Below are 81,161 nucleotides of genomic sequence, written 5' to 3'. Positions count from 1 at the left end.
ACTGCCGGGAGGTGGGGGGGAGGAAAAACCCCCCGCGAGGGGGAGTTGTCCCCCCCGGCTCCCCCCCCCCCCCCCCCGCACCGGGGAGACTTGTGCCATGGCCGTGCCCCGCATCCTCCTCGCCGCCGCCGTGCTGACCGGTACCGCCCTGGCCTGTCTCACCGGCTGCACCCCCGCCGACTCCCGCCCGACGGTGGCCGCGGCCTCCTCCGCGGCCGCCCTCGCCGACGAGAGCGGCGACGACCTGCTCGACGACGATGACGACCTCCTGGCCGATCTCGACGGCCCCGGCGAGGTCGGCGGTTCCGGCAGTTCCGGCAGGCCCGGCAGCCCTGGCGGTCCCGGCGGTCCCGGCAGTCCTGGCGAGGAGGCCGCCGACTCCCCCGCCACCGGCCCGGTCGCCGCGCCGACCGCCGGCGACTCCTGCCCGGCTCCCGGCCGGCCGCCCGGCCACCAGGTGCTCATCGTCGTCTCCGCCGGCCCGGGCGAACTCACCGCCCAGCCCGGCCGCCGCACCTGCGACCCGCCCGGCTACCAGGCCACCGGCACCCCCGTCCACTACGGCTTCGCGGCGGCGGGCGTGACGGCCACCCTGGTCGACCGCCCGCACGGGGACGCGGCGAAGCCCGTCCGACTCGACGAGCTGATCACCCACCTCAACGACTGCCTCGCCGAGCTCGACCCGGCCGACCCCTTCGGGTGCTTCGGCAACGCCTACGACGTGGTGCTCGACTCGCACGGGCGGATCATGCGGATCGGGGAGATCGGCGCGCCGTAGGCACCGTCGGGTGGTCAGGGGGCTCAGGGGGCTCAGGGGGCTCAGGGAGTCAGCAGGGCGGCGGCCTCGGCCAGCACGGTCAGGGTCCGGCCGTCGGGGCCCCGGAGGACCTCGGGGTGGCGGGCGGTCAGCGCTGCCAGGCTCGCCCGCCTGCTGCCGAGGGTCCGCCGGTCGTGCGGGCCGGCCACCCAGGCGGTCGCGAGGGCCAGCGCGGCCAGCTCGACCAGCTGGGAACGGCGTGGGCCGGACGCTACGGAGTCGCGAGCGGCGTGCTGGACCACCGGGTTCACCCGGAGGAGATCGAGGCGTCCGGCCTGTCCGGGCGGGGTGCAGGTGACCAGGTTGAGGCGGTGCAGGGTGCGGAGCACCTCGTGGACGGCTTCGGGGGGCGCGGCGCGGAGGTGGAGGCGGGCGGGCTCGGAGGTGAGCAGGTCCACCGGGAGACGGTCGTGGTCGGCCAGCACGGAGGCGAGTTGGAGCACCGGGGTGGCCAGGCCGCCCGTCATGGCGTCCGCGTCCCGCAGCGCCGCGGCGAGGACGGCGGCGAGGGTGGCCTCCTGGGCGTCGGGGAGTGCCGCCGGGTCGGGGGCGAGCTGGGACAGCGGACGGCCTTCGAGGAGGCCGTCCCGGTAGTCGGCGACGGTGGCGCCGGTGTCGGCGCGGTCGATCAGGTAGGCGGTGGCCTGGGCGAGGGCGAGCGGAAGGTGTCCCAGGCCGGCGGCCACCTCGCCGAGTTGGGCGGCCGGAGCGGTGAGGCCGTGCGGGCTGAGCCGGTCGGTGAGGTAGGCGACGGCCTCGGCCGGTTCGAAGGGGCCGACCTCCAGGACCTCCCGGTCCGCCGTCCGCAGCGACGGGTCGCGGCGGCGGGTGGTGACGACCGTCCGGCCGTGTGGGGCGGCCGGTGGCCAGAGGGTGCGGAGGTCGGCGGGGTCCCGGAGGTCGTCGAGCACCACCAGCCAGCGGCGGTCCGTGCTCCGGAGCCAGGCCAGGAGGCGTTCGGGGCCGGCGGGCCGGGCGAGTCCGAGGTCGACGGCGGCCTGGGTGTAGGACTGTTCCACGGCCCGGCGGGAGGTCGCGGGGGCCCAGAGGAGGAAGTCGACGTCGCCGCCGGCCAGTTGCCGGTGTGCGTGGTGGGCCGCCAGCTGGCTCTTGCCGCTGCCGCACGGGCCGGTGAGGACGAGGGCGGAGGCGTGGAGGCCGGCGAGGTCGAAGCCGCGCGACCGGTGGGCGTCGGCCACGGCCGGGAGCGCGCCCAGCTGCCGGGGCGGTGATTCCCTCCGCGACGGCCCGTTGTGGGTGGTGATGCTGCCCGCCTGTACGACCATGCCGGAGAAGGTGCCGCCGCTGATCTCGTTGTGAACCGAATCGGGCATGGCACCAGTATTCCCTGGGCGGGGATTCGCCGTGATGCAGCCAAGGTAGGGCATCGGCGCGGAACCGAGAAGGCCTCAGCCGTGGGCTTTCGGTGCAGGTCACGCGGGAGGGGCGCGGGTGGCCGAATACGGTGTAGAAGGTCCTCTCAACTGTTGAGAAACGCCTTCGCTACGCGTGTCAACGGCCCGTCAGCTGCGGCCTTTTGGATTTCCATACCTTTGTCGGGTGTTTCCATGGGGCTGGTCTTACTATCGCCGTCGTTGACCCGGTTCCGACGGCGGTGCTTTGCTTCCCGCCGTCGACGGTGAACCGGTCCCTCATCCCCACGTCACCCGCGGTTCATGACGAGCCGCCAGTGCGCCCGGGCCACCGTCGTCGCGCCTCCCCCATTTGTCCCCCACAGTGCCGTCCGCGCCCTACCGGTGTGCGGTCGGCATGAGAGAGGAACCCTCACGATGGGCATGTCCCCCACCTCCCGCCGGGCGCGAGTCCGGGCCCTGACCGGGCTCAGCGCGCTGGCGCTGGCCGCCGCCGGTCTCGCCGCCGCCCCGGCCGCCCAGGCGAACCAGCCGGGCAGCGAGTTCGCCGGGAACAGCCACCCGTACCGGCACGGCACCATCCCCACCAAGGAGAGCGCCGAGCACGCCAACGCCACCTCCGCGGCCACGGCCCGGACGACCAACCTGAAGTACGGCGGCGGCGTCGACGGCATCGGTGTCACCACCGGCGCCCCGAAGGTGTACGTGATCTTCTGGGGCTCCCAGTGGGGCACCCAGGGCACCGACGCCAACGGCTACACCACCCTCTCCGGTGACCCGTCGGGTGAGGCGGTGCGCGTCCAGCAGCTGTTCAAGGGCCTCGGCACCAACAACGAGACCTGGTCGGGCGTCATGACCCAGTACTGCGAGGGCGTCGCCACGGGCTCCACCACCTGCGCGTCCACCGCCGCACACGTCGGCTACCCGACCGGCGGCGCGCTGGCCGGCGTCTGGGTGGACGGTTCGGCCGCCGCCCCGGGCCAGGCCACCGGCAACCAGATCGCCGCGGAGGCCGTCAAGGCCGCCGGGCACTTCGGCAACACCACCGCGGCCGCCAACCGCAACGCCCAGTACGTGGTGCTCTCGCCGACCGGCACCCACCCGGACGGCTTCAACACCTCCACGGGCAACTTCTGCGCCTGGCACGACTGGAACGGTGACACCACGCTGACCGGCGGCGCGGCCTCCTCGCCGTACGGCGACGTGGCGTTCAGCAACGACCCGTACGTGACCGACATGGGCACCTCGTGCGGCCAGAACTACGTCAACAGCGGCAGCGCGGGCCTGCTGGACGGCGTGACCATGGTGTTCGGCCACGAGTACTCGGAGACCGTCACCGACCAGAACCCGGCCGGCGGCTGGACCGACTCCTCGGGCGCCGAGAACGCCGACAAGTGCGCCTGGAAGGGCGTCGGCGGCACCGGCGGCTCGCAGAACGTGGCCTTCGCGACCGGCTCCTTCGCCATGCAGGGCACCTGGTCGAACGCCGTCAGCGCCTGCCAGATCTCGCACGCGATCGTCCCCTGATGACGGACCGACGCCCCCTGACGTCCTGACGCGGGGAGAGCAGGCGCCGGGGTGGGTTGTGCGGGCCCACCCCGGCGCCCTGGCGTTCTCGGGGCGCCCTCGCGTTCCCGGGCGGGCTCGGGCGCGTGGCCTAGGAAGGCGCGACGAGCCCGAACTCGTAGGCGTGGATGACCAGGTGGACCCGGTCGCGGGCGCCGAGCTTGGTGAACAGCCGGGCGACGTGCGCCTTGGCGGTGGCCACGCTGATGGTGAGCTCCTCGGCGATCTCCGTGTTGGACAGGCCGCGGCCGACCAGGGTCAGCACCTCGCGTTCGCGCTCGGTGATGCCCTCGGCGGCCGGACGCCGGACCCGGGCGGCCTGCGGGCGGGCGGCGAACTCGCCGATCAGCCGGCGGGTGATGCCCGGGGCCAGCAGGGCGTCCCCGGCGGCGGCGATCCGTATGCCGTCCAGGATGGTCTCCAGGGCGAGGTCCTTGACCAGGAAGCCGCTCGCCCCGGCGCGCAGCGCGCCGTACACGTAGTCGTCGTCGTCGAAGGTGGTGAGGACGAGGACGTGGGTGGGCAGTTCGGGGTCGGCGGTGATCCGGCGGGTGGCCTCGATGCCGTCCATGCCTGGCATGCGGATGTCCATCACGGCGACGTCCGGGCGCAGCCGGTGCACCAGCTCGACGGCCTCGGCGCCGCTGCCGGCCTCGCCGACCACCTCCAGGTCGTGGGCGTCGGCGATGAGCACCCGCAGGCCGCTGCGAATGAGCGGCTGGTCGTCGACCAGGACGACGCGGATCACGGCCTCACCTCCAGGGCGGTTTCGTCGGGGACGGGCAGTCGGGCGGCGACGCGGAAGCCACCCCCGGGGCGCGGGCCCGCGCTGAACCCGCCGTCCAGCAGGGCGACCCGCTCGCGCATCCCGGCCAGGCCGTAGCCGGTGCCGGGGGTGGCCGCCGCCGGGCCGGCGCCCAGGTCCACGACGGTGACGGCGAGTTCCTCCGGCCCGTACTCGACGGTGACCTGGCAGTCGCGGGTGCCGGAGTGCTTGACCACGTTGGTGACGGCCTCCTGGACGATCCGGTAGGCGGCGAGGTCCACCTCGGACGGGACGGGACGGGCGGTGCCGCGCCGGGTGAGCGCGACCCGCACTCCGGCGCCCGCGGTCCGCTCCACCAGCCGGTCCAACTCGGCGAGTCCGGGCGCGACTTCGAGCGGCGCCGGCTCCGAGTCGCCCTGCCGCAGCGCGCCGAGCATCCGGCGCAGTCCGGCCAGGGTCTCCCGGCTGGTGGCCTCGATGGCGTTCAGCGCGCTGCGGGTCTCGGCGGGCTGGGTGTCCATGACCCGGCTGCCCATGCCGGCCTGGATCGCGATGATGCCGATGTTATGGGCGACCATGTCGTGCAACTCGCGGGCTATCCGCAGCCGTTCGGCGGTGACGGCCTGCTCGGTGGCGCGCCCGCGCAGGGCCTCGGCGTGGGCGCGGCCCTGGTGGACGGTGTTGCCGATCAGCCAGGAGATCAGGACGGTCGCGGCGAGGCCCGCGTACGCGAGCGGGTTGACGGGGTAGTCGGCGACGGCGCCGTGGAGCATCAGCGCGGCGAGCGCGGCGAGCGGCAGTCCGAGGGCGCTCAGCGAGACCGCTCGGGAGCGGACGGCGGCGCAGTAGCCGACCACGACGTCGGCGATCAGGAACTGGAGGACCGAGGTCTCCGGGACGGTGTTCATCCCGAGCGAGAAGATGCTGCCCGCGAGCGCCACCGCGATGGCCGCCAGCGGCAGCCGGACCAGCAGGGCCGCGACCAGCGTGGTGACCACGGCCGTGACCACCAGCGGCATGTCCTCGGGATTGCCGTGGTACTCGAACAGGTGGCGCAGTTCGTCGTCCCGGGTGAAGAACCGGAACAGCACGACGGCCGTCCAGAACGCCGCCACCCACACGCCCGCGGGCAGGCGCCTGAGCAGGGGCGGGCGGGGATCGGTGATCATGGCGCGATGGTAGCGGCGGGGGTCGCGACGGCGCATCGGCCCACGGGCGTAATCCCGGGGGCGGGGGCGGGGGCCCGCGGTTGTGGCCCGCGGCCCGATGCCCGGTCACGGCGCCGACCGGCAGCGTTGCCCCCGTGATCGAGATCGAGCGACTGACCAAGCGGTACGGGGCCACCACGGCCGTCGACCAGTTGACCTTCACCGTCCGGCCGGGTGCCGTCACCGGCTTCCTCGGCCCCAACGGCGCGGGCAAGTCCACCACCCTGCGGATGATCCTGGGCCTCAACACCCCCACCGAGGGCACCGTCACCGTGGACGGCGTGCCCTTCGCCGACCGGCCGCGCGGCCTGCGGCACGTCGGCGCCCTGCTGGACGCGGGCGACGTGCACGGCGGGCGCAGCGCCAGGGCGCACCTGTCGGCGCTGGCCCGCAGCAACCGGATCCCGCTCGGGCGGGTGGACGAGGTGCTGGCGGAGGTCGGCCTCGGCAAGGCCGCCGGGCGGCGGATCGGCGGCTACTCGCTGGGCATGAAGCAGCGTCTGGGCATCGCCGGGGCGCTGCTCGGCAACCCGCCGGTGCTGCTCTTCGACGAGCCACTGAACGGGCTGGACCCGGAGGGCGTGCTCTGGGTGCGCGGACTGTTCCGGCGGCTCGCGGGCGAGGGGCGGACGTATTCGTCTCCAGCCACATGATGGCCGAGATGGAGCACACCGCCGACCACCTGGTGGTGATCGGCCGCGGCCGGCTGATCGCCGACCAGAGCCTGGCCGAGTTCTCGGCGCGCAACGCGGTGACCTCGGTGGCCGTCCGGACGCCCGGACTCGCCGCTTTCGCCGGGGTGTTGCGGGCCGAGGGGGCCGAAGTGCGGCGGATGGAGGAGCAGTTCGGTGTCGTCACCGGGCTGGCCGCCGGGCGGATCGGCGAACTCGCCCTGCGGCACGGCGTGGTGCTGCACGAGCTGGCCGAGCGGACGTCGTCCCTGGAGTCCGCGTTCATGTCCCTGACCGCGGAAAGCGTCGAATACCCGGCAGGAGAGGCCCGATGAGCACCGCGACCCCTGGCCGTACCGTGACCGCCGGCCGTCCGTCGGGCGTCCACCCTGCCGAGCCCGCACCCCGGTTCACCAATCTGCTCGCCGCCGAGTGGATCAAGTTGCGCTCACTGCGGTCGACGTACTGGGTGCTGGCGCTCGCCTCGCTGGTGGCGATCGCGGTCAACGTGAACGCGGTGCACACCGACCTCACCTACATCGACCACCCGCCCGCGCCCAAGCCCGGCTTCCAACCCTCCCCGTACGACCCGCTGTTCCACGGCCTCGGCAACATCGGCAGCGACCTGATGGCGATCGCGGCCGGCAGCCTCGGCGCGATCACCGTGTTCGGCGAGTACACCACCGGCATGATCCGCACCACCTTCGCGGCGGTACCGGACCGGCGGGGCGTGATCGCGGCCAAGGTGCTGCTGATCGGCGGGATCACCGCACTCGCCGGTGGGGTGGTGTCGACGGGCTCCTTCTTCAGCATCAACGCGATGCTGGCCTCCCGGCACGTCGGGCTCTCCATCACCGACGACGGCTGCCTGCGGGCCGTGCTCGGCTACACGGCGATCGTGCCGACCTGCGCACTGATCGGGATGGCGCTGGGCGCGCTGCTGCGGCACGCCACCGCCTCGATCGTGTCGCTGGTGGTGCTGATGTTCATCCTGCCGCTGATGTTCGGCGGGGACCGCTACCGCTGGCTGAAGGAGATCGGCACCCACCTGCCGCTGTCCACCGTCAGCCGGCTCACCATCAACCCCGACTCGACCACCACCATGGGGAGGTACGCGCCGAGTGTGCTGGACTCCTGGATCACCATGGGGGTGTGGGCGCTGGTCGCGGTGGTGGTGACGGCGGTCCTCGTGCGGCGGCGGGACGTGTGACGTCCCGGGGGCGTCCGGGGCACCTTGGGGCGTCCTGGACGCCCCAGCGGGCTAGGGGACGACCTGGGCGCCGATCAGCCCGTGCCCGGCCCCGGCGGCGGCGCGCCAGACGGGCGGCACGGCGTCGAGGAGGCCGCCCAGGTCGTCCGTCCGCAGCGCCTCGCGGGCCCGCTCCTCGACCGCCGCCCGCTCGTCCTCCGCCAGCTGGAAGACCGCCTCGACCGCGGGCAGCGCGGTCCTCACCTCCTCGGCGGTGAGGACCAGGTCCCCGAACCAGCCGGGCAGCCCGGCCAGCCGCTCGGGGCCGAGGCCGTGCGCCAGGCCGAGCAGCGGGTAGCGGTTGCGGGCCGACACGGCGGCGTGCGGGCCGGCCTCCCCGCAGTCCTGCCAGGCCGCGTACAGCCCGTCCAGGTCCTCCCCCAGTGGCCCGACCGCCAGGTGCTCCAGTTCCTCCGGCCGCAGTCCGTGCCGTTCCCATCGCCGCCTCAGCGCCCGGTGGCGCGGGATCGCGGCATGGGCCTCCACGGCCGCGCGCAGCCGGGGGCCGTGCCGCTCCAGGGCGGCGGCGGGCGCGGGGATCAGGAACCACAGGCCGGAGTAGCTCACGGCCTGCCAGCGTAGGCGCCGGGGCCGACAGCCGGCAGCCGGCGCCTCGGGGCTGACCGGCTCGGCGCCTCAGGCCGCTGCGGCCGCCGCCTTGGCGCGGAAGGCGCCGAGGGTGGCGGCGTCGACGCCGCAGGCGGGGAGGAAGGCCGCCGCGCCGCCGTGATGGGTGCGGACGCGGTGGAGGAAGACGCTCATCGCCTCGGCCGGGGCCTCCAGCAGGGGCGCCGGGATGGTGAGGTGCCGGCCGTCGGGGCCGGTGACGCGGGCGGGGCCCTGCCGGTTGAGGGCGGTGCGGTGGCGTTCGGCGAGGTTGGCGAAGATCTGCGGGAGGGCGTCGGCGGTGCGGGCGTAGTCGGCGACGATGCGCTCGGCGGGAACGCCGAGCAGGTCGAGCAGCAGGGCGGTCAGCAGGCCGGTGCGGTCTTTGCCGGCGGCGCAGTGGAGCAGGACGGCGCCGGGGCGGGCGGCGGCCGCGACGGCGGCGGCGACGGCCTCGGGGGCGGATTCGGCGAGCAGCACGTAGAACTCGCCGAGGTCGGCGGCGGTGGTCATGGTGCCCATGTGGGCGGTGAGGGCTTCGGTGGCGGGGTTCACCGGGGCGGCGACGACGGCTATGCCGGCGGCCTCGGCGGCGGCCCAGTCGGCGGGGTGGGTCTCGCGCGGGTCCCGAAGGTCGACGACGGTGCGGATGTCGCAGGCGCGCAGCTGGGCGACGACGGCCTCGTCGGCGGCCGGGTACGGCTGGGCGGAGCGGTACAGCACGCCGGGGCGGATCCGTAGGCCCTCGGGGTCGCTGAGGACGGCGGAGTCACGGAAGTTGACCAGGGTCATGCGAGGGCCTTTCGGTGGAGCCGCCACGGGAAGGAACGACATCTAGACGTCTGGATGTCTAGCTCCTCGCGGGGGTGCCGGGCAAGCCGCGGCCCGCGGCACCCCTCCATCCCCCGGCGACGGGCCACAGCGAGCCGGGACCGGGCGACGGCGAGCCGGGCCCCGGGGCCGCTTCGTAGGATCGGTCCGTGGCGACGAACCCCCCGAGCACTCCCCCGCGCGTTCCGCTGTACCGTCGGCTGGCCCGGCGGCTCCAGGAGCGGATCGACGCCGGCGGCTACCCGGCGGGCGCGCGGCTGCCCAGCGAGCCGGAGCTGAGCGCCGAGTTCGGTGTGAACCGGCTGACCGTGCGGCAGGCGGTCGCGGAGCTGGAGCGGGCGGCCGTGGTGGAGATCCGCCGGGGCGTGGGCACCTTCGTCCGCCCGCCCGCCGTGCGGGCGTCGATCACGGTGGATCCGCGCAGCCAGCGCTTCGACCTCGGCAGCCTGCACGGGGCGCTGCCCGAGGGCGCCCGGGACGGTGCCGGCCCGGGCGACGCCGACCGGAGCGGCCCCGACCACGGCGGCGCCGACCGGGGCGACGGCGAGTTCGTGGTGGCCGCGCCCGCCGTCACCGGCTCGGCGGAGGACGAGGAGGTGGCCCGCCAGCTGGGCCGTACGCCCCGGGAGCTGTCCCGGGTGGATTCGGTGATCCGCCTCGGCGGCCGGGCCCGGGCGGCGTGCAGCTACTGGGTGCCGTTCGGCCCGCTGCCCGCCGAGCTGGTCCGGCCGGGCCGCGCCGGGAACCTGGTGCTGGACCTGGCGCGGGCCGCCGGGGTGGAGCTGGAGTACGACTGGCGGGCCTTCGGCGCGATCGGCGCGGACCTGGCGGACGCCGAACTGCTCGGCGTGCCGGCCGGCACCCCGCTGCTGGTGCGCGAGGGGGTCAGCTGCACCCCGGACGGCGCCCCCGCGCTCTACGTCCGGCGCCGGATCGACGGCAGCAGCGCGCGCTTCGTCCTGCACTTCCGGGAGCGGTGAGCGGCCGGCTCCGGACCGTATCGGCCCTGCTAGAGTTCGCCGCCGACATTCACGCCGCACGGGGGTTGGCAGGACACGGTGAACGAGGCGAACGAGTGCGACATACCCACCGAACTGGCCGAGGCGTACCTCGGCCTGCTGGCCGACGTCTCCCGCACCGGGCGCCTGCTGCGCCGGGACGAGCTGGAGGGCCTGCGCCGGCTCGGTGAGCGCTGCGCCGAGGCCGGCTACGGGCTGCGCGAGGTGGTCGCCCAGTGCCTGGCGACCGCCCGGCGGGCCTGGCAGACGCTGCCCGGGACGACCGCCGCGAGCAGCGTCGGCGAGCTGCGCCGGATGGGCGACGCGGTGCTGGCCGCCACCGATGCCGCGCTGGCCGCGCTCGGCGAGGGGCACGAGCGGGCGCAGCGGCTGGCGATCCGCCAGGAGGAGGCGGCACGGCGGGAGTTCATCGACGACCTGCTGTTCGGCCGCAGCGACCTGGGCCTGCTGGCCGAGCGCGCGGAACGCTTCGGGCTGCGGCTGGCGGGCGCGTACACGGTGGCGGTCGCGGTGGGGGACGAGCCGTTCGCGGACGTCCATCCGCTGGTGCACCGGGTGGAGCGCGAGCTGACCGGCCGGTTCGGCGAGCGGGACGTGCTGCTGGCCAGCAAGGACGGCCGGCTGGTGTGCATCGCGCCGGACTCGGAGCGGGCCGTCCTGGCGGCCTTCGCGGACCTGACGCTGCGCCCCGGCCCCGGCTACCGCCCGGTGCAACGGGTGGCGACCGGCCGCCGGCACTCGGGCGCGAGCGGGGTGCTGCGCAGCTACGAGGAGGCGCTGGACGCGCTGGACTACGCCCAGCGGCTGGACCTGCCGGCCAGGCAGCTGAGGGCCGAGGAACTGCTGGTCTTCCCGGTGCTGATGCGCGACCGGGCGGCCATGGCCGATCTGGTGCGCAGCGTGCTGGGCCCGCTGACCGAGGCGCGCGGCGGCGCCCGTCCGCTGCTGGACACCATCGCGGTGCAGGCGGAGGCGGCGTACGTGAACGCGGAGGCGGCGCGCCGGCTGGGGCTGAGCGTGCGCACCCTGGGCTACCGGCTGGAGCGGATCAAGACGCTCACCGGCTACGACCCGGCGGACGCGCTGCAGCGCTTCACCCTGGAGACCGCGGCGATGGGCGCGCGGCTGCTGAACTGGCCGGAGCAGCCGCTCTAGTGACCTGAGTCGGAGGCGGGTTCAAACGCGGGTGACCTGCTCGGACCGATCCTGTTGCCGGGTTGTCACAGTGTCACCGCGGGCGTGCGTACCAGGGTGTCAAAGACGCGTGAAGATTGCCGGATCCTGGCAATGTGCGGACGCCGTCCCCGCTGCCATGATCTCCCCCGGCGCCGAAGTGCGGTGCCGTGGGGAAGACGGGGGAGCGTGGCCGGGATGGGGGGATTCTTCGCGGCCGCGCTGGCCTTTCCGACGGCGCTGTTCAGCTTCGCGCTCGTGGTGGTCGTCGGGTACTGGCTGCTGATGCTGTTCGGCGGCCTGGTGCCCGGCGCCCTGCACGGGGGGCACGGCGGCGGGCACCACCTGGGTGCCGGGCACGGCGGGCACGTGGGCCCGGTGGGTCACGTCGGACACGGTGTCGGGGGGCACGGTGTCGGGGGGAGCGTGGCCCACGGGGTGCCCGGCGGGGGAGCCGGCCACGGCGTCCACGGGGGTGCCGGCGTCCACGGGGGTGCCGGCGCCCACGGGGGTGCCGGCGCCCACGGGGGGAAGGGCGCGGACCACCACCCGGGCGGGCTGGAAAAGCTGGGGCTGGGCGGGGTGCCCGCGACGGTGGCGGTGTCGCTGCTGGTCGCGCTCGCCTGGTTCGTCAGCCTGGCCGGCACCGTCTACACCTCGGGGGCGCCGGCGCGCGGCAGTGTGTTCGCCGTCGCGCTGGTCGCCTCCTGGGCCGGCACCCGGGCGCTGGTACGGCCGCTGCGGCGGCTCTTCCCGGAGGACCGGCCGACCACCCGTGGGGACTTCGTCGGCCGGGTCTGCGTGATCCGCACCGGCCGGGTGACCACGGACTTCGGGCAGGCCGAGGTCACGGCCGAGGACGGCTCCACCGCGACCGTGCAGGTCCGGGTGCTCGACGCCGAGCCGGAGCTGACGGTCGGGCGCACCGCCCTGGTCTTCGACTACGACGCGGACGGCGAGCACTTCCTGGTGGCGCCGTTCGACCCCTCGCCACCGGGCGTCTGAACACCCTGACGCCGCGCCGTGCGCCGCGCCCCGCTCCGCGCACCATGCACCGTCATTTCGCTGGTCATCCACCTACTTCGCACCACCATCCCGTCAAAGGACTCCGTGATGGACACCATCGCCGTGGGTTTCGGCGTGCTCGTCGCCGTCGTGCTGCTCATCCTGTTCGCCCTGCTGCTGTTCGTGGGCCGGCTGTTCCAGAAGGTCGAGCAGGGCAAGGCACTGATCGTCTCCCGCACCAAGAAGGTGGACGTCACCTTCACCGGCACGATCGTCCTGCCGATCCTGCACAAGGCCGAGCTGATGGACATCACCGCGAAGACGGTGGAGATCCACCGGGCCGGCCGGGACGGCCTGATCTGCCGCGACAACATCCGCGCGGACATCCGGATCTCCTTCTTCGTCCGGGTGAACAAGACCGTCGAGGACGTCATCAAGGTCGCCCAGTCGATCGGCACCGTCCGGGCCAGCGACCCGCAGGCGATCCAGGACTTCTTCGCGGCCAAGTTCGCCGAGGCGCTCAAGACCGTCGGCAAGCAGCTGGACTTCACCGACCTGTACACCCACCGGCACGAGTTCCGGGACCAGATCATCGCCGTCATCGGCACCGACCTCAACGGCTACACCCTCGAGGACGCGGCCATCGACCACCTCGAACAGACGCCGATGAGCCAGCTGGACGGCGACAACATCCTGGACGCCCAGGGCATCCGCAAGATCACCGAGCTGACCGCGATCGAGCACGTGCGTACCAACGAGTACCAGCGCACCGAGGAGAAGGAGATCACCCGGCAGAACGTCGACGCCCGGGAGACCGTCCTGGAGCTCGAACGCCGCCAGGCCGACGCCGAGATCCGCCAGCGCCGCGAGATCGAGACCCTGCGGGCCAAGGAGGACGCGGTGATCGCCCGGGTGCAGGAGGAGGAGCGGCTCACCGCCCAGACCGCCTTCCTGCGCACCGAGGAACTGCTCGGCGTGCAGCGGGAGAACCAGGCGCGCGAGGTCGCGGTGGCGCAGAAGAACCGCGAGCGGGTGATCGCGGTGGAGAACGAGCGGATCGAGCGGGACCGCCTGCTGGAGGTGGTCGGCCGCGAGCGGGAGACCGAACTGGCCGTCATGGACAAGCAGAAGGAGGTCGAGGCCCGTCGCCGGGAGGTCGCCGACGTGGTCCGCGAGCGGGTCGCGGTCGAGCGCACCGTCGCCGAGCAGGAGGAGTCCGTCAAGACGCTGCGCACCACCGAGGAGGCCGAGCGGGTGCGCAAGGCGGTGGTCATCCAGGCCGAGGCGGAGGCGCAGGAGCGGCTCGTCAAGGACATCAAGGCCGCCGAGGCCGCCGAGCAGGCCGCCTCGCACAAGGCCCGCGAGGCGCTGCTGCTGGCCGAGGCGCGGCAGCGGGCCGCCGAGCTGGACGCGGCCGCCAAGGTCCGGCTGGCCGAGGGCATCCGGGCGGAGGCCGCCGCGGAGGGGCTGGCCCGGGTGCAGGTGCGCGAGCAGGAGGCCGTGGCGGTGGAGAAGGTCGGCCGCGCCGAGGCCGCCGTCCAGACCGAGAAGGCGAAGGCCGCCGCGCTGGAGGTCGGCGCCAGGCTCAAGGCCGAGGCGGAGGGCCTGACCGAGAAGGCCGCGGCGATGGCCAAGCTGGACGAGGCCTCGCGCGGGCACGAGGAGTACCGGCTGCGGCTGGCCGCCGAGAAGGACGTCCGGCTGGCCGGACTGGACGCGCAGCGGCAGATCGCCGAGGCGCAGGCCGCGCTGGTCGCGGCCGGGCTGGAGAAGGCGAAGATCGACATCGTCGGCGGGGACTCGGTGTTCTTCGACAAGCTGGTGCAGTCGGTGACGGCCGGCAAGAGCGTGGACGCCTTCGTCGGCCACTCCGCGACCGCCCAAGCCCTGGCCGGGCCGTGGCTGGACGGGCGGGCCAGCTTCACCGAGGACCTCACCCGGATGCTCTCCTCGGTGTCCACGGCGGACGTGCAGAACCTGACGGTCTCCGCGCTGCTGCTCCGGATGATCGGCGCCGGCGGCGGCGAGCAGGCCGGCCAGCTGCGGCAACTCCTGGACTCCGCGAAGAAGTTGGGCATCGCGGAGACACCGATCGGGGCGCTGGCCCCGGTGAACGGCGCCAAGTAGCCATCGGCCCGGCACCAGAGGCCCCTCAGCACCCCGGCACCCCAGCAACCCAGCACCCGAGCACCAGAGGAACTGACCGTGGACGCCCTCGACGCCCGGCTCGACGCCGGCACCTACGAGGTCCTGCGCGACCGGCTCGCCCGGGCCGCCGCCGAACTCGCCGACCGCGCGGAGGCGTTGAACGCCCGCCGGGTCGCCGAGTTCGGCGGCGGGGAGCTGCGGCTCACCGGCACCGGGCGGCTGACCACCGAGCGGCCCTGCCTGCCGCAGGACCTCACCGCCGCCGGCGGGCTGCTGCTGCTCGGCACCCGGCCCGACCCGTTCGCCGCCGGGGCCGGGGACGAGGGGATCCTCAGCCTCCACGACCCCGCCGGCCTCTCCCCCGCCCCCGCCGACGGCACCCTGCTGGACGACCCCCGGCTGCGCCAGGACCTCGCCGACCTGCGGCGCTACTTCCGCGACGCCCGGCTGGAGCGGCTGCGCCCGGTCGGCGGCCGGCTGCTCGCCGTCTTCCGCACCGGCCCGGCGCCCGCCGACGTCCGGGTGCTGCGCTGGCTGCTCGACGACGAACGGGCCGTCTACCAGGGCGGGCGCGGCGAGCGCGACCACACCCCCGCCGACGGCCGACAGCTGGACTGGACGGCGCTGACCCGCGAGGACCACCTGCCCGCCGCGCCCGGCACCCCGCCGCGCGCCGACCTCGCCGGGCAGCTCCACCTCGGCGTGGACGGCGGCCGGCTGACCCTGCTGACCACCGACGGCCGGGAACTGCACCGCGAGCCGCTGGCCGACGCATTGCAGACCCTCGCCGACGCGCAGATCGCCCACGCCCGGCTCGGCACCCTGCTGCTGGTGCGGGTGCGCCCGTACCAGGAGGAGACCGTCCGGCACCTGGTGGTGCACCTGCCCACCGGGAAGGTCACCCGGATCGACGCGCTCGGCCGGGCCTGCCTGCGGCTGCCCGCCGACCAGGGCGTGGCCTTCCCCGGCGGCTGCCACCTCGTGGACGGCACCGTGCGCACCTTCGACCAGCCGGTGGACGGCCTGGCGTACGAGCGCACCGTCGTGTCGCCCAACGGCGAGGACGTGCTGTACGAGTTCCGCTCCCCCGCCGACGGCCGCGCGCTGCTGCAGCCGTACAACAGCGTCCGCCAGGAGGCCGCCGCCCCGCTCGCCTGCCAGGGCTACGCCCTGCTCGCCGACGGCACCCTGATCGCCCTGCGCCCGGCCGAGGACGGCCCGACCCGGCTGCATCCCGTCCAGCTCTGGCGCAGCCCGTTCACCAGCGAGCGCCACGCCGCCGAACAGCCGCCCGGCACCGGCCCGTTGGCCCGGATCGGCAACGCCGACCTGGTCCGCGGCCTGGCCGACTGCCTGGCCCTGGCCCGGCTCGCCGCCGCCGGCGCCGACAGCCCGGCCGGCCACCAGGCGGTGCTGGCCGCCTGCGCCCGCACCGCCGACCGGCACCACTGGCTCGGCCAGAGCGGCCTGGGCGACCTCGCCGGGCCGCTCGCCGAGATCCGCGACACCGCGCGGCAGGTGATCGCCGAGTACGAGGCGATCGCCCAGCTCACCGCGCACGCCGCCGCGCGGACCGAGGAGACCGCCGAGCACGTGGAGGGCCTGCTGCGCACCGCGCGCGGCGAGACCCTCGCCGACGCCGCCGAGTGGGTCGACCGGCTGGCCGGGCTGCGCCGCGCCCAGGGCCGGGTCGAGGCGCTGCGCGAGCTGCCACGGGCCGACCGGGCGCGGATCGACGCCATCGCCGAGCACCTCGCCCAGGGCCTGGCCGAAGCCGCCGATCGCGCCGTCGGACACCTCGCCGAGCCGTCCGCCTTCGAGCCGCACCGGCGGCGGGCGGGCGACCTGGCCGAGCACTGCGCGGCCATCGCCACCGCCGCCGAGGCGGAACCGCTGCTCGCCCGGCTCGACGAGCAGGGCGAGGCCCTGCAGACCGTCTCGGAGCTGGTCGGTACCCTCGACCTGGCCGACGCCACCACCCGCACCGCGATCCTGGACCGGCTCGCCGACGTGCTCGGGCTGCTCAACCGGGCCCGCAGCACCCTGACCGTCCGCCGCCGGGAGCTGCGCACCCGCGAGGCCGCCGCCGAGTTCGCGGCCGAGACCGCGCTGCTCGCCCAGGCCACCACCGCCGCGCTCGCCGGCGCCGACACCCCCGAAGCCTGCGACGACCGGCTCGGCCGGCTGCTGCTGCGCATCGAGCAGCTGGAAACCCGCTTCGCCGACGCCGACCCGGCCCTCGGCGAGCAGCTCGCCGACCGTCGCACCGAGATCCACGACGCGCTCACCGCCCGCCGCCAGCACCTGCTGGAGGAGCGGGCCCGCCGGGCCGACCGGCTCGCCGTCTCCGCCGAGCGCGTCCTCGACACCCTGCACCGGCGCCTCGCCGCCCTCGACACCGCCGAGGAGATCGACGCCGCCCTGGCCGCCGACCCGAGCGCCGTCAAACTGCGCGGGCTGGCCGGGCAGTTGACCGAGCTCGGCGACCGCGTCCGGGCCGAGGAGCTGACCGGCCGGCTGCGTGCCGCCCGCGGCCGCGCCCACCAGGCACTGCGCGACCGCGCCGAACTCGCCGGGGACGGCCCCGGCACCCTACGGCTGGGCCGCCACCTGTTCGCGGTCACCACCCAACGGCCCGAACTCACGCTGCTGCCCTGGCGCGGCCGCCCCGCCTTCACCCTCACCGGCACCGACTACCGCTCGCCCGTCACCGACCCGGCCTTCGCCGCCACCGAGCGCTACTGGGCCCGGCCGCTGCCCTCGGAGACCCCGGCGCTCTACCGCGCCGAGTACCTGGCCGCGAGCCTGCTGCTGGCCGCCGAACCGGGCACCCTCGCGCCCGACGCCGACCTGCTGGAGCACGTCCGACGGGCCGCCGAACAGCGCCCCGACGAGGGCTACCAGCGCGGAGTGCACGACCACGACGCGGCGCTGGTGCTCCGCGCCCTGCTCGAACTCAGCGCCGACGCGGGCCTGTTGCGCTACCCGGCGGGCGCCCGGGCGGCGGCCCAGCTGTACTGGGCGCACGGCACGGACGAGCGGGAGCGGCTGGTCTGGCACACCCGGGCCCGCTCGCTCGACCTCGCCCGGCAGGCCCACGGGGTGGCCCCTTCGTCGGCCGGCCTGTCCGCCCGAGCCGCCTCCTCTGTCCCCTCCGTCTCCTCCGCCTCGTCCGCTGCGTCCGCTGCGTCCGCTGCGTCCGCGTTGGCCTCCCTGGCCGCCGAACTCGACGCCGAGGTGGCGCGGTTCCTCCCCGACGCGGAGCCCGCCGGCGCCTACCTGGTGGCCGAACTCGCCGCCCCCGAACCGGCCTTCGCCTACTCGGCGGGAGCGGCCGCGCTGCTCGACAAGTTCCGTGCCGCGCCCGAGTCGGCCGGGCTCACCGAGGCGCTGGCCGCGCTGCCCGAGGACCCGGCCCTGCTGCCCGCGCGTCGCCAACTCGCCGCCGCCTGGCTGGAGTCCTGCGCCGCCGAAGCCGACCCGGGCGACCGCACCGAGGCCGCGGCCGTGCTGCTCTGCCCGACGCTGCCGCGCCGCCCCGCCGAGGGCGCGGTCACCGCCCGGCTGACCGGTCTGCTCGGCGACCACCCGCGGCTGGCCGGCGGCTCGCTCGACCTGCGACTGGACGGACTGCTCTCCCGTGTAGCCGAGTTCGAGGCCGTGGAGGTGCCCGGCTACCGCGCCTACCAGCGGCTGCGCGGCGAGCTGCTGGCCGCCGAGCACGCCCGGCTGCGGCTCGACCAGTACCGGCCCGCGCCGCTCAACGGCTTCGTCCGCAACCGGCTGATCGACCAGGTCTACCTGCCGCTGATCGGGGACAACCTCGCCAAGCAGCTCGGCACGGTGGACGCCTCCGGGCCGGTGGACCGCAGCGGCCTGCTGCTCCTGGTGTCCCCGCCGGGCTACGGCAAGACCACCCTGGTCGAGTACCTCGCCGAGCGGCTCGGCCTGCTGCTGGTCACCGTCAGCGGCCCGGCCCTCGGCCACCGCGTCACCTCACTGGACCCTGCCGAGGCCCCCGACGCCACCGCCCGGCGCGAGCTGGAGAAGCTCAACTTCGCCCTGCACGCGGGCGACAACGTCCTGCTCTACCTGGACGACGTGCAGCACACCTCGCCCGAGTTCCTCCAGCGCTTCATCCCGCTGTGCGACGCCCAGCGCCGGATCGACGGCGTCCGGGACGGCGAGGCCCGCGAGTGGGACCTGCGCGGCAAGCGCTTCGCCGTGGTGATGGCCGCCAACCCGTACACCGAGTCCGGCCGGCTGTTCCGGCTGCCCGACATGCTCGCCAACCGCGCCGACGTGTGGAACCTCGGCGACGCCGTCGCCGGGCGCGAGGACCTCTTCGCGCTCAGCTTCGTCGAGAACGCCCTGCCCGCCAGCCCCCACCTGGCTTTGCTGGCCACCGCCGAACGCACCGACCTGGACACCCTGCTCGCCCGCGCCTCGGGCAGTCCGGGCGGGCGGCTCACGGGCGCCTGGCCGACCGCCGAGGTCGAGCGGATGACCGCCGTCCTGGCCGGACTGCTCCACCTGCGCGGCACCGTCCTGGCCGTCAACCGCGCCTACCTGGCCTCCGCCGCCCAGGACGACCGCACCCGCACCGAGCCGCCCTTCCTGCTCCAGGGCTCCTACCGCAACATGGCCAAACTCGCCCAGCGCCTCGACCCGGCACTCACCCGCCCCGAGCTCGACGCCCTGCTCACCGACCACTACCGCGCCGAGGCCCAACCCCTCGGCGCCGACGCCGAGGCCCAGCTCCTCAAGCTCGCCGAACTGCGCGGCACCCTGACACCGGACCAGGCCCGGCGCTGGGAGGAGCTGAAGCACGCCTGGCGGGGCTGACGGGCTCGCGGCTCACCGCCGCCGCCCCGCCGCCAGCAGCTCCGCCACCGTGGCCAGCTTCACCCGCGGCCGCCCCTGCGCCTCGCCCCGCGCCCGCTCCGCCCGGTCCACCGCCCGCAGCTCCCGCAGCCCGACCGCGTCCGGCCGGCGCCGTCGCACCAGCCGCTCGAAGTCCTGGCGCCCCGCCGCCGGTGCGGGCAGCGCCCCGGCCACCGCGTCGTCCAGCAGCGCGTCCACCGTCTCCCGCGCGCAGGACCGGTTGGCGCCGATCCCGCCGGACGGCCCGCGCTTGGCCCACCCCACCACGTACGCACCGGTCAACGCCCGCCCGGTGGCCGGGTCGACGACCCGCCCGCCGCGCTGGGCGACCGTCCCGGTCCGTTCGTCGAAGGGCAGTCCGGGCACCGGCACGCCCCGGTGCCCGATCGAGCGCACCACCAGTGCGGCCCGCAGGGTGTCGCGCTCCCCGGTGGCCTCGGCCCGCCCCTGCGCCGTCATCCTGGTCCGCTCGACGGTCACCGACTCGACCCGCCCGTCCCCGTTCAGGGCGACCGGCGCGGACAGGAAGCGCAGCACGATCCGCCGCCCCGGCGCCGGCTCCGCGCCCCCCTCGTACGGCACCAGCGGTAGCCCGGCCAGCAGCGCGGCCCGCGAGTCCGGCGCGGCCGCCTCGATCGCCGCCCGCACCTGCGGGTGGTTCTCGACCACCACCTCGACGCCCGGCAGCCGGCGCAGCGCCCGGAACTCCGGCCCGGTCCAGGCCGCCTGTTCGGGCCCGCGCCGGGCCAGCAGCACGACCTCCCGGACCCGGCTGCGACGCAGCGCGGCCAGGGCGTGATCGGCGATGTCGGTGGCGGCGAGCCGGTCCGGGTCTGTGAGCAGGATCCGGGCGATGTCCACCGCGACGTTGCCGTTTCCGACGACGACCACGCGCTCGGCGGACAGCTCCACCGCGTCCCCGGGCACCGTCGGGTCGGCGTTGTACCAGCCGACGAAGGCGGTCGCGGGCAGGCTGCCCGGCAGGTCCTCGCCGGGTATGCCGAGCCGCCGGTCGGCGGCGGCCCCGACCGCGTACACCACCGCGTGGTGGTGGGCGGCGAGTTCCTCGTGGCTGACGTCGGTGCCGACCTCCAGGTTGAGGTGCATCCGCAGCCGGGGGTCGTGGAAGACGCTCGCGAAGCTCTCCGCGATCCGCTTGGTGGACTGGTGGTCGGGGGCGACGCCGTGCCGCAGCAGGCCGCCGGTGACGGGCAGCCGGTCGATCATGGTGAGTTCGGCGCTGGTGCAGCGCAGCAGTTCCTGTGCGGTGTACCCGGCGGAGGGACCGGTGCCGACCACGGCGATCCGCAGCGTGCCGAGCTCGCCGGGCAGGCTGCGGGGGAAACTGGGCGCGCCCCAGGCGTGGTCGGTGGGGTGGTCGCGGAACCAGTCCCGGTTGAGGTCGCCGAACACGGTGTCCGGCCCGCGCAGCCGGTCGACGGGGAACACCGCGTCCACCGGGCAGGCGTCCGCGCAGGCACCGCAGTCGATGCACGCCTGCGGGTCGATGTACAGCATGTCGGTGGTGCCGAACTCCGGCTCGTCCGGGGTCGGATGGATGCAGTTGACCGGGCAGACGGACACGCACGAGGCGTCGTTGCAGCAGGTCTGGGTGATCGCGTAGGCCATGGCCGGAGTGGGGTCCTCGCTGTGTCCGAACGGTCCGATTCGACGTCAGGGAATGCGCACCGCCCTGAGGGGGTGCGCGTCCCCTGCCTCAGAGCATGTGCACGCGGCGGTAGACGGCCGCCGAGCGGCTGGTGAGCAGGCCCGTCTCGGCGAGGAAGGCCATCAGGTGCCGGGAGCTGGTGCGCATCATCGCCTTGCGGTGCTCGTTGCCCTTCACCTCGGCGAGCGCCCGCGCGACGTCCAGGCCGGCGGCCTTGTACACCCCCGGGTGGACCATGCTGGTGACGATGACGTACGCGCCGACGGCGATGCCGGTGGCCGAGGTGCGGCGGCGGGCCGGGCTCGCGTGGCGCATCCGCTCGCGTATCTCCTGCCGGGCGAACTTCATGTGCCGCGACTCCTCGACCACGTGGATCCGGGAGGTGCCGCGGACGATCTCCAGGACGTTCTCGCCGCGCATCCAGTCGCGCTGCATGACGTCGAGCACCTCCTCGGCCACCAGGATGCCGCCGTAGGCGAGTTCGCCCTTGGCGAGCGCCTTGAACGCCCGGCCGGCCTGGGCGATCACCTTGTTCGGCCGGTAGGCGGGGATGCCCATCTTCCGGCAGGCGCGGGCGAACATGATCGAGTGGCGGCACTCGTCGGCGATCTCGGTGAGTGCGAACTGGAACTCGGCGTTGGCGGGGTCCTTGAGGTACTGGTCGCGCAGCACCATCTGCTGGAGGATCATCTCGAACCAGATGCCGGTGTTCATGATCGAGCAGACCTCGTGCCGGGTGAGCGTGACCCGCTGCCGCTCGGTCATCTCGTCCCACAGCCGGGTGCCGTAGAGCGTGCTCCACTCCGGGTTGAGGCCGTAGTGCTCCTCCGGGAGGGGCGCGTTCCAGTCGATCTCGGTCGAGGGGTCGAAGGAGAGGGTGGCGGCCGACTCCAGCAGCCGCTTCGAGACGTCGTCGTCGGCCGCGGTGTGGCCGTGCTCGGTCTGCCAGGTGAGAGCCATGGCTGCCTCCAGGTGCCTGCCGCTGCGGGTTCCCGCTCACCCGCTTATTAGACGGACAGTACAATAAGAGCCCGCCGCCGAGAACCCCCCGTGCATGGGCAGCCGCTAACCTCGGCCCAGGCCCAGGCCGAGGCCGAGCCCCAAGAGTCACAGGAGGCCCCATGGCACAGCTCACCACCGCCCGCACCGAACCGTGGCCGGCCGCATGAGGCTGCTCGTCAGCGGTGGCGCCGGGTTCATCGGCTCGCACTTCGTCCGCACCCTGCTCGGCGGCGGCTACCCGGGGCACGAGACGTCCCGGGTCACCGTCCTCGACAAGCTCACCTACGCCGGAAACCGTGACAACCTGCCCGCGGCCCACCCCCGGCTGGAGTTCGTCCGCGGTGACGTCTGTGACGCCGGGCTGCTGGCCGACCTGCTGCCCGGGCACGACGCGGTGGTGCACTTCGCCGCGGAGTCGCACGTGGACCGCTCGGTGCGCTCCGCGGCCGAGTTCGTCCGTACCAACGTGCTGGGCACCCAGACGCTGCTGGACGCCTGCCTCTCGGCGGGTGTTCCGCGCTTCGTCCACATCTCGACCGACGAGGTCTACGGTTCGATCGCCGAGGGGGCCTGGACCGAGGAGTGGCCGCTGCTGCCCAACTCCCCGTACGCCGCCTCCAAGGCCTCCTCCGACCTGATCGTCCGCTCCTACCACCGCACCCACGGCCTGGACGTGTCGATCACCCGCTGCTCCAACAACTACGGCCCCTGCCAGCACCCGGAGAAGCTGATCCCGCTGTTCGTCACCAACCTGCTGGAGGGCCGGAGCGTCCCGCTGTACGGCGACGGCCGCAACGTCCGCGAGTGGCTGCACGTCGACGACCACTGCCGGGCGATCGCCCTGGTGCTCGACCGGGGCCGCCCGGGCGAGGTCTACAACGTCGGCGGCGGCGACGAGCGGACCAACCTGGCCGTCACCGAGCGGCTGCTCGACCTGTGCGGCGCCGACCGGTCGAGCGTGCGGCGGGTGGCCGACCGCAAGGGCCACGACCTGCGCTACGCGCTGGACGGGACGAAGATCCGCGAGGAGCTGGGCTACGCCCCGCGGATCCCGTTCGAGCAGGGCCTCGCCGACACCGTCGCCTGGTACCGCGACAACCCCGCCTGGTGGAAGTCCGCCAAGTCCGCCCGACCCACCGGGGAGGGCGGACCCGGCGAACGGCCACGCGCGCCCGGCGGCGTCAGCACTCAGCCGTCGTAGGGGCGGGCGGCGCGGCCCTCGCGCAGGGTCAGGCCCCACCAGGCGAGTTGGTCGAGCAGGACGGTGGCGGCCTTGCCGACGCCGTCGGGGTCGGAGGGGCGGCCCTGCTCGTCGAACTTCTCCCAGGCCATGTGGAAGCTGACGGTGTCCCGGAGGGTGACGGCGTGCAGTTCGGCGAAGACCTGGCGCAGTTGCTCGACGGCCCGGTGGCCGCCGGCCATGCCGCCGTAGGAGACGAAGCCGACCGGCTTGGCCCGCCACTCGCTGTAGACGTAGTCGATGGCGAGCTTCAGGGAGGCCGGGTAGCCGTGGTTGTACTCGGGGGTGATGACGACGAAGCCGTCGAGGCCGGCGATCCGCTGGGCGAGGGTCAGGGCGCCCGGCAGCGGCTCGTGCGCCTCCAGGGTGAGTTTCAACTCCTCGACCAGGGCGGGCTCGGACAGGTCGATGACGTGGACCTCCATGTCGTCGCGCCCTCCGATCTCGGAGAGGAACCACTGGGCGATCCGGTCGGCGAAGCGGCCGGTGCGGACGCTGCCGATGATGACGCCGATCTTCAGCGGGGCGGCGGCGGTACCGGTGGCAGTGGCGGTGGTGGCAGTGGCGGTGGTGGTCATGGTGAGTGGTACTCCGTCAGGTGTCGGTCGGCTGGATGTACGGAAGTGGGCGGTGGCTCAGCCGGCGATCAGGGTGATCTTTCCGCGGCCGTGAGCGCGGCCCGCTCGGCGGGGCAGCAGAGCGACGATAAAATCTCAAGCCGACTTGAGGTCAACCCGCCGGATCGGAGCCGCCGCCCAGGGCCACCCCCCGCGGCCCACCCGGTGCGCGTTTGCGCAGGTCAGTACCACATACTGCTGCCATGGCACGGGCACAGCTGATCGATGAGGACTCCGAACGCGGTTTCGGCTACCGTTTCGGACCGCTGTGACGATCCACCCCGCTGCCCCGAGCGAGCGCCCCAGACCCCACCCGGACCCGCACCCGCCCCGCCTGGTCCGGCTGCGCCGTGCCGTCGCCGGACTGCGGCCGCGGCTGGTGGTGGCGTTCGTCGCCGTCGCCGCGCTGAGCGCGCTGGCCACCGCCGTGCTCACCTACCGGGCCGCGACCACCTCCACGCTCGACCTGACCAAGGACACCACCCTCGACGAGCTGCGCCGCCGCATCGACGTCCTGGCGCCGGCCCTGCCCTTTCCGCCGACCAAGAGCGAACTCGACCGCCTGGCAGGCCAGCTGTCCGGCACCGGCGGGTTCCGTGACTGGCGGGTACTGGCCTCCTACAACACCGGCACCGGCACCGGCGCCGGCCCCGAGCACTCCCAGTGGACCCAGCCGGTGGAGGTCCCGCCCGCCCTGGAGGCGACCGTCGGCCGCGGCCACGCCGCCTTCCAGCGCTTCACCTCGCCGGACGGCCACCCCTGGCTCGCCGTCGGCGTCCCCGTCACCTACGCCGCCGCCGGCCCCTCCGGCCCGGCCGGCGCGCCCTCCGGGCTGACCGTGTACGCCGCCCTGCCGCTCGACCGCGAACAGAGCGCCGCCGACGCGCTGCTCGCCGGCGCCGCCGGGGCCGGGGTGCTCGTCGCCGTCCTGGCCGCCGGGCTGGGTCTGCTGGCCGCCCGCCAGGTGCTGCGGCCGGTGCGGGCCCTGGGCGACGCCGCCCACGCCCTCGCCCAGGGCCGGCTGGACACCCGGCTGACCGTCACCGGGCACGACGAACTCGCCCAGCTGTCCAAGACCTTCAACCACACCGCGCGCACCCTCCACGGCACCATCGAGGAGCTGCGCGCGATCGAGTCCCAGGGCCGCCGCTTCGCCGCGGACGTCTCCCACGAGCTGCGCACCCCGCTGGCCGCGATGCTCGCCGTCACCGACATCCTCGACGAGGACGCCGAGCACCTCCCCGCCGACACCGCCACCGCCCTGCGCATGATCAGCAACGAGACCACCCGCCTCAGCCGGCTCGTCAACGACCTGATCGAGATCTCCCGCCTGGACGCCGGCGCCGCCCCGCTGCGCGCCGAGCCGATCGACGCCGCCACCGCCGTCCGCGAGACCCTCGACCTGCGGGGCTGGAACGAGCTCGTCGAGCTGGACCTGCCCGCCGCCCTGCCCGTCCTGCTGGACCCGCGCCGCTTCGACGTCATCGTCGCCAATCTGGCCGGCAACGCCCTGCGGCACGGCCGGCCGCCCGTCCGGGTCGCCCTGCGGGGCTCGGAGGACGGCCTCGTGCTCACCGTCACGGACCACGGGCCGGGCATCCCGCCCGCCGAACTCCCGCACCTCTTCGACCGGTTCTACAAGGCCGACCGGGCCCGCACCCGCTCCGAGGGCAGCGGCCTCGGCCTGGCCATCGCCCAGGAGAACGCCCGGCTGCACGGCGGCCTGATCGAGGCCGCCAACGCGCCCGACGGCGGTGCGGTGTTCACCCTCGTCCTGCCGCGCGGCCTCGACCCGGAGGAGGACCGGTGACCGTCCCCAAGCGCCTTTCCGCCGTCGCCACGGCCCTGCTGCTGGCCTGCGGCTGCTCCATCTCCACCACCGGCCCGGTGCGCAGCGGGCAGCCGGCCACCGGCATCCAGCCGGGCATCCGGCTGTACTTCCTGGACCAGCACGGCATCCGCCCGGTCATCCGCTCCGGCACCCGGCGCGAGGACCTCCAGCAGACCCTGAACACCCTGGTCACCGGGCCCGACCAGGGCGAGAAGCGCTCCGGCCTGTACAGCGACCTCCCTCCGGACGGCCGCGTCCAGGCCACCGTCACCCCGGGCGCGGTGACCCTGCGCCTGTCCTGGTCCACCGCCTCGCTGTCCTCTCCCGCCGTCCAGCAGCTCGTCTGCACCGCCGAGGACGCCCCGGCCACCGGCGGCCCCGTCCCGAGGATCGCGATCGTCAGCAGTGACGCCCCCTCCGCCATCCAGCAGGAGTGCGACCTCCACCGCGCCGGCTGAGCACCCGGGCGGGCGGACCGCGCCAGGCCGGGGCAGGAGTGCGGGAACGAAAAGAAGCGGCCGGCCGACCCGAAGGTCGACCGGCCGCTCTCTGTGCGCGAGGGGGGAGTTGAACCCCCACGCCCTTTCGGGCACTGGAACCTGAATCCAGCGCGTCTGCCTATTCCGCCACCCGCGCATCTGGGTGATGGGTTAAGCATAGACCATCCCCAGGGGTGCCTCTGACCACCTCCCGGTGGCGACGAGATGCCCCCGAGGGCGACGGGCGGGACGGCGCCGCGACACCGACGACGCTGCCACCCGCGACCGCCCCCGGGCCAGCGCTGCTGACCGATTGGAGTGAGCGGCCGAGCGCCGCGCCCGGCGCCTGCTCGTTTCGGGCGTAGTTCGCCGCGCCGCCCGCCGAACCGCTGTGCACGCTTGACCGGGGTCCGGAGGCCGAGCCCGGCGTCGACCGCGGCGGTCCGCCGCCCCCGGGCCCACCACCGCACCGACGGGAGCGCACCGATGACCAGGACCCCGGAACCCCTGGACGACGCCGAGGGGCCGCCTCCCCTGCCGGGCTGCGCCGAGGACGCGGCCGGTGCCCTCAAGCGGATGTTCGTGGACCTGACCCAGGGCGTCCGGATGGCCCGCGGCCAGGACCCGGTCAAGCGGCCGGTGTTCCTCAAGCCGCACGGCGTCGCCCGCGGCACGCTCACCGTCGCCAAGGACCTGCCGTCGGAGCTGCGCGTCGGCTTCCTGGAGGCCGCCCGCACCCGGCCGGGCGGCCTGGACGCCTGGGTGCGGTTCTCCAGCGACACGGTGCCCGGCAGCCCCGACCTGAAGACCACCCTCGGCATCGGCGTGAAGCTGTTCGGCGTGCCCGGCCCCAAACTGCTGGAGGGCTACACCGAGGCCGGCACCCAGGACCTGCTGCTGCAGAACCACGACGTCTTCTTCGTCGACACCGCCCAGGACATGTGCGAGTTCACCCGGGCCGGTGTGATCGAGGGCGGTTACGACGGCTACCTCCAAGCCCACCCGGTCACCGCGCAGGTCCTCGACGCGATGGCCAAGGTCGAGCCGAGCGCGCTGACCGCCGCCTACTGGAGCGTGCTCCCGTACGCCTTCGGGCCGGAGCGCTTCGTCAAGTACAAGCTGGCGCCCGCCGGCTGCGAGCCCGCCGACCCGGGTGCGACGCCGCCCGACGAGGACCCCGGCTACCTCGCCGCCGACCTGGCCCACCGGCTCGCGGCCGGCCCGGCCGCGTTCGACCTGATGCTCCAGTTCCGCACCGATGACGAGGCCATGCCGCTGGACCGGGCGACGGTGCGCTGGGAGGAGTCCGCGAGCCCGCCCGTGACGGTAGCCCGGCTGACCCTCCGGCAGCAGGACGTCACCGCCAGAGGCCAGGCCGCGTACGGCGAGAACCTCTCCTTCAACCCCTGGCACGCCCTGGCCGAGCACCGCCCGGTCGGCAGCATCTCCGACGTGCGCCGCACGGTCTACCCGGCCTCGGCCGAGCAGCGCCGCGACGTCAACGGCGTCCCGGCGGCCGAGCCCGGCCCGGCCCGCCCGCCGCTCACCCCGCCGCCGGCCCGCGACAACCGGATCGTCCGGGCCGCCGTGCACCCGGCGATCGGCGTGGCCCGGGTCGGCGACAGCACGATGGACGACTTCGTGCTCGCCCCCGAGGTCGACGCGCCGCCGCCGCTGCCCGTCGGCAGCTACAAGGACGTCACCGGCGCCCTGAAGCGCCAGGCCGTGCGGTTCCGGGTGTACGGCTACAACGCCGCCGGCGAGCCGGTCGCCGAACTGACCGCCGACAACGCCGACCTGCGCTGGAAGGTGCACGTCGTCAACTCCAAGGCCGCCTGGTACCGGTTCCAGCTCGCCCTGGACATCCCGGAGGCGGCCCAGGCCGACCCCAGCAGCCTGCGCAACGCCACCGTCCCGGCCGAGCAGCGCCAGGACCTCCTGGTCATCGACCCCGGTCCCCGGTGGGTGCGCGGCCGCAACCGCTCCGCCCGGCCCGAGTACTCCTTCGACACCGGCACCTTCATGGGCGAGCCCGTCTACCTCGGCGAGCTGCGCACCGACGACAGCGGCCGGTTGATCTTCCTCGGTGGCCGTGGCGTCTCCGCCTCGGCCACCGGCCGGCCCGCCGACACCTTCGCCGACAACGACGGCTGGCACGACGACGTCTCGGACGGCCCCGTCACCGCCGAGGTGAGCATCGACGGGCGGCCGATCCCGGTCGAACCGGCCTGGGTGGTCACCGCCCCACCCAATTACGCCCCCGAACTCACCTCCGTGCGCACCATGTACGACCTGGTCCGGGACGCCTTCGTCACCGCAGGCCGCCTCCCCGAGCCGGAGCAGGTGTCCTTCACCAGGGACGTGCTGCCGGTGCTGCGCGGGCTGAGCGGACTGCAGTGGGTCAACAAGGGCCTGGCCGTCCGGTTCGGCTTCGACGGGCGCGAGGACCTGCTCGCCCGGCTCGACGCCCTGTCGGACCCGTCCCCGGTACGGCGGGAGCTGCGCCGCCAGACCTGGCTGGCCGTCCGGAACTACGACCGCGACGGCATGTCCCCGGTGCCCTGGCCGCCGGTCTACGGCGACGCGATGAACATCCCGCCCCAGTCCGTGCGGCAGCACGTGACGCTCTCCGCGCTCCAGTACCGGCTGCTCCAGCGGTGGGCCGACGGGGACTTCGTCGACGACTACGACCCGCACGCGACGCCCGCCGCCTCCCTGGACGACGTCCCGTTCGCCGACCGGCCCGCGACCCTCGACCGGGCGGCCCTGTCGTTCTGCCTCGCCGACGCCTTTCACCCCGGCTGCGAACTCACCTGGCCGATGCGGCACACGACGCTGTACAGCGCCCCCTTCCGGATCCGCCCCCGCGACCCGGACAAGCCCGCGCCCTCCTACGGCCCGACGCTCACCCCGGAACTCGCCCTCTCCTTCGACGGCCCGCTGTACGCCCAGGCGCCCGGCGACCTCACCCGGTGGATGGCGGTGCCCTGGCAGACCGACACCGCCAGCTGCCGGGCCGGCTACGAGTACGGCTCCGGCCTCGGCCCGTACGACCCGTACCTGCCCACCTTCTGGCCCGCCCGGGTGCCCAACCACGTGCTCGCCGAGGAGGACTACGAGGTGGTGCTGGACACCTCGCGGCCGCTCGCGGACCGGCTGGCCGCGTTCGGGAAGCGCCGGGCCTGGCTGCGCTGGCTGCCCGCGCCCTACCTGGAGAACATCAACGCGATGGTGCGGGACTTCGGCAAGCTCGGGGTGGTCGAGCGCCGCCCGGGCCCCACGGACGACCCCCGGCTCCCGGCGGAACTCCTGGTGGAGTCCGAGGTGAGCTTCCCCCGCGAGCCCGCCCCGCCGGCGGGGCGCAGCCTGGTCACCGTGCACGTGGACGCCGGCGCCGACCCCGTCCTCGGCGCGGCCGCCCTGGCGAGCGCGGTCACCCTGGCGCAGGCCCCCGACGAGGAGGTCTCGGTCGGGTTCATCGACAAGGTCAAGCGCCTGCGGCCGAGCCGGTGACCGCGCGCCCGCCGGTACTCGACGCCGTGGTGGCCGGCGGCGGGCCGGCGGGCGCCGTGGCGGCGCTCGTCCTGGCCCGCGCCGGGCACCGGGTGCGGTTGCTGGACGACGGCGGCGGGCCGGGATGGGACGGGCGGCGCGAAGGCGGCTTCAAGATCGGGGAGTTCCTGCCACCCGCCGTCCGGCCGCTGCTGACCGACCTCGGGCTGCTGGACGGGTTCCTGGCCTCGGGGCATCCGGTGTCCACGGGGACGTACGCGGCGTGGGGCTCGGGGCGACTGCACGGGCGGAGCCACCTGTTCGACCCGTACGGGCCCGGGTGGCACCTCGACCGGCTGCGGTTCGACGCCTTCCTGCGGGAGGCGGCCGTCGCGGCGGGGGCCGAACTGCGGTGTGCCCGGGTGGTGGACCGGCTCGACGGCCGGCTGGTCGTCCGCGAGCGGGGACAGGTGATGGAGCTGTCCGCCCGCTGGACGGTGGACGCCACCGGTCGGCGCTGCGTCATTGGCCGGCGGCAGGGGCAACGGCACCGGCAGGACCGGCTGGTGGCGGTGTACGCGGTGTTCCCCGGGGGCGACCCGGAGGCCAGGACGCTGGTCGAGGCGGTGGAGGCGGGGTGGTGGTACACCACCCGGGTGCCGGCGGGGCGGCTGGTGGCCTACCTGACCGACACGGACCTGGTCGATCCGGCGCTGCGCAGTCCCTTGGGGTTCTGGGCGGCACTCAGCCGCACCGAGCACGTGCGGCGCCGGATCGCCGGGCGGGGGCGGGAGTCAACTGCGGGGCTTCGCTGGGCCCCTGCCCACGGACTGCGGTTGACGCCGGCCGCCGGCCCGGGATGGGTGGCGGCCGGAGACGCTGCACTGGCCTTCGATCCACTGTCCTCGCAGGGCATCCTGATGGCTCTGCACACCGGCGCCCGGGCGGGACGGGCCGTGGCCGAATGCCTGGCCGACGGGGAGAGGACGTGGGCCGCGCTCACGAGTTACATGGGGTTTCTGGACGGGATCGCGACGGCGTATCGCAGGAACCACGAGTACGCCTACGGGCAGGAGGGGCGTTGGCCCCTCAGCCCGTTCTGGCGCCGCCGCCGGTCAGATGGACGGGAAGTCGCCGGCCTGCACGCCGGAGAGGAAGGACTCCCAGGCTGAGGCGGGGAAGAGGAGGATCGGTCCGTGCGGGTCCTTGGAGTCACGCACCGGGACGGCGTCGGGCAGGGATTCGAGGGCTACCTCGATGCAGTTGCCGCCGTTGGTGCCGCTGTAGCTGCTCTTCCGCCAGGCGGCTGCGGCGAGCTCGTTGCTCATCATCTCTGAACCCCTCCAGTGCTTCGGCGATCAGCCGAAGCGAGTCGCTCTCTGACAGGCATTCGCCACGGAGCCGATCATATCGACGCTGGTGCCTGACCACGGCAGTGGAATCATCGCTCAAGTGGCCTCGGTCGAGGCTCTCCGAGTACACCAACCGCTGCCCATCCGGCAGCTCCAGCAACACCATAGCCGTGTCGATGACGGTCCGCCGAGTCGAAAACGGCGCCACATGAATGACAATGTTCCGGAGTTGGGCCACCCGCAGGAGGTGCTCCATCTGGCATCGCATCACGCTCGGTCCACCCACGACCGTCCTGATCGCACTCTCGTCGAGGATGACGAGCAACAACGGCCCGTCGGGCACGAGAAAGCGGCTCTGCCGACTGATTCGGGCTCTGGTCAGTTCCTCGATCTCCTTCGAGTCGCCCGCAGCATCGCCAGCCGCAAACACTGCACGCGCGTATTGCGGGCACTGCAACAAGCCGTACATCACACTGTCTTGGTACGCCCGCAGCCCAATGGCGATCGCCTCCTGGTCCACGTACTCCTGGAACCAGTCCGGGTGCTCGATCGACGCGTTCCAGTCGACCCGCCCGTACAGCCGTTTCAGCAGGTCGCCGGTTTTGAACAGCCGGTCAAGCTCCTCGACTTCGTCGACCGACGGCTTCCGCCGACCGCTCTCGGTGCGCGAGATCACCGTCCGGTCGCAGTGGAAGAGCTTGCCCACCTCCTCCTGCGTGAAGCCCGCTGCGTCGCGCGCGTACCGGATCTCCTCCCCGAACATGATCGCGGAGCTCGCCGTGGTCCCCCGCTTGCTCTTCCTGTGTGCCATCGCTGCCCCCAGTTGTGCGCCAAGCGTCCCGCACGCTGATTTGGCGTCACGGTACCTCCGCAGCCTCGATGATTGACACCAGAACGCAATCATCTGCATGCATAGCGTGATTGCGCGCGCCTGTCGCGCTCCCCCATCCGCCCCCTGAGGAACTCCGCCATGCTCAAAACCCACCGCCCCCGCACGTTCGCCGCGCGCCTCGACTCCCACACCGCCTCCACGCCCCTCGCCCGGCACCTCCTCCGCGCGTACCTCTCCGCCCTCCCCGCCGGCGACCGCTACCGCGACACCGCCGAACTCCTCCTCGGCGAACTCTTCGCCAACGCCGTCCGGCACTGCGACGCCCCCGCCGACCGCCTCATCGAGATCCGGTTCGCCCTCATCAACGACCGCCTCCGGCTCGAAGTGCACGATGCCGGCACCGGCCGCCCCGCCCTCCGCTCCACCACCCCCGCCGACGAGCACGGCCGTGGCCTGTTCCTCGTCAACGAGCTGGCCGAGCACTGGGGTTGCTGTCCCCGCGCGGGCGGCGTCGGCAAGTTCGTCTGGGCTCTCGTCGCCCCCTCCCAGGCCTCCATCCCGAACTTCCCCGCCCTCTCCGCCTGAAAGCGCGCCGCCGATGCAGCCCCCGCTCCTCACCCTCGCCCAGCACGCCCTCGCCCGGGGCTCCAGCCCCGCCGAGACCTACGCCCTCCTCGCCCGCCGCGCGGCCGAACCCCTCCCCGCCGCCCGCGCCGTCTGCCTGGCGCTCGGCATCCCCCTCGCCGAGGCCACCCGCCGCCTCAACGACTGCTACCACGCCCTGCTCGCCAACCCGCGCCCCGGCTCCGAAGCCGACACCGGCGAACTCCTCGAAGCCCTCGGGGTCTTCGACGTCCCCGCCACCCTCGACCCCACCGGCCTCGCCGTCGTCGACCTCTTCCTCGCCGCGATCGACGCCATGGGCGGCATCCGCGCCGGCCACCAGCTGGGCCTGGCCCGCTGGTTCACCACCGGCAACCTCACCGCCGCCTATCTCTCCCTCGCCGCCGCCCACCCCCTCCCCCGCACCGGCGACCCCGCCCACTACTGGACCGCCCTCGTCACCGCCGGCGAACTCCTCACCGCCACCCCCACCCCCGACCCCCGCATCAAGCCCGCCCTCACCCACTGCCGCACCCAAGCCGCCGCCCACACCTGAACCCCCACACAGGAAGTCGACCCCACCGACTTCCCACGGCCGCCCCCGCCACACCGCCACCCGGACGTGACACCAGGCGGAGCCGGACCGCACTCAGCGGCCCGGCTCAGCTCCGGCGAACGCGTCGGTGCGCGGTGCGTTACCCGCGGGTGGCGGAGTACCGGATCCGGGGAAGGGTGTCGGAGTCCGGGTACCAGGCGTCGATCACGCCGGTCTTCCCGCCGGTGAACCACCCGATCTTCACCGGGTCCAACTCGAAGGAGCTTTTTTCCGTGATCTTCACCGTGAACGGTTTCCCGCCGGATCCGTCCTCGTTGAAGGTGCGTGTGGCGCTGGGGCCCCTGCCCTTCTGGGTTCGGACCTTCTTTCCGTCGATCTCGATCTCCGCGGTGTCGTCGATGTCGAGTTTCGCGCACCAGGGCGTGCTGAGGCCCTTGACGCACCATTCGCTGACGGTGAGGGTGACGTCGTTGGGCTCGCCGCCCCAGGACGTGGCGTCGTAGACGGTGGTCTCGCTGAGCGTGGCGACCTCGCTGTGCAGGGTCATCGCGGTGAAGCCGTAGGGCATGTAGGCGCTGTAGGGTTCGTCCTTCGTGAAGATGTCCTGGACCTTGCCGTTGATGAGACTCTTCTTGATGTCCGCTGAGACGCTCTTGCCGATGAGACTGCTCTGGCACTCGGTGAAGAGCTCCTGGTACCTGGCCTTCACCTCGGCCTTGACTTCGGCGAAACCGTTGTAGCTGGCTTTCACGGCGGCCTTGATCTCAGTCTCCGTGCGGTCGGAGGTCACGGTGAACAACACCATCCGACCGTAGTGCACGGCGCTGATGAGCATCGGAGGGTTGTCGGGGCCCATGTAGCCGTCTTGGACGAGCTTTTCGAGGACGTCCTCGGTGAAATCGTCGTTGAAGAGGGCACCGGGGGTGCTGACGTTGCACAGGGCGCTGAATGCGCGCTCGCGCATGTAGAAGATGACGGTGTTGTGTTCTTCCTTGCGATTGAGGGAGGCTTCGATGCCGGCCGCGAACCCTCCGTAGGTGGCCGAGATTCCCAGCTCCAAGGCGGCCTCGGTGGCGGTGTGCGCCTCGGTGAGCGTCCAGAACGTGTCCGTGGAGGTGCAGGTCTTTCCACTGGTGATGTCGTCAATGACCTTCTTCACGTTGCTCAGGGACGGTGGGGAAGCCGTCCCGCTCTGCCCGATCCGGTCGAGCGTGATGCCCAGGTCGGCTCGGTGGGAGTCCTCGATCTGGGCGGAGACGAGCATGCCCGTGGTCTTCAGCGGTTTCCACTGGACGATCGCGCCGGGAAAGCAGAAGTTCTGGTTCGGGTCGAACATGACGACTTCTTGCGGCGTGCGGGTGATTTCCCACTGCTGGGTGATCCGCAGCCGGTTGTTGACCCAGTCCTTCTTCGGGCTGCTCAGCGCCGTCTTCTTCGACGCCTTGCGCTCCGGGAGCCCTTCCCACTCGCGGAGCCGCTTGGCGATGTCGGCCTTCTTCTTCGGGTCGCCGACGGCCAGTCCCGAGCAGGCCAGGAGGGTGCCGTCCCGGTCGAACGCGGTGACCAGGTACTGGTTCGGCGCCGGCTCCTTGCCGGGCGGGAGCCACAAGTCGGCCGCCCGGTCGGAGCGGGCCAGCACGTCGCCTGGTTCGCAAGCCTGGCCGCCGGCCTCGTACAGGCGGAAGTCGACGGCACTGGGCACCTCCCAGCGCACTCCCCAGGCGCCGTCCTCCCGGTTCTCGGCCCAGGCCGGGGCGGCGCGCCGTCCGTCCGCCATCACCCGTGCTAACTGCTCCATGAGATCCGTCATGAGGTTTCCTTCCCGTTCGGAGTCAGTCACGTCTCGCCACCATCCGCATACGAACCAGATGGTGAAGGCGGTCCGCTGACTGCCCATGGGAACACCGGTGGGCGGCCGGACCGGCCGCCCACGCCAATCGCTCACTCGAACGTCCTCGCACTGATGGCCTGTCCGGATTCAGGCTCGACAGCCCGTCCAGCCGGCCCCCGCCCTCCTCGGCTCCGGCTACCCCGCGGACGCGGGGCCGACCGGGTTCGCCGGACCGGGCGTGCGTCGGCGGGCCGTGGTGGACGGGGACACCGCCGCCCGGGCGCTCAGGGCCCGGGCGGCGGCTGCTGGGGGACTCGCCGATGCGAACGGCGGTCAGGACGACGCCCCCGACGTCACACCGCTACTGCGAGTGGCAGTCCTTGACCTCGCGGAACTGGTCGTAGTGGTTGGGGCTGTAGTAGACCGCGCCGGTCTGCTGGATGCGGACGAGGCGGGCCGTGCCGCGCTGGTTCGGCTTTGGCCGGGTCGCGTAGCCCCGGGCGTCGTACTCCTGGTAGGTGCCCTGGGGGAGTCCGGCCGACTTTCCTCCGTCGGTGTTGCCGTTGTACCGGCCTCCGGTGTAGATCTCTCCGGCGGCTGGGAAGAGCTTGGTGGGTGGGTTCTTGTCGTCGTACTGGTACCAGCCCGCACGGTGGTTCCAGCCGATGAGGTTCCAGGTGTGGCAGCCGGTCTGGACCAGCACACGGTCTCCGGCCGGGAAGTCCTTGGTGTCCCAAGCCGGGAGAAGCACGGTGGCCGGGACGGCGGAAACCGGCGGCGCGGTTGCGGCCACGCCGGCGGCCGCGAGCAGGAGCGCGGTGGCCGTGGTGGCGGTTTGACGGGTGATGGTGGCAAGCCTGGGCTTCATGCGCGTGCCTCCTTCGGTCGACGCATGGGCTGCAGCCTCGGGAAAGGCCTGGCCGGAGGCGAAGGCGTTCGGCTGCCGCCCAGATCGAGTGTCCTCGGCCCGGGGGGCGGCGCCTGTGTACCGGGCATTCGAGTGAACGCCCGGGGCGCGGGTCGGCGAGCCCTTCCGTGGCTCGGGCCTGGCTGGCGGCGGCGCTCGGGCCAGGTCGGTGCGGGCCCGGGGCGCCGGCCGTACCGGGCGCGGCCGCCATCCCGCAGGGCGGGCCCCCGGCCTAGGCGACGATGCCCAAGGAGCGGACCGGCTGCGCGAATTCGGCACGGAAGAGCTTGTCCGGCGCGGGCGTCTGGGCGCGCAGGTGGCCGTAGGCCTCCAGGGCGACCAGGCCGTGCAGGTGGCCCCAGATCCGCAGCGCCAGTGCCACCCCGGCCGGCGGCAGGGCGGGGAACGCCGGGCGGACCTTGGCGAGCAGGCCGGGGTCGAAGTCGCCCCAGTCGAACTCGTCGCCTCCCTCGCCCTCGTCGGCTCCGCCCCAGGCGGCGTCGGCCAGCGCGGCGATCCCGACACAGACCCGCCGTGCGGCGTCCGGGGCCGGGCCGCCGTCGGGGGGCCGGTAGCCGGGGACGGGGTCGCCGTAGATCAGCCGGAAACCCTCGGGGTCGGCCAGGGCCCAGTCGCGGAAGGCGTGTGCCCAGCCCTGGATCCGCTCCGCCGGCGGGTTCTGCGCCGAGGCGGCCCAGGCGGCGTCGACGGCGTCGGCGAGCGCGGTGTAGAGGTCCGCGATGAGGGTGGTGACCAGGTCGTCGCGGGTGGGGAAGTAGCCGTAGATGGCGTTGGCGGTCATGCCCATCTCACGGGCTCGGCGGGGGACGCCGCCGTCGCCCTGATCGACGAGGCGGAGCTGCCCCGCTTCGTCCAGCGCCGCTTCACCAATCGGCTACTGAAACGGCTACCGAGGCGCTACCGAGCGGCCACCGAGGCGGCTCGGCGCGCGGGAAGTCGGCCGGGCCGACTTCCCACGCAACGGCGGCCCACCGCCCGGCCCGCTGGGGAGCGTCCGCCGGTCACGGTGGCCAACTCGGCCGTGCCTCAGGGAGGGTGGGGCTACGCTGTCGGTATGGTTGCAAACTACAAAGAAGAAGTGGCCATGAACGGCACGGAGTTCATCAGCGCCCCCGCCCTGATCCTCCGGTCCCTCTCCCGCGACCCCGACCGACCGGCCGTCACCACCGCCGACGGCGTCCGGATCACCGCCGGTGAGTTCGTCACCGCCACCCACCGGCTCGCCCACGAACTCATCGCCCGGGGCGTCACCCGCGGCACGACCGTCTCCCTGCTCACCGGCAACACCGCCGAAGCGCTCAGCGGCCGCTACGCCGCCGGCCTCGCCGGCGCCCGCGTCGTCAACCTCTACGACGGCATGAGCGCCCCGGTGCTCGCCGAGATCGTCGGCAGCGTCGACACCGCCGTCCTCCTCGTGGACGCCGAACGGTACGCGGACGCCCCCGAGTTGCTCGCCCTGGCCGACGTACCGACCGTCCTCACCCTCGGCCCGGGCCCGGGCCCGGCCGCGATCGGCGACGACGTGATCGCCGCATCCGCCCACCGCCCCGCCGAAGCCCCGGCCGTCCCGATCGGCCCGGATGACGACCTGAGCATCCGCCACACCGGCGGCACCACCGGCATCCCCAAGGGCATCCTCAGCCTCCACGGCCCCTACCGCAGCGCCTTCGACCACCCGTACGGCCTGGAGAACGGCGGCGCGCCGCGCCTCCTCGCCGCCACCTCGCTCGCCCACCTCGCCGGCGTGATGACCGACCTGACCCTCCACCACGGCGGATCGGTGGTCCTCCAGCGCTCCTTCGACCCCGGCGAGGTACTGGCCGCCATCGAACGCGAGCGCATCACCGACCTGTGGGTCCTGCCGCCGCTGCTCTACCAGCTGCTGGACCACCCCGCGATCACCCGCACCGACCTCTCCAGCCTCCGCCGGATCATGTACGGCGGCTGCGCCTCCTCGCCGACCCGCATCCGCGAGGCGCTCAAGGTGTTCGGGCCCGTCCTGGTCGCCGCCTACGGCATGTCGGAGGCGCAGAACATCGCCGTCCTCACCCCGCAGGAGCACGACCGCGTCGGCCACGGCGGCCAGTTCTCCGTCGGCCGCCCCTTCCCCGGCATCGAGGTGGTGATCCGCGCCGCCGACGGCACCGAACTGCCCACCGGCGAGGCGGGCGAGATCCACGTCCGCTCGGCGAACCTGATGGCCGGCTACTGGAAGCGCCCCGACCTCACCGCCGAAGTGCTGCGCGACGGCTGGCTGAACACCGGTGACATCGGCTACTTCGACGAGGACGGCTACCTCTACCTGGCCGACCGCCTCAAGGACAAGATCATCGTGGTCGGCGGGCACGTCTACCCCTCCGAACTGGAGGACCTGCTCCTCACCCACCCGACCGTCGCCCAGTGCGCCGTCTTCGGCGCCCGCGACGCCGAGCAGGCCGAACACGTCCACGTCGCCGTCGTCCCGGCCCCGGGGCAACACCCCGAACTGGACGACATCCGCACCTTCGTCACCACCAACAAGGGCCGGATCTACGCCCCGGCGGCCCTCCACCTGGTGCCCGAGATCCCGCTCACCTCCGTCGGCAAGCCCGACAAGAAGAAGCTGCGCGACACCCTCGCGGGCTGACCGCCCACCCGGCGGCCGTCGATCCACAGGAAAGCCGCACAACCCCGCCCGGATCCCCACCGGACTTCACCCCACCGTGGGGTTTGACTCAACGAACCCCCGCCCGCCTGCCGAGAACGCAGCCAGGGGGTGGCGGCGCTGAGGGCCGCCACCCCACCGCGCACCGGAGCCCGCTTCCCGGCGCGACGCGGCCCGACGGACCGTCACACCACGACGGTACACACCTTGGTGCTGCCGTCCAGCACTGCGAACTCGGCTCCGTAGCGGCCGTTGTGCGGCGGGCAGGTGTCCCGGGCGGTGATCACGGCCGCGATCGCCAGGATGACGTTGTCGGGCTTCAGCACCTTCCCTGCGCCGCAGTCCCACACCACGGTCAGGGAACCGCTGTACTGCCGGTAGTCGCTTGTCGCAGCCGGGAAGCACTGGCCGTTGCGGAACTGCCGCTCCAGGCAGAGCACGGTCACCGAGTTGTCGCGGTTTTGGTGCGCGAACGGGGCCCGCCCGGCCCCGGAAGCGCAACTCGCCGCCGCGGTGGCCACCGCACTGACCCGGTTGAAGGCGCTGCCGCCCCGGCAGTCCACCGCGACGGGCGCCGTGCGGCTCCACCGCTCCATCCCGGTGTTGTACACGTCGAGGCAGTCGCCGACGCGGATGGCGGCGAAGGCCGTGTCCACTGGATCGGGCGGCGGCGGGGTGTACTTGGGCGTGGGCGGCGGCGTCCACACCGGCGTCGGTGTGGGCGCGACCGTCGGTACCGGGTCGGCCGGGCGGGGGCGCGTGGACTGGGCGGGCGGGTTCGGCAGCGGTTCGACGCGCGGCGGAGGCGGAGTCCAGGGCGCGGCGGAGGACGCCGGGGTCGACGGGCCCGCCTCCACCAGGGTGCCCGTCACGTGCTGCAGCGGCTTCCAGAAGACCAGCACCGCGATGGCGACCAGCAGCGCCGCACCGAGCAGCGGAATGGTCACACTGATGTGCTGGTCCCGGCCCGCTTGGTTGATCCGCCCTTGGCCGCTGGCCGTGGCGCTCATGTTCAGGCTGGTCGGACCGCTATCGCCGCCGTCGCGGTCAGCCCCCGGCCCGGATCCCTGCGGGCTCACCGCCCATCACCGCTCGTTGACGTGGATGTCCCCCGCGGCCTGGTTGACCCGGGCCCGACCGGAGGCGTGCGCGGTCATGGTGACCGACGGCTGCTGCGCGGCGGGCGCGGACGATCCGATCAGGTCCTCCACCAGGGCGCGCAGTTGAACGGCCGCCCCCGGGTCCGCGGCGAGCAACCGGCGCAGCCGGGCGCCCCACAGGTCGACCACCTCCTGCTCGGCCTGACCGTCCCCCGCACGGCGTGCCTCGGCCACCTCCTCGCGGGACTCCCCCAGCTCGGCGAGCACCGTCTCGGCCCGCTCCGGATGCCTGCGCCGCCACAACTCATCGACGGCGGAGCGGATCCGCTCCCAGGCGCTGGTGGTCAGCTGCTGGACGACTGCGGCGGCGGCGACCCCCGCGAGAGAGGTCAGTTCCTGGTCCACGTTTCCCCCCGACGAATGGACGCTGTACGCGTCAGGGGTCGTTATACCCCGCCCGGACACCCGACACCACGCGGACCGGACGGTTCCGCACCGTCCCTGCACCTTGGGTAACTCCCGCAAGGCCATCCGGAGTTCGCCTCCGCTAGCCGTCCTCCCGGCCGCGGAAGGTGCGGCGGTACTCCCGGGGTGCCACCCCCACCCGGGCCGTGAAGACCGGCCGCAGTGACACCGCCGAGGTGAAGCCGCACTGCACGGCCACCGTGTCGACCGGCAGGTCGGTCTCCTCCAGCAGGCGTTGGGCCGTGAGGATCCGCTGGTCCAGCAGCCAGCGCAGTGGGGTGGTGCCGGTGGTGGCGCCGAAGTGGCGGGCGAAGGAGCGCTCGGACATCCGGGCCGCGGCCGCCATCCGGCGGACCGTCCACGGGGTGTCGAGCGAGGCCAGGACCTCGGCGCGTAGGCGGGCGAGCGGGTCGTCCTCGGTGGGCGCGGGCACCGGGGTGGGGATGAACTGCGCCTGGCCGCCCGCCCGGAACGGGGCGGTGACCATCGCGCGGGCGATGGCGGCGGCGGCCCGCTGCCCGTGGGCGGTGCGGACGAGGTGCAGGCACAGGTCGATGCCCGCCGCGACCCCGGCCGACGTCCACAGGCCCTCGCCGCCGGTGAACAGCACCTCGGGTCGGACGGTCACCGCCGGGAACCGGACGGCGAGTTGCGGGGCGAGCGCCCAGTGGGTGGTCGCCTCCCGGCCGTCGAGCAGCCCGGCCTCGGCGAGGACGAAGGCCCCCGCGCAGAGCGAGGCGATCGGGACCCCGCGGGCGCGGACCTCCCGCAGGGCCGCCAGCACCTCCGGGGCGCGCGCCGCGTCCGGCTCCTCCACGCCCGGCACCACCACCAGGTCGCAGTCGGCCAGCGCCGCCAGCCCCGCGTCCGGCACCCGCTCCAACCCGCCGCCCAGCCGCACCCGGGCCCCGGCTGGCCCGCAGACCCGCAGGTCGAAGGCGGGCAGCCCCGGCCGGGAGGCGCGGTTCGCCCAGACTTCGCCGATCACCGCGTAGTCGAAGGCCCGTACGCCGTCGAAGATCAGACACCCCACCGTTCGCATGGCTGAAGCATGGCGGACGCGTGGCGGAACCACGACGGACGGAGGGCGGACGCGTGGCAGGAACCTATCGATGGGTGGCATCCCTGCCCCTCACCCCCACCGGGCGCCGCGCAGCACCATGGACCCCATGACCAACACCGACGCCTTCGACGCCCCCCTCACCCTCGACCCCGACGCCGTCCTCCTCCTGATCGACGTCCAGAAGGGCTTCGAGGATGAGGACTTCTGGGGCCCCCGCGACAACCCCGACGCCGAGCAGCGGATCGCCGAGCTGATCGCCGCCTGGCAGGCCACCGGCCGCCCGATCGTCACGGTGCAGCACGCCTCCCGGGTGGGGCCGCTGGTCGAGGGCACGCCCGGCTACGGGCTCAAGGACTTCGTCGCCGCCGTCACGCCCGACCTGCACATCACCAAGACGGTGAACAGCGCCTTCTACGGCACCCCCGACCTGCACGCCTGGCTCCGGGAGCGCGGCGCCCGGCAGTTGGTGGTCACCGGGGTGATGACCAACGTCTGCAACGAGACCACCGCCCGGATGGCCGGGAACCTCGGCTACGACGCGGTCTTCCCGGCCGACGCCATGCACACCTTCGCCATGACCGGCCCCGACGGCACCACCGTCCCCGCCGCCGACCTCGCCCGCGCCACCGCGACCACCCTGCACGCGATGCGCTTCGCCAAGGTGGTCAGCACGGAGACCGTCCTGCGGGCCGCCGAGGCCTGAACGACCACCGGCCGCTACGGCCCGAACGGCGGTTCGTACGCGGCGCCTTCCGCCGCGTTGAGCAGCACGTACCGCTCCCCGAGGCCGAACGCGACCTCCCGCAGCCGTCAGGTTGCGGATCAGGCCGCCAGCCGTTCGGCCAGGAACTCCTCCCAGGTGCGCCGCCCGTACTCGGCGCCGGCCAGGGCGAGGTTCGCGCCCGACCGGTAGGCGCGGCCGACCTTGCCGGGCACCCGGACCGGCAGCAGCCTGCGGCTGCGGCCCCGGGCCGCCAGGTACCGGCGGGTCAGCTCGTCCATCCCGTACACCGTGGGCCCGGCCAGGTCCGGCACCGCGCCGGCGGGCTCGTCGAGCGCCAACTCGACCAGCCTGGCGGCGACTTCGCGCACGTCCACGGGCTGCCAGCGGACCCCGCCGGGGGCCGGGACGAGCGGCAGCTTCGCCATCTTCTCCACCACGGTGAAGGCCAGGTCGTGGAACTGCGCCGCCCGCAGGACGGTGTACGGCAGGCCCGAGCCGGCCACCGCCTCCTCGGCGGCGAGCTTCGCCCGGAAGTAGCCGAGCGGCACCTTGTCCGCGCCGATCACCGAGATGTACACCAGGTGCCCCACCCCGGCCCGCCGTGCGGCCGCGACGAGCCGGCGGGTCGCCTCGTCGTCGCCCTTGGGACCACCGGCCAGGTGCAGCACCGTGTGGACGCCCGCGAGCGCCCCGTCGAGCCGGGCGTCCGCCTCGGCCGGGTCGCCGAGCAGGTCACCGCGCACGTACGCCACGCCGTCCTGCGCCGCGCCGTCCTGCGCCGCGCCGTTGTGCACCACGCCGTCCTGCGCGGCGCCGTCCGCCGCCGTGCGCTCCCGCCGGCTCAGCACCCGCACCGGCCGACCGGCCGCCCGCAGCAGCGGCACGACCTGCCGGCCGAGGGTGCCGGTGCCACCGGTGACCAGGACCAGGTTGTTCGTCACGATCGTCTCCGTTTCGTCCCGGGCCGGGAGTTGATCTCCCCGCCGCACCCGTTGTTGGGTGGCTCCTGCTGCCCTGACCCGAGGCGACGAAGGAATGTGACACGGTGGACGAGAAGACTTCCCGGACGGCGGAGTTCGAGGAGCACCGGCCGCACCTGCGGGCGGTCGCGTACCGGATGCTCGGCTCGGTCAGCGAGTCCGAGGACGCGCTCCAGGAAGCCTGGCTCCGGTACGACCGCTCCGACACCTCCGGGGTGGAGAACCTCGGCGGCTGGCTGACCACGGTGGTCTCCCGGGTCTGCCTGAACCTGCTGCGCGACCGCGCCCAGCGGCGCGAGGAGCCGCTACAGCCGACCGGGCCGGACGGGGAGACCGGCCCGGAGCGCATCCCGGATCCGCTGCTGCGCCGCGAGGACGCGACCGACCCCGAGCAGGAGGTGATGCTCGCGGACTCCGTCGGCCTGGCGCTGATGGTGGTGATGGAGTCGCTGTCCCCCGCCGAACGGGTCGCCTTCGTGCTGCACGACCTGTTCGCGGTGCCGTTCGAGGAGATCGCCCCGCTGATCGAGAAGACCGCGGCCGCCACCCGCCAGCTCGCCAGCCGGGCCCGCCGCAAGGTGCAGGGGCAGGCGCCCGCACCCGACCCGGACCTCGGCCGCCAGCGGGTCGCCGTGGACGCCTTCTTCGCCGCCGCCCGCAACGGGGACCTGCGGGCCCTGGTCGCGGTCCTCGACCCGGACGTGGTGCTCCGCTCGGACGGCGGCGCCGCGCTGGCCCGGCACACGGTGGTGCTCACCGGCGCCACCACGGTCGCCGGCCAGGCCGTCCTGTGGGGCGGCCTGTCGCCGTTCGCCCGCCCGGCGCTGGTCAACGGCACGGCGGGCGCGGTGGTGATCGGCGACCACGGCCGGGCGCTGTCGATCATGGCGTTCACCGTCGTGAACAACGCGATCGCCGCGATCGACGTGATCGCCGACCCGGAGCGGCTGGCCGCCTTCGACCTCTCGGCCTTCCGCGACTGACACGCGACTGACACGACCAGAGGCCGGCGGCAGGCGTCAGCGGGTGGCAGGGCGGGGTGGGAACGCTCGCGGAGTCCTCCCACCCCGTCCTCCCACCCCGGGACTCAGCGGCCGACCGCGCCGTCCAGCTGCTCGCGGATGATGTCCGCGTGCCCGGCGTGCCGGCCGGTCTCCTCGATCATGTGCACCAGCACCCAGCGCAGCGACGGCCCTTCGGTGGCGTCCGGGCGCAGCGAACGCACACCCGGGCGGTCGAGGTCGGGGGCGGCCGCGGCCACCGCGTTGGAACGGGCGATCGCCTCCCGGTAGGCATCGACGGCCTCGGCCGTGCCGAGGCCGTCCAGGGGGACGTCGTCCGACTCCGTCGGCCCCTCCCCCAGCCCGCCGTAGGCCCACTCGAACCAGTTGAGTTCGACGGCGGTCAGGTGCCGCACCAGCCACAGCAGGCTGGTGCCGGAGGCGACGCCGGGGCGCCGGGCGTCCTCGTCGGGGACGCCGGCCACCTTGCCGATCACGGCTTCGCGCAGGTAGTCGAGGAAGGCCAGCAAGGTGGTCCGCTCGTCGGCGTTCGCCGACGGCGGCCGGACGTCCGAGAGCTTGCTCGGCACGGTGTTCGCTGCTGCAGTGTTCTGAGTCACCGCGCCACTCTAGGGCCCGGGACGGACCCGACGGGCCGTCACCAGCCCTGGGCGTTCACCCAGTCCGCGAGGTGCCGGGCGCAGCCGTCCACCGACTCCCGCCAGGTCTGCGCCGCGCCCTCCCCGGCCTCGTCGCTGACGTACTTCACGAGCCGGACCGGCACCCCGGCCCGGTGGGCGGCGGTGGCGACGGCGTAGCCCTCCATGTCGACCAGGTCGGCCTGCTCGGCCAGCCGCTCGCGGGCGGCCGGGGAGTCGACGAACAGGTCGCCGGTGGCCAGCACCGGCCCGTCGCCCTTGCCGACGATCAGCGGGGCGCCGTAGACGTGGCCGGTCAGGGACTCCAGCACCTCGGTGTCGAGGTCGTGCTGGATCACCTGGACCACGTGGTGGATGCCCTCCCAGCCGGGGCGCAGCGCGCCGGCCGTCCCGAGGTTGATCACCTCGGAGGGCTTCTCGCCCTGGGCGAGCACGGTGGCCAGGGCCACCGCGGCGTTGACCTTCCCCATCCCGGTGAGCAGCACCGGCAGTCGCTCGTCGAGGTGGGCGGCCTCCTCGCCGACGGCGACGACGAGCAGCGGGCGGTCGGGCGAGATCGTTCCAAGCAGTCGCATGCGGCCATGGTACGGAGCAGGTGGGCCCGGTACCCGGGAATGCGCGGCCCGGAAGCGCGCGAGGCGGAGCGGCGCGAGACGGAACCGCACGGAGCGGAACCGCACGGGGCGCCGTCCGCGTCGCACGGACCGCCACCCCTGTACGAGCCGTACAACACGTACCGAGCCGTGGCGAGCCGGACGGAGCCGGACCGAGCCGGACAAGACGTACCCAGCCGTACGGGGTCGTGCCGAAACCGTGCACGACATGCTCAAGATCAGCGCAAGTCGGGTGTGGCCGGAAGGAGTCACGGCCATACTGCTGCCATCGGTCGGGCCCCGGGTGTCGGGTCCGCCCCCAGGGGAGGATGAGGCGGGTGGCAACACCAGTAGGCAACGGCGCACCGGGCGCCGCGTTCCCGGCGCAGCCGGGCACGCCACCGGCCGCACCGGGCCGCGGGGCCGGAAGAACGACGGCGGCCGAACCGGGGGCGGTCCCGGTGATGACCGTCGGTTCAGCCGCGCCCGGTGTCCCCGCCCCGCGGCCCGGTGCCGCGCCGCCCGCGAAGCCGTCCCGGGAGGCAGCCCCCGAACGCGGCGTGCGCGCCCGGCTGGCGCGGGCCACCCGTACCGCCCCGGGCCGGCTGCGGCTGGCCGGGGCGCTGCTCGCGGTGCTCACGGTGGCCTTCGGCGGGCTGACCGCCTGGCAGTTGGAGGCCAGGGCGTCGGCCGCCGACCGGGTCGTGTCCTACAGCCAGCCGCTGAGCCGGGACGCGGCGGAGATCCACCGCTCACTGGCGGACGCCGCCACCACCGCCGCCACCGGCTTCCTGCTGGCCGGCACCGAGCCCAAGGACGTCCGGGACCGCTACGAGCAGGACCTCGCCCAGGCCGCCAAGCTGATCGCCCAGGCCGCCGCCCGGACCACCTCGACCTCGCCGGCCCAGGACTCACTCTCCCGGCTGAACCAGCAACTTCCGGTGTACGCCGGTCTGGTGGAAACCGCGCGGGCCGACAACCGCCAGGGCATCCCGCTCGGCGGCGCCTACCTGCGGTACGCCTCCGAGCAGATGCAGGGCGTCCTGCTGCCGGCCGCCGCCGAGTTGAAGGGCTTCGAGGACCAGGAGCTGGCGGACGACTACGCCCAAGCCAAGGCGGTGCCGTGGGGGGCGTACGGACTGGCGGTGCTCACCCTGGCCGCGCTGGGCTGGGTGCAGCTGACTCTGTTCCGCCGCACCAACCGGGTGTTCAACATCGGCCTGCTGGGCGCCACCGCCGCCGTCCTGGCGGGCACGGCCTGGCTCGCCGTCACCGGGCTGACCACCAGTTCGGCGCTGGAGCGGAGCGACCACGACGGCGCGACCCCGCTTCGGGCGCTCGACAACGCCCGGGTGGACGTGCTGACCGCCCGGCTGGCGGAGAACCTGCACCTGGTCGCGCGCGGCTCCACCACCACGTACGCCGACCAGTGGGCGAGCGCCACCAAGCACCTGGCGGGCGACAACGCCGGGGACGTCCCGTCGGAGCGGCGCGACGGCTCGCTCCCGGAGGCCGTCCGGCTCGCTCCGGCGGCCGCCGCCCAACCCGTCCGCGAGGCCGCGCAGCAGTTCGACGTGTGGCGCCAACGACACGACCAAGCGAGGTCATTGGAGGTCGACAACGCCGACTACCAGGCCGCGCTGAACGCCACCGTGTCGATCACCGACGCCACCGGGACGGCCGACGCCGCCTTCAACGCCACCGACAAGGCCCTCGGCCGGGCCGCCGACGCCGAGCAGACGCAGTTCACCGACGCCGCCGAGGGCACCGCCGCGGACCTGCGCCTGGCGGCCGGCGCGGCCGCGGTGCTCGCCCTGGTGGCCGCGACCGCCGCACTGCGCGGCCTCGGCCGACGACTGGCCGAGTACCGGTAGAGGGGGAACGGAGACCATGCGCACCAGAACCGTACGGACCAGGAGCGCCGCCGCGCTGGCGGTGCTCGCGGCCTGCGCGACCGTGCTCGGCGGGGGCGGCCCCTCCGGCGCCGCACCGGCCGCCGCGACCGCCGCGACGGCCGCGACCACCGCCCCGCAGACCGTCCAGCAGAGCCGGCAGTCGCAGGACGACGCCTGCGACGTCTACAAGAGCGTGCCGCCGAGCACCGAGGACGGCCCGGCGGTGAAGGCCGTCAAGGCCAAGCACAGCCTGGTGATCGGCGTGGACCAGAACAGCTACCGCTGGGGCTCCCGCAACCCGAACACCGGTCAGATCGAGGGCTTCGACATCGACCTGGCCCGGGCGATCGGCACCGCCATCATGGGCAACCCGGGCCAGGTGGTGCTCAAGCCGGTGGCCACCGCCGACCGGGTCGACGCGGTGAAGAACGGCCGGGTCGACCTGATCGTCCGCACCATGACGGTCACCTGCGACCGGATGAAGGACGTCGCCTTCTCCAAGCCCTACTTCAGCATCTCCCAGCGCGTGCTGGTCCCGAAGGCCAGTCCGGCGGCCGACCTCGACGACGCGATCAAGGGCCACACCGTCTGCGCCGCCAAGGGCTCCACCGCCTCGACCGTACTGGACGCCAAGAAGACCGCCAAGCAGGTCGTCACGGTCGAGAACCAGCTGGACTGCCTGGTCCTGATGCAGCTGGGCAAGGTCGACGCCACCATGACCGACGACGGTCTGGCGGCCGGCCAGGCGGCGCAGGACCAGACGGTGCGGATCGTGGACGGCGACGTCCAGCCGGCGGTGATCGGCGTCGCCATGCTCAAGACCAGCACCGACCTGACGGCCCGGGTCAACCAGGTGCTGGCCGACTACCACGCCGGCGGCGAGTGGGGGCGCTCGTACGACCGCTGGCTCAAGCCGTACATGCAGAACGACGCCGAGCACTACTGGCCCGTCCCGCACTGAGCCCCGCTCTCGCGCGGAGCGCCGGGGAGCGCGCGGAGCGCCGGGGAGCGCGCGGAGCGCCGTCGGGCGGGCGACGCCGACGCTGTCCGGGCGCCGCCCTGACGCCCCGCGCCCGTACCGCCCGCAGGGCCACCGGCTAGGGTTCGGGACGATCACCACGGGGAGACCGGTGGTGGACACGGGGGATGTCGTGGGATCGCACGTCACGGACGCCGGGATCGCACGCGAGGAAGGAAGGACACCGTGGTGGCGGCATCAGCTGGCCCGGTACTGAACCGGGAGGAGGTGGACCGCGCGCTGGCGCGCCTCGGCGCGGAGCGGGACGCGGTCGAATCGGCGCTGCTCGCCCTGCAGGACCACCCGGGCCTGCGGCTGCTGGACGGCGCCGAGCTGTCCGGCCGCACCCTGGAGCGGTGGTCCGTCGCCCGCAAGGGCCTGCCGCTGCTCTGGGCACTGTTCGACCGCTACTCGGAGGCGCTCGCCTCGGCGCGCGCCGTACGGGCCCGCAAGGCCAAGCCCGGCGCACCCGAACTCGCCGAGCTGAGCGAGCTCTTGACCGGTGACGCGGTCACCGTCCCGGGCGGCGCGCTGCCGGACGGCCCGCAACTGCTCGGCGCGCCCGCCAAGCTGGTCGAGCGGATCAGCCTGGACGCGCTGATGGCCCGGATGAACTCCTGGTACGCCACCGTGCTGGAGGTGGTCAGCGCCGCCGACGCGGTCTGGTCGGCGCTGCCCGCCCGGATCGACCTGCTACTGGCCGAACTCCACCGGGTGCGGACCCTGGCCGCCGCCCTCGGCGTGCGCACCGGCGGCCACCCGGTGGGCGACGACCTCGCCGGGCTGGAGCGCGACCTCACCGACCTGCGCGCCGAGGTCCGCGAGGACCCGCTCGCACTGTGGCGCCCGGCCCGGGTGCCCGCCCAGCGCGGCACCGTGCCCGACGGCGTGGCCTTCGCCACCCCCGCCGGGGTGGTCGACACCGAGCGCTTCGACCGGGCCGGGCGGGCGCTGGACGGCGTCCGGCTGGAGCTGGAGGACCTGCTGCGGCTGCGCGACGACGCCGAGGAGCGCCTCCAGGCCGTCGGCGACCTGCTCCAGCGGGCCGACGCCACCCTGGCCGAGGCGCGCCGGGCCCGCGGCGAGGTGCTGGCGAAGATAGCGGCCAGCGACGTCCCGGCGGTGCCCGGCCCGGCCTCGGCGCTGCGCGAACGGATCGTCACCGCACTGGAGCTGCGTCAGAGCGGGCAGTGGGGCCGGCTCGCGCCGCTGCTGGACGCACTGGAGGACGCCGCCGCCAAGGAACTGGCCCGCGCCCGGCAGTCCCTCACCGAGGTGACCCAGCCGCTGGCCGTCCGGGCGGAGCTGCGCGGCCGACTGGACGCCTACAAGGCCATGGCGGCCCGGATGGGCGTCGCCGAGGACCCGCAAGTGGTCGAGCGGTACGAGAAGGCGCGCTGGCTGCTCTGGAGCGCGCCCTGCGACCTGCGGGCGGCGGCCGCCGCGGTGGCCCGCTTCCAGCAGTCGCTGCGCCCGGCCCACGCCGAGCATCAGGAGACACCCGACGGGGCGCCGGACGGGACACCTGACGGACGGACCGGAGCACCGAACGAGCCGGCCGGCCGGACGCCGGCCGACGGACAGGCACAGGGGGGCTGAGGTTGATGGGCGAGGTGTGCGTAAGGCCGGAGTGCTCCGGCAGCGGCAGGATCGACGCGGACGGCTACTGCGACGAGTGCGGCCTGGCCCCGGCGGGCCCGGGCGGCACCGCCGCGGGGTCCGGCACCGGAACCAGCACCGGCGCCGCCACCGGCGCCGGCGCCGGCACCACCGCCCCACCGCCGCGGGCAGCGGCCGCCGTCCGCCCCGGCTCCCCGTGCCCGCGCGACTGCCCCGGCACCGTCGACGCCGACGGCTACTGCGACGAGTGCGGCCTGACCCCGCCCGGCGCCGACACCGGCGTCACCCAGCCCCACGTCCCGTCCGCGCGGGTCTCCCCGGACTCCGGCCGTACCGGCTCCGCCCGCTCGATGTCCGGCCGCTCCCGCTCGCACCGCTCGACCCGGACCGGCTCCAGCCGCTCCGTCTCGGTGCGCTCCACCCGCGGCAGCGTCAGCGCGGGCACCCGCAACCGGCTGGGCGCCGGACTGGTCACCGTGCCGACCGTGGCGACGGCCGACCCGTCGCTGGCGGTGCTGACCGATCCGCAGGTGCCCGAGCGCAAGCGTTTCTGCGCCAAGTGCGAGGCCCCGGTGGGCCGGGAGAAGAACGGCCGGCCGGGCCGGCCGGAGGGGTTCTGCACCAAGTGCGGCACGCCGTACTCCTTCACGCCCAAGCTGCGCCGCGGCGACCTGGTCGGCGGGCAGTACGAGGTGGTGGGTTGCCTGGCGCACGGCGGGCTCGGCTGGATCTACCTGGCGGTGGACCGCCGGGTCAACGACAAGTGGGTCGTCCTCAAGGGCCTGTTGAACACCGGCGACGAGGACGCGCTCGCCGCGGCCGTCGCCGAGCGGCGCTTCCTGGCCGAGGTGGACCACCCGAACATCGTCCGGATCATCAACTTCGCCGAGCACCTGGACCTGCGGTCCGGCTCCACCGACGGCTACATCGTCATGGAGTACGTCGGCGGAAAGTCGCTCAAGGACATCGCCAACGACCGCCGCACCCCGGACGGCCGGCGCGAGCCGCTTCCGGTGGAGGTCGCGATCGCGTACGCCCTGGAGGCGCTGCCCGCGCTCGGGTACCTGCACAGCCGGGGCCTGATCTACTGCGACTTCAAGATCGACAACGTCATCCAGAGCGGCGACACGCTCAAGATCATCGACATGGGCGCGGTCTGCCGGCTCGACCACGACGGCCCGATCTACGGCACCATCGGCTACCAGGCCCCCGAGATCGCCACCCAAGGCCCGTCCCCCGCCTCCGACCTGTACACCGTGGCCCGCACCCTCGCGGTGCTCACCTTCGACTTCCAGGGCTACAGCACCACCTACCGCGACACGCTGCCCGGCCCCGAGGACGTCGAGGTCTTCGCCAGGTACGAGTCGTACTACCGCTTCCTGGTCCGCGCCACCGACCCGGACCCGGCCCGCCGCTTCTCCTCCGCCGAGGAGATGGCCGACCAGCTCACCGGCGTGCTGCGCGAGGTCCTGGCCCTCCAGGACGACCGGCCCCGGCCCGCGCCGTCCACCCTGTTCGGCCCCGAACTGCGCGTCGTCGACACCGAGTTGGTGCAGCCCGCCGACCAGCCCGGCCGGCTGAGCGTGACCGCGCTGGACGCGTCGGCCGCCGCCCTCGCCCTGCCCGTCCCCCGGGTCGACCCGGGCGACCCGAACGCCGGCTTCCTCGCCACCCTGCTCGCCGCCGACCCCGCGGAGGCGCTCACGGCGCTGGCCGGCGCGCCCGCCGTCTCGGTCGAGAGCCGGCTGCGCGAGCTGCGCGCCCGGCTCGAACTCGGCCGCCACCGCGAGGCCGTGGCCAAGCTCGCCGAGCTGGAGGGCGACCGCCCCGACGACTGGCGGGTGGTCTGGTACCGCGGCCTGACCGCCCTGGTCGGAGCCGCCGAGGCCGCCGCGGCGGGCGCGAGCGGCGAAACGGAGCTGCGGGCGGCCGCCGAGGCCTTCGACGCCGTCTACGACGCCTTCCCCGGCGAGGCCGCGCCCAAGCTGGCCCTGGCCATCTGCGCCGAACTGCTCGGCGACCGCGGCGACGCCGCCGAGTTCTACCGGTTGGTGTGGGCCACCGACCGGGCCTACCTGAGCGCCGGCTTCGGCCTGGCCCGGGTCCGCCTCGCCGAGGACGACCGGCCCGGCGCCGTCCGCGTGCTGGAGTCCGTCCCGGCCACCTCCAGCCAGTACACCGCCGCCCGGATCGCCGCCGTCCGCGCCCGGCTGCGCGAGCGCCCCGCCACCGACCCGCTCGCCGCCGACCTCCGCGCGAGCTCCGACGAGCTGACCGCGCTGCGCCTCGACGACCGCCGCCGCGAGGAGCTCTCCGTCGAGGTGCTCGGCGCCGCCCTCGGCTGGGTCACCGCGGGGGCCGCCGGCGACCAGCGGACCGGCACCACCCTGGTGCTGGGACGACCCGCCGCGGAGCGGGAACTGCGCTTCGCCCTGGAACAGTCCTACCGGGTACTCGCCCGGTTGGCCGACCGGGCCGAGACCAGGATCGAGATGGTGGAACGGGCCAACCGGGCCCGCCCCAGGACGTGGGTGTAGCCGATGCCGCAGCAGACCGAGTGCCCGAGCTGTACCGAGCCGATGGACCCGGAGGACGCCTTCTGCGGGCGCTGCGGGGTCGGCCGGGACGGCCGGGCGGCCCCGGGCGCGATGCCCCCCAGCTGGGCCGCCGCCCACGGTGAGGCCGTCCCGCCGCAGCGCGGGCCGGTCTGCGCGACCTGCGGGCACGCACAGGTCGGCGCGGACGGCTACTGCGAGGGCTGCGGCAGCGCCCAGCCGCGCCCGCGCGACCACATGGAGAAGGCCCTCGCGGGCGTCGCCGGGGTCAGCGACCGCGGCGTGCGCCACCACCGCAACGAGGACTGCTTCACCGTCGCCGCCACCTCCCTGCCCGGCGGCGAGCCGGTCGTGGTCGCCGTGGTGTGCGACGGCGTCTCCTCCTCCGACCGCCCGGACGAGGCCTCGGAGACCGCCGTCGACGCCGCCTCCGAGTCCCTGCTCACCTCCCTGGAGGCCGGCCGCGACCCGAACGAGGCGATGCGCGCCGCGATCGCCGACGCCGCCAGGGCCGTCGCCGACCTCGCCGTCGACGGCGCCGGCCCGACCCGGCCCGACCTCAACGCGCCCGCCTGCACCTACGTCAGCGCCATCGCGGCCGGCGGCCGGATCACCATCGGCTGGGTCGGCGACACCCGGGCCTACTGGATCCCGGACGACCGCGCCGCCGCCGAGCCGTTCCGGCTCACCCAGGACGACTCCTGGGCGGCCCGGATGGTCGAGGCCGGGCTGATGGGCGAGGCGGAGGCCTACGCCGACCCCCGCGCCCACGCGATCACCGGCTGGCTCGGCGCCGACGCCGAGGAGGTCGTGCCGCACACCCTCGACTTCACCCCGCACGTCCCCGGGGTGCTGCTGATCTGCACCGACGGGTTGTGGAACTACGCCGAGGCGGCCACCGACCTGGCGTACTACGTCCGGCCGGACGCCCGTACCGAACCGCTCGCGACGGCGCAGACCCTGGTGAAGTTCGCGGTCGCTGCCGGCGGCCACGACAACATCACCGTCGCGGTGCTGCCGATCGACCCGCCCGCCGTCCCGGTGGAGGAGTTCGAGGAGACGCCCACCGCGCTGGACCTCCAGGTGATCACCCCGGCCGCCGCCCGCGTGCCCAGGGCGGGCGAGGGCCATGGGGACGGCGATGGCCGCGAGAGCACCGAGGACTACGAGGACTACGAGGACTACGAGCCGACCCTGCCGGACCTCCCGGTGATCGGCTCCCCGGCCGCCCCGCTGCCCCCGGCTCCGGCACCGACCTCAGTCCCGGCCCCGGCCGCCCCGCCGGTCCCGCCCGCACCGCCGACGGCACCCCCGGCCGTACCTCCCGTACCCACCACCGCGCCGCCGGCGCCCCCGGCACCTCCGGCCGCGCCGCCCGTCCCGCCGCAGCCCCCGCACCCGCCGACGGCCTGACCGGCCCCCACGAGCGGTCCGACGGCCCCCGGCCGCCGGACCGCCCCGCCGACCCGCTCGCATCCACCCTCACCCGACGGGAGCCGACCGCCCCATGGCAACACTGGCTAAGCCGAACCTGCCCAGGTTCGACGTGGAGATCTTCCAGAACGAGTACCTGGCCGACGGTGCCCGCGAGGTCAACGCCATCGTCACCGTCACCGCCACCGGCGGCGGCACCTCCGGCGGCCGCCCGCTCGGCCTCGCCGACGCCGCCGGCCGGAGCGCCGACGCCACCGCGGCCGTGGTGATCCTGGTGGACTGCTCGGGCTCGATGGACTACCCCAAGACGAAGATCAACGGCGCCCGGGAGGCCACCGCCGCCGCCATCGACGCCCTGCGCGACGGCACCGCCTTCGCCGTGGTGGCCGGCACCCACGAGGCCCGCGACATCTACCCCGGCGACGGCACCCTGGCCACGGCCTCGCCGAGCACCCGCGACCAGGCCAAGGAGGCGCTGCGCCGCCTCACCGCGGCCGGCGGCACCGCCATGGGCACCTGGCTGGCCAAGGCCGACACGCTCTTCCTCACCCGCCCCGACATCGCCATCCGGCACGCCGTCCTGCTCACCGACGGCAACAACGAGCACGAGTCCGCGGAGGACCTGGCCCGCACCATCGAGCGGGTCACCGGCCGCTTCACCGCCGACTGCCGGGGCGTCGGCACCGACTGGCGGATCGACGAACTGCGCACGATCTCCTCGGCGCTGCTCGGCACCGTCGACATCGTCGCCGAGCCCTCCGGACTGGCCGAGGACTTCCGCTCGATGATGGCCGGCGCGATGGGCAAGCAGGTCGCCGACGTCGCACTGCGGATCTGGACCCCGGCCAACGCCACCGTGAAGTTCGTCAAGCAGGTAGCCCCCTCGGTCGAGGACCTGACCGGCCGCCGTGCCGAGGCCGGCCCCCGGGCCGGCGACTACCCGACCGGCTCCTGGGGCGACGAGAGCCGCGACTACCACGTCTGCGTGGAGGTCCCGGCCGCCGCCGTCGGCAACGAGATGCTCGCCGCCCGGATCAGCTTGGTGCTGCCCCCGGAGGTCGGCGGCGGCACCCCCGAAGTGCTCTCCCAGGGACTGGTCAAGGCGGTCTGGACCGACGACCTGGCCTCCTCCACCCGGATCAGCCCGCAGGTCGCCCACTACACCGGGCAGGCCGAGCTCGCCTCCTCCATCCAGGAGGGCCTGGAGGCCCATCGCGCCGGGGACGTCGACACCGCCACCGCCAAGCTGGGCGCCGCCGTCCGGATCGCCCACGCGACCGGGAACGAGGGCACCTACAAGCTGCTGCAGAAGGTGGTGGACGTGGTCGACCCGAAGGAGGGTACGGTTCGATTCCGTAAGAACGTGAGCGAGGCCGACTCGATGACCCTTGAGACCCGGTCGACCAAGACGGTACGTGTGAAGAAGTGACCGCTGAAGACGTGATCGGGCCGGCCGCCCGGCGCGAAGCCGCGCCCAGCCGGCCCGAAACGAGGGGGACCTGATGCCGATCTGCCCGAGGGGCCACGAGTCGCAGGCCGAGGACTGGTGCGACTTCTGCGGCTTCCCGATGACTCCGCCGGTCCCGCAGCCCGGCGCCCACGGGGGCTATCCGGGAGCGCCCGGCGCCGACCCCGCGCCCGGCACACCCGCCGGGCACCAGCAGCACGGCGGTGCCTCCTTCGGCGCCCCGCCCCCTTCGCCGCCCGGTGCCTACCCTCCCCCCGGTGCCTACCCGCCGCCGGCGGCCTACCCGCCACCCGCGGGCCCTCCCCCGCACGGCGCCTACCCGCCGCCGCCCGCGCAGCACGGCCCCACCGAGGGCCTGACCGTCTGCCCGATCTGCCGCAGCCCGCAGACCGGCCGGTTCTGCGAGGAGTGCGGCTACGACTACGAACTGTCCACCCCCTCGCGCCGCCAGGCCCCGGCCGCCGGCGCGCCCTCGCCGGGCCCGGCCCAGCCCCCGCCGCTGAACATCCCGGCGGCCTACGGCGGTACCCCCCAGCCGCCGCAGGCCCCGCCCGCACCGCAGCGGCAGCAGCATCCGCAGCCCCCGCAGCATCCCCAGCCGCAGCCCCACCGGCCGCAGCAGCCTCCGCAACCGGAGTACCCGCACACCTACGGCTACCCGCCCGCCCTGCCCGACGACGGGGCCAACGGAACCGACGGGGCCAACGGGGCCAACGGGGCCAACGGGGCTAACCGAGGCCGTGGGCACGACGGGCCCGCAGCGGAGGGCGCCTTCCCCGAGGCCCCGGTGCGCGAGGACTCCGGCCCGGTGTACGCCCAGCCGACCGGCCCCGGCCCGAACAACCGCGGCGGCGACTTCGGCACCTCCTTCCACCTCGCCCCGCCGGTGCCGCAGCCCGAGCCGGAGCCCGTCAGGGAGGAGCCGGTCCGGGCCAACTGGATCGCGGTCGTCTCGGCGGACCGTGACTACTTCACCGAGATGATGGCCCGCAGCGGCCCGGAGGCGGCCGGCCTGTTCTTCCCGCCGTACTGCCCCGAGCGCCGCATCCCGCTGACCGGCCGCGGCCAGCTGCGGATCGGCCGGCGCAGCCAGCACCGGGGCACCGTCCCGGAGATCGACCTGTCGGTGCCGCCGGAGGACCCGGGCGCCTCGCACCAGCACGCGCTGCTCGCCGAACAGGCGGACGGCAGCTGGGTGCTGGTGGACCAGGACTCCACCAACGGCACCACCGTGAACGGCGGCGCCGAACCGATCGCCCCGCACACCGCCGTGCCGCTCAACGACGGTGACCGGATTCACATCGGAGCCTGGACGACGATCACGGTGCACCGCGCCTGACGCCCCCTTGAGGGCGCGTCAGCCGCAACTCCTGCCCGGCCGGGCGGAATTCAGCATTTCGCCCGGCCGGGCCTTTTCTCCGGCTTCCTCAGGAAATCCCCAAATTCACGCCCCGGGTGTGCACAAGACGCGTCGAAACCCCTATTCTCAGGGCACATGACTGCAGCTATATCCGCGGACGGCATCCGTCAGCGGTACGGGGATGTGCAGGCCGTCGACGGGGTGTCCCTCACCGTCGAGGCCGGCGAGTTCTACGGGATCCTGGGCCCCAACGGGGCCGGGAAGACCACCACCATGGAGATCCTAGAAGGGGTCCGAAAGCCCGACGAGGGCCGGGTCGAACTGCTGGGGATGGCCCCCTGGCCGCGGAATCCGAAACTGCTGCCGCGCATCGGTGTGCAGTTCCAGGCCTCCGCTTTCTTCCGGAAACTGACGGCCCGCGAGACCATCCGCACCTTCGCGTCGTTCTACGGGGTCGGCCCCAAGCGGGCCGATGCGATGCTGGAGCGGGTCGGCCTGGCCGACAAGGCCGAGACGCTGACCGACCAGATGTCCGGCGGCCAGGCCCAGCGCCTGTCGATCGCCTGCGCCCTGGCGCACGACCCGGAGCTCGTCTTTCTGGACGAGCCCACCACCGGCCTCGACCCGCAGGCCCGCCGCAACCTCTGGGACCTGCTCCGGGACATCAACAACGAGGGCCGCACCGTCGTCCTGACCACCCACTACCTGGACGAGGCCGAGGTGCTCTGCGACCGGGTCTCGATCATGGACCACGGCAAGGTCCTGCACACCGGCGCCCCGGCGGCGCTGATCCGCGAGATCGACGACACCGTCCGGATCAGCGTGGCCTCCGGCCAGCTGACGGTCGAGCGGGCCCGCGAACTGCTGACCGCGGCCGGCGCCGACGTCGCCACCCTGGAGGACGACACCGTCTCGCTCTCCGTCTCGACCCGGCTCCCGGCCCCAGTGCTCAGCGTGCTGGCCGAGCAGAACGCGCTGCGCGGCCTCGAAGTGCGCGGCGCCACCCTGGAGGACGTCTTCCTCCAGCTGACCGGACGGGAGTTCCGCGCATGACCGCCCCCACCTCCACCGAGCCCACGGCCCCCGCCCGACGCGGCGGCCCGGCCGGCGCCGACGGCGGGCCGGAGCGGGTCAGCGCCTTCTGGAGCCTGTCCCGCGCGATGCTCCTCGGCATGAAGCGCGACCGCACCGCGACCTTCTTCATCCTGCTCTTCCCGCTGGTCTTCCTGGTCTTCTTCGGCAGCGTCACCAAGGGCTCCAACACCCCGCACGCCAAGGTCGCGCAGGTCGGCGCGGTGCAGCTGTTCGACTCGATCCAGGGCGCCGAGCGGGCCGGGCTGGACAAGGTCCTCACGATCACCAGGACCGACGACGAGGCCGCCACGCTGGCGAAGGTCCGCAAGGGCGACTTCGACGCGCTGATCAAGCAGGGCCCGGACGGCAAGGTCGAGCTGCGTTACACCGCCGCCGACCAGGTCCGCGCCGGCGCGCTCCAGGGCATCCTCAACTCGGTGGTCCAGGAAGCCAACCAGCGGGCCACCCACCAGCCGGCGGCCTACGTCGTGGACGCCCAGCAGGTCGAGGACCAGTCGCTCAAGCCGATCCAGTTCCTCACCCCCGGTCTGCTCGGCTGGGCCATCGCCACCGGCGCGGTCTTCGGCGCCGCACTGACCCTGGTCAACTGGCGCAGGTCCAAGGTGCTGCGCCGGCTCCGGCTGGCACCGATCAGCGCCGGCACGGTCGTCAGCTCCCGCATCCTGGTCTCGCTGCTGACCGCCTTCCTCCAGACCGCCGTCTTCCTGGTGGTCGCCACGAGCTTCTTCGGGCTCAAGCTCACCGGCGACTGGTGGCTGGTCCTGCCGTTGGTGGCCTGTGCGACGCTCGCCTTCATGTCGATCGGCCTGCTGGCCGGTTCGGTCGCCAAGACCGAGGAGGCGGCCAACGGCATCTCGCAGATCATCGTGCTGCCGATGTCCTTCCTGTCCGGCTCGTTCTTCCCGATGGACGGCGCTCCGGGCTGGCTGCAGGCCGTCTCCAAGGTCATGCCGCTGCACTACCTGGTCGACACCGCCCAGTCGGTGCTCACCCGCGGCGGCGGCGTCACGGACGCCCTGCCCACCATGGGCGGCCTGCTGCTCTTCGCAGCCGTGCTGACCGGCATCGCCTGGAAGCTGTTCAAGTGGGAGGACGCCTGACCGCGAGTGCGTGAGTGCGTGAGCGCCCCGCGCTGACCGCTCCCCGCGCACCGCTCCGGCCCGACGGGGTCGTACGCCGCTGGTCCCGGTGTACGGCCCCGTCGGCGTCTGCGACCATGGTCGGGTGACAGAGATCCGGCGAGGCACGTTCAGCGAGGAGACCTTCTTCGACCAGGTCGGCGGCGAGCCGACCTTCCGGCGTCTGGCCCGGCGCTTCTACGAGGGCGTCGCCGAGGACCCGTTGCTGCGGCCGATGTACCCCGAGGAGGACCTCGGCCCGGCCGAGGAGCGGATGGCGCTGTTCCTGATGCAGTACTGGGGCGGCCCGCGCACCTACAGCGACCACCGCGGCCACCCCCGGCTGCGGATGCGGCACGCGCCGTTCAAGGTCGACAAGGCGGCGCACGACGCCTGGCTGACGCACATGCGCGCCGCCGTGCACAGCCTGGAGCTGCCCGCCGAGCACGAACGGCAACTGCTCGACTACCTCACGTACGCCGCCGCGTCGATGATCAACACCCCGGGCTGAACCGCCGCACCACCGAACCGCCGCACGCCCCGGCTCGCTCAGGGCTCCGGCTAAGTTGCAGGCTCCGGCTCGCCCCACGCCCGGCCTGCTGACGGGGTCACCGGACCGGGCTGAGCCCGAGCCCCGCGCCCGGCGCGGCCGCGGTCCGCACCACCACCGAACCCGCCGGAGCGCTCAACCGCAGCCAGCCGCCCGCCCGGTGCACGGTGAGCGGGGCGCCGGGCTTCAGGAAGCCGATCACGTACGCGGCGTGCACCGCGCGCAGCGGCAACGCGGGCAGCGCGGCGACCGGACGCGACCAGATCTCGTCCGCCAGCCGGTCCAGCACCTCGCGGGTGCGGTGGTGCGCCGGGACGGCCTCGCTGCGCTCGCGGAACTCCTGGACGCCCGCCATCAGTTCGGGGTACACCTCGGCGGCCGGCGGGGCCCCCACCGGCTGCCAGCCGGCCCGCGGCGGCAGCAGTCCGGCCCAGGCCGGGCCGGTCACCGGCGCGGGCAGCGCCACCGCACCCGCCTCGGCGTCCACGCCCTCCAGCAACTGTCCGGCCGAGACCGTCAGGTCGACCGGCTCGCCCAGGCCGCTCAGCCGGGCGGTGCGGATCGCCAGCGCACCCGAACCGCCCAACGGCAGCCGCCCGAAGACCGCCAGCACACCGTCGTCCCCGTCGGGCGCCACCGCCTGCAGCCGCACGGCCGCCGCCTTGTCGAAGCGCAGCAGACGCAGCAGGAAGGCGGCGAGGTCGGCGGCCTCACCGGTGTCGGTCAGGGCGAGGCGGGCGGTGACGGTCAACGTGGCTCAGCTCGAATCGTCGTGGGGCTCGATCGTCGGGCTCGATCGTTGTGGGCTCGATCGTCGTACGGCCCGGTCGGGGCGGAGGTCCGCTCGCGGCGGGCCTGGGACTTTCAGACTGCCGCGACGGCCGGGGCCTCGTCCATGAAACGGGAGAGGAACTCCCGCTCGACCGGAGAGATCCGGCGCGGCCGGCCCTGCGCCAGGTCGTACGGGACGACCACGGTGGAGGCGCGGACGTACACCGTCTCGCTGCCGTCCTCGTGGACGTCCTTGATGTCGTAGGAGACGGTCAGCGAGGCACTGCCGATGTGCGTCACCCGGGTCTCGACGGTGACCGGCTCCGGCCGGTGCACCAGCGGGCGCTTGTAGTCGATCTCGTGGCGGGCCACCACCGAGCCGCCCGCGAACTCCCCGGCCCCGGCCTCGGCGGCCTGGGTGAACATGAAGTCGATCCGGGCCTCCTCCAGGTAGCGCAGGAAGACCACGTTGTTGACGTGCCCGAAGGCGTCCATGTCGGACCAGCGCAGCGGGCAGGCGTAGATGTGGCGAGCCACGGATGTCTCCTCGGTGTCCGGTAGCCCGTCGTCACGGACCGGCGACGGGCCGCGGCCCGGCAGGCCGCCCCGGAGGGCAGTCTGCCGGGCCGTCGTGACAGTCGGATGTCAGCCTCGGGTCAGCTTCTTGTACGTGGCCCGGTGCGGACGGGCGGCGTCGGCGCCCAGCCGCTCGATCTTGTTCTTCTCGTACGACTCGAAGTTGCCCTCGAACCAGAACCACTTGCTGTCGCCCTCGTAGGCGAGGATGTGGGTGGCCACCCGGTCCAGGAACCAACGGTCGTGGGAGATGACCACGGCGCAGCCGGGGAACTCCAGCAGGGCGTTCTCCAGCGAGGAGAGGGTCTCGACGTCCAGGTCGTTGGTGGGCTCGTCGAGGAGCAGCAGGTTGCCGCCCTGCTTGAGGGTGAGCGCCAGGTTCAGGCGGTTGCGCTCACCACCGGAGAGCACGCCGGCCGGCTTCTGCTGGTCCGGGCCCTTGAAGCCGAAGGCCGACACGTAGGCGCGGGACGGCATCTCGACCTGGCCGACGTTGATCCAGTCCAGACCGTCGGAGACGACCTCCCAGAGGGTCTTCTTCGGGTCGATGTTGGAGCGGGTCTGGTCGACGTAGCTGATCTTGACGGTGTCGCCGACCTTGACCGTGCCGCTGTCCGGGGTCTCCAGGTCCTGGAGCATCTTGAACAGGGTGGTCTTGCCGGCGCCGTTCGGGCCGATGATGCCGACGATGCCGTTGCGCGGCAGGGTGAAGCTCAGGTCGTCGATCAGGACCTTCTCGCCGAAGGCCTTGTTGAGGTTCTCGACCTCGATGACGACGTTGCCCAGGCGCGGGCCCGGCGGGATCTGGATCTCCTCGAAGTCCAGCTTCCGCATCTTGTCGGCCTCGGCCGCCATCTCCTCGTAGCGGGCCAGGCGGGCCTTGGACTTCGCCTGGCGGCCCTTCGCGTTGGAGCGGACCCACTCCAGCTCTTCCTTGAGCCGCTTGGCGCGCTTGGCGTCCTTCTGGCCCTCGACCTTGAGACGCGACTGCTTGGTCTCCAGGTAGGTGGAGTAGTTGCCCTCGTACGGGTAGGCGCGGCCGCGGTCGAGCTCGAGGATCCACTCGGCGACGTTGTCCAGGAAGTACCGGTCGTGGGTGACGGCCACGACGGTGCCCTTGTACTTCTCCAGGTGCTGCTCCAGCCAGTTCACCGACTCGGCGTCCAGGTGGTTGGTGGGCTCGTCGAGCAGCAGCAGGTCGGGGGCCTCCAGCAGCAGCTTGCAGAGCGCGACGCGGCGCTTCTCACCACCGGACAGCTTGGTGACCGGCCAGTCGCCGGGCGGGCAGCCCAGGGCGTCCATGGCCTGCTCCAGCTGGGCGTCCAGATCCCAGGCCTCGGCGTGGTCCAGGTCCTCCTGGAGCTTGCCCATCTCCTCGAGCAGCGCGTCCGAGTAGTCGGTCGCCATCAGCTCGGCGATCTCGTTGAAGCGGTTGAGCTTCCCCTTGATCTCCTTGACGCCGTCCTCGACGTTCTCCAGGACCGTCTTGGACTCGTCGAGCGGCGGCTCCTGGAGGAGCATGCCGACGGTGTAGCCGGGCGAGAGGAAGGCGTCGCCGTTGGAGGGCTGCTCCAGGCCGGCCATCATCTTCAGCACGGTCGACTTACCGGCGCCGTTGGGGCCCACGACGCCGATCTTCGCTCCGGGGAGGAAGCTGAGCGTCACGTCGTCAAGGATGACCTTGTCTCCGTGAGCCTTGCGCACCTTGCGCATCGTGTAGATGTATTCCGCCACGTGAGATCGCTCCGGCGTCGTCGGGAGTAATTCGGCTTGCAGCCTTCCATTGTGCCGCACCCGACCGAAACCCCCGAACCGCCCGGGGTCTTCCCGCCAGGGCCGTGGAACGCCGAAGGCCCGGTTCCCCGCGTCGACTGGGCGTCGACTGCGGGGAACCGGGCCGGTTCCACTGCTCAGGGCCTCAAGGGGTGGACTCCCTCGGCCCGTTCAGGCGGTTCGGGCGGTCAAGCCCTTCGGGCTGTTCAAGCGGTTCAGCTGTTCAAGCCGTTCAAGCCGTTCAAGCCGTTCAAGCCGTTCAGGCGGTGGTGCGACCGTGGCGGCCACGACGGCGCAGGATGAAGACCGCGGCGCCACCGGCCACGACCAGGCCACCGGCGACGGCGGCGATGATCGGGGTCGAGTCACTGGCACCGGTCTGGGCCAGGCCACCGGTGCCGGGGGCGGCGCTGGTGGTCGCCGGGGCCGGCTGACCGGCGCCGGTGCTCGGGGTGCCGGACGGGGTGGCGCTCGCCGTGCCGGTCGCGGCCGGGGTGGTCGGGGCGCCGGTCGGGGTCACCCCGGTCTTGCAGTCCAGGACGCCGGTGAACTTCTTGGAGTAGCCGTTCGGACCGGCCACGGTGATGGCGTACTCGGTCTTCTCGGCGACCTTGACGAGGACGCTCTCGGTCTTGCCCGGCTGGACGGTCAGCTGCTGCGAGCCGACCGCGACGGCGCCGGCCTCGTCACCGCTGTTGGTGACGGAGACGCGCACGCCGTTGTTGGCGCACTCGACCTTGGCGGAGCTGTCGATGAGCGCGCCCTTGCCCTGCTTCCAGGTGGCACCGGCCGCGGCCGCGACGCTCACCTTGGTGGAGCCGGCCAGGATCATGGTCTGGCTGTGGCGGCCCCGGTTGTCCACGTCGCTCATGAACACCCGGCCGCTGAGCACGCTGGCGTCGGCGCTGGCGTTGACGGCGGCCTTGCCGTCCGGGGTGCCGGCCGGCACGTCCAGGAACAGCTGGGTGTCCTTGGCGATCGGACCGGCCAGGGCGCCGTTGACCGGCTTGCCGTCCTTGTCCACCAGCTTGGCCTTGTCCGCGGCGTCACCGGAGACGGTCAGCTTCACCTCGTTGGCGCTGGAGTTCAGCGTGAACGGGCCGAGCTTGCTGCCGGACTTTCCGGACACGGAGTCCGGGGTCAGCGTCAGCGAGGGCTTCGGCTCGGCCGCGACGCCCTTGTTGACGTCGCTGACCAGATAGTCGCGCAGCTTCTTGGCGTTGTCGTGCTGCGGGACGGCGGTCTTGTTGTCCGAGAACTTCCAGATCGCGGCCTGGGTGCCGGCGGCGGCGTCCTCGTCGCTCAGGCCGTCGACGTGGATCGCCGCGGCCAGGGACTTCAGGTTCGCCTGCGGGTACGAGTTCTCCAGGATCCAGCGGATCTTGGGAGCGTTGGCGTTGCTGTTGAGGGAGCTCGACGCCCAGTCCGACTCGTGGTACTTGGCGTTGCTGTCCAAGTAGACCGGGTTGTCGAAGTCGATGCAGTAGGTCTGGAGCTTCTCGCCTGCGGCCGTCTTGAGGGTGAACAGACCGCCTTCGACGGTGCCCTTGCCCTGAACGTCGATCTTCTCGCCGAGCATGGTGTTCTGGACCACGGCGGTCACGCCCGACGCCGGAGTGTCCGCCGCGACCGCCGCGCCGGCTGCGAACAGGCCTCCGCCCAGCGCAACGCTGGTCGTGAGCATGACAGTGGTTATACGGGACAGACTCCGCCCCTGCCTCTGGAACATCTGGGATCCCTCCGAGCAGGCCACGCCGAGTGGGCAGCCCGCGACTTGCCGTGCCCGCGCGTGCTGCCTGTGTGGCACCGCTGCGGGTGTGAACCAGACGAATCCTATTGAGCCTCAGAGGCCCCGAAACCTCCATGCGAAATCAGGACGATTCCGTATCTGGATCGTTATCAACCCCCTCAGGTTCCACACAAGCTGACGATCTGCCAGAATCCGTCCGCCACTTTCCGTTATCCGGCCGGGATTGCGGTGCGGGGACAACCGCCTTCTCGATCAACATATTTGTCGACAGAGAAGGCCGTCGTCCGGTCAGTCCAGCATCGCCGGGACTTCACCGGTCTTCTCCCCGTCGGACACCTCACCCCCCTCCTCCGTCACCGACCGCACACCCGGAGGCGGCTCGGGCTGTCGCGGCGCCGACGGCGGCACCGAGGCCTTGCGCGCCTCCAGCGCGCTGACGATCCACCCGGGCACCGGCGCCTCCGCCGTCCGCGCCGCCTCCGCCACGGCGGGCCCCGCACCGCCGGGCGGCTGCCCGCGCACTCCGGCGGCCCAACGGAACGCCGAGGTGCCGCGGGTGAGATCGTGCCCGACCGACCGGGCGTCGATCTCGGCCCGACTCCGTTTCACCTCGCCGTCCGTCCACTCCCGCACCCGCAGCCGGCCCGTCACCAGCACTGGGTCCCCCTTGGCCAGGGAGCCGATCAGGTTCACCGCGAGCGCCCGCCAGGCCGTCACCCTCAGCCACTGCGTCTCGCCGTCCACCCAGCACGCCCGCTCGCGGTCGTAACGCCGCTCCGTGCAGCCGAGCCGGAAGTTCGCCATCGGCACTCCGTTGGTGGTTTCCCCGTAGCTCACCTCCGTCGCGACATTGCCGACCACCGTCACATGAGTCTCGTTCACAGCGCACTCTCCGCTTTCGCCGATGCACCGTACGGAATCGAGCGGTGCGAGTTGAGAGTGCGCCCCGGAGGAAATCCCGGCCACCGAGTTCCTCAATCTTGTGGATAACTCGACGGAACAGAAAGCCGCCGTCACCCGCAGGGGTGAATTTCAGCCTTCGCACACCCGCCAGGCGGCCGTCTCTTCGGGTCCATGACAACAAACCCCCTGATCGCCGCCCCCGTCGGCGGGCGGCGGGACGCGAGCCGGGCGCCCGTCCGCGCACGTCATCCGACTGGAGCAAGCCGAATACGGCCCCCCACCCGCGCCCGCGGTGGGACATTCTCCGTGTCGAATCCATAACGGGTGAGGAGGCAGCCCCGTAACGACTGCACAACGTCCGGCACGGAACAGTGCCATACCGCTGCACTCACGGCCTTCACCTGCGATTATCGGACCGCTCCACCGAACCGACACACCAACGACGGTGTCGTCGCAGCCGGCCGAGGAACTGGACACCCTTATCCTGTCCCCGACAGGGCGAGGGCCCACCAACCCCCACCCCCACCCTCAGGCACGGGGCCGGACAGCGTGCGCCCCGGCGCTCGTCGCCCGATCCCGGCCGCGGTCACGCCCATCACGGGCGCCGTCCGTCCCGCCCCCATAGCTCAGCGGATAGAGCACCCGCCTTCTAAGCGGTAGGTCGCAGGTTCGAATCCTGCTGGGGGCGCCACCGGCAATTCCGCAGGCCGTCGCACCCGGCGGACACTTACCGTGGTCGTTCCGGACCTCCGGGTGATTTTTACTCAACGCGCACGATCCGTGACGATCCGTGTCCCGGCGCCGGGAAAGCGACCGGAATTGCGGAATGAATCCCTCACCGCCGCAGGAAACCGCCCCGGGAAAGCACCTCGGGAGCCGGGCCGCCGGCCTTGCCGGTCAGCCCGCCAATCCGGCCAGATAGGCGTCGAGCAGGGCGATCTGCCGCTCGGCCGGGAACTCCGCCGGGGCGAACAGCGCCTGCACCACCAGCCCCAGCGCGAACGCCTGCGCCCCCGCCGCCAGCCCGGCGGGGTCCGCCCCGGCCGGGAGCTCGCCGAGCCGCTGGGCGTCCGCCACGTGCGCCGTCAGCGCCTCCCGGGAGCGGGCGTAACGGCCCGCGTGCGCGGCCGCCAGCTCCGGATCGGCCAGGGCGACGTCCCAGGAGCCCACCCAGATCCGGTTGCCCGCCACGGCCGCCTCGTCCAGCGGCAGCACGTCGAGCAGTGCGGCCCGCAGCCGGGCCAGCCCGACCGGCGGCGGGGTGCCGTCGACGGGGGCGGCGCGCCGGGGCCGGGCCGCCGACCGCCGGTCGAGCTCCTCCAGCGCATGGCTCAGCAGTGCCCGCTTGTTCGGGAAGTAGTGCGTCAACAGCCCAGTGGAAGCGCCCAGTTCGGCCGCCACCGCGCGCAGCGTCAACCCCTCGAAGCCCTTGGTGGAGAGCACCCGCCACACCCCCTCGGAGACTTCCGAGCGGCGGGCGTCATGGTCTCCACGGGCTGGCGTCATGGGGGCTATCGTACATACCAAACGTTTGTTATGAATGAGGGCCGACAGCCCGCGCACCACTCCACCACCCGCGCCGCACTCCGTGCCTCGCGCCCCACCCTGAAAGGCCCGCCCGTGTTTTCCGTACCGCTCGCCGAGAACGCCGAACTGCGCCCGCTGGAGCCCTGGCAGGCCCCCGAGTTCCTGGCCCACATCGACCGTGCCCGGTCCCACACCGACCCGTGGATCCCGTGGGCCACCTTCTCCACCGACCTGGACTCGGCCCGCGCCACCCTCCAGCGCTACGCCGACGGCCAGGCGGTCGACGAGCGCCGGATCTACGGCATCTGGCGGGACGGCACGCTGGTCGGCGGCGTGATGTTCGTGCACTTCAGCACCAAGACCGGCAACTGCGAGATCGGCGCCTGGACCGAGCCGGCCGGCGAGGGCGGCGGCCTGGTCACCGCCGCCGTGCGGCAGCTGCTCGACTACGCCTTCGTCACCCGCGGCCTGCACCGCGCGGAGTGGTGGTGCTCGGCCGTCAACGCCCGCAGCCGAGCGGTGGCCGAGCGGGTCGGCATGCGGCGGGACGGCGTGCTGCGCGAGTGGTTCCTGCACGACGGGGTGCGCCACGACAAGGAGATCTGGGCGATCCTGGCCCCCGAGTGGGCCGCCGCGAAGGCCTGACGCGGGACCCGGCGGCACCGAACCGGAGCGGACCGGACGTACCGGGGGGGGGGGGGGGGGGGGGGGGGGGGGGGGGGGGGGGGGGGGGGTCCCCCCCCCCCCCCGCCCTGACTCCGGCTCAGGCGGCCAGCACCGGCTCCCCGGCCGTCCCCGCCGCCGCCTCCGCCGACCGCAGCCGCAGTGCCAGCACCAGCACGAGCGCCATCACGCCGCCCGCCGACAGGAACACCACGTCCACCGCGTCGGTGAAGCTGCGCACCACGTGCTCCCGGGCCGCGCCCGTCAGCACCCGCACCGCTCCGAGCGGCCGCCCCGGCTCACCGGCCTCGAAGACCCGGGCCAACAGGGTGCCGAAGAGCGCCGCGCCCAGCGCCCCGCCGAGGGTCTGGAAGAACCGGATGCCGCTGGTCGCCACGCCGAGCTGGTGGCGCGGGGCGGTGTCCTGCACCAGCGTGATCAGCTGTCCGATCAGCTGGCCGAACCCGGCGCCGAGCAGGGCGAGTTCCGCACCCACCGCCCACAGCGGGGTGTCCGGCCCGCTGAGCCCGAGCAGCACCAGGGCCAGCGTCCCGGAGGCGGCGCCGGCCGTCAGGAAGGTGCGCGGCGACCGGCCTCGGGCGATCAGCCGGGTGGCCAGCAGACCGACTCCGGTCATCCCGGCCGCCATCGGCATCAGGTAGAGGCTCGCCGTGGTCGGGGCGATCCCCCGGGCGACCTGCAGGTAGATCATCACGTAGACGATCGAGCCGGTCATGCCCATTCCGACCAGGCCCTGGACGGCGAAGCCGATCCGCACGACCGGGATCCGGAAAAGCGAGAGCGGCAGCACCGGTTCGGCGGCGGTGGCCTGGCGCCAGAGGAACAGCCCAAGGGCGGCCAGGGTGGCGGCGGACAGGCCGGTGATCTGCGGGGAGGTCCAGGCGTAGTCCTTGCCGCCCCATTCGGTGACCAACAGCAGGCCGGTGGCGAAGGCGGCGGCCAGCGTGGCGCCGAGGAAGTCAAGGCCGCGTCGGTGCGCGCTCTGCGGCAGCTTGATCACCAGGGCGACGCCGGCCACCACGAGCAGGCCGAGCGGCAGGTTGATGTAGAAGATCCAGCGCCAGCCGAGGTGGTCGGTGAACAGCGCGCCGACCAGCGGGCCGACGGCCATGCCCAGGCCCGTGACGATGCCGCCCATCGCGCCGCCCTTGCCGCTGCCGCGCTCCTCAGGGTCCTGGAGGTGGGCGATGACCACCATGGTGACGCTCATCAGCCCGCCGCCTCCGATGCCCTGGACGGCCCGGAAGGCGATCAGCTGGTCCATCGACTGCGCGGCCCCGCACAGCGCCGAGCCGAGCAGGAAGGCGCCGAGCGCACCCAGCAGCACCCGCTTGGCGCCGTAGACGTCGCAGAGCTTGCCGTAGAGCGGCAGCAGCGCGGTGGCGGCCAGCGCGAAGGCGCTCACCAGCCAGGGCAGCCGGTCGACGCCGTGGACGGGGTCGAGGTCCCGGACGATCGGCACGGTGGCCGCCGAGACGATGTTCGAGTCGAGGACGGCCAGCACGATCGTGGCCAGGCAGAGCAGCAGGCCCAGCGTGCGTCGGGCGGCCGTCATCGGGCCGGTCCCGGCCTGGACGGGTGTGTTCGGAGCGGCGGATGCCATCGGTAAGTCCCCCCGGATTCGGTGGAGTTCGGCCGCGGCCGGCATGGTCCGGCGGGCTCGCCACCACCATGGCAGCCCACTTGGACTGAGTCAATTCTTCAGCTGAGACAATCTTTCAGCTCGGCTCATGCTTAGCCCTGGTCAAGGTTTGATCCTGGTACAGTCGGCCCATGGCGATCCACTCCGGCTTGGACCTCGGCCCCGCCCGCGACCTCGACGCGCTCCCGCTGCGCGAGCGCAAGAAGATCCAGACCGGCCTCCGGATCTTCCGGACGGCCGTCCGGCTGTTCGCCGAACGCGGTTTCGACCAGGTGTCGGTGGCCGAGATCGCAGCTGCGGCCGAGGTGTCCAAGATGACCGTCTTCAACTACTTCCCCACCAAGGAAGACCTGGTCATGGGCCCGATGGAACAGCACCTCGACGAGCCGGCCAGGGTGGTGCGCGAGCGTGCCCCGGGCACCTCGGCGGTCGCCGCGCTGCGCGAGCACTTCCTCACCGCGCTGGAGAAGCGGGACCCTGCCACCGGCCTGAACGACGACCAGGTGGTGTTGGACTTGATCCGGCTGGTCCACACGACCCCGGCGCTCGCCCTGCGTGCCGCCGCCGCCTTCGACCAGCGCGCCCAGTCCCTGCTCGCCGCGGAACTGCTCGCCCAGGACCCGGCCCACGACGAGCTGACCGCCCGGATCGCCGCCGCCCAGCTGCTCGCCGTCCGACTGACCCTGATCGGCGGCAACCACCGGCGGATGCTGTCCGGCGAACGCGCCGCCGACGCCCTGCCCGCCGCGCTGGACGAGGCCCGCCGTGCCTTCGCCCTGGTCGAACACGGCCTCGGCGACTACTGCGCCGGCACCGCCTGAGAGAGTGGGCGCACCACGACCGACCGGAGGTGCGCATGGACCAGCCACTGCTCACGCGGGACCGCTCCACCCTGCCCGCCCAGGCCGACGGCCTGAACGCCTACGTCGGCGAGGACGGCGTCGCGGTGCTGGAGATCGCCCGCCCGCACCGCCGCAACGCGGTGACCCTGGCCATCTGGCAGGCGCTACCTGAGGCCCTGGCGCGGATCGCCGGGCAGGAGAGGGTGCGCGCCCTGCTGCTGACCGGCGCGGGGAACACCTTCAGCGCCGGCGCGGACATCACCGAACTGGCCGAGGTCTACGGCGATCCGCAGCGCGCGCACGCCTACCACGCGATCAACGTGGCCGCCGAGGAGGCACTCGCGGCCTTCCCCCACCCGACGATCGCCGTGGTGCACGGCGCCTGCGTGGGCGGCGGCTGCCAGCTGGCCGTCGCCTGCGACCTGCGCTTCGTCGCCGACAACGCCCGACTGGGGATCACCCCGGCCAAGCTCGGCGTGGTCTACCCGGCAGTGCCGACGGTGCGGCTGGCCCGGCTGGTCGGCCCGGCCCGGGCCAAGTACCTGCTGTTCTCCGGCGAGTTGGTGTCCGGGCGGGACGCACTGCCGTTCGGCCTCGCGGAGAAGGTCCTGCCGGTCTCCGAACTGGACGCCGCCGCCCTAGAGTTCGCCCGGCTGCTGACCACCCGCTCGACCCAGACCATCGGCGCGGTCAAGTCCGCGCTGGCCGTCCCGCCGGAGCGCGCGGCCGAGGCGCTGGAGCCCTGGGAACGGCGCTCCCGGGAGGCCTCGGACGTGCACGAGGGCCTGGCCGCCTTCCTGGAGGGCCGCCCGCCCCGCTTCTGACCCCGCCCCGCTCCAAAATCCGGCCCCCGCCCCACTCCGGTCCACTCCGGCCCGGTCCGGTCGGGCGGGGGCGCGGGCGGCTCACGTACGATCATCCGACCGACGCCGAGCCGCCGACCACCCTTCTCCACCGGAGCACGCATCCCGATGACCACCGAGGCCGCGACCATCCCCGCCAGCCGGACGACCTGGGCCCGGCGGGTCACCGACGGCGTCGAGCCGAAGAACGTGATCATCGCGGTCTGCCTGCTGCTCGGCGGTCTGCGCTACGGCCTGACCGGCCTCGGCTGGGGCGCCTTCGCGGCGCTGTTCGCCGCCGTCATCCCCACCCTGTTCATCCAGCGCGGCATCCGCAAGGGCACCCTGGAGGACCGCCACGTCGGGCACCGCCGCCGCCGGCTGACCGTCATCCCGTTCATCATGGGCTCGGTGCTGACCAGCTTCGCGCTGATGATCGGACTTGACGCCCCCGCCGACCTCACCGCGATGGTGGCGGCGATGTTCGCCTCGCTGGTTCCCATCCTGGTGATCACCGTCTGGTGGAAGGTCTCCGTGCACACCGCCGTGGCCTCCGGCGCGGTGGTCTGCCTCGGCATCGCACTCGGCCCGCTGTGGCTGCTGCTCTACCCGCTGGTCGCGGTGATCGGCTGGTCCCGGGTGGTCCTGCGGGACCACACCACCGCGCAGACGGCCGTGGGCGCGGTGGTGGGCGCGGTCACCGCCGGGCTCACCTTCTGGCTGGCCCGGTAGCCCGCCGGCGGTTCCGGGCCCGCTCGCTCGCCGGGGGGCGAAATGCGGCCGGCCGGCTCGCCGGTCAGCGGATCGGCATCCCGGAGATCGCCCGGGCGATGACCAGCCGCTGGATCTCGCTGGTCCCCTCGAAGATCGAGTAGATCGCGCTGTCCCGGTGCATCCGCTCCACCGGGTACTCCCGGGTGAAGCCGTTGCCGCCCAGGATCTGCATCGCCTGCGCGGTGACGGACTTGGCCGTCTCGCCCGCGTACAGCTTGGACATCGAGCCCTCGGCCGCCGTGAACGGCTGGTTGTTGGCCGCCATCCAGGACGCCCGCCACACCAGCAGCCGGGCCGCGTCGATCCGGGTCTTCATGTCGGCGAGTTGGAAGGCCACGCCCTGGTTGTCGATGATCGGACGGCCGAACTGCTCGCGGGTCTTCGCGTAGTCCAGCGCCACCTCGTACGCGGCCCGGGCGATGCCGATGGCCTGCGCGCCGACGGCCGGGCGGGAGGCCTCGAAGGTGGCCATCGCCGCGTTGCCCCTGCCGCCGGAGCGCTTGACGCCCTCGCGGGCCCGGGCCAACCGCTCGTCCAGCTTCTCCTTGCCGCCGAGCAGGCAGCTGCCGGGCACCCGGACGCCGTCGAGCACCACCTCGGCGGTGTGCGAGGCGCGGATGCCGTGCTTCTTGAACTTCTGGCCCTGGCTCAGCCCCGGCGTTCCCGGCGGGACGACGAAGGAGGCGTGTCCGCGCGTGCCGAGCTCCGGGTCGACGCTCGCGACCACGACGTGCACGGCGGCGATCCCGCCGTTGGTGGCCCAGGTCTTGGTGCCGTTGAGCACCCACTCGTCCTTGGCCTGGTCGTAGACGGCCCGGGTGCGCAGCGCGCCCACGTCGGAGCCGGCGTCCGGCTCGGAGGAGCAGAAGGCGGCCACCTTGACGTCGTCCGGGGTGCCGAACATCTGCGGGGTCCAGGTGCCGATCTGCTCGTCGGTGCCGTTGGCCAGCACCGCGACGGCGGCGAGCGTGGTGCCCACGATGGACAGTCCGAGGCCCGCGTCACCCCAGAACAGCTCCTCCATGGCGATCGGGATGCCGACGCCGGAGGGGTCGAAGTACTGCTGGGCGTAGAAGTCCAGGGAGTAGATGCCGAGCTTGGCGGCCTCCTGGATGATCGGCCAGGGGGTCTCCTCGCGCTCGTCCCACTCGGCGGCGGCCGGGCGCATCACGTCGGCGGCGAAGCCGTGCAGCCAGTCGCGTACGGCGAGCTGGTCCGCGCCCGGGTCCAGCGAGAACGTGCTGCTCATGGTGCTTTCCTCCGAAGAAGGGGTACGGCCGACCGGGGTGTTACCTCAGGTAACATCGTCGGAGTCTGCTACTGATTGGTAACCGGTGTCAACGCCCAGCACCCCCCAGCACCCGAGGAGCAGCGCATGTCCCGAGAGCCCCGCCGCGAGCAGCTGCTCAACGCCGCCGACCGGGTCATCCAGCGCGAGGGACCGGGCGCCAGCATGAACGCCATCGCCGCCGAGGCCGGCATCACCAAACCGATCCTCTACCGGCACTTCGGCGACCGGAACGGCCTGATCGGAGCCCTCACCGAGCGCCACACCAGCGGCCTGCTGGCCGCGATCCGGGCCGCCCTGGCCGAACCGCTGGAACGCCGCGACCGGGTCGAGCACGTCCTGGACACCTACCTCGCCGGGATCGAGGCCCGGCCGCAGGTCTACCGCCTGCTCACCCACCCCGAGCCCGGCGACCCGAGCGGCGCCGGCAACGCGCTCGCCCCCGCCCTGCGGCAGATCGCCGAGGAGATCACCCGGTCCGTCCAGAGCCAGATCGACCTCGGCGCCGACCGCGACCTGCTCGCCGAGGCCTGGGGCCGGGGCATCACCGGCATGGTACTGGCCGCCGGGGACTGGTGGCTGGAGAGCAAGCCCTGTTCGCGCACCCGCATGGTGCAGGCCCTGGCCGACCTGCTCTGGGGCCGGCTGGCCGCCGCCGCCGACCTGCCCACCGCCCTCCTGCCCAGCGGGCCGGCCGAGCCCGCCCCGGGGCGCGCCGTGGACCGACCCGCCGCGACCTGAACTGCCGCGACCTGAACTTCCCTCGGGTGCACGGCCCTTGTGCCGCACCCCGCGCCACGGGCATCATCGGGCCCCCACCCTCCGCCGTGCGAGGTCCCGATGCGCCTGCGCCGCACCGCCGTTGCCCTGCTGCTCGCCGCCACCGCCACCCTGCCTGCCGGCACCGGCACCGGCGCCGCCGCCCCGGCCTCGGCCGCCGCCCACGGCGGACCTCCGGACCGCTTCCCCACCGGGACGGCCACCGCTCCGAACGGCCGCACCGCGCTCACCGACGCCCTGGGCCGCCACCTCCAGCTGCGCGGCTTCAACCTCGACAAGTACGCCGAAGCGACCGGGGCCGACCTCGACTCCCTCGCCGCCCAGGGCTTCACCCTGGTCCGGCTGCCGGTCTCCTGGACCAGGCTGGAGCCCGAGCGCGGCCGCCTCGACCCCGCCGAACTCCACCGCCTCCAGCAACTCCTCACCCGGGCCGACCAGTTGGGCCTGCTCGTCCTGGTCGACTTCCACCAGGACGTCTACGGGCCGAAGTTCGGCGGCGGCACCAACGGCATCCCGCTCTGGGCCACCCGCGACGACGGCCTGCCCTTCACCCCCGACCCCCACGACTGGTTCGCCGGCTACTTCCAGCCCGCCGTCCAGGCCGCCTTCCGCCACCTCTACGACGACCCCGACCTGCGCACCTGGCAGGCCGACTTCTACACCCGGCTGGCCCGCGAACTGCGCGGCCACCCTTCACTGTTGGGCTACGACCTGTTCAACGAGCCGTTCGGCCCGGTGGACGGCGACCCGAGCGACCCGGCCGTCCTGGCCGCCGCCTCCGCCGCCCTGGAGCAGGGCCGGCTCGCCGACATGTACCGCCGGCTGATCACCGCCGTGCGCCGGGTCGACTCCCGCGCCTGGCTGTTCGTCGAACCGACCGTCCTGGTCGGCCAGGGCGTGCCGACCAGGCTGCCCGGCTTCACCGACCCCCGCCCGGGCGCGCCCCGGCTCGGCTACGCCCCGCACTTCTACGACACCGCGGTGGAGAACGGCGCCGACTGGGACCCCGCCGACGGCTTCGTCGAGCGGTACGCCGCCGCGATCACCGGCTACCCCACCGCGAACCGCCTGCCGGTGCTGGTCGGCGAGTGGGGCCCGCCCGACTCCCGCACCCCGGGCAACACCCTGCTGGTCCGCCGGCAGGTCGCCGCGATGGACGCCTTCGCCGAGGGCTGGACCATGTGGTACTGGTGCCGCGGCACCGGCGGCTACTGCGCGCTCGACCCGGCCGGGCGCCCGGCTCCCGGGGACGGGCCCTCCTTCGGCCCGTACCCGGTGGCCGTCGCCGGCACCGACGTCCACACCGGCCCCGGCACCGATCTCAGCACCACCGGCACCACCGGCACCAACGGCACCACCGTCCGCTGGATCGCCGACGGCACCGGGCACACCACCGAACTGGTGCTGCCGGCCGCCGCGTTCCCGCGCGGCGCCCGGATCGCCGTCTCCCCCGCCGGCGCCCGCACCGAGGTCGAGCAGCCTTCGGACGGACGGGCGGGAACGGTCCGGCTCCGCCTCCCGCACGCCCGCCCGGGCACCCCGGTGACGGTCGCGCTCACACCCCGGTGACGATCAGGCCAGCCCCCGGCGGGCCAGCAGCGGCCCGGTCTCCGGCGCCCGGCCGACCACCGCGCGGAAGGACTCCAGCGGGTCGCGGCTGAAGCCGCGCGCCAGCAGCTCCCGCCGGAACAGCTCACCGCTGTCCCGCACCGGCTTCCCGTTGGTCTCGAACCACTGCACGGTGTCCGCGTCCAGCACCTCGGACCAGATGTACGCGTAGTACCCGGCGCTGTAGCCGCTGGAGAAGATGTGCTGGAAGTACGTCGTGCGGTAACGCGGCGGGATCGCCGGGACGACGATCCCCGCCTCCGCCAGCGCCCGCGCCTCGAACTCCCCGGCGTCCGCGACCTCGGCGCCCTGCGGCAGGGTGTGCCACGCCCAGTCCAGCAGCGTCGCGGCCAGGTACTCCACCGTCCGGAAGCCCTGCCCGAAGCCCTCGGCGGCCGTCATCCGACCGACCAGCCCGGCCGGCAGCGGCTCCCCGGTCTCGTGGTGGCGGGCGTAGTTGGCCAGCACCTCCGGCCGGACCATCCACATCTCGTTGACCTGCGAGGGGAACTCCACGAAGTCCCGCGGCACCGCCGTACCGGCGAACAGCGGGTAGGTGACGTCCGAGAACAGCCCGTGCAGCGCGTGCCCGAACTCGTGGAAGAGCGTGCGCACCTCGTCCCAGCTGAGCAGGGCCGGCTCGCCGGGCGCCGGGCGCGCGACGTTGAGGTTGTTCAGCACCACCGCCCGCCGTCCGGTCAGCCCCGACTGGCTGACCAGCTCGTCCATCCAGGCGCCGCCGCGCTTGGACGCCCGGGTGTGGAAGTCGCCGATGAACAGGCCCAGCGAGGCGCCGTCCTCCTCGAACACCTCGAAGACCCGGGCGTCCGGGTGGTGCGCCGTCAGCTCCGGCCGCTCGGTGAAGCGCAGTCCGTACGCGAGCTCCGCGGCGAAGAACACGCCGTCCTTCAGCACCCGCTCCAGCTCGAAGTACGGGCGCAGCGCCGCCGCGTCCACCTGGTAGGAGGTCTGCCGGACCTTCTCCGAGTAGTACGCCCAGTCGTGCGCGGCGATCTCCTCGACGCCGTCCGCGGCCGCCACCTTGGCCAGCTCGGCGGCCTCCCGGCGGGCGTTGGCCACGGCCGGCTCGACCAGCCGGGCCAGCAGGCCGGCGACCGCCTCCACCGTCCCGGCCGTCTCGTCCGCCACCACGTACGCGGCGTGGCTCGGGTACCCCAGCAGCGCGGCCCGCTCGGCGCGCAGCGCGGCCATCCGGATCGCCAGCGGGCCGTTGGACTCGCCGCCGCGGGCGAGCGAGGCGGCGAGCAGCCGCTCGCGCACCGACCGGTCGCTGAGCTGGGCCAGTTCGGGCTGGCCGGAGGTGCTCTTCAGGCTCAGCACGTACTTGCCCTCGTGGCCGAGCACCCGGGCGTTCTCCGCGGCGGCGGCGATCGCGCCGGAGGAGAGCCCGGCCAGCTCCTCGGCGGAGTCCACCACGAGTGCGGCGGCGCGGGTGGCGGCGTTCACGTTCTGCTGGAACGTCGTGCCCAGCGCGGCCAGTTCGGCGTTGAGTTCGCGCAGCCTGGCCTGCTCGGCCTCGCCGAGCCGGGCGCCGGAGCGGACGAAGGCGGTGTACCGGCGCTCCAGCAGGCGCAGCGACTCCGGGTCCAGCCCCAGGCCGGCCCGGGCCTCGTACAGCGCCTCGATCCGGGCGAACAGCCGCTGGTCCAGGTGGATCGCGTCGTGGTGGGCGGCGAGCAGCGGGCTCACCTTCGCCTCCACCTCGTCCAGCAGGTCGGTGGTGTCGGAGGAGGACTGGTTGCGGAACACCGCGTCCACCCGGCGCAGCAGTTCGCCGGAGCGCTCCAGGGCCACCAGGGTGTTCTCGAAGGTCGGCAGCTCCGGGGAGTCGGTGATCGCCGCGATCTCGGCCAGCTGCTCGGCCATCCCGCGCTCGTAAGCCGGCAGGTAGTGCTCCTGCCGGATCTCGGCGTAGGGCGGCAGTTGGTACACCAGCGGGCTGGGCGTGAAGAACGGGTTCTCGGTCATTTCGCCGACCATACGCGGTGTCACCCGGCCTGCCCATACGCCTCCGGGGCCCGGTTGTGCGCGGTTGTCGGACCCACCCGTTAACGTCGACGCCGCGGGCCCGTCGCCCGCACGCCCGTGCCCCCACCCGCACGTCCGACCGCCCACCGGAGAGGAGACGCCACCGTGGCCCCCAGAACCGCCCTGGTGCCCGACGCGCACGGCCCCGGCGGCCGCCTCCAGCCGCTGGACGACGCCGGGGCGCCGCTCGGTCCGCCGGAGGCCGTCCGCGACCTCGCCGCCGCCGTGGCCGCCCGGGAGGCCGGCGGGAGCGACGGCCCGGGCGGGCCCCGCTGGGTCTGGGCCGCCGCCGACTCCGGGTACGCCCCCCTGCTGCCCCGCCTGCCGGACCGGCTCGCCCGCTGCCACGACCTGCGGCTGGTCGAGGCCCTGCTGCTGGGCCACGAGGGCCGCATCGGCGCGCCGCGCTCGCTCGGCGCCGCCTGGTCCCGGCTGCGTGGCCTGCCCGTCCCGGACGACCTGCCCGAGTCTGGCCTGGCCGACGCGGACGACGGCCAGGACACCCTGTTCGCCCCCGACCGGCTGCAACTGCCGCCCGGCGCCGACCCGTTGGCCGCGGTGGTGGCCGTGCACGCCGAGCAGCAGCGGCGAATCGCCGCCATCGCCGACCCGGCCGCCCGGCAGCGCTTCCGGCTGCTGGTCGCCGCCGAGTCGGCCGGCGCGCTCGCGGCCGCCGAGATGGCCCACGACGGCCTGCCCTGGCGCGCCGACGTCCACGACCGGCTGCTGACCGAACTGCTCGGCCCGCGCCCCACCGTGCCCGGCACCCAGCCCCGGCGGCTCGCCGACCTCGCCGTCGAGCTCCAGCAGGCGCTGGGCGCCAAGCCGTTCAACCCCGACTCGCACACCCAGGTGCTGCGTGCCTTCGCGGAGGCCGGCATCCAGCTCGGCTCCACCCGCTCCTGGGAGCTCAGGGGCGTCGACCACCCGGCCGCCCGACTGCTGCTCCGTTACAAGGAGCTCTCCCGGATCCACGTCGCCCACGGCTGGGCCTGGCAGGACGCCTGGGCCCGCGGCGGCCGCTTCCGGCCCGAGTACGTCGTCGGCGGTGTGGTCTCCGGCCGTTGGGCCAGCCGCGGCGGCGGCGCCCTGCAGATCCCGCGCATCCTGCGCCGCGCCGTGGTCGCGGACCCGGGCTGGCTGCTGGTGGTCGCCGACGCCGCCCAACTGGAGCCGCGGGTGCTCGCCGCGCTCTCCGGGGACGCCGGGCTGGCCCGCACCGCCGCCGGCGGCGACCTCTACGAGGCGCTCGCCGCGACCGCCTTCCAGGGGGACCGGGACAAGGCCAAGCTCGGCCTGCTCGGCGCCATGTACGGGCAGACCAGCGGCGACATCGGCCCGCTGCTGAACACCCTGCGCCGCCGCTACCCCGCCGCGATGGGCTACGTCGAGGCCGCCGCCCGCACCGGCGAGGACGGCGGCGTGGTCGCCTCCCGGCTCGGCCGGGTCTGCCCGCCCGCCTCCGCCGACTTCCTCGACCTCACCGAGGCCGACACCACCGGCGAGGCCGGCGGCCGCACCGCCCGCGCCCGCGGCCGGTTCACCCGCAACTTCGTCATCCAGGCCAGCGCCGCCGACTGGGCACTCGCCCTGATCGCCGCGCTGCGCCGACGCCTGGCCGAGCTGCCGGCGGCCGGCCCCGCGGACCGCCCGCACCTGGTGTTCTTCCAGCACGACGAGGTGATCGTGCACACCCCGGCCAACCTGGCGGACGCGGTGGCCGCCGCCGTCACCGAGGCGGCCGACGAGGCCCGGCGGCTGGTGTTCGGCGACACCCCGGTGCGGTTCCCGCTCAGCACGGCGGTGGTGGACTGCTACGCGGACGCGAAGTAACCAGCCCGCGCGCCCGGCGGGAACCGTCGGGAACCGTCGGGAACCGTCGGGAACCGTCGGGAACCGTCGGGAACCGTCGGGAACCGTCGGCAAGCCTCCTACAGCTTGCGGAACGACCGCGCCTCCTCGGCCGCCGCGACCACCTCGGCCAGCCCCGCCCCGGTCGAGGCCGTGACGGCGGCCGCAACCGCGCCCTCTACGAACGGCGCGTCCACCAGCCGCACGCCAGGGCGCGGCTCGTCCTCCAGTACGGTCACCGCGGTGAGCACCGAACTGCCGAGGTCCGGCAGCACGACCACACCCGCCCCGTCGTCCGCCTCCGCGATCGCTCCGGCGATCAGCTCGTAGCTGGTCCCGAGCCCGCCGTCCTCCGTCCCGGCCGCGACCAGCACGCGCACGCCGTCCGGGGCGAGTTCGGCGAGCAGCTCGCGCAGCCCGGCGGCCAGCGTGGCGCTGTGCGAAACCAGAACAATGCCCACTCGCTCAGTCATGCGCCCGACCCTACGGGCCCGCCCGCTACTCCGGGAGGGTGAGCGCGATCGCGCGTGTCGCACCCCGCGCCCCGCACTCCCGTCTGGCGTAGCGTCGGCTCCGGGGCGTTCGATCGGACCGACCCGCACGCCCCGCCGCCACGCGCGGCGTCCGCCGCCACGGCGCCCGGCACCGAGGCCACCAAGGGAGCGAAGAGCGTTGAAGAAGCTGATCAACACCCCGGAGGGCGTCCTGGAGGACGCGCTGGCCGGGGTCGCCGCGGCCCATCCCGAGCTGTCGGTGGACATCCCCAACCGGGTGATCACCCGGGCCGGCCGCCCGGCCGCCCCCAAGGTCGCGCTGATCTCCGGCGGCGGCTCCGGGCACGAACCGCTGCACGGCGGCTTCGTCGGGCCGGGCATGCTCGACGCAGCCTGCCCCGGCGAGGTCTTCACCTCGCCCGTCCCGGACCAGATGCTGGCCGCCGCCAAGGCGGTGGAGAACGGCGCCGGGGTGGTCTTCGTCGTAAAGAACTACACCGGTGACGTGATGAACTTCGAGCTCGCCGCCGAACTCGCCGCCGAGGAGGGTCTGGAGGTCCGCACCGTCCTGGTGAACGACGACGTCGCGGTCGAGGACTCCACCTGGACGGCCGGGCGCCGGGGCACCGGTGCGACCGTCCTGGTGGAGAAGACCGCCGGCGCGCTGGCCGAGCGCGGCGCCACCCTGGACGAGGTGGCCGCCCTGGGCGAGCGGGTCAACGCGGCCTCCCGCTCCTTCGCGATCGCGCTCACCGCCGCCACCGTCCCGACCGCCGGCAAGCCCGGCTTCGACCTGCCCGAGGACGAGATCGAGGTCGGTGTCGGCATCCACGGCGAGCCCGGCCGCCGCCGCGAGAAGCTCCGCCCGGCCCGTGAGCTGGCCGCCGAGGTGGTCGAGACCGTCCTCACCGACCACCACCTGACCCCGGGCGACGAGGTGATCGCCCTGCTCAACGGCCTCGGCGGGACGCCGCTGCTGGAGCTGTACGTGGTCTACGGCGAGGTCGCCGACCGGCTCGCCGAACGCGGCATCACGGTGGCCCGCAGCCTGGTCGGCAACTACGTCACCAGTCTGGACATGGCCGGCTTCTCACTCACCCTCACCAAGGCCGACGCCCAGCTCCTGGAACTCTGGGACGCCCCGGTCGACACCCCCGCCCTCAAGCGGGCCTGACGGGGGCGCGCCCGATGGACTTCGACACCCGGCTCGCCGAGGCCTGGATCCGCGCGATCGCCGCAGCCGTCGACGGGGAGCAGGCCCGGCTCACCGAACTGGACTCCGCGATCGGCGACGGCGACCACGGCAGCAACCTCCAGCGCGGCTTCACCGCCGCCGTCAGCTCGCTGGACGGCCTCCGGCCCACCGGCCCCGGCGCCGTCCTCAGCAAGACCGGCATCACCCTCATCTCCAAGGTCGGCGGCGCCTCCGGCCCGCTCTACGGCAAGGCCTTCCACGCCCTCGGCGCCGCCCTGCGCGAGCCCGCCGCCCCGGCCGCCGTCGCCGAGGCCCTGGCATCGGGACTGGACGCCGTCCGCGCCCTCGGCAAGGCCGAGCCCGGGGACAAGACCATCGTCGACGCCTGGACCCCGGCCGTCGCGGCCTTCCGCCACGCGGCCGCCACCGGCGCGGCCCTGCCCGAGGCGGCGGCGGCCGCCGCCGAGGCCGCCGAGCAGGGCGCCCGCGACACCGTGCCCCTCCGGGCCCGCAAGGGCCGCGCCTCCTACCTGGGCGAACGCAGCATCGGCCACCAGGACCCCGGGGCCACCTCCACCGCCCTGATCTTCCGCGCCCTCGCCGAGGTCTGCGCCGGCTGACACCCGCCTCGGGGGGGGGGGGGGGGGGGGGGGGGGGGGGGGGGGGGGGGGGGGGGGGGAAGGACGCCACGCGAGAGACGGGAACGGCAGAGGGGCGGCTGC

General features: G+C 73.8%; 66 protein-coding genes, 2 tRNA genes and 1 pseudogene. 39 read left to right on the top strand and 30 right to left on the bottom strand.

Translation table 11 applies throughout. The features are described 5' to 3' along the window. The first annotated feature begins 97 nt into the window (after positions 1-97). Positions 98-778, top strand: coding sequence for a hypothetical protein (locus ACZ4WV_RS25150; protein ID WP_465750374.1), 681 nt, complete (start codon positions 98-100; stop codon positions 776-778). 41 nt (positions 779-819) lie between these two features. Here ACZ4WV_RS25150 and ACZ4WV_RS25145 read toward each other — a convergent pair whose 3' ends face one another. Continuing rightward, entirely contained in the window at positions 820-2,151 is a 1,332-nt protein-coding gene (locus ACZ4WV_RS25145; RefSeq protein WP_465750372.1) for a hypothetical protein, read from the bottom strand. Positions 2,152-2,607: 456 nt separating this feature from the next. On the opposite strand from ACZ4WV_RS25145, the gene ACZ4WV_RS25140 reads away from it, so the two are divergent. Continuing rightward, a complete protein-coding gene (locus ACZ4WV_RS25140; protein WP_465750371.1) occupies positions 2,608-3,717 on the top strand; it encodes a hypothetical protein in 1,110 nt (369 codons plus the stop codon). 130 nt (positions 3,718-3,847) lie between these two features. On the opposite strand, the gene ACZ4WV_RS25135 is transcribed toward ACZ4WV_RS25140, so the two are convergent. Together ACZ4WV_RS25135 and ACZ4WV_RS25130 are read right to left on the bottom strand one after the other, a co-directional pair. Next, positions 3,848-4,504, bottom strand: a complete 657-nt coding sequence (locus ACZ4WV_RS25135; protein ID WP_465750369.1) for a response regulator — start codon at positions 4,502-4,504, stop codon at positions 3,848-3,850. Beyond that, positions 4,501-5,691: a sensor histidine kinase gene (locus tag ACZ4WV_RS25130; protein WP_465750367.1), complete on the bottom strand. Its 1,191-nt coding sequence runs from the start codon at positions 5,689-5,691 to the stop codon at positions 4,501-4,503. The genes ACZ4WV_RS25135 and ACZ4WV_RS25130 overlap by 4 nt, the downstream gene beginning before the upstream one ends. A 134-nt stretch (positions 5,692-5,825) precedes the next feature. Between ACZ4WV_RS25130 and ACZ4WV_RS25125 the strand changes: the two are divergent. Beyond that, a pseudogene (locus ACZ4WV_RS25125) lies at positions 5,826-6,736 on the top strand (ATP-binding cassette domain-containing protein). Continuing rightward, complete coding sequence (locus ACZ4WV_RS25120; RefSeq protein WP_465750365.1) at positions 6,733-7,611, top strand: ABC transporter permease; 879 nt, start codon at positions 6,733-6,735, stop codon at positions 7,609-7,611. Before ACZ4WV_RS25125 ends, ACZ4WV_RS25120 begins: the two are co-directional and overlap by 4 nt. A gap of 51 nt (positions 7,612-7,662) precedes the next feature. On the opposite strand, the gene ACZ4WV_RS25115 is transcribed toward ACZ4WV_RS25120, so the two are convergent. Together ACZ4WV_RS25115 and ACZ4WV_RS25110 are read right to left on the bottom strand one after the other, a co-directional pair. Then, positions 7,663-8,217, bottom strand: a complete 555-nt coding sequence (locus ACZ4WV_RS25115; RefSeq protein ID WP_465750363.1) for a hypothetical protein — start codon at positions 8,215-8,217, stop codon at positions 7,663-7,665. 69 nt (positions 8,218-8,286) lie between these two features. Next, positions 8,287-9,048 (bottom strand): tyrosine-protein phosphatase, encoded by a 762-nt coding sequence (locus tag ACZ4WV_RS25110; protein WP_465750361.1) that lies wholly within the window; start codon positions 9,046-9,048, stop codon positions 8,287-8,289. A gap of 188 nt (positions 9,049-9,236) precedes the next feature. Between ACZ4WV_RS25110 and ACZ4WV_RS25105 the strand changes: the two genes are divergently transcribed. The 5 genes from ACZ4WV_RS25105 (at position 9,237) to ACZ4WV_RS25085 (ending at position 19,277) form a co-directional block, all read left to right on the top strand. After that, the gene (locus ACZ4WV_RS25105; protein ID WP_465750359.1) at positions 9,237-10,067 is read left to right on the top strand and encodes a GntR family transcriptional regulator; all 831 of its coding nucleotides are present in this window, start codon (positions 9,237-9,239) and stop codon (positions 10,065-10,067) included. 78 nt (positions 10,068-10,145) lie between these two features. Continuing rightward, positions 10,146-11,261, top strand: a complete 1,116-nt coding sequence (locus ACZ4WV_RS25100; protein ID WP_465750357.1) for a PucR family transcriptional regulator — start codon at positions 10,146-10,148, stop codon at positions 11,259-11,261. A gap of 216 nt (positions 11,262-11,477) precedes the next feature. Continuing rightward, positions 11,478-12,284, top strand: coding sequence for a hypothetical protein (locus ACZ4WV_RS25095; RefSeq protein WP_465750355.1), 807 nt, complete (start codon positions 11,478-11,480; stop codon positions 12,282-12,284). A gap of 108 nt (positions 12,285-12,392) precedes the next feature. Next, entirely contained in the window at positions 12,393-14,411 is a 2,019-nt protein-coding gene (locus ACZ4WV_RS25090) for a flotillin family protein (protein ID WP_465750353.1), read from the top strand. A 72-nt stretch (positions 14,412-14,483) separates the two neighbouring features. Continuing rightward, the gene (locus tag ACZ4WV_RS25085; RefSeq protein WP_465750377.1) at positions 14,484-19,277 is read left to right on the top strand and encodes a DNA repair ATPase; all 4,794 of its coding nucleotides are present in this window, start codon (positions 14,484-14,486) and stop codon (positions 19,275-19,277) included. A 12-nt stretch (positions 19,278-19,289) separates the two neighbouring features. Here ACZ4WV_RS25085 and ACZ4WV_RS25080 read toward each other — a convergent pair whose 3' ends face one another. Both ACZ4WV_RS25080 and ACZ4WV_RS25075 read right to left on the bottom strand, forming a co-directional pair. Further along, a complete protein-coding gene (locus ACZ4WV_RS25080) occupies positions 19,290-20,945 on the bottom strand; it encodes a 4Fe-4S binding protein (RefSeq protein WP_465750351.1) in 1,656 nt (551 codons plus the stop codon). Between the two features lie 88 nt (positions 20,946-21,033). Next, entirely contained in the window at positions 21,034-21,945 is a 912-nt protein-coding gene (locus ACZ4WV_RS25075) for an AurF N-oxygenase family protein (protein WP_465750350.1), read from the bottom strand. Between the two features lie 205 nt (positions 21,946-22,150). On the opposite strand from ACZ4WV_RS25075, the gene rfbB reads away from it, so the two are divergent. Further along, positions 22,151-23,188 carry a dTDP-glucose 4,6-dehydratase gene (rfbB, locus tag ACZ4WV_RS25070; protein WP_465750348.1) on the top strand — a complete coding sequence of 346 codons (1,038 nt, stop codon included), beginning with the start codon at positions 22,151-22,153 and terminating at the stop codon, positions 23,186-23,188. Here the strand turns inward: rfbB and ACZ4WV_RS25065 are convergent. After that, entirely contained in the window at positions 23,176-23,805 is a 630-nt protein-coding gene (locus ACZ4WV_RS25065; protein WP_465750346.1) for an NADPH-dependent FMN reductase, read from the bottom strand. The genes rfbB and ACZ4WV_RS25065 overlap by 13 nt on opposite strands. Positions 23,806-24,112: 307 nt before the next feature. Here ACZ4WV_RS25065 and ACZ4WV_RS25060 point away from each other — a divergent pair, with 307 nt between their 5' ends. Together ACZ4WV_RS25060 and ACZ4WV_RS25055 are read left to right on the top strand one after the other, a co-directional pair. Then, complete coding sequence (locus tag ACZ4WV_RS25060; RefSeq protein WP_465750344.1) at positions 24,113-25,654, top strand: ATP-binding protein; 1,542 nt, start codon at positions 24,113-24,115, stop codon at positions 25,652-25,654. Then, entirely contained in the window at positions 25,651-26,133 is a 483-nt protein-coding gene (locus ACZ4WV_RS25055) for a GerMN domain-containing protein (RefSeq protein ID WP_465750342.1), read from the top strand. The genes ACZ4WV_RS25060 and ACZ4WV_RS25055 overlap by 4 nt, the downstream gene beginning before the upstream one ends. A 94-nt stretch (positions 26,134-26,227) precedes the next feature. On the opposite strand, the gene ACZ4WV_RS25050 is transcribed toward ACZ4WV_RS25055, so the two are convergent. Continuing rightward, a tRNA-Leu gene (locus ACZ4WV_RS25050) sits at positions 26,228-26,311 on the bottom strand. Between the two features lie 329 nt (positions 26,312-26,640). On the opposite strand from ACZ4WV_RS25050, the gene ACZ4WV_RS25045 reads away from it, so the two are divergent. Then, positions 26,641-29,667: a LodA/GoxA family CTQ-dependent oxidase gene (locus tag ACZ4WV_RS25045; RefSeq protein WP_465750340.1), complete on the top strand. Its 3,027-nt coding sequence runs from the start codon at positions 26,641-26,643 to the stop codon at positions 29,665-29,667. Beyond that, the gene (locus tag ACZ4WV_RS25040; RefSeq protein ID WP_465750338.1) at positions 29,664-30,818 is read left to right on the top strand and encodes a tryptophan 7-halogenase; all 1,155 of its coding nucleotides are present in this window, start codon (positions 29,664-29,666) and stop codon (positions 30,816-30,818) included. Before ACZ4WV_RS25045 ends, ACZ4WV_RS25040 begins: the two co-directional genes overlap by 4 nt. Here the strand turns inward: ACZ4WV_RS25040 and ACZ4WV_RS25035 are convergent. Next, positions 30,762-30,905 carry a DUF397 domain-containing protein gene (locus ACZ4WV_RS25035; protein ID WP_465750376.1) on the bottom strand — a complete coding sequence of 48 codons (144 nt, stop codon included), beginning with the start codon at positions 30,903-30,905 and terminating at the stop codon, positions 30,762-30,764. The genes ACZ4WV_RS25040 and ACZ4WV_RS25035 overlap by 57 nt on opposite strands. Beyond that, positions 30,859-31,809: a helix-turn-helix domain-containing protein gene (locus ACZ4WV_RS25030; RefSeq protein WP_465750336.1), complete on the bottom strand. Its 951-nt coding sequence runs from the start codon at positions 31,807-31,809 to the stop codon at positions 30,859-30,861. Before ACZ4WV_RS25030 ends, ACZ4WV_RS25035 begins: the two co-directional genes overlap by 47 nt. A 159-nt stretch (positions 31,810-31,968) precedes the next feature. On the opposite strand from ACZ4WV_RS25030, the gene ACZ4WV_RS25025 reads away from it, so the two are divergent. Then, positions 31,969-32,415, top strand: coding sequence for an ATP-binding protein (locus tag ACZ4WV_RS25025; protein ID WP_465750334.1), 447 nt, complete (start codon positions 31,969-31,971; stop codon positions 32,413-32,415). Between the two features lie 13 nt (positions 32,416-32,428). Continuing rightward, positions 32,429-32,989 carry a hypothetical protein gene (locus ACZ4WV_RS25020; protein ID WP_465750332.1) on the top strand — a complete coding sequence of 187 codons (561 nt, stop codon included), beginning with the start codon at positions 32,429-32,431 and terminating at the stop codon, positions 32,987-32,989. Between the two features lie 139 nt (positions 32,990-33,128). On the opposite strand, the gene ACZ4WV_RS25015 is transcribed toward ACZ4WV_RS25020, so the two are convergent. The 3 genes from ACZ4WV_RS25015 to ACZ4WV_RS25005 all read right to left on the bottom strand — a co-directional run bounded on the left by ACZ4WV_RS25015 (position 33,129) and on the right by ACZ4WV_RS25005 (position 36,529). Then, positions 33,129-34,799 (bottom strand): thiol-activated cytolysin family protein, encoded by a 1,671-nt coding sequence (locus tag ACZ4WV_RS25015; protein ID WP_465750330.1) that lies wholly within the window; start codon positions 34,797-34,799, stop codon positions 33,129-33,131. Between the two features lie 382 nt (positions 34,800-35,181). Beyond that, positions 35,182-35,688 (bottom strand): hypothetical protein, encoded by a 507-nt coding sequence (locus ACZ4WV_RS25010; protein ID WP_465750329.1) that lies wholly within the window; start codon positions 35,686-35,688, stop codon positions 35,182-35,184. A 271-nt stretch (positions 35,689-35,959) separates the two neighbouring features. Further along, positions 35,960-36,529 carry a TetR/AcrR family transcriptional regulator gene (locus tag ACZ4WV_RS25005; protein ID WP_465750327.1) on the bottom strand — a complete coding sequence of 190 codons (570 nt, stop codon included), beginning with the start codon at positions 36,527-36,529 and terminating at the stop codon, positions 35,960-35,962. A 303-nt stretch (positions 36,530-36,832) separates the two neighbouring features. On the opposite strand from ACZ4WV_RS25005, the gene ACZ4WV_RS25000 reads away from it, so the two are divergent. Then, the gene (locus ACZ4WV_RS25000; protein ID WP_465750325.1) at positions 36,833-38,374 is read left to right on the top strand and encodes an AMP-binding protein; all 1,542 of its coding nucleotides are present in this window, start codon (positions 36,833-36,835) and stop codon (positions 38,372-38,374) included. Positions 38,375-38,577: 203 nt separating this feature from the next. Here ACZ4WV_RS25000 and ACZ4WV_RS24995 read toward each other — a convergent pair whose 3' ends face one another. The 3 genes from ACZ4WV_RS24995 to ACZ4WV_RS24985 all read right to left on the bottom strand — a co-directional run bounded on the left by ACZ4WV_RS24995 (position 38,578) and on the right by ACZ4WV_RS24985 (position 40,999). After that, positions 38,578-39,402, bottom strand: coding sequence for a hypothetical protein (locus ACZ4WV_RS24995; protein WP_465750323.1), 825 nt, complete (start codon positions 39,400-39,402; stop codon positions 38,578-38,580). Between the two features lie 75 nt (positions 39,403-39,477). Beyond that, complete coding sequence (locus ACZ4WV_RS24990; RefSeq protein ID WP_465750322.1) at positions 39,478-39,897, bottom strand: hypothetical protein; 420 nt, start codon at positions 39,895-39,897, stop codon at positions 39,478-39,480. Positions 39,898-40,039: 142 nt separating this feature from the next. Beyond that, positions 40,040-40,999, bottom strand: coding sequence for a GlxA family transcriptional regulator (locus ACZ4WV_RS24985; RefSeq protein ID WP_465750320.1), 960 nt, complete (start codon positions 40,997-40,999; stop codon positions 40,040-40,042). Positions 41,000-41,126: 127 nt separating this feature from the next. On the opposite strand from ACZ4WV_RS24985, the gene ACZ4WV_RS24980 reads away from it, so the two are divergent. Continuing rightward, positions 41,127-41,723: a cysteine hydrolase family protein gene (locus ACZ4WV_RS24980; protein ID WP_465750318.1), complete on the top strand. Its 597-nt coding sequence runs from the start codon at positions 41,127-41,129 to the stop codon at positions 41,721-41,723. Positions 41,724-41,842: 119 nt separating this feature from the next. On the opposite strand, the gene ACZ4WV_RS24975 is transcribed toward ACZ4WV_RS24980, so the two are convergent. Then, positions 41,843-42,685 (bottom strand): SDR family oxidoreductase, encoded by an 843-nt coding sequence (locus ACZ4WV_RS24975; protein ID WP_465750316.1) that lies wholly within the window; start codon positions 42,683-42,685, stop codon positions 41,843-41,845. Between the two features lie 104 nt (positions 42,686-42,789). On the opposite strand from ACZ4WV_RS24975, the gene ACZ4WV_RS24970 reads away from it, so the two are divergent. Continuing rightward, on the top strand, positions 42,790-43,707 hold the full coding sequence (locus ACZ4WV_RS24970; protein WP_465750314.1) for a sigma-70 family RNA polymerase sigma factor: 918 nt from the start codon (positions 42,790-42,792) through the stop codon (positions 43,705-43,707). 104 nt (positions 43,708-43,811) lie between these two features. Here the strand turns inward: ACZ4WV_RS24970 and ACZ4WV_RS24965 are convergent, their stop codons facing one another. Both ACZ4WV_RS24965 and ACZ4WV_RS24960 read right to left on the bottom strand, forming a co-directional pair. After that, entirely contained in the window at positions 43,812-44,345 is a 534-nt protein-coding gene (locus ACZ4WV_RS24965; protein ID WP_465750312.1) for a DinB family protein, read from the bottom strand. 38 nt (positions 44,346-44,383) lie between these two features. Beyond that, positions 44,384-44,959, bottom strand: a complete 576-nt coding sequence (locus ACZ4WV_RS24960) for a nucleosidase (protein ID WP_465750310.1) — start codon at positions 44,957-44,959, stop codon at positions 44,384-44,386. A gap of 482 nt (positions 44,960-45,441) precedes the next feature. On the opposite strand from ACZ4WV_RS24960, the gene ACZ4WV_RS24955 reads away from it, so the two are divergent. The 10 genes from ACZ4WV_RS24955 to ACZ4WV_RS24910 all read left to right on the top strand — a co-directional run bounded on the left by ACZ4WV_RS24955 (position 45,442) and on the right by ACZ4WV_RS24910 (position 59,051). Then, positions 45,442-46,851, top strand: coding sequence for a hypothetical protein (locus ACZ4WV_RS24955; RefSeq protein ID WP_465750308.1), 1,410 nt, complete (start codon positions 45,442-45,444; stop codon positions 46,849-46,851). Positions 46,852-46,867: 16 nt separating this feature from the next. Then, positions 46,868-47,833 carry a glutamate ABC transporter substrate-binding protein gene (locus ACZ4WV_RS24950; protein WP_465750306.1) on the top strand — a complete coding sequence of 322 codons (966 nt, stop codon included), beginning with the start codon at positions 46,868-46,870 and terminating at the stop codon, positions 47,831-47,833. Positions 47,834-48,079: 246 nt separating this feature from the next. Further along, positions 48,080-49,489 carry a hypothetical protein gene (locus ACZ4WV_RS24945; RefSeq protein WP_465750304.1) on the top strand — a complete coding sequence of 470 codons (1,410 nt, stop codon included), beginning with the start codon at positions 48,080-48,082 and terminating at the stop codon, positions 49,487-49,489. Between the two features lie 5 nt (positions 49,490-49,494). Continuing rightward, positions 49,495-52,047 (top strand): serine/threonine-protein kinase, encoded by a 2,553-nt coding sequence (locus tag ACZ4WV_RS24940; protein ID WP_465750302.1) that lies wholly within the window; start codon positions 49,495-49,497, stop codon positions 52,045-52,047. Positions 52,048-52,050: 3 nt separating this feature from the next. Further along, positions 52,051-53,478, top strand: a complete 1,428-nt coding sequence (locus tag ACZ4WV_RS24935; protein WP_465750300.1) for a PP2C family protein-serine/threonine phosphatase — start codon at positions 52,051-52,053, stop codon at positions 53,476-53,478. Positions 53,479-53,572: 94 nt separating this feature from the next. Next, positions 53,573-54,928: a vWA domain-containing protein gene (locus ACZ4WV_RS24930; RefSeq protein ID WP_465750298.1), complete on the top strand. Its 1,356-nt coding sequence runs from the start codon at positions 53,573-53,575 to the stop codon at positions 54,926-54,928. 73 nt (positions 54,929-55,001) lie between these two features. Then, positions 55,002-56,306: an FHA domain-containing protein gene (locus ACZ4WV_RS24925; RefSeq protein WP_465750296.1), complete on the top strand. Its 1,305-nt coding sequence runs from the start codon at positions 55,002-55,004 to the stop codon at positions 56,304-56,306. A gap of 156 nt (positions 56,307-56,462) precedes the next feature. Further along, positions 56,463-57,380 carry an ABC transporter ATP-binding protein gene (locus ACZ4WV_RS24920; protein WP_465750295.1) on the top strand — a complete coding sequence of 306 codons (918 nt, stop codon included), beginning with the start codon at positions 56,463-56,465 and terminating at the stop codon, positions 57,378-57,380. Next, on the top strand, positions 57,377-58,522 hold the full coding sequence (locus ACZ4WV_RS24915) for an ABC transporter permease (RefSeq protein ID WP_465750293.1): 1,146 nt from the start codon (positions 57,377-57,379) through the stop codon (positions 58,520-58,522). The genes ACZ4WV_RS24920 and ACZ4WV_RS24915 overlap by 4 nt, the downstream gene beginning before the upstream one ends. A 124-nt stretch (positions 58,523-58,646) precedes the next feature. Then, positions 58,647-59,051, top strand: a complete 405-nt coding sequence (locus tag ACZ4WV_RS24910) for a globin (RefSeq protein ID WP_465750291.1) — start codon at positions 58,647-58,649, stop codon at positions 59,049-59,051. A 97-nt stretch (positions 59,052-59,148) separates the two neighbouring features. Here ACZ4WV_RS24910 and ACZ4WV_RS24905 read toward each other — a convergent pair whose 3' ends face one another. The 5 genes from ACZ4WV_RS24905 to ACZ4WV_RS24885 form a co-directional block, all read right to left on the bottom strand. Beyond that, entirely contained in the window at positions 59,149-59,841 is a 693-nt protein-coding gene (locus tag ACZ4WV_RS24905; RefSeq protein WP_465750289.1) for a DUF8185 domain-containing protein, read from the bottom strand. 113 nt (positions 59,842-59,954) lie between these two features. Further along, a complete protein-coding gene (locus ACZ4WV_RS24900; protein WP_465750287.1) occupies positions 59,955-60,398 on the bottom strand; it encodes an acyl-CoA thioesterase in 444 nt (147 codons plus the stop codon). 108 nt (positions 60,399-60,506) lie between these two features. Continuing rightward, positions 60,507-62,171 (bottom strand): energy-dependent translational throttle protein EttA, encoded by a 1,665-nt coding sequence (gene ettA / locus ACZ4WV_RS24895; protein ID WP_465750285.1) that lies wholly within the window; start codon positions 62,169-62,171, stop codon positions 60,507-60,509. 298 nt (positions 62,172-62,469) lie between these two features. Then, a complete protein-coding gene (locus ACZ4WV_RS24890) occupies positions 62,470-63,894 on the bottom strand; it encodes a thioester domain-containing protein (RefSeq protein ID WP_465750283.1) in 1,425 nt (474 codons plus the stop codon). A gap of 354 nt (positions 63,895-64,248) precedes the next feature. Further along, positions 64,249-64,842: a single-stranded DNA-binding protein gene (locus ACZ4WV_RS24885; protein ID WP_465750281.1), complete on the bottom strand. Its 594-nt coding sequence runs from the start codon at positions 64,840-64,842 to the stop codon at positions 64,249-64,251. Positions 64,843-65,478: 636 nt separating this feature from the next. Here ACZ4WV_RS24885 and ACZ4WV_RS24880 point away from each other — a divergent pair. After that, positions 65,479-65,554 (top strand) — tRNA-Arg (locus ACZ4WV_RS24880). A 206-nt stretch (positions 65,555-65,760) separates the two neighbouring features. On the opposite strand, the gene ACZ4WV_RS24875 is transcribed toward ACZ4WV_RS24880, so the two are convergent. After that, complete coding sequence (locus tag ACZ4WV_RS24875; RefSeq protein ID WP_465750279.1) at positions 65,761-66,369, bottom strand: TetR/AcrR family transcriptional regulator; 609 nt, start codon at positions 66,367-66,369, stop codon at positions 65,761-65,763. A gap of 114 nt (positions 66,370-66,483) precedes the next feature. Here ACZ4WV_RS24875 and ACZ4WV_RS24870 point away from each other — a divergent pair, with 114 nt between their 5' ends. Next, on the top strand, positions 66,484-67,035 hold the full coding sequence (locus ACZ4WV_RS24870) for a GNAT family N-acetyltransferase (protein ID WP_465750277.1): 552 nt from the start codon (positions 66,484-66,486) through the stop codon (positions 67,033-67,035). A 118-nt stretch (positions 67,036-67,153) separates the two neighbouring features. Here the strand turns inward: ACZ4WV_RS24870 and ACZ4WV_RS24865 are convergent, their stop codons facing one another. After that, positions 67,154-68,677 carry an MFS transporter gene (locus ACZ4WV_RS24865; protein WP_465750275.1) on the bottom strand — a complete coding sequence of 508 codons (1,524 nt, stop codon included), beginning with the start codon at positions 68,675-68,677 and terminating at the stop codon, positions 67,154-67,156. 170 nt (positions 68,678-68,847) lie between these two features. On the opposite strand from ACZ4WV_RS24865, the gene ACZ4WV_RS24860 reads away from it, so the two are divergent. The 3 genes from ACZ4WV_RS24860 to ACZ4WV_RS24850 all read left to right on the top strand — a co-directional run bounded on the left by ACZ4WV_RS24860 (position 68,848) and on the right by ACZ4WV_RS24850 (position 71,132). Beyond that, positions 68,848-69,537, top strand: a complete 690-nt coding sequence (locus ACZ4WV_RS24860; protein ID WP_465750273.1) for a TetR/AcrR family transcriptional regulator — start codon at positions 68,848-68,850, stop codon at positions 69,535-69,537. Positions 69,538-69,572: 35 nt separating this feature from the next. Then, the gene (locus ACZ4WV_RS24855) at positions 69,573-70,382 is read left to right on the top strand and encodes an enoyl-CoA hydratase/isomerase family protein (protein ID WP_465750271.1); all 810 of its coding nucleotides are present in this window, start codon (positions 69,573-69,575) and stop codon (positions 70,380-70,382) included. Positions 70,383-70,529: 147 nt separating this feature from the next. Beyond that, the gene (locus ACZ4WV_RS24850) at positions 70,530-71,132 is read left to right on the top strand and encodes a hypothetical protein (protein WP_465750270.1); all 603 of its coding nucleotides are present in this window, start codon (positions 70,530-70,532) and stop codon (positions 71,130-71,132) included. A 64-nt stretch (positions 71,133-71,196) separates the two neighbouring features. On the opposite strand, the gene ACZ4WV_RS24845 is transcribed toward ACZ4WV_RS24850, so the two are convergent. Continuing rightward, on the bottom strand, positions 71,197-72,423 hold the full coding sequence (locus ACZ4WV_RS24845) for an acyl-CoA dehydrogenase family protein (protein WP_465750268.1): 1,227 nt from the start codon (positions 72,421-72,423) through the stop codon (positions 71,197-71,199). Between the two features lie 126 nt (positions 72,424-72,549). Between ACZ4WV_RS24845 and ACZ4WV_RS24840 the strand changes: the two genes are divergently transcribed. Both ACZ4WV_RS24840 and ACZ4WV_RS24835 read left to right on the top strand, forming a co-directional pair. Continuing rightward, a complete protein-coding gene (locus ACZ4WV_RS24840) occupies positions 72,550-73,203 on the top strand; it encodes a TetR family transcriptional regulator (RefSeq protein ID WP_465750266.1) in 654 nt (217 codons plus the stop codon). 99 nt (positions 73,204-73,302) lie between these two features. After that, positions 73,303-74,811 (top strand): cellulase family glycosylhydrolase, encoded by a 1,509-nt coding sequence (locus ACZ4WV_RS24835; RefSeq protein ID WP_465750264.1) that lies wholly within the window; start codon positions 73,303-73,305, stop codon positions 74,809-74,811. 3 nt (positions 74,812-74,814) lie between these two features. Here ACZ4WV_RS24835 and ACZ4WV_RS24830 read toward each other — a convergent pair whose 3' ends face one another. Next, positions 74,815-76,839, bottom strand: a complete 2,025-nt coding sequence (locus ACZ4WV_RS24830; protein ID WP_465750262.1) for a M3 family metallopeptidase — start codon at positions 76,837-76,839, stop codon at positions 74,815-74,817. Between the two features lie 165 nt (positions 76,840-77,004). On the opposite strand from ACZ4WV_RS24830, the gene ACZ4WV_RS24825 reads away from it, so the two are divergent. After that, positions 77,005-78,732, top strand: coding sequence for a bifunctional 3'-5' exonuclease/DNA polymerase (locus ACZ4WV_RS24825; RefSeq protein ID WP_465750260.1), 1,728 nt, complete (start codon positions 77,005-77,007; stop codon positions 78,730-78,732). A gap of 98 nt (positions 78,733-78,830) precedes the next feature. On the opposite strand, the gene dhaM is transcribed toward ACZ4WV_RS24825, so the two are convergent. Next, positions 78,831-79,223 carry a dihydroxyacetone kinase phosphoryl donor subunit DhaM gene (gene dhaM, locus ACZ4WV_RS24820; RefSeq protein ID WP_465750258.1) on the bottom strand — a complete coding sequence of 131 codons (393 nt, stop codon included), beginning with the start codon at positions 79,221-79,223 and terminating at the stop codon, positions 78,831-78,833. A 199-nt stretch (positions 79,224-79,422) separates the two neighbouring features. Here dhaM and dhaK point away from each other — a divergent pair, with 199 nt between their 5' ends. Both dhaK and dhaL read left to right on the top strand, forming a co-directional pair. Then, entirely contained in the window at positions 79,423-80,418 is a 996-nt protein-coding gene (gene dhaK, locus ACZ4WV_RS24815; protein WP_465750256.1) for a dihydroxyacetone kinase subunit DhaK, read from the top strand. 14 nt (positions 80,419-80,432) lie between these two features. Then, the gene (dhaL, locus tag ACZ4WV_RS24810; RefSeq protein ID WP_465750254.1) at positions 80,433-81,059 is read left to right on the top strand and encodes a dihydroxyacetone kinase subunit DhaL; all 627 of its coding nucleotides are present in this window, start codon (positions 80,433-80,435) and stop codon (positions 81,057-81,059) included. Positions 81,060-81,161 lie beyond the last annotated feature (102 nt).

The sequence above is a fragment of the Kitasatospora sp. NPDC029312 genome (assembly GCF_055569215.1).
This window is presented reverse-complemented; position numbering and strand designations above follow the sequence as displayed.

Bases quoted from the DNA above. Each gene is read 5' to 3' on its own strand.
- ACZ4WV_RS25075 (WP_465750350.1), bottom strand. From the start codon at position 21,945: ATGGCTCTCACCTGGCAGACCGAGCACGGCCACACCGCGGCCGACGAC.
- ACZ4WV_RS24860 (WP_465750273.1), top strand. From the start codon at position 68,848: ATGGCGATCCACTCCGGCTTGGACCTCGGCCCCGCCCGCGACCTCGAC.
- ACZ4WV_RS24840 (WP_465750266.1), top strand. From the start codon at position 72,550: ATGTCCCGAGAGCCCCGCCGCGAGCAGCTGCTCAACGCCGCCGACCGG.
- ACZ4WV_RS24915 (WP_465750293.1), top strand. From the start codon at position 57,377: ATGACCGCCCCCACCTCCACCGAGCCCACGGCCCCCGCCCGACGCGGC.
- ACZ4WV_RS24955 (WP_465750308.1), top strand. From the start codon at position 45,442: ATGACCGTCGGTTCAGCCGCGCCCGGTGTCCCCGCCCCGCGGCCCGGT.
- ACZ4WV_RS25005 (WP_465750327.1), bottom strand. From the start codon at position 36,529: ATGACCGCCAACGCCATCTACGGCTACTTCCCCACCCGCGACGACCTG.
- ACZ4WV_RS24835 (WP_465750264.1), top strand. From the start codon at position 73,303: ATGCGCCTGCGCCGCACCGCCGTTGCCCTGCTGCTCGCCGCCACCGCC.
- ACZ4WV_RS25090 (WP_465750353.1), top strand. From the start codon at position 12,393: ATGGACACCATCGCCGTGGGTTTCGGCGTGCTCGTCGCCGTCGTGCTG.
- ACZ4WV_RS24960 (WP_465750310.1), bottom strand. From the start codon at position 44,959: ATGCGACTGCTTGGAACGATCTCGCCCGACCGCCCGCTGCTCGTCGTC.
- ACZ4WV_RS25120 (WP_465750365.1), top strand. From the start codon at position 6,733: ATGAGCACCGCGACCCCTGGCCGTACCGTGACCGCCGGCCGTCCGTCG.
- ACZ4WV_RS25140 (WP_465750371.1), top strand. From the start codon at position 2,608: ATGGGCATGTCCCCCACCTCCCGCCGGGCGCGAGTCCGGGCCCTGACC.
- ACZ4WV_RS25015 (WP_465750330.1), bottom strand. From the start codon at position 34,799: ATGACGGATCTCATGGAGCAGTTAGCACGGGTGATGGCGGACGGACGG.
- ACZ4WV_RS24995 (WP_465750323.1), bottom strand. From the start codon at position 39,402: ATGAGCGCCACGGCCAGCGGCCAAGGGCGGATCAACCAAGCGGGCCGG.
- dhaM (WP_465750258.1), bottom strand. From the start codon at position 79,223: ATGACTGAGCGAGTGGGCATTGTTCTGGTTTCGCACAGCGCCACGCTG.
- ACZ4WV_RS24865 (WP_465750275.1), bottom strand. From the start codon at position 68,677: ATGGCATCCGCCGCTCCGAACACACCCGTCCAGGCCGGGACCGGCCCG.
- ACZ4WV_RS25150 (WP_465750374.1), top strand. From the start codon at position 98: ATGGCCGTGCCCCGCATCCTCCTCGCCGCCGCCGTGCTGACCGGTACC.
- ACZ4WV_RS24985 (WP_465750320.1), bottom strand. From the start codon at position 40,999: ATGCGAACGGTGGGGTGTCTGATCTTCGACGGCGTACGGGCCTTCGAC.
- ACZ4WV_RS24845 (WP_465750268.1), bottom strand. From the start codon at position 72,423: ATGAGCAGCACGTTCTCGCTGGACCCGGGCGCGGACCAGCTCGCCGTA.
- ACZ4WV_RS25045 (WP_465750340.1), top strand. From the start codon at position 26,641: ATGACCAGGACCCCGGAACCCCTGGACGACGCCGAGGGGCCGCCTCCC.
- ACZ4WV_RS24890 (WP_465750283.1), bottom strand. From the start codon at position 63,894: ATGCTCACGACCAGCGTTGCGCTGGGCGGAGGCCTGTTCGCAGCCGGC.
- ACZ4WV_RS24855 (WP_465750271.1), top strand. From the start codon at position 69,573: ATGGACCAGCCACTGCTCACGCGGGACCGCTCCACCCTGCCCGCCCAG.
- ACZ4WV_RS24950 (WP_465750306.1), top strand. From the start codon at position 46,868: ATGCGCACCAGAACCGTACGGACCAGGAGCGCCGCCGCGCTGGCGGTG.
- ACZ4WV_RS24830 (WP_465750262.1), bottom strand. From the start codon at position 76,839: ATGACCGAGAACCCGTTCTTCACGCCCAGCCCGCTGGTGTACCAACTG.
- ACZ4WV_RS25145 (WP_465750372.1), bottom strand. From the start codon at position 2,151: ATGCCCGATTCGGTTCACAACGAGATCAGCGGCGGCACCTTCTCCGGC.
- ACZ4WV_RS24925 (WP_465750296.1), top strand. From the start codon at position 55,002: ATGCCGATCTGCCCGAGGGGCCACGAGTCGCAGGCCGAGGACTGGTGC.
- ACZ4WV_RS25065 (WP_465750346.1), bottom strand. From the start codon at position 23,805: ATGACCACCACCGCCACTGCCACCACCGCCACTGCCACCGGTACCGCC.
- ACZ4WV_RS25010 (WP_465750329.1), bottom strand. From the start codon at position 35,688: ATGAAGCCCAGGCTTGCCACCATCACCCGTCAAACCGCCACCACGGCC.
- ACZ4WV_RS24935 (WP_465750300.1), top strand. From the start codon at position 52,051: ATGCCGCAGCAGACCGAGTGCCCGAGCTGTACCGAGCCGATGGACCCG.
- ACZ4WV_RS25095 (WP_465750355.1), top strand. From the start codon at position 11,478: ATGGGGGGATTCTTCGCGGCCGCGCTGGCCTTTCCGACGGCGCTGTTC.
- ACZ4WV_RS25030 (WP_465750336.1), bottom strand. From the start codon at position 31,809: ATGGCACACAGGAAGAGCAAGCGGGGGACCACGGCGAGCTCCGCGATC.
- ACZ4WV_RS25025 (WP_465750334.1), top strand. From the start codon at position 31,969: ATGCTCAAAACCCACCGCCCCCGCACGTTCGCCGCGCGCCTCGACTCC.
- ACZ4WV_RS25110 (WP_465750361.1), bottom strand. From the start codon at position 9,048: ATGACCCTGGTCAACTTCCGTGACTCCGCCGTCCTCAGCGACCCCGAG.
- ACZ4WV_RS25020 (WP_465750332.1), top strand. From the start codon at position 32,429: ATGCAGCCCCCGCTCCTCACCCTCGCCCAGCACGCCCTCGCCCGGGGC.
- ACZ4WV_RS24920 (WP_465750295.1), top strand. From the start codon at position 56,463: ATGACTGCAGCTATATCCGCGGACGGCATCCGTCAGCGGTACGGGGAT.
- ACZ4WV_RS25130 (WP_465750367.1), bottom strand. From the start codon at position 5,691: ATGATCACCGATCCCCGCCCGCCCCTGCTCAGGCGCCTGCCCGCGGGC.
- ACZ4WV_RS24980 (WP_465750318.1), top strand. From the start codon at position 41,127: ATGACCAACACCGACGCCTTCGACGCCCCCCTCACCCTCGACCCCGAC.
- dhaL (WP_465750254.1), top strand. From the start codon at position 80,433: ATGGACTTCGACACCCGGCTCGCCGAGGCCTGGATCCGCGCGATCGCC.
- ACZ4WV_RS25000 (WP_465750325.1), top strand. From the start codon at position 36,833: ATGAACGGCACGGAGTTCATCAGCGCCCCCGCCCTGATCCTCCGGTCC.
- ACZ4WV_RS24940 (WP_465750302.1), top strand. From the start codon at position 49,495: ATGGGCGAGGTGTGCGTAAGGCCGGAGTGCTCCGGCAGCGGCAGGATC.
- ACZ4WV_RS24875 (WP_465750279.1), bottom strand. From the start codon at position 66,369: ATGACGCCAGCCCGTGGAGACCATGACGCCCGCCGCTCGGAAGTCTCC.
- rfbB (WP_465750348.1), top strand. From the start codon at position 22,151: ATGAGGCTGCTCGTCAGCGGTGGCGCCGGGTTCATCGGCTCGCACTTC.
- ACZ4WV_RS24930 (WP_465750298.1), top strand. From the start codon at position 53,573: ATGGCAACACTGGCTAAGCCGAACCTGCCCAGGTTCGACGTGGAGATC.
- ACZ4WV_RS25080 (WP_465750351.1), bottom strand. From the start codon at position 20,945: ATGGCCTACGCGATCACCCAGACCTGCTGCAACGACGCCTCGTGCGTG.
- ACZ4WV_RS24850 (WP_465750270.1), top strand. From the start codon at position 70,530: ATGACCACCGAGGCCGCGACCATCCCCGCCAGCCGGACGACCTGGGCC.